The organism is Roseateles sp. GW821-FHT09H11 (assembly GCF_059415845.1).
In genome coordinates, this window is the sequence record NZ_JBWKOA010000003.1 from 656702 (window position 1) to 757442 (window position 100741).

67 protein-coding genes and 1 riboswitch (1 of these 68 only partly in view) are annotated in these 100741 nt (G+C 69.4%); of the genes, 24 read left to right on the forward strand and 43 right to left on the reverse strand.

The genetic code is table 11. The features are described 5' to 3' along the window. The 19 genes from grpE to AC07PR_RS13785 form a co-directional block, all read right to left on the reverse strand. Nucleotides 1-198, reverse strand: the 5' end (the start) of a protein-coding gene (gene grpE, locus AC07PR_RS13695) for a nucleotide exchange factor GrpE (RefSeq protein WP_431104664.1). 345 nt of this gene lie to the left of the window's left edge; the window shows 198 of its 543 coding nt (coding positions 1-198); the start codon lies at nucleotides 196-198; its stop codon lies off the left edge, out of view. A 192-nt stretch (nucleotides 199-390) separates the two neighbouring features. After that, nucleotides 391-1650, reverse strand: a complete 1260-nt coding sequence (locus AC07PR_RS13700; protein WP_495135605.1) for a sugar MFS transporter — start codon at nucleotides 1648-1650, stop codon at nucleotides 391-393. Nucleotides 1651-1734: 84 nt separating this feature from the next. Continuing rightward, on the reverse strand, nucleotides 1735-2688 hold the full coding sequence (locus AC07PR_RS13705; RefSeq protein WP_495135606.1) for a carbohydrate kinase family protein: 954 nt from the start codon (nucleotides 2686-2688) through the stop codon (nucleotides 1735-1737). After that, on the reverse strand, nucleotides 2681-3910 hold the full coding sequence (locus AC07PR_RS13710; protein ID WP_495135607.1) for an AGE family epimerase/isomerase: 1230 nt from the start codon (nucleotides 3908-3910) through the stop codon (nucleotides 2681-2683). The genes AC07PR_RS13705 and AC07PR_RS13710 overlap by 8 nt, the downstream gene beginning before the upstream one ends. Nucleotides 3911-3941: 31 nt before the next feature. Then, nucleotides 3942-4931: a LacI family DNA-binding transcriptional regulator gene (locus AC07PR_RS13715; protein ID WP_377152768.1), complete on the reverse strand. Its 990-nt coding sequence runs from the start codon at nucleotides 4929-4931 to the stop codon at nucleotides 3942-3944. A gap of 48 nt (nucleotides 4932-4979) precedes the next feature. Further along, nucleotides 4980-7304: a GH92 family glycosyl hydrolase gene (locus AC07PR_RS13720; RefSeq protein WP_495135608.1), complete on the reverse strand. Its 2325-nt coding sequence runs from the start codon at nucleotides 7302-7304 to the stop codon at nucleotides 4980-4982. Nucleotides 7305-7307: 3 nt separating this feature from the next. Next, the gene (locus AC07PR_RS13725) at nucleotides 7308-8795 is read right to left on the reverse strand and encodes a glycoside hydrolase family 125 protein (RefSeq protein ID WP_495135609.1); all 1488 of its coding nucleotides are present in this window, start codon (nucleotides 8793-8795) and stop codon (nucleotides 7308-7310) included. Nucleotides 8796-8806: 11 nt separating this feature from the next. Then, a complete protein-coding gene (locus AC07PR_RS13730) occupies nucleotides 8807-11482 on the reverse strand; it encodes a glycoside hydrolase family 3 C-terminal domain-containing protein (RefSeq protein WP_495135610.1) in 2676 nt (891 codons plus the stop codon). Then, nucleotides 11451-12527, reverse strand: coding sequence for a sialidase family protein (locus tag AC07PR_RS13735; protein WP_495135611.1), 1077 nt, complete (start codon nucleotides 12525-12527; stop codon nucleotides 11451-11453). The genes AC07PR_RS13730 and AC07PR_RS13735 overlap by 32 nt, the downstream gene beginning before the upstream one ends. Beyond that, nucleotides 12524-13225: a copper homeostasis protein CutC gene (locus AC07PR_RS13740; protein WP_495135612.1), complete on the reverse strand. Its 702-nt coding sequence runs from the start codon at nucleotides 13223-13225 to the stop codon at nucleotides 12524-12526. The genes AC07PR_RS13735 and AC07PR_RS13740 overlap by 4 nt, the downstream gene beginning before the upstream one ends. After that, nucleotides 13222-14571, reverse strand: a complete 1350-nt coding sequence (locus AC07PR_RS13745; RefSeq protein ID WP_483107252.1) for an alpha-L-fucosidase — start codon at nucleotides 14569-14571, stop codon at nucleotides 13222-13224. The genes AC07PR_RS13740 and AC07PR_RS13745 overlap by 4 nt, the downstream gene beginning before the upstream one ends. Before the next feature lie 82 nt (nucleotides 14572-14653). Then, nucleotides 14654-17350: a TonB-dependent receptor gene (locus AC07PR_RS13750; protein ID WP_483107251.1), complete on the reverse strand. Its 2697-nt coding sequence runs from the start codon at nucleotides 17348-17350 to the stop codon at nucleotides 14654-14656. Nucleotides 17351-17605: 255 nt separating this feature from the next. Further along, complete coding sequence (locus AC07PR_RS13755) at nucleotides 17606-20281, reverse strand: beta-mannosidase (protein WP_495135613.1); 2676 nt, start codon at nucleotides 20279-20281, stop codon at nucleotides 17606-17608. Nucleotides 20282-20296: 15 nt separating this feature from the next. Then, entirely contained in the window at nucleotides 20297-22690 is a 2394-nt protein-coding gene (locus AC07PR_RS13760) for a family 20 glycosylhydrolase (RefSeq protein ID WP_495135614.1), read from the reverse strand. A gap of 11 nt (nucleotides 22691-22701) precedes the next feature. After that, nucleotides 22702-23781 (reverse strand): glycosyl hydrolase family 18 protein, encoded by a 1080-nt coding sequence (locus tag AC07PR_RS13765; RefSeq protein WP_377152793.1) that lies wholly within the window; start codon nucleotides 23779-23781, stop codon nucleotides 22702-22704. Between the two features lie 53 nt (nucleotides 23782-23834). Beyond that, on the reverse strand, nucleotides 23835-25523 hold the full coding sequence (locus AC07PR_RS13770) for an alpha-L-fucosidase (protein WP_495135615.1): 1689 nt from the start codon (nucleotides 25521-25523) through the stop codon (nucleotides 23835-23837). 8 nt (nucleotides 25524-25531) lie between these two features. Then, on the reverse strand, nucleotides 25532-27769 hold the full coding sequence (locus AC07PR_RS13775; protein WP_495135616.1) for a glycoside hydrolase family 2 protein: 2238 nt from the start codon (nucleotides 27767-27769) through the stop codon (nucleotides 25532-25534). A gap of 8 nt (nucleotides 27770-27777) precedes the next feature. Beyond that, complete coding sequence (locus AC07PR_RS13780; protein WP_495135617.1) at nucleotides 27778-28947, reverse strand: LacI family DNA-binding transcriptional regulator; 1170 nt, start codon at nucleotides 28945-28947, stop codon at nucleotides 27778-27780. Then, the gene (locus AC07PR_RS13785) at nucleotides 28944-30239 is read right to left on the reverse strand and encodes a sugar MFS transporter (protein ID WP_377152801.1); all 1296 of its coding nucleotides are present in this window, start codon (nucleotides 30237-30239) and stop codon (nucleotides 28944-28946) included. Before AC07PR_RS13785 ends, AC07PR_RS13780 begins: the two co-directional genes overlap by 4 nt. Nucleotides 30240-30495: 256 nt before the next feature. Between AC07PR_RS13785 and AC07PR_RS13790 the strand changes: the two genes are divergently transcribed. Continuing rightward, on the forward strand, nucleotides 30496-31560 hold the full coding sequence (locus AC07PR_RS13790; protein WP_495135618.1) for a glucokinase: 1065 nt from the start codon (nucleotides 30496-30498) through the stop codon (nucleotides 31558-31560). A gap of 78 nt (nucleotides 31561-31638) precedes the next feature. Here the strand turns inward: AC07PR_RS13790 and AC07PR_RS13795 are convergent, their stop codons facing one another. From AC07PR_RS13795 to AC07PR_RS13810, 4 genes are all read right to left on the reverse strand, one after another. Next, nucleotides 31639-33048, reverse strand: coding sequence for a hypothetical protein (locus AC07PR_RS13795; RefSeq protein WP_495135619.1), 1410 nt, complete (start codon nucleotides 33046-33048; stop codon nucleotides 31639-31641). Between the two features lie 60 nt (nucleotides 33049-33108). Then, nucleotides 33109-33495, reverse strand: a complete 387-nt coding sequence (locus AC07PR_RS13800; RefSeq protein ID WP_377161813.1) for an RNA-binding S4 domain-containing protein — start codon at nucleotides 33493-33495, stop codon at nucleotides 33109-33111. Nucleotides 33496-33590: 95 nt separating this feature from the next. Next, complete coding sequence (locus AC07PR_RS13805) at nucleotides 33591-35018, reverse strand: sensor histidine kinase (protein ID WP_495135620.1); 1428 nt, start codon at nucleotides 35016-35018, stop codon at nucleotides 33591-33593. A 9-nt stretch (nucleotides 35019-35027) separates the two neighbouring features. Next, nucleotides 35028-35738, reverse strand: coding sequence for a response regulator transcription factor (locus AC07PR_RS13810; RefSeq protein ID WP_495135621.1), 711 nt, complete (start codon nucleotides 35736-35738; stop codon nucleotides 35028-35030). A gap of 162 nt (nucleotides 35739-35900) precedes the next feature. Here AC07PR_RS13810 and AC07PR_RS13815 point away from each other — a divergent pair, with 162 nt between their 5' ends. The 3 genes from AC07PR_RS13815 to AC07PR_RS13825 all read left to right on the forward strand — a co-directional run bounded on the left by AC07PR_RS13815 (nucleotide 35901) and on the right by AC07PR_RS13825 (nucleotide 39061). Beyond that, nucleotides 35901-36869 carry a Bug family tripartite tricarboxylate transporter substrate binding protein gene (locus AC07PR_RS13815; protein WP_377152812.1) on the forward strand — a complete coding sequence of 323 codons (969 nt, stop codon included), beginning with the start codon at nucleotides 35901-35903 and terminating at the stop codon, nucleotides 36867-36869. A gap of 133 nt (nucleotides 36870-37002) precedes the next feature. Then, complete coding sequence (locus AC07PR_RS13820) at nucleotides 37003-37527, forward strand: tripartite tricarboxylate transporter TctB family protein (protein WP_297532349.1); 525 nt, start codon at nucleotides 37003-37005, stop codon at nucleotides 37525-37527. A gap of 19 nt (nucleotides 37528-37546) precedes the next feature. Beyond that, the gene (locus AC07PR_RS13825) at nucleotides 37547-39061 is read left to right on the forward strand and encodes a tripartite tricarboxylate transporter permease (RefSeq protein ID WP_377152817.1); all 1515 of its coding nucleotides are present in this window, start codon (nucleotides 37547-37549) and stop codon (nucleotides 39059-39061) included. Here the strand turns inward: AC07PR_RS13825 and hemH are convergent, their stop codons facing one another. From hemH to argA, 8 genes are all read right to left on the reverse strand, one after another. Further along, nucleotides 39062-40162 carry a ferrochelatase gene (gene hemH, locus AC07PR_RS13830; protein ID WP_495135622.1) on the reverse strand — a complete coding sequence of 367 codons (1101 nt, stop codon included), beginning with the start codon at nucleotides 40160-40162 and terminating at the stop codon, nucleotides 39062-39064. It abuts the gene before it with no gap. Nucleotides 40163-40233: 71 nt separating this feature from the next. Beyond that, nucleotides 40234-41172 (reverse strand): adenylate/guanylate cyclase domain-containing protein, encoded by a 939-nt coding sequence (locus tag AC07PR_RS13835; RefSeq protein WP_377152823.1) that lies wholly within the window; start codon nucleotides 41170-41172, stop codon nucleotides 40234-40236. 291 nt (nucleotides 41173-41463) lie between these two features. Further along, nucleotides 41464-43704, reverse strand: a complete 2241-nt coding sequence (gene rpoD / locus AC07PR_RS13840; RefSeq protein WP_377152826.1) for an RNA polymerase sigma factor RpoD — start codon at nucleotides 43702-43704, stop codon at nucleotides 41464-41466. A 436-nt stretch (nucleotides 43705-44140) separates the two neighbouring features. After that, nucleotides 44141-46207, reverse strand: a complete 2067-nt coding sequence (gene dnaG, locus AC07PR_RS13845; protein ID WP_495135623.1) for a DNA primase — start codon at nucleotides 46205-46207, stop codon at nucleotides 44141-44143. Nucleotides 46208-46216: 9 nt separating this feature from the next. Next, nucleotides 46217-48772, reverse strand: a complete 2556-nt coding sequence (locus AC07PR_RS13850) for a putative bifunctional diguanylate cyclase/phosphodiesterase (RefSeq protein ID WP_495135624.1) — start codon at nucleotides 48770-48772, stop codon at nucleotides 46217-46219. 296 nt (nucleotides 48773-49068) lie between these two features. Further along, nucleotides 49069-49371 carry an H-NS histone family protein gene (locus AC07PR_RS13855; protein WP_377152839.1) on the reverse strand — a complete coding sequence of 101 codons (303 nt, stop codon included), beginning with the start codon at nucleotides 49369-49371 and terminating at the stop codon, nucleotides 49069-49071. A gap of 261 nt (nucleotides 49372-49632) precedes the next feature. Further along, nucleotides 49633-49905 (reverse strand): oxidative damage protection protein, encoded by a 273-nt coding sequence (locus AC07PR_RS13860; RefSeq protein ID WP_088403658.1) that lies wholly within the window; start codon nucleotides 49903-49905, stop codon nucleotides 49633-49635. 117 nt (nucleotides 49906-50022) lie between these two features. Then, a complete protein-coding gene (gene argA / locus AC07PR_RS13865; protein ID WP_483107239.1) occupies nucleotides 50023-51363 on the reverse strand; it encodes an amino-acid N-acetyltransferase in 1341 nt (446 codons plus the stop codon). Nucleotides 51364-51473: 110 nt separating this feature from the next. On the opposite strand from argA, the gene AC07PR_RS13870 reads away from it, so the two are divergent. The 4 genes from AC07PR_RS13870 to AC07PR_RS13885 all read left to right on the forward strand — a co-directional run bounded on the left by AC07PR_RS13870 (nucleotide 51474) and on the right by AC07PR_RS13885 (nucleotide 60393). Further along, nucleotides 51474-51887 carry a VOC family protein gene (locus AC07PR_RS13870; RefSeq protein ID WP_495135625.1) on the forward strand — a complete coding sequence of 138 codons (414 nt, stop codon included), beginning with the start codon at nucleotides 51474-51476 and terminating at the stop codon, nucleotides 51885-51887. A gap of 53 nt (nucleotides 51888-51940) precedes the next feature. Then, nucleotides 51941-55951, forward strand: coding sequence for an ATP-dependent RNA helicase HrpA (gene hrpA / locus AC07PR_RS13875; protein ID WP_495135626.1), 4011 nt, complete (start codon nucleotides 51941-51943; stop codon nucleotides 55949-55951). Between the two features lie 105 nt (nucleotides 55952-56056). Continuing rightward, nucleotides 56057-57964 carry a serine/threonine protein kinase gene (locus tag AC07PR_RS13880; RefSeq protein ID WP_483107236.1) on the forward strand — a complete coding sequence of 636 codons (1908 nt, stop codon included), beginning with the start codon at nucleotides 56057-56059 and terminating at the stop codon, nucleotides 57962-57964. Next, entirely contained in the window at nucleotides 57961-60393 is a 2433-nt protein-coding gene (locus AC07PR_RS13885; protein WP_495135627.1) for a protein kinase domain-containing protein, read from the forward strand. The genes AC07PR_RS13880 and AC07PR_RS13885 overlap by 4 nt, the downstream gene beginning before the upstream one ends. A gap of 3 nt (nucleotides 60394-60396) precedes the next feature. On the opposite strand, the gene AC07PR_RS13890 is transcribed toward AC07PR_RS13885, so the two are convergent. Together AC07PR_RS13890 and AC07PR_RS13895 are read right to left on the reverse strand one after the other, a co-directional pair. After that, nucleotides 60397-60648: a hypothetical protein gene (locus tag AC07PR_RS13890; RefSeq protein ID WP_297532022.1), complete on the reverse strand. Its 252-nt coding sequence runs from the start codon at nucleotides 60646-60648 to the stop codon at nucleotides 60397-60399. Between the two features lie 191 nt (nucleotides 60649-60839). Further along, nucleotides 60840-61442, reverse strand: a complete 603-nt coding sequence (locus AC07PR_RS13895; protein ID WP_495135628.1) for a 2-hydroxychromene-2-carboxylate isomerase — start codon at nucleotides 61440-61442, stop codon at nucleotides 60840-60842. Between the two features lie 169 nt (nucleotides 61443-61611). On the opposite strand from AC07PR_RS13895, the gene AC07PR_RS13900 reads away from it, so the two are divergent. The 11 genes from AC07PR_RS13900 to AC07PR_RS13950 all read left to right on the forward strand — a co-directional run bounded on the left by AC07PR_RS13900 (nucleotide 61612) and on the right by AC07PR_RS13950 (nucleotide 86092). Then, nucleotides 61612-62454 carry a hypothetical protein gene (locus tag AC07PR_RS13900; protein ID WP_495135629.1) on the forward strand — a complete coding sequence of 281 codons (843 nt, stop codon included), beginning with the start codon at nucleotides 61612-61614 and terminating at the stop codon, nucleotides 62452-62454. Next, a complete protein-coding gene (locus AC07PR_RS13905; protein WP_495135630.1) occupies nucleotides 62451-62828 on the forward strand; it encodes a DUF7079 family protein in 378 nt (125 codons plus the stop codon). The genes AC07PR_RS13900 and AC07PR_RS13905 overlap by 4 nt, the downstream gene beginning before the upstream one ends. Before the next feature lie 183 nt (nucleotides 62829-63011). Continuing rightward, nucleotides 63012-63113: riboswitch (cyclic di-GMP riboswitch) on the forward strand. Between the two features lie 86 nt (nucleotides 63114-63199). Then, entirely contained in the window at nucleotides 63200-65008 is a 1809-nt protein-coding gene (locus AC07PR_RS13910; RefSeq protein WP_495135631.1) for a ShlB/FhaC/HecB family hemolysin secretion/activation protein, read from the forward strand. A 44-nt stretch (nucleotides 65009-65052) separates the two neighbouring features. Further along, complete coding sequence (locus AC07PR_RS13915) at nucleotides 65053-82236, forward strand: two-partner secretion domain-containing protein (protein WP_495135632.1); 17184 nt, start codon at nucleotides 65053-65055, stop codon at nucleotides 82234-82236. Continuing rightward, nucleotides 82236-82565 carry a hypothetical protein gene (locus AC07PR_RS13920; protein ID WP_377152867.1) on the forward strand — a complete coding sequence of 110 codons (330 nt, stop codon included), beginning with the start codon at nucleotides 82236-82238 and terminating at the stop codon, nucleotides 82563-82565. The genes AC07PR_RS13915 and AC07PR_RS13920 overlap by 1 nt, the downstream gene beginning before the upstream one ends. A 110-nt stretch (nucleotides 82566-82675) precedes the next feature. Beyond that, nucleotides 82676-83320 carry a hypothetical protein gene (locus AC07PR_RS13925; protein ID WP_377152869.1) on the forward strand — a complete coding sequence of 215 codons (645 nt, stop codon included), beginning with the start codon at nucleotides 82676-82678 and terminating at the stop codon, nucleotides 83318-83320. Between the two features lie 14 nt (nucleotides 83321-83334). Beyond that, nucleotides 83335-84009 carry a cysteine peptidase family C39 domain-containing protein gene (locus tag AC07PR_RS13930; RefSeq protein ID WP_495135633.1) on the forward strand — a complete coding sequence of 225 codons (675 nt, stop codon included), beginning with the start codon at nucleotides 83335-83337 and terminating at the stop codon, nucleotides 84007-84009. 14 nt (nucleotides 84010-84023) lie between these two features. Beyond that, on the forward strand, nucleotides 84024-84473 hold the full coding sequence (locus AC07PR_RS13935; protein ID WP_495135634.1) for a hypothetical protein: 450 nt from the start codon (nucleotides 84024-84026) through the stop codon (nucleotides 84471-84473). Between the two features lie 127 nt (nucleotides 84474-84600). Next, nucleotides 84601-84816 (forward strand): immunity protein CdiI family protein, encoded by a 216-nt coding sequence (locus tag AC07PR_RS13940; protein WP_495135652.1) that lies wholly within the window; start codon nucleotides 84601-84603, stop codon nucleotides 84814-84816. 27 nt (nucleotides 84817-84843) lie between these two features. Beyond that, nucleotides 84844-85335 carry a hypothetical protein gene (locus AC07PR_RS13945; RefSeq protein WP_495135635.1) on the forward strand — a complete coding sequence of 164 codons (492 nt, stop codon included), beginning with the start codon at nucleotides 84844-84846 and terminating at the stop codon, nucleotides 85333-85335. Between the two features lie 70 nt (nucleotides 85336-85405). Beyond that, nucleotides 85406-86092 carry a glutathione S-transferase family protein gene (locus tag AC07PR_RS13950; RefSeq protein ID WP_495135636.1) on the forward strand — a complete coding sequence of 229 codons (687 nt, stop codon included), beginning with the start codon at nucleotides 85406-85408 and terminating at the stop codon, nucleotides 86090-86092. Here the strand turns inward: AC07PR_RS13950 and AC07PR_RS13955 are convergent. The 4 genes from AC07PR_RS13955 to AC07PR_RS13970 form a co-directional block, all read right to left on the reverse strand. Next, entirely contained in the window at nucleotides 86089-86316 is a 228-nt protein-coding gene (locus tag AC07PR_RS13955) for a type II toxin-antitoxin system HicA family toxin (RefSeq protein WP_431051590.1), read from the reverse strand. The two genes, AC07PR_RS13950 and AC07PR_RS13955, sit on opposite strands and share 4 nt — an antisense overlap. Before the next feature lie 4 nt (nucleotides 86317-86320). Next, nucleotides 86321-86749: a type II toxin-antitoxin system HicB family antitoxin gene (locus AC07PR_RS13960; protein WP_483107227.1), complete on the reverse strand. Its 429-nt coding sequence runs from the start codon at nucleotides 86747-86749 to the stop codon at nucleotides 86321-86323. A 27-nt stretch (nucleotides 86750-86776) separates the two neighbouring features. Then, entirely contained in the window at nucleotides 86777-86989 is a 213-nt protein-coding gene (locus AC07PR_RS13965) for a DUF4287 domain-containing protein (protein ID WP_483107226.1), read from the reverse strand. A 94-nt stretch (nucleotides 86990-87083) separates the two neighbouring features. Next, nucleotides 87084-88400 (reverse strand): Nramp family divalent metal transporter, encoded by a 1317-nt coding sequence (locus tag AC07PR_RS13970; protein WP_495135637.1) that lies wholly within the window; start codon nucleotides 88398-88400, stop codon nucleotides 87084-87086. A 111-nt stretch (nucleotides 88401-88511) separates the two neighbouring features. Here AC07PR_RS13970 and AC07PR_RS13975 point away from each other — a divergent pair, with 111 nt between their 5' ends. From AC07PR_RS13975 to AC07PR_RS13995, 5 genes are all read left to right on the forward strand, one after another. Next, nucleotides 88512-89021, forward strand: a complete 510-nt coding sequence (locus AC07PR_RS13975) for a lysozyme (RefSeq protein ID WP_377152887.1) — start codon at nucleotides 88512-88514, stop codon at nucleotides 89019-89021. Between the two features lie 67 nt (nucleotides 89022-89088). Beyond that, entirely contained in the window at nucleotides 89089-90150 is a 1062-nt protein-coding gene (locus tag AC07PR_RS13980; RefSeq protein ID WP_495135638.1) for a hypothetical protein, read from the forward strand. Nucleotides 90151-90172: 22 nt separating this feature from the next. Continuing rightward, nucleotides 90173-91987: a hypothetical protein gene (locus AC07PR_RS13985; RefSeq protein ID WP_495135639.1), complete on the forward strand. Its 1815-nt coding sequence runs from the start codon at nucleotides 90173-90175 to the stop codon at nucleotides 91985-91987. A 29-nt stretch (nucleotides 91988-92016) separates the two neighbouring features. Then, nucleotides 92017-93195 carry a hypothetical protein gene (locus tag AC07PR_RS13990; RefSeq protein ID WP_495135640.1) on the forward strand — a complete coding sequence of 393 codons (1179 nt, stop codon included), beginning with the start codon at nucleotides 92017-92019 and terminating at the stop codon, nucleotides 93193-93195. 143 nt (nucleotides 93196-93338) lie between these two features. After that, on the forward strand, nucleotides 93339-95333 hold the full coding sequence (locus AC07PR_RS13995) for a DEAD/DEAH box helicase (protein WP_495135641.1): 1995 nt from the start codon (nucleotides 93339-93341) through the stop codon (nucleotides 95331-95333). Nucleotides 95334-95480: 147 nt separating this feature from the next. On the opposite strand, the gene rpoZ is transcribed toward AC07PR_RS13995, so the two are convergent. The 6 genes from rpoZ to AC07PR_RS14025 all read right to left on the reverse strand — a co-directional run. Beyond that, nucleotides 95481-95684 carry a DNA-directed RNA polymerase subunit omega gene (gene rpoZ / locus AC07PR_RS14000; protein ID WP_058936171.1) on the reverse strand — a complete coding sequence of 68 codons (204 nt, stop codon included), beginning with the start codon at nucleotides 95682-95684 and terminating at the stop codon, nucleotides 95481-95483. 21 nt (nucleotides 95685-95705) lie between these two features. After that, nucleotides 95706-96341 carry a guanylate kinase gene (gmk, locus tag AC07PR_RS14005; RefSeq protein ID WP_483107221.1) on the reverse strand — a complete coding sequence of 212 codons (636 nt, stop codon included), beginning with the start codon at nucleotides 96339-96341 and terminating at the stop codon, nucleotides 95706-95708. A 19-nt stretch (nucleotides 96342-96360) separates the two neighbouring features. Then, nucleotides 96361-96978: a HEAT repeat domain-containing protein gene (locus AC07PR_RS14010; protein ID WP_495135642.1), complete on the reverse strand. Its 618-nt coding sequence runs from the start codon at nucleotides 96976-96978 to the stop codon at nucleotides 96361-96363. A 1-nt stretch (nucleotide 96979) separates the two neighbouring features. After that, the gene (locus AC07PR_RS14015; RefSeq protein ID WP_495135643.1) at nucleotides 96980-98671 is read right to left on the reverse strand and encodes an eCIS core domain-containing protein; all 1692 of its coding nucleotides are present in this window, start codon (nucleotides 98669-98671) and stop codon (nucleotides 96980-96982) included. After that, on the reverse strand, nucleotides 98668-98925 hold the full coding sequence (locus AC07PR_RS14020; RefSeq protein WP_495135644.1) for a hypothetical protein: 258 nt from the start codon (nucleotides 98923-98925) through the stop codon (nucleotides 98668-98670). Before AC07PR_RS14020 ends, AC07PR_RS14015 begins: the two co-directional genes overlap by 4 nt. Before the next feature lie 30 nt (nucleotides 98926-98955). Further along, the coding region (locus tag AC07PR_RS14025; protein ID WP_495135645.1) for a TrbL/VirB6 family protein at nucleotides 98956-100741 on the reverse strand (1786 nt) is incomplete at its 5' end.

The window sequence follows — 100741 nt, forward strand, 5'->3', positions numbered from 1 at the left end:
GTCGTCCTCGCCGCGGCGGCGGGTGTTCTCGACCTCGGCCTTGGCGCGCAGGTAGGCGTCGGACATCTCGGCCAGGCGGCGCTCGGTGTCGGCCAGCCTGGCCTCCAGCGTTTCAGGCACCGCGGCGGCGGCGGCGGCAGCAGCTTGCTGGGTCAGTTCGTCCAGCGTCGGATCGGGATGTTGGTTGTCAGTCGTCATGGTTGGAATGCCCCAATGCGGGATGCCCGGGCCTCTCTGCGAAGGCGCGGCCGGCCTCTGGACGGCCAGCCTGCGTCGGGCGACCCGCCGCATCTGAGGCCCATGGCCGGAACTTCAAGAGGGGGATTTTGGCATCCGTGCGCGGGCAAACCCCGGGCCTGCTACCCGGGGGGGGCCGCGGGGACCACGAGACTAGGGCTTCACGTACATCGAGGCGTACCTGGCGCCGAAGTAGAGGATGAACGCGTAACACGCCGCCGGCAGCAGGAAGGACCACTGGACGCCCCAGCCATCGGCCAGCACGCCCTGCGCGAAGGGGACGATGGCGCCGCCGACGATGGCCATGCACAGGATGCCCGAGCCCTGGCCCGTGTGTCTGCCCAGGCCGTGGAGGGCCATGCTGAAGATCGTCGGGAACATGATCGAGTTGCACAGCCCGACCGCCAGGATGGCCCACATCGCGACCGGTCCGTGTCCGAAGGTCGCCGTCAGCACCAGGGCGATGGCCAGCAGGGCGTTGAAGGCCAGCGTCTTGCCAGGGCTGACGGCGCGCATCACGACGAAGCCGATGAAGCGGCCCACCATGGCGCCGGCCCAGTACATGCTCACGTAGCGCGCGGCGTCGGCCGGCGACAGGCCCGCGATGCCCGGTTCGCCCAGGAAGTTGATGAGGAAGCTGCCGACACTGACTTCCGCGCCCACGTACAGGAAGATGCCGATGGCGCCGAGCACCAGATGGCGGTGCGCCCAGGCCGAGCCATGGCCTTCGCCGGGCAGGGCGACGTCCTCGCCATCGTCGATCCGCGGCAGCCTGGCGGCCAGGAAGAGCAGGGCCAGGACCGCGAGCACCGCGGCGAGCGAGAGATAGGGCCCCCGCACGGTCGAGGCCGCCGCGGCCGCGGAGCCCGCCACGGACAGGATCAGCAGGCCGCCGACGGCCGGGCCGATGGTGGTCCCCAAGGAGTTGAAGGCCTGCGTGAGCGTGAGGCGGCTGGAGGCGGTGCGCGCCGGTCCGAGCACGGTCACATACGGATTGGCGGCGACCTGCAGCACGGTGATGCCCGAAGCCAGCACGAAGAAAGCCAGCAGGAACAGGCCATAGCCGCCGAAGGACGCGGGATAGAACAGCGCACAGCCGACGGCGGCGATCAGCAGGCCCGCCACCGCCCCCTTCTGGTACCCGAGGCGCCGGATCAAGGCCCCCGCGGGCAGCGAGACGATGAAGTAGGCGCCGAAGAAGCAGAACTGCACCATCATCGCCTGGACGTAGCTGAGGGTGTAGATCGCCTTGAGGTGCGGGATGAGGATGTCGTTCAGCGAGGTGATCAGTCCCCACATGAAGAACAGGAGGGTGACGACGACCAGCGGGCCGGTATTGCTGCCGTCGTGTCGCGGAGTTCCCGCGCCCGCCCGTTGAGCGCCGAGGGGGAGGTGAGGGGAAGTCTGTGCCATGTCGTCTCCAGTTGTTTTGATCGTCACTGACGCGTTCCGTCCGTCGCGCGCGGCGTTCGTCCGGCGCAGGGGCACGCCCGTTGTTCAGTCCATGGCGCCGCGGCCCTGGACGCTCGGCGGCCCGCTGCCTTGCAGCTGCTCGAACAGGCGATCGATCGCCTGTCTGCCCGGCGGTGTGGCGCCCGACTGCAGGCAGGCCGCGGAGCCGGCAGCCAGCGCCGCATGCAGATGCGCGAGCAGGTCGCGGTCGGCGTGGCGGGTGAGGCTATGCAGCAGACCGGCCACGCTGGCGTCTCCCGCGCCCACGGTGTCGACCACGTCGACCCGGGGCGCCAGGGCATCGCAGCGGACGTCGTCACGGAGCAGGCTCGCCCCCGCGCCGCCGCGTGTCAGCAGGCACAGCGCCGACGGGTTCATCGCGCGCAGCTCGCGCAGCGCCTCGTCGACGCCGGCGCCGGGGAACAGGCCCCGCAGGTCGTCGTCGGAGACCTTGATCAGATCGGCCAGCGCCGCCATGCGCCGCAGCGTGGGCGTGTAGCTGGCATCCATCAGGTGGCGGTAGTTCGGGTCGTAGCTGATGGCCACCCCCTGCTGCTTGAGCTGCGCGGCCATCGCCACCAGCCGGTCGCCGAGCGGCTGGCGCGCCAGGCTGATGCCCCCGAAATGCGCCCAGCGCAGCGCACCGGACCAGCCGGCCGGCAGGGCCTGTTCGTCGAAGTGCAGGTCGGCGCTGTCGTTGCCGATGAAGAAGTAGGACGGCGGCTCCCCCTGTTCGACGACGGCCAGCAACGGCGGGCGATCGACGCGCTGCATCAGCCTCAGATCGAGGCCCGCCCGCTCGCTGGCGGCCCACAGGGCGTCGCCGAAGCGATCCCGGCTGACGGCCCCCGCGAAGGCGGTGGGCTCGCCCAGCGCCGCCAGCGCCCGCGCGACATTCCAGACGGACCCGCCCACGCGGCTGACCCAGTGGTCCTGGCCCTGATGGAGGAGGTCGGTCAGTGCCTCGCCCGCGCAGAGCATCAGCGGCGCGTCATGCATGAGGGGCCTTTCCGAGCGCGCCGACGATGTCGTAGCAGGCCCCCATGGTGTGGTAGTCCACCTTGCCGGCGGGGCTCTTCTCGTCGCTGAGCTTGTGGTTCCGCGGGTCCAGGATGCGATACCAGGCGCCGTGCTCATGGTCGACGAAATGCGTCCAGCTGTAGGCCCACAGGCGCTCGTACCAGTCCCAGTAGAAGGCGGCGTCGGCCGCGCGGACCGCGAGCAGCGCCGCCGCGGCGGCGCTCTCCGCCTGCACCCAGAAGTACTTGTCCGCGTCGCACACGCTCAGGTCCGGCGCGAGCGAGTACTGCAGTCCGCCATGCGCGACATCCCAGCCCTTGTCCACCGCGACCTTGAACAGCCGCTCGGCGGTGGGCAGCGCCCAGCTCAGATCGACACCCAGGACACCGCCGCGCGTTTCCAGCTGCACCAGCAGCTTGGCCCATTCGGTGAAGTGGCCGGGTTGGTAGCCCCAGGGCCGGAACAGGTGGGCCGGATCGTCGATGTTGTAGCGCCAGTCCGGCTGCCATTGCGCGTCGTAGTGCTCCCAGATGAGACCGCCACAGCGTTGGGCCTGCCGCTGGGTGACGTTGTAGGCCAGCAGGCGGGCCCGCTCGAGGTAGCGGTGCTCGCCGGTCGCGTCGTAGGCGGCCAGCATGGCCTCGCAGGCATGCATGTTGGCGTTCTGTCCGCGGTAGCTCGACAGCGACTGCCAGTCGGGGCTGGCCTCGTCCGCATAGAGACCGGACGCGTCATCCCAGAACCGGCGCTCCATCAGGTCGAAGGTCTCGGTCAGCCAGGGCCGGGCTTCGCCCAGTCCTGCCATCAGGGCATGGGCATAGGCCAGCAGCACGAAGGCGTGACCGTAGGCGTGCCGGGTGCCGTCGAGGACCTCGCGCTGTCCCGCACGCCAGTTCAGCAACCAGTGGTAGCCGCCCTGCGAAGTGTCGAGATGCGCCTCGCGCAGGAAGCGCACCGCGTGCCTGAGCCCGTCGCGATGAGCCGGATCGCCGGAGTGGCGGTAAGCCATCGCGTAGGTGAAGACGAAGCGCGTGCTGCTGACCAGGTGGCGCTGGTGGGCGTCGTAGACGGTGCCGTCGTCCTTGAAGAAGTGGTACATGCCGCCGCTCGGATCGATGCAGCGGGGGTGGTAGAAGCTCATGCTGTGCCGGGCGTGGGCGAGCAGCACGGCGGGAGAGCGGAAGTCGGGGAAGTCGGACATGGTGGGAGGGAGTGAGGTGGGGTGAGGCGCGCTAGGCGTCGCCACTGCTGTCACGCACGATCAGGTCGACCGGCAGGACGATGGCTTCGTCGGGGCTGTCGGGCTCGCGTCGCAGGAGCAGTTCGACGCCGGCGGCGCCGAGCGCCTCCTTGTCCACGCGCAGCGTGCTGAGCGACGGCAACGCGGTGGCGGCACCGCTGATGTCGTCGAAGCCCACCACCGCGATGTCCCGTGGCACGTGCCACCCGTGGTCGCGGCAATGCGCCATGGCCACCAGGGCCGTGCTGTCGTTGTAGCAAAGCACGGCATCGGGCGGCTGGGGCAGGCTCAGCAGGCTGCGCATGGCTTCGACGACCCCGGTGTCGCCGTCGCCCATGTTGGGAACGATGATCTCGAGGGCGGGGTCGGCCAGCGTCCCGGACTCGTACAGGGCGCGACGGAAGCCTTGATTGCGCTGCTGGATGCTGAAGTGGGCCAGCGAGCCCGACAGCATCGCGATCCGTCGCCGGCCGCTGCGCAGCAGGTGCCGCGTGGCCAGGTAGCCCCCCATCGCGTTGTCCGGATTGACCGAGGTGAAACCCCGCTGCTGCATGTCGACGAGCACCATCGGCTTGCCTGTCTGCTTGAGCGCCGCGAGGACTTCGGGCTCGAAGAAGCCGGCGCACAGGATCGCGTCGGGCTGGTGCAGCCGTATCTGCTCCATCACCGGTGCCGCGGGGCCGACCACGTTGAAGGACAGCGCAATGCCCGCCTGCCGGCAGGCTTCCTCGGCACCGTGCAGGACCGGGGAGAAAAAATGGCTGGAGGCCCGCGTCCTGTGCTGGCAGTGCAGCAGGAAGGCGATGCGCCGGATGCGCACCTTGCGCAGCCGCGACAGGTCGTAGCCCATCCGATGAGCGGCGTCGTTGACCTTGTCGCGCGTGGCCGCCGTCATGCCGGCCTGGTTCTTGAGCGCTCGTGACACGGTGCCTGACGACAGTCCCGTCGCATGGGCGATGTCTCGGATCGTCACCTGGGTCATGGGTCTTGCATCGATTCGGGGGTCGGGGATGGCCGTCGAGCCGCGCGGTCAGAGCGCGGCGGGCGGACGCGATGCCGGCGCCGCGCCGAAGTCCGGATTGGGGGAGGCCGCCATCGTGAACACGAGCCGGCCGCCCTGCATCAGGCTGGCATGGTCGATCCAGCTGCGCGTGTAGGGCTGGCCGCGCCAGGTCACCGCGCTCACATGGCACTGCGCGGGGCCGTTGCCCACGGCGTCGATCTCCAGCGTGCGGCCACCCGGCAGCGCCAGCGTGGCCCGCTCGACCAGCGGACTGCCGAACACATAACGCGCGCTGACCGGATCCACCGGATACAGCCCCAGCGCGCTGAGCACCAGCCACGCGGACATCTGCCCGCAGTCCTCGTTGCCCGACAGGCCGTCGGGCTGGTCGCTGTACAGCGTGTCCATGATCTGGCGCACGCGGGCCTGGGTCTTCCAGGGCTGGCCCGCGTAGGCATACAGATAGGCGACGTGGTGGCTCGGCTCGTTGCCGTGGGCGTACTGGCCGATCAGGCCGGCGATGTCCGGCGGCGCGCCGGGCAACTGCTCGGAACTCGTGCTGAACAGCGCGTCGAGTTGGGCAACGAAGGCCTGCTCGCCGCCGAACAGCTGCATGTAGCCGGCCACGTCGTGCTGGTTCAAGAACGTGGCCTGCCAGGCGTTGGACTCGGTGAAGTCGTGCCAGCGCGCCGAATGACCGAGCGCACGCGGATCGAAGGGCTCGGCCCAGCGGCCGTCGGCCAGCCGTGGCCGCACGAAGCGCAGCCGGGCGTCGAAGACGTTGCGGTAGTTCAGCGAGCGCTTCTGCAGCAGCGCCGCATCGGCGCTGGCGCCCACGCCGCGGGCCAAGCGGGCCAGCGCCCAATCGTCGTAGGCGTATTCCAGGGTCTTGCTGGTGGCCTCTTCCTCGCGGTCGGACGGGATGAAGCCCCGTTGGCGGTACTCGGGCAGACCGCGGTAGGCATCGTCCATCGCGCGCTGGCGCCACAGCGGCCAGGCACGCTGGAAGTCGATGCCGTCGAAGCCCTTGGCCTGGGCCTCGGCCAGGACCACGGCGGAGTGGTAGCCGATCATGCAGCCGGTCTCGCGCCCCTGCAGCGGCCAGACCGGCACGCCCTGGTCGCTCTGCTCCGCCATGCGGATGAGGCTGTTGACGAGGTCGGGGACGCGCGCGGGCGTCAGCAGCGTCAGCAGCGGATGCAGGCTGCGGTAGGTGTCCCACAGCGAGAACTGCGTGTAGTGGCGCTCGCCCTGCGCCAGTCGGTGCACGCGAAGGTCCATGCCGCGGTATTGGCCGTCCACGTCGCTGGAGAGCGTCGGCGCGAGCAGGCAGTGATACAGCGCCGTGTAGAGCATGCGGCCGTGCCGTTCGTCGAAGGTCCGCAGCCGCAGCGCCGCGAGTTCCCGCTCCCAGGCCGCGCTGGCGGAGGCGCGGACCTGGTCGAAGTCCCATCCGGGCAGTTCGTGACGCAGGTTGCGCAGCGCCCCCTCGGCGCTGACGAAGGAGAGGCCGCACTTCACCAGCAAGGACTCCCCGTCCGCCGTGCGCCAGTGCAGGGCGGCGAGCAGCTGGGTCCCTCGCGACTTACGGGTCGCGGCGCCGTCCGCGTCCGCCCCGTTGAACACCTCGAAGCGCTCGAAGGGCCGCGAGAACTGCATCGCGAAGTACACCTGCCGCCCCTGGGCCCACTGGTCGACCGCGCGCCCGCCCACGAGCGTGTCGTCGCCGACCACCTCGAGCTCGGCCCATGGCACCCGGGTGGGCACGCCCGGCCGGTCCTGCATGCCGTGGCGCAGATCCACCATGAGATGGCTGCGCGAGCCTTGGGCGAAGGTGTAGCGGTGCAGCCCCACGCGCTCGGTGGCGGTCAGCTCGACCGTGACGCCGCGATCCCGCAGGGCGACCCGGTAGTAGCCCGGTTCGGCGGACTGGTCCTCGTGCGTGAACGGGGCCCGCCAACCCAGCCCGGGGTTGTCGGGCGGGCCGGGCTGCCGCCGCACCTCGCCCACGCAGGGCATGACCAGCACGTCGAGCAGGTCGCCGATGCCGGTGCCGCTGAGGTGGGTGTGCGAGAACCCCATGATCGAGCGGTCGTTGTCGTGGTAGCCCGAGCAGGCGTCCCAGTCGGCGTTGTAGGTGTCGGGACCGAGCTGCACCATGCCGAAGGGGCGTGTCGCCGCCGGCGTGGTGTGACCGTGGCCGCCGGTGCCGATGAAGACGTCGACGTGGCGGACGGCCGCTTCGCCCGCGGGCGCCGGTCGCGCAGCGGTCCACCGTCCGGGGTCGGCGCAGCCCGACAGGGGCAGGCTGGTGGCGATCGCCATCTTGAGCAGGTCGCGGCGTGTGGTCATGGGTCAGTTCGCTTGCAGCAGCGCGGGCCGGTGCCGCGCCAGGTCGAGGATCAATTCGCCGAACAGGCCGTTGGCCCAGGCGAACCAGGGGCGGGTGAAATGCGCGGCGTCGTCCTGGTCGAAGGCCTCGTGCATGAAGCCGGTGCCCGCGTGACTGGCCTTGAGCCAGCGCAGGCAGTGGCGGACCTCGGCGGCGCCGGCGGCCGTGGCCGGCGCGGTCAGGGCCTTCATCGTGATGGACATCGGCCAGACCATGCGCAGGCCCTCGTGCGGGCCGCCCGTGCCCTCGGCCACGCGGCCGCGGAAGAAGTAGGGGTTGTCCACGCTCCAGGCCCGCGCACGCGTGCGGCGATACAGCGGCTCGTCCACCGCGCAGACGCCGAGATACGGCAGGCTCAGCAGGCTGGGCGCATTCGCATCGTCCATGAAGAGCTGGTTGCCGAACCCGTCCACCTCGTAGGCCCAGACCTCGCCGGCCGGGGTGCGCAGCCTCGCGTGGCGATTCAGCGCCGTGGCTGTCTCGTCGGCCAGCGCCTTGGCCTCCGTGGCCAGCGCGGCGTCGTGCAGCACCGCGTCGGCCATCACCGCGAGCTGGCGCAAGGACACCACGGCGAACAGGTTGGCCGGCACCAGGAACGGGTAGACGCAGGCGTCGTCCGACGGGCGGAACATCGAGTGGATCAGGCCGACCGGCCGTGTCGGCGCGCCGTAGCCATCGAGGACCAGGGTCTCGGTGGCCGCCTCCGCCCGGCGCTGGAACCGGTAGGGGCCGGGCCCGGCCTTGCGCTGCTGCTCGCGCATCGTGCGCAGGACCGCGCGCATCGCCTCGGCCCACTGCGCGTCGAAGGGCGCGACATCGCCGGTGGCGCGCCAGTAGCCGTGTGCCAGGCGCAGGGGCCAGCACAGCGAGTCGAGTTCCCACTTCCGTTCGGACACGCCGGGCCGCATGTCCGTCAGGTCGCCGATGGCCCACTTGAGTTGCGTGCGGGCCGAGGGGGCCTTCAGGAAGGCGTTGGCGTAGGGATCGATCAGGAGGCAGCGCGCATGGCGGTGGATCACGCCTCGGATGAGACGACGCAGGTCGGCGTCCTCGCGGGCGAACGGCAGGTAGGGCCAGACCTGGGCGGACGAATCGCGCAGCCACATCGCGTCGATGTCGCCGGTGATGACGAAGGCATCGGGCTTGCCGTCGACCGTGCCCAGCGTGACCGTGGTGTCCAGCGTGTTGGGCAGGCAGTTGCCGAACAGCCAGGCCAGCTCCGGATCGCCGATGCGACGCTGGACCTCCGCGATGGCCGCGTCGACCGCGCGACTGACGAAGTGGCGCTGGTCCGGCGGGGGACGGCGGCTGGTGAACTGTTCAGCCGAAGGGGCTGCTGAGGCCGCTGAGGCCGATGAGGCCGAGGCGAAGGCCTGCCCCGCGCCCGACCAGCCGACGCCGCCGGCCAGGCCCAGCTTGAGCATCGCGCGTCGAGCAGGGGAGTGAGACATGTCCGGCCTCCTCATCGCGGCAGCACCTGCCGACCTTCGATGTCGAAGCTCGCGCGCACGACCTCGGCGTGGCCGGGTTGACCGCCGCCGATCGCCAGGCGGTAGCGGCCCGGCTGCACCGATCGGACGCCCGCGGCGTCGACCTGGCTGAGCGCCCGGGCATCGAGCTGGAAGCGAAGGCTGCGGCGCTCGCCGGTCTTCAGCGGGACGCGCTGGAAGGCCACCAGCGCATGAGCGGGCGCCGTGGCCTCCGCGGCCTCGCGTTCCAGGTAGACCTGCACCACCTCGTCGCCGTCCCGCGCGCCGGTATTGGCCACGTCGACGTCGAGCGTGAGCGTCTGTCCCGCACTCAGCAGCGCGGTCGACAGCCGGGGCGCCTGGTAGGCGAATCGGGTGTAGCTCAGGCCGTGGCCGAAGGGCCACAACGGCGAGCCCTTGAAGTAGCGATAGGTGCGCCCCTGCATGCCGTAGTCGGCGAAGGGCGGCAGGTCCTCTGCCGAGCGGTAGAAGGTGACCGGCAGCCTGCCCGCCGGATTGTTGCGACCCAGCAAGGTGTCGGCGATCGCCTGTCCGCCGACCTCGCCGGGATACCAGGCGGCCAGCACGGCGTCCGCGTGTTCGGCGGCCCAGCGCAGGGCCACCGCGCTGCCGGACTGCAGCACCACCACCAGCGGCTTGCCCGAGGCCTTGACCGCCTTCAGCAGTTGCTCCTGGGCCGACGGCAGGTCCAGCGAGCTGCGGTCACCCCCGTCGAAGCCCGGCACCTCCACCTGCAACTGCTCGCCTTCGAGATCGGGCGAGAGACCGACGAAGGCGACGACGACATCGGCCCTGCGCGCGGCGTTCACGGCCTCGGCCAACTGCACGTCGGCCGGCGCCTGCCATTGCAACGCGAGGCCCTGGTCTTCGCCGGTGTGCAGCCACTCCACGCGCAGCGTCCGCGGGCGGCGATCCTCGAATCTCACGGTGGCGGCGGGCTGGTCGGTGTCGCCGTCCTGCAGCAGATGGTCGTCGAGGTAGAGACGAACCCGATCATGTCCGTCGCAATCGAAGCAGCGCTCGACGCGCACGCCGAGTCGGTACTCGCCGGTCGCCGGTGGCACGAACTGACCCCGCCAACGCACCGAGTAGCCGCGCGGCGGCAAACCGGCCGCGGGCGGGGCCCGGTTGAAGTCGAGATTCAAGGCGGCATCGGTGCCGACAGCGACCGGCCTGCCCGCCAATGCCGCATTGGCAAAGACTTCGCGGCGCAGTCCCGGCTTTCCGTCGGGCGTGCGCAGCGCGGCCTGCGGCACGGCCACCGGCACGTCCGCCGCGAGGGCGGACCCCTGGGCGGCGAGCACGCGTGAAGGCCCCAAGGCGCTGCGCAGCCCGGCCAGCGGCGTGATCGGACGGTTCGCCACCCCGTGGTAGTTGGCGTGCAGGTCCTCCAGCAGCTCCGCCGTGGGACCGACGACGGCCACGTGGCTGTGCGCCGCCAGGGGCAACACGCCGTTGTTCTTCAACAGGACCATCGACTCGCGCGCCGCGCGCAGCGCCAGCGCGCGGTTCGCCGCCCACGGGATGGGCCGTGCCGCCGGCGCCGGCGAGAACAGGCCCAGCCGCAAGCGCGCCTCGAACAGCCGCTGCAGCGAGCGGTCCAGCGCCGCCTCGCTGACGCGGCCGCTGGCCACGGCAGCGGCCAGCGCGGCAAAGCTGCGGCCGCAGTTCAGGTCCGTGCCGGCCTGCAGCGCCCGGGCCGACGCCTCGGCGTCATCAGGCGTGGTCTTGTGGAAGAGCGTCATGTCCTCGACCGCATCGCAATCGGTGACGACGAAGCCCTCGAAGCCCCAGTCCCCGCGCAGGCGGTCCTGCAGCAGACCGGCGTTCGCGCAGGCGGGCGTGCCATCCAGGGCGTTGTAGGCGCACATGATCGAGCCGGCATGCGCTTCCGTGACCGCCGCGCGGAAGGCCGGCAGGTAGCTCTCCTCCAGGTCGCGGGCCGAAGGGTTGACGTTGAACTGGTGGCGATCGCGCTCCGGTCCGCTGTGCACGGCGAAGTGCTTCGGCGTGGCGATCACCACCGGGCGCTGCGCGTCGGGACCCTGCAGCCCCCGCACGAAGGCGACGCCAAGGCGAGCCGTGAGCACCGGGTCTTCGCCGTAGGTCTCCTGCCCCCGCCCCCAGCGCGGATCGCGGAACAGGTTGATGTTGGGCGACCAGATCGTCAGCCCGCCGTAGCGGGCCGAATCGCGCGACGCGCCTGGCGGCGGCACCGCCGTCTTGGCACGCGCCTCGGCGGCGATCACGCCCCCCACGGTCTGCAGCAGCGGGGCGTCCCAGCTGGCGGCCAGGCCGATGGCCTGGGGGAACACCGTGGCACGGCCGTTGCGCGCCAGGCCGTGCAGGCCTTCGCTCCACCATCCGTAGGCCGGAACCCCCAGGCGTTCGATGGCGGGCGCGCCATCCTGCAACTGGGCGATCTTCTCTTGCAGGCTGAGCCGGCGCACGAGATCGGCGGCGCGTTCGGCGTCGCCCAGACGCGCGTCGAGATAGGCGGGCGAGGTGGGCGCGGCGTGGGTCGACTGCCCGTGCAGCAGCGCGGCAAGACACAGCCACAGCGTCAGGTGTTGCGCCGGCTTCGTCCGACGGAGCGCGGGCGAGCGCCTGGCAGCCTCAGCCGAGGCGACGCGGGTCCAATTGCACATGCCGAATCTGGCTCCGTTTGTGGGTGTAGGTGACATGCACGCTGCCGTCCTGCGCCTGGATCGCCGCGGGGTAGGAGAACTCCTGCCCCGGCTCGTCCTCCAGCGTCGCCACGGTGCGCCAGTGCTGCCCGCCGTCGGTCGACAGCGCGACGTCCAGCCGGTCCCGGCCGATCCACCAGTCCCGGCCGCGCTCGCGCGGGTTGAAGACCATCAGCAGATGGCCGCCTCGCAGGCCGAGGGCCTCGATGCCGGCATTGGGATTGGGCAGTGACGTCAGGGTTGGCAACGACCAGGAGCGCCCGCCATCGCGTGAGCGCGTGACGGCGATGCGGTCCGCCATGCTGCGCGCAAAGGCCAGCACGCTGCCGTCGGGCCGCAACACCAGGCTGGGCTGGATCAGCATGAACCCGCGAGGGTCGGCCACCGGCGCGTTCTCCAGCCAACTGCGGCCCAGGTCCCGGGTGCGCTCGAAGTGGATGCGCCAGTGGTGCTCGTCTTCCTCAGTGCTGGAGGGGCACAGCAGCGTGCCGTCCGCCAGCAGGAGGGGCTTGCTGCGGATCGGACCCAGGACGCCCTCGGGCAGTCGTCGCGGCGACGACCAACTGCCGCCGCCGTCGTCGGAGGTGATCAGCTCGCCCCACCAGCGCTGGGGGCTGGGGCCGACCTTGTAGAACAGCAGCAGCTGGCCGCCTTGCGCGGCGCCTGCCTGAAAGAGCACGGGGTTCCAGGTGGGCCAGCAGGTGCCGTCGGGCTGGCGCCCATCGGCGACAGGCCGCGGCGGACTCCAGGTGCCTGCTTCAAGCCGCGAGCACCAGATGCGCACGTCGGGCGCGCGCTCGGCGGTGCCCCCGAACCAGGCGGCCAGCAGGCCACCACCGGGCAAGGCCACCAGCGTGGAGGCATGCACCTGCGGCGTGGTCTGCTGCGTGTCGATGAACTCCCCGCGCACCACGGGACTGGCGCCCCAGGCGCGTGTCCCCGCCATGCCGGCCAGCGCGGCGCCCAGCAGGCGCCGACGGGACGTGCAGACCGCCGCCGCTGTCATCGGGCCGCCCGCATCGCGGCCAGACGCCCGGCATCGATGCGCGCCTCGAAGCTGCCGCCGGCGCGGGCGCCGCTGCCCACGTGATACTGCCGCGCGCCGATGAGGCGATGCAACGCGCCCAGGTTGCCGGCATTCACGCCCGAGCCCACCAGCGGTTCGACGCCTTCGCCCAGTTGCCAGCGCTTCACGAGCTGCCCGAGCAGCGCCGCGCCTTGCTCAGCGGTCGGCGCAGCGCCCGACGTCAGCAATTGCGTCACCGCCCCCCGGTACGCGCTCAGCGTGCCGAAGGCACGGACCGGGTCGCGCACCGCGTCGAAGGCGCGATGGAAGGTCAGCGGCAGGCCATCGGCCCATCGCAGCACCTGGTCCAGGCATGCCCGGTCGATGTCGCCCTCGGGTGTCAGCGCGCCAAACACCACGCCGTGCGCGCCCGCGTCGCGAATCATGGCCACGGCCTCGCGCATCTGGCGCCTGTCGGCCTCGTCGTAGGAGAAGGAGCGGGCGTGAGGCCGCACCATGACCATCACCGGGAGACGACACTGCTTCACCACGTCGCGCACCACGTCCGCCGCTGGCGTGAGCCCGCCCTGGGCCATGTCGGACACGAGCTCGAGCCGGTCCGCGCCCGCGGCCTCGGCGTCGCGCGCGTCCTGCGCCGACAGGGCGATGACTTCGATCAAGACCGGCGCTTGGCTCATGGGGCGGCGAAGAGCTTGAACTCGCGGATGCTCGCGGTGCCGGCGCTGTTGACGATGCGCAGTCGCACGCGACGGGTGCTCACCGGCGCGAACTTGTCGATCTTCATGTGGCCCACCGCCTGGGCCTTGGCCAGGGTCGTCCAGCGGTGCCCGTCCCAGGCCTGGATCACGTAGCCGCGCACATGCTGGCCGTCCTCCAGGCGCTCCATGGTCAGCGCGCGGTCGATGGTGACCGCCTTGCCGAAGTCGACCTCCAGCACGCCCTGATTGGCCTCCGTGGCCGTCCAGAAGGTGTCGGGATCGTTGTCCAGCGCCGCTTGCGAGCGCGCGTCGGTCTTGCCGTGCCGCGCCGCCACGTTGGCGGCATCCCCATAACGCGCTTGCAGGGCCTGCCCGAACTCGGCCAGGCGTTTCACGTCCGCGTCCGGCAACAGGCCCCGGCGGTCGGGCGCCAGGCCCAGCACCAGCTGGCCGCCTCGGCCCACGCTGTCTTCATAGTTCTGCAGGAGCTCGTCGACGGTCTTCAACGAGGCGGCGAACTCGGGTCGCGAATTCCAGAACCAGAAATCCTTGTGCAGCGGCGTATCCACTTCCACGGGCCGCCAGCGCAGCTTGCCGTGGCGGTCGATGACGTTCCAGTTCTCGCCTTCGATCACGCCGACCTCGTTGCCTACCCAGCGGATGTCGCCGTACTCGAACAGCGCGGTGTCGGCAAACACCATGGCGTTGGGCTGGTAGGTGCGCAGCGTCGCGACGTAGCGTTCGAAGTCGTAGACGTGGCCCCCGCTGCCAGCACCGTCGAGCCACCATTCGACCAGGGGGCCGTAGCCCGACGCCAGCTCCGTCAACTGGCCGGCGTAAAACTTGTCGTAGGCCTTGGCATCGGCGTAGCGGGGCTCGTGACGGTCCCAGGGCGAGAGGTAGACGCCCATGCCCATGCCTTCCTTCTTCACGGCCTCGGCGGTCATGCGGACCAGGTCGCCCTGGCCGTTCAGCCACGGGCTGGACTTGACCGAGTAGTCGCTCTCATGGGTCGGCCACAGCGCGAAGCCGTCGTGGTGCTTGGCGACCAGCACCAGGTAGTTGGCGCCCGCCGACTTCGCCGCGCGTGCCCACTGGCCCGGGTCCACGCGGTCGGGGTTGAACACGGCAGGGGCCGCTTGCCCGTCGCCCCACTCACGGTCCAGGAAGGTGTTGGTGCCGAAGTGGACCAGCACGCCAAATCCACGATCCTGCCAGGCCAGCTGCTGCGGCGAGGGCGTGGTGTCGGTGAACGATTCGCTGGCCGATGCAGCGGTGAGCTGCAGGGCAGCCAGGGCCATGCACAGCGCAGGCAGCTTCCTCATCAACGGTCGGTACATCCTCAGATCCATCCAATGTCGCAAGACAAGGCTGATCGGCTCTCGCGAGCCGATCAGCGTGGCACGCTCAGAGCTTGAAGTTCATGCCCAGCACGATCGTGCGTCCGTTCTTGTAGAAGCCGGTGGGCGCATCCTTCGTACCGCTGAACTGGTAATAGGTCTGGTCCAGCAGATTCGTCGCGCTCAAACTGATCCCGATCTTTTTCGTGATCTCGTAGGAGGCGGACAGATCCAGTTGCTTGTACTGGTCGGTGAAATCCTGGGAATTCAGGCGACCGATCTGCGTGAAGTATTGCGAACGCCAGCTGTAGACCAGACGAGCCGCGAAACCGGCGTACTCGAAATACGGAATGATGTTGACCGTATTCTTCGACAGGTAGGGCAGGTTGAGACCTTCGCCCGTATCCGCCTTGGCATAGGTGTAGTTGGTCTGCAGACCGAAGCCATAACCCAGGTTCTGCTGATACATCAGCGACAGCCCCTTGACCTTGGCCGAGCTGGCATTGACCGGCGAGCTGATCGAGAAGGTGCGGTCGTTGATGACCCGGTCGTTCGTCACATTCACCACGTAATTGCTCACGTCGCGATAGAAGAACTCGGCGCCGACCATGCTTTGCGGCGCGAAATACCACTCGCCCGCCACGTCGAAGTTGGTCGACTCGTAGGGTTTCAGGTTGGGATTGCCGCCGCTGCCGGTGCCTCTCACCAGATCCAGGTTGGTGGCGCCGGCGAGATCGGAATACCGCGGACGCGCCAGTACTTTCGCCACCGAGAAACGGACGACCTTGGTGGAATCCAGCTCATAGGCGGCGTTGAAGCTGGGGAGGAACTTGTTGTAGCTCGTGTCGGTGGTCGTCGGCGCATAGGTGCTGCCGCCGTCGTTCGACAGGTAATAGTTCGAATCGTCCTTGGTGTGCACATAACGGACACCAAAGTTGCCTCGCCACCCGCCCACGTCGTAATTGAACTGCGTGTAGAGATTGGTCGTGTCCTCACGCACGCTGAAGGAGGAGCCATAGTCCGTGGTGAACGGTCCCTGCGGTTGACCCAGCAGGTAGTTCTTGACCTGCCCCAGGTCGGCGGTCGGCCAGTTCCGGATATCGCCACTCACATCCAGGCCGTCGTACAGCCCCGACGGCGCGTGAGAACTGCCGAACTGGTCCAGGCTGATGTCGCTCGTGGTATTGATGCGATTGCCGCGCGCGGACACGCCGTTGTCGTGCTTGATGAATTTGGTGCCGATCAGCACTTCATTGATCGGGCCCCAATTCAGCTGCCGGGACAGGTCGATCTGGCCGTAGCGCTCGCGGTCGCTGCTTTCCGCGTAGTAAATGCCGCCCGCCTGGTATTTGCCGTCGATCTGCGCGCCGGGCGCGGAGCCGGCCGGCGCGCCGGGGAGGCCCCAGTTGGACGCGCTGCCGTTGTCGTAGACGATGCCCGCCTGCTTGGGGCCGTAGTTGAAGGAATAACCGCCCGACTTCAGCAGATACTTCATCAGGTATTCCGGCGATTTGCCGCCGGAGGCTGACGTGTAACCCACCTGACTGGCGAGTTTCCAATCATCGCCCTTGAAATCGTGCCGCAGGTTCAGGCTCTTGGTGACAACCGTGGACTCGCGGTAATTCGCATCCAGTTCGGCATAGGGCTGGTTGCCATTGCCGGCGCCTGCCGTGACGGTGGCCGCGGTGATCAGTCCGTTGTTGACGGTCGCCTGGGTGATCTTGTCGACGTCGCCGCAACCCGGGCAGGCATATCGCGCTTCGCTGTAGTTGTTGTATTGGCCGTGCACATAGATGCCGGTCAGGTTCAACTCGTTCTTGTCGTTGGGCTTCCACTGCAAGGCGCCCTGGAAGCTGTCGCGCTGACGCGTCTGCTGGAAGAAGTCGCTGTCGATGGCCACGGGCATGCGCGCCGTCTGGGGATTCCCGCTGCCCGAGATCGTCGCCGACGGGCTGATGCCATTGCCGGTGGTATAGCCGAAGAACTCGATGCCGGCTTGCGCAAGGGTTTGCTTGTCATGCGACACCGCAGCCAGGAAACCAAAGTCGTTGGCTTCGTTTTTCCAGCTGTACAGCGCGGACGCCCGCGGATTGCCATCCCGGGAACGGTCGTTGTAGCTGTAGCCCAGCGAGCCCCGCAAGGTATTGGCCGGCAGATCCAGCGGCTTGCGGGTATGAATGATCACCGTGCCGCCGATGCTGCCCTCGTCGATGCGCGCTTCGGGCGACTTGTAGACCTCCATCACGCCGATGATTTCCGGCGACAGCAGGGTGTAGTTGAAGGTGCGGCCGCTGGTGTCGCTGGGGTTTCCGCCCCAATCCCCCGAGGCAATGGTCTGGCCATTGACCAGCACCCGGTTCAACGCCGGATCGGTCCCGTTGATGCTGACCTTTTCGCCTTCGCCGTACAGACGGTCCACCGCCACGCCGGGCAGGTGGGCCAGGGATTCGGCCGCGTTGGTATCGGGGAACTTGCCGATATCCTCGGCACTGATCACATCCTTGATCGAGTCGGCGTTGCGCTTGAGATTCATCGCGCGCAGCAGGCTGGCGCGATAACCGGTCACGTTGACCGTTTCCAGCGCCTCGGCCTTGGTATCGCGGGTGGCTGCCGGTGCGGCTGCCGGTGCGGCCACGGGCGCGGACGCTGCGGCACTCGGCGGCGTCGGTGGCGGCGCCGCCTGTGCAAATGCGGCGGGCCCGTAAATGGCCGCGAGCGAGGACACGAGGGTGGTTTTCAGGAGAAGTCGATTCGGTTTCATCATCGCAATCTTCTTAGAGGGGGGCGTGGAGGGGGACAGTGCCAAGACTGTCGATGGGGCCACGGTGGTTGGGATGTTCGACGGATGTGCCAGAACACTGCGCCGGCGCAGTCTGTTGGGCCATCTGTCGCTGGCACGCGGCCTCATGAGCCCTGCCAGCCTCTTGTCGATTCCATTCCGTCAATTCGGATTCCCTATATCCTTGTGGCATGAAATAACAAATACAAAAGCTGTGTCGGTCGATCTTCCCGAGCAAGATCAATGCAGTATTGAATTCACCAGGGAGCGCAGATTCAGCTGCGCCTGCAATGCTGGCAACGACGCTTTGGACCGCAGCGGAATGACCACTTCGTCGCCGGCACGGATATCCAGCGAGTTATCCTCGAGCTCGACATCCAGCAGGCCGAAATCGACCCACACCGCGCGGGCGAAAGACGTGGATGTGATCGACAGCCGCCAGGAATCCGGCGCACCGGAAGGATCCGGACTGATGCGGGTCTGGAACTGGGGATCAACGAGTTTCAAATCCTTGGCGGGCACGAAGTAAACCGGCTGCCTGGCCACCACCTTGCCCCCGGCGATCAACTCGACTTCGGCGACCGTCCGGGTGGGATCCGCACCTTGCAGGAGGGCGGCGTCGGCGCGTTGCCAGACGGGCGTGACGGCGAGGGGCTTGACGACCACGGCCGTACGTTCCGATCGCAGGACGCGGCCATCCAGGTCCGAGACGCGCAGGCGCACTTCAGCGTCGAAGGGCTCGACCTTGTCGGAGACCACGGAGAAGTCGGTCTTGCCGGCCAGGCGCAGGGCCGTCACGGTCGTGTCCGCGTAGAAGCGCCGCGCGTGGAACTGCAGCGCCTTCCATCGACCGAAGAAGTCCACGCTCGACCAGGAGGCCCCGGGCCAGACATCGTTCAGCTGCCAGTAGAGCGAGCCCATGGACCGCGGGCGCTGACTGCGCAGGTGGGTGGCCGCCAGTTCGATGCCCTCGGCCTGCATGACCTGGCTGAGGTAGACGAACGAGGCGAAGTCCTTGGGCTCGCCGTAGTTCTTGCGGATGTAGAACAGCACGCGATCGTTGCCCACGTCGGGACCCGCGGCCACGCCGAACTTCTGGTGCGCGCGGATCACCGGCGAGTCCACGCGCTGGTCCTCGGGACCGGCATAACTCGCGACGGTGCGCATCTCGGGGTAGGACTGCAGGCCGTACTCCGACATGAAGCGCGGCGTGGTGGTCAGGAAGGTCTCGACCGGCGCCGAGCCGCCCCAGACCCGCCAGAAGTGCACGTCGCCATCGTCCATCTGGCCGGACGGCCCCTCGAGGTCGACGCCGGGCGACGTCGCCCAGTAGGGCACCTCGGGCGCATGCCGCTGCACGACGCCGCGCAGCACATCGCCGAACAGCTTGAGGTTGGCGCTCCACAGCCGCTCGCGCTCGTCCGGGGAGATCCGGTTCTTGAAGGCCAGCGTGGCGTCCCACGTTTCCCAGTCGGCCTGCACCTCGTTGCCGCCGCACCAGAGCACGATGCTCGGGTGATCGCGCAGGCGGCGCACCTGCTCGACGGCTTCCTGGCGGACGTTCTCCTGGAAGCCCGTGTCCGCCGGCAGGATGGCGCCGCCGAACATGAAGTCCTGCCAGATCAGGAGGCCCAGGGCATCGGCCTCTTCGTAGAACGCGTCGCTTTCGTAGTAGCCGCCGCCCCAGAGCCGCAGCATGTTCATGTTGGCGCGGCGGGCGCTTTGCAGCAGGGCGCGCTGCCGTGCGCGCGTGACGCGGTTGGGGAAGCTGTCGAGCGGGATCAGGTTCGCGCCCTTGGCGAACACCGGAATGCCGTTGATCACGAACGCGAAGCTTCGGCCCCAGGCATCCTTCTCGCGTCGCAGCTCGACGGTGCGCAGACCGGTGCGACGCGCCACGCGGGCCAGTTCGACACCCCCCTGCGTCAGCGTGGCTTGCAGCGCATACATCGGCTGCGCGCCATAGCCCGCCGGGAACCAGCGCTGCGGACGTTCGATGCGCACCGGCACGCTCAGCGCATTGCGGCCTGGATCCAGCATCACGTCCTGCGTCAGCGTGAAGGCGGCACCGCTGGGCGGCACCACCTCGACCTGCAGCCGGGCCGGGCCCGCGCGGGTGACGTCCACCTCGAGCTCGGCCGCGAGTTGCGCCACGCCTTCGTCCACGCGCTGCTGGCGGACGTGGAAATCCTCGACGCGGACGTGGCTCCAGCTTTCCAAACGCACCGGCTGCCAGATGCCCAGGGTCACGAAACGCGGCCCCCAGTCCCAGCCGTACTGGTACTGCGCCTTGCGGACATAGGTCGCGGTGGCCACGCCCTTGGGTTCGTCGCCGAACTGTGAGTCGTAAGCGCCCGGCAGGGCGTAGGGCTGCTTGAGCAGCCAGGGCAGCGTGCGCTTGATGGGCGATTGCAGGCGCACGAGCAGCGTGTTGCGACCGGGCTTGAGCAAGGCCTTGGCCGGCAGCCGCCAGCGACGGAACATGTTGTCGGTCGTCGCCAGCGGCTGACCGTTGAGGCTGATGCCGGCGAAGGTGTCCAGGCCGTCGAACACCAGGTCGACCTGCTCGCGGGCCAGGGTCGCGGCGTCGACCTGGAACTCCAGCCGGTACTCCCAATCCGACAGCCCGATCCATTGCAGGCGGGCTTCGTGGTCCGCCGCGAAGGGGTCGGCAATCAACCGGGCCTCCAGCAGGTCGGTCTGCACCGTGCCTGGCACGGTCGCGCCGTGCCAGGTCGCGGCCTCGGGATGGGCCGAGGCGGCCTCCGGATCGGCCAGGCGGAACTGCCAGCCCGCGTCCAGCGGCTGCGTGTGCATCTGCGCCAGCGCCCATGGCGTCACGCCGGCGAGCGTGGCCGCCAGGCCAAGGGCGCGCACGGCCTGGACCCAACGGGCAATGAGGAGGGACTTGTGCATCTGGAGGCGCTGCGACTAGTGCGTATCCGCGTGGAGGAGCAGGCGCGCCGCGTCGATCGCGAACAGCGGGCCGTCGATGGGTGCGGTGAACCGCAGGCAAAGGTCGTGGACGCCCGCCGAGGGGGGCAACGCCGCGGTCAGGGTGAAGGTGTCCGGCGCGCTGCCCGCCGGCAACGGCAGGGCTGCCAGCAGCGGCCCGCCACAGTCGTCCCGCCGCACTTCGAGCTCTCCCGTCGGCGTGCTGGCCGCGTGCTGGATCACCTTGACCGCGTCATGCGCCAGTCCGTAGTTGCGCGCGAGCCGTCCCGCCTGGACCGAGACGCCGTGCACGCCGTCCAGGCGTGCCTGCGGGTAGATCCAGCAGGCATCGAGGAGGTTGACGTTGTAGACGGGCGCCCAGGTGGTGGCCTCGGTGCGCAAGGGCACCCGCAGACCCAGCTCGCCGGGAGGGCAGGCCTGGAGCTCGTTGCTCGTGCGGGTCAGCAGCGTCGCGGCGTCGAAGCGCTGCTCGCGCACGGCGGCGAGCGGCCGGCCCGCGGCGTCGAAGGCGACGGCGCGCAGACGTGCGGGCAGTTTGATGATGAGCGGCTCATCGTCAGCGCCCCCGGCGCCCCCGGCGCCCCCGGCGCCGCCCGCGGCCGGTGACGTGGGCAGAGGCTCCGAGCCGTCCAGCGTGTAGCGGATCTGTCCCTGCCTGACCTGGTTGGACAGGCGCACCGGCGCTGCTCCCGCGGCCAGCATCGCCGCGGCACCGCCGTCGATGTCGAACTGCACGGCGAACGCGCTGTCGGCGGCATTCACGCCCTGGCGCAGATAGCGGGCCCGCTGCAGCGCCAGACGCGGCAGGAACCCGGGCCAGTCGCGCGCGGAGGCCGGCGACCAGGCCACTTCGGCCAGCGCGGCGATGCGCGGGAAGATCGCGTGTTCCCGGTGCTTGCGCGAGGGCATGTATTCCGTCCACAACGCGGCTTCCACCCCGAGGACGTGCCTGGCGCGGTCGGCGCCCAGGTCGCTGGGCATCGGCTCGAAGGCATAGACCTTCTCGATCGGCAGTTGGGCCAGCCGCCCTTCGGGCTCGTCGCCACGCGCGCTCTGCAGGTTGTCGAAGTACAGCGAGCCCGCCGGCGCCAGCACGACATCGTGGCCGAGCCTGGCGGCCGCGACGGCGCCTTCGGTGCCGCGCCAGGACATGACGGAGGCGCCGCTGGGCAGGCCGCCTTCCAGGATTTCATCCCAGCCGATCAGACGCCGGCCGTGGCGCTCCAGATGCCGTCCGATGCGGTCGATGAACCAGCTCTGCAAGGCTTCTTCGTTGGCCAGGCCCAGTGCCCGGATGCGCGCCTGCACCGTGGGCGAGGCCTGCCACTGGTCCTTGATCGCTTCATCGCCGCCGACATGGATGAAGGTGGACGGGAACACCGCCATCACCTCGTCCATCACCTGCTCGACAAAGCGGAGGGTCGATTCGTCGGCGTTGTAGAGGTAGGGGTTCACGCCATGGTTCACCGACACGGCGGGCCGCGGGTTGCGGCCCGGGCCGTCGCCGATGTCCACGCCCACGCCCGGATAGGCCGCCACCACGGCCTGGGCATGCCCGGGCATGTCCAGCTCCGGCACGATGGTGATGTGGCGATCGGCCGCGTAGGCCACCAGCTCGCGCATCTGGGCCTGCGTATAGAAGCCGCCGTAGCGCGACGGCTCGCCGCCGGGGGGCGTGCGCCACGCGCCGATGCGGGTCAGGTCGGGGTAGCGCTTGATCTCCAGCCGCCAGCCCTGGTCGTCGCTCAAGTGCAGGTGCAGCACATTGAGCTTGTGCAGCGCCATCTGGTCGACCAGCGCCTTGACCTCGTCCAGGGGCGCGAAATGACGGACGACGTCCAGCATCAGGCCCCGCCAGCCGAAGCGCGGCTGATCGGCGATGCGCAGCGCCGGCACGCTGGCCTCGCCCTGCGCGCCATCGGCGCTGAGCAGTTGCCACAGACTCACGCCGGCATAGAACAGCCCGGCGTCGCTGCGCGCCTGCAGCGTGGCGCCGCCGGGCGTCACGGCCAGTTCGTAGGCGCCATCGGGTGCGGCAGGCGCGGCAGGCGCGCGCGCGTCGCGACGCAGCACGATGTCGCCGCGCATGCCTTCGCGCAGCCGCAGGCGCAGGTGGCGGTCGCGCCAGGCCATGGCCGCGAGGAACGCCGCCGCGCGGCGGGCACCGCGGTCGCCCGGAGGAACCGCAATGACGGCGCCCGGCGACAGACGCAGGACGCCCGCATCGCGCGCGACCTGGGCCGGAATCGGCACGAGCGGCAGCACCTCGGCGCCGGCATGCGCGGCACCCGCCGCGGTCAGCGCCAGGGCGAGCTGCATCGCACGCACCACGCGGCGCGCGGGCAGGATGGCGGGGCGACAGGCTCGCATCGCAACCGCCCTCAACGACGCGACAGCGGCAGTTCGTCCCAGACGGCGGGGTCTTCGGCCCCGATCACCCAGGCGCTGAAACCGTCGATGCCGGACGCCTTCACCAGCTCGTAGCGCTCGCGGAAACCACGCGCATCGGGCATGAACACCCATTCGCGCATCTGGTCGCGTTCGAACCAGTAGTAGGAGGTCCGGTCGTCCTCGTCCCAGCGGATCTTGGCGCCGTACGTGGCGGCCAGCGGGATCGACTCGTCGGCATCGATGTAGTCGCCGACGATGTTCGGCGCCTCCTTGCCGTCGTCCCGGACCGGATTGCCGGTGGACCAGCGGTAGCCGTACAACGCGATGCCCAGGGAGAGCTTGTGCCGGGGCACGACCTTGAGCGCGTAGTCCAGGTGCTCCTTCATCCAGCGATAGCCGTCGACCGGACCGGGCGCGGTCCAGCGGGTGTGCTGGTCATAGGACATCAGCGAGACCAGATCCGTGACCTTGCCCAGGGCTTCCAGGTCGTAGGCGCCGCGCCAGTACTCCCACATCCACTTGGAGAAGGGGCCGCGGCCGGCCGCGCCGGGGGCGTTGGGCACCACGGCGACGCTCAGCGTCAGGCCCACCTTGTGCAGGGCGTCCGCCGTGCCCTTGGCCATCTTGGTGAAGGCGTCGCGGTCGGTCCAGGCGATGTTCTCGAAGTCGTACTGGAAGCCGACGTAGCCATGCTCCTTGGCGGCACGCAGCAGGGAGGCATTCATGCGGGCCTGGGCCTGCTCGTCGTGCAGGAGCTTGTGGAAGCCCTCCCGGTTGGTCGTCATCGACAGGATGGGCATCACCGGCACCCGCTTGCTCTTGGCCAGCGACAGCACGAGCGGGTTGGGCGCGCCGTTGACCAGGCCGGCGGCATCGACGCCGTACCAGGTGGGCACGAGCAGGTCGACCTTGTCGACATGCGCGACGAAGGCGTTGACCGACTTCTGCGTCTCCATCATGTAGAAGAGCGCGCGCGGCGCGGCCAGGGCCTGCTGCATGAAGCCGGTCAGCAGCAGCAGGAGGGACGCGGCGCACAGCCGCAGGAGCCGGTGGAGGGGGGAGGGAGGCATGGCGGGGGAGGGTGGCGTTGATGAATGCGGAGGGGCGGGTCGGGCGATGGCGCTCACCGCGACTCGATCTTGAAGACGTAGGCGTGGCGGCCCACGGGCTCCTTGGGCACCCGCAGGTGCAGGCCTGCGGCGTCCTGCGTGAAGGGGATGGCGCTGCGGTCCGCGAGCAGCGTGACGCGCTGGACCGGTGCCATCAGCGCGCCGGGCGCCAGCGAGCGGATCAGCAGTTCACTGCGGCCGTCGGCCCGCGGTTGAGGCCAGCCCAGCCCGATCGCGTAGAGGACGTCGCCCTGCGTCGTGAAACGGAAGTCCTCGGGCGTGTAGGGCTTGGCGTTGCGGTCCTGGAAGGTGCCGCCCACCACCTCGGTCGGGCCTTCTCCGAAGCGCGTCCAGGGCCGGCTGCCGTAGATGGCCTCGCCGTTGAGCTTCAGCCACGCGCCCATCTCCAGCAGGATGTCGCGCGCCGGGTCGGGAATGCTCCCGTCGCCGCGCGGGCCGATGTTCAGCAGCAGGTTGCCGTTCTTGGACACCACGTCGATCAACTGATGCAGCAGCTGACCGGCGGGCTTGTAGGTGTCGCCGTCGATGTAGCCCCAGGAGGCGTTGCTGATCGACGTGTCGGTCTGCCAGGTCTGGGGCTGGATGCCGATCATCTGTCCGCGCTCGACGTCGTAGGTGCCGGCGCCTTGCGGGAAGGCATCCAGCTTGAAGTCGATGACGGTGGCTTCGCCGCGCCGGGCCCCCTGGTTGTAGTAGTACGCGGCGAAGGTGGGCATGGTGGTCGCACGCATGCTGGCGTGGCCGATCCACCAGTCGAAGTACATCAGGTCGGGCTGGTAGGCGTCGACCAGCTCGGCGGTGCGGGCGAGCCAGTCGTCCAGCCAGGCCTGGGACACGTAGGTCCAGTCGTGCGGAAGGTCGCCGTCGTCCTTGCCGTGCAGCTCGCGCAATTGCGCCGGCCCGTACAACGCGGCGTAGCGCGGGTCGTTCACGTCGGAGGCGATGTGGCGTCCGCCGTCGAAGAACCAGTTGTGTTCGGCGCGGTGCGAGGAGGTGCCGAAACGCATGCCCTCCGCGCGGATCGCCCGGGCCAGTTCGCCCAGCACGTCGCGTTTCGGGCCCATCGTGGCGGCCGTCCAGTCGCTCAGCCGGGAGCGATACATCGCGAAGCCGTCGTGGTGCTCCGCCACCGGCACCACATACCTGGCCCCCGCCTGGGCAAACAGGCGCGCCCAGTCCTGCGGATCGAAGCGATCGGCCTTGAAGCGGTCGATCAGGTCCTTGTAGCCGACGCTGGCCGGCGTGCCGTACGTGGCGAGGTGGTGCTCATGGGGCTTGCTGCCCTGCTGGTACATGTCCCGCGAGTACCACTCGTTGCCGAAGGCCGGCAGGGAGAACACGCCCCAGTGCACGAAGATGCCGAACTTCGCGTCCGCGTACCACTGCGGCGGCGTGTAGCCCTGCAGCGAGGTCCAGTCGGCACGGAAGGGGCCGGCCTTCACGCCGGCCTGCACCTGGCGCAGCACGCGGCTCCGCTCGCCGTCGAACTTGCTGACCGACTTGCGCCAGATGGCGTCGATCTCGGCCGGCGAGAGCGTCGCGGCGGTCGGCGCGGTCGGGTCGGCGGCGGGGACGGCCTGCGCCCAGGCGGGTGCCAGGCTGCTCGCCGCCAGCGCGGCGCCGAGGGTCCCCAAGGCGCCCAGGCGGCGCAGTGTCGATGCAGGCATGCGGAGGTGCTTCATGGCGGAGTTCATGGCGCCACCTGCGGGGCGGTGCCGGTGGCAGCGGCGGGAGGGGTCTCGCCGATGGCGGGGAAGGGCGCGGCGCCCAGGCGCAACGCGGCCTGGTCCAGTCGGGTGTCCAGCGCCAGCGCGCCATCGGGCGCGAAGACGCGCAGGCGCAGGGTGGCGGCCACCAGGCGCTGCTCGGCGGGCCATCGGCCCTGCAGCGTGAACGGCGTCGACAAGGTGGGCATCTCCTGCGCACCCTGCGCGATCAGCCGGCCGTCGCGGTCCATCATTCGCCACTCGGCGCGATAGCCCAGCAGCGGGAACGACGGCAGTTGCGTGGTGCCGTTGGCCTGCAGCACGGCTTGGAAGCCGGTCAACCCGTCGCCTGTCCACGCCCAGCCGAGTCGGGCGTTCAAGGGCGCATTGCGCTGTTGGTAGGCCGCGTACGACGGCTTGCGCTGCCGGTTCTCGTCCACCACGCCGTGGTCCACGTAGCCGGCCGTCTCGCCGACGGCGAGGTTGCGATGGGACTTGTAGTCCTGGTAGATCCAGAAGATCGCGCCGGCCACGAAGTCGCGCCGCGCGAACGCATCGAGTTGCTGGCGCAGGTTGGCGATGCGCTGGCGGTCCGCCTCGGCGGCATCGGGCGCGAAGGGGCCGACGTAGCCGTACTCGGAGATGACCAGCGCCTGCTCCGGGTAGGTCTTCTGGATGAAGTCCAGCCAGGGGTCGACCTGCTCGGCGGCACCGCTCCAGCTGCCGAAGTAGGCGTTGGCCATGATGAAGTCGGCCTCGTGCAGCGCCGGGTTGTCCTGCCACGGCGCGATGCTCACGTCGGAATCGGCGAAGGTGAAGAAGCGCGTCGGGTCCAGTTCCCGCACCAGCGCCTTCATGCGCCGCACGTAGGCCAGGCCGCCGGGCAGGCGCGTATCGCTTTCGTTGCAGACGCTCCAGGCGAAGATGCTGGCGTGGTTGCCGTCCGCGGCGATCATCTCGCTCAGCATCGTCCGGGCGAGGGCCAGCACGGCCGGGTCCTTCATCTGGGCCTCGCTGAACTGCCACATCGGGATCTCCGGCACCAGCAGGATGCCGTGCCGGTCGGCGTAGTCCAGCACGACGGGGTGCTGCGGGTAGTGCACCGGCCGGGTCAGCGTGGTGTGCAGCGCGCGCAGGTCGTCCCAGTCGTGCACGATGGTGCCGCGGGTCTCCGCCAGGCCTTCCCACGGGGAGTCTTCGTGACGCGTCAGGCCGGTCAGGCGGACCGGGCTGTCGTTGACCCAGAGCTTGCGGTCCCGCAGTTCGATGCGCCGCAGTCCGAGCGTGTCGGTCCGCACGTCGAGCACGCGGCCGTCGGCCTCCTGCAGTTCGGTGACGACGCGGTAGAGCCGCCCGTCGCCGATGTTCCACAGCTGCGGCCGGGCGATGGACAGCGCCAGGTCCACGCTGCGCTTGCCCCCCGCCGGCAGTTGCAGGGCTTCGCGTGTGCTCGAGACCTTGCCGCCGTCCGGCGCGAAGACGGTGGTGAGCAGGTGGAGCTGGCGCGGGCGGGCGCTGGCGTTGCTCAGGTCGACGCGGGCGCTGACCCGTGCCGGGTCCTCGCCGACGGTCCGGCCGGCCAGCCGCCCGCTCAGGGTGGCGCGCAGCGTCTGGCCGCGAATGAGGGCGCTGTCACCGACGCTCAGCCACACGTCGCGCACCAGGCCGCCGTAGTGCCACCAGTCGTACCAGACGCTGCCGCTGCCGGCCAGGCGCATCGCGTAGCCGGGGAGGCTGCGGGCGGTGGGCCGGTTGTCGATCGCCACCACCAGCAGGTTGGGCTTGCCACGCTGCAGCAGGCGGCTGATGTCGAAGGCATGCGCCGTGTGCCCGCCTTCGTGCCGACCCACCTCCACGCCATTGAGCCAGACGCGGCTGCGGTAGAAGGCGGCACCGAAGTTCAGCTCGACATGCGCCTCGTCGTCCAATGGCATGGACAGGTCCAGGCGGCGGAAGTACCAGCCCGTGCCTTCGAAGTCGGCGTCGGCGCCGACGTTCCACGAATGGGGCACGGTCACGCCGCGCGTCTGGCCCGGCACGTCGCGCGTCCAACCCGCGGCGACGCCTTCGTCCTTGGGGTCGGTGCGGAACTGCCAGTCGTCGTTGATGTCGATGCGCGTCGCCGCTCCGGACAGGGCGGGCAGGCCCGAGAGCGTCAGCACCAGACTGGCCAGCAGCACCACGCGGGCCGTCAACGCGGAAAGGAGAGGCGGGAGATGCATCGACGACCTCAGCGGCGGCGCGGCGGCGCGGCGGAACCGCGGACCACCAACTCGGGCGTGAACTCTTCGGCGCCGAGCGTCGGCACCTTGCCGGATTGGGCATGGCGCACGCGCTCGATCAGGCGCAGGGCCGCGCGGCGTCCGACCTCCACCGTGTCCTGCCTGGCGGTGGTCAGCGGGGGCCAGGTGAGCTGCGAGAAGGGGCTGTCTTCGAATCCGGCGATGGCCAGGTCGCTGGGCACGTCGAACCCGACCGAGCGGGCCGCGGCCAGCACCCCGGCCGCGATCTCGTCGTTGCTGCCGAACACCGCCGTGGGCGGCGACGCCAGCGCGAGCAGCTTGCGGGCGCGCCTGAAGCCGGAGTTGAAGTTGAACTCCCCTTCCAGGACCAGGCCCGGATCGACCTCGACGCCGTAGTCGCGCATCGCATCCATGTAGCCCGCATGGCGCTGGATGCTGGACTCGTAGTGCCCGTCGCCCCAGAGGAAGCTGATGCGGCTGTGGCCCAGCTGGATCAGGTGCTCCGTGACGGCATGGGCCGCGCGACGGTCGTTGATGCGCACGCAGTCCTGCATGTCCCGCGGGTCGTCGCCGGCCGACACGATGCGGATCACGACCACTCCGTGCGCCGCCAGCGCCTGCACCAGGTCCCGCTGTTCCGACATCGGCGGCGCCAGCACCAGGCCGGCCAGGCGCGAACGCCGCACCAGGTCCAGCAATTCCTGGATCGAGCCGTGCGCCGGCGTGCCGCAGGGGTGGATCTGCAGGCCGTAGCCTTGCTCCCTGCACGCGGAGAGCACGCCGTTCTGCAGACTGACGAGGTAATGCGCGTTCGGGTTGCTGTAGACCAGTCCGATCGCGAAGGAGTGCGTGCTGCGCAGGCTGCGCGCCAAGGGGTCGGACTGGTAGTTCAGTGCCGCGATGGCCTGGCGCACGCGTTCGCGCATCTCGGGGCGGACGGCGTCGTCCTCGTTGATCACGCGGGACACGGTCTTGAGCGACACGCCGGCCGCTTCGGCCACATCCCGGATCGACGCGCGAGGCGCCGCCGCGGTCCTCGCGGTCTTCGCCGTCTCCGTCGGCGCGGACTCGTCCGTGTCGTGAGGTGGGGTGCCGACGGTCTCGGTGTCGACAGGTTTGACCTTGGCCCTGGTCTTGGGTTTTGCGGTGGGTTTCATTCGGCATCCCCTTTGCGCAGACCCACGCGATAGCCCGCCAGCCCGTAGAAGAGGATGTAGAGATAGCAGGGCCCCATCAGGCACAGGAACACCAGCTGGAAGTCGTGGTGCTGCTTGAGGATGGCGAAGGCCTGGGGAATGATGGCGCCGCCCGCGATGCCCATGATCAGCAGCGCGGCACCGCGCTCGGTCGCCTCGCCCAGCGAGCGGATGGCCAGCGGGAAGATGGCCGGCCACATCATGGCGTTGGCGAAGCCCAGGGCGGCCACGAAGCCGACCGAGACGTAGCCTTGCGTGGCCCATGCGCACAGGGAGAAGACGACGCCCAGCGACGCGGACACCGCCAGATAGCCCTGCTGGGAAATGAATTTCGGGATCAGCACCAGGCCCGCCACGTAGCCCAGCAGCATGGCCACCAGGGTGAAGGACGTGAAGAACTTGGTCTGGTCGGCCGGCAGGTTGAAGCCCGCGCCATAGGTGCCGATGGCATCGCCTGCCATCACCTCCGCCCCCACGTAGACGAACAGGCAGACCACGCCCAGCCAGAGGTGGGGGAAGGACGCCCAGCCACGTCGGGCGCCGCCTGCGTCCGGCTCGCCGCGGTTGGCGTCCGCCGCGCTGATGTCCGGCAGCGGCGACCGCAGGATGCCCACCGCCAGGAGGGCCAGCACGCCGGCCATGATCATGTAGGGCAACCGGACCTTGTGGGCGAAGGCGTTCAGCAGCGTCTCGCGCGTCGCCGCATCGGCCGACTGCAGGCTCTGCGCCAGGCCGCCGACGTCGGACAGCACCACCGCGCCCAGCAGCAGCGGGGCCAGGATGCCGGCCACCTTGTTGCAGATGCCCATCCAGGCGATGCGCTGCGCGGCGCTGTCGATCGGGCCGACGATGCTGATGTAGGGGTTGGCCGCGGTCTGCAGCAGCGACAGGCCGGCGCCGATCACGAACAAGCCGGTCAGCGCGCCCGGATAGAGGCGCAAGGACACGAATTGGCCGAAGACGACCGCGCCGCCCGCAATGACCAGCAAGCCGATGGCCATGCCGCGCTTCATCCCCGTGCGCTTGAACACCGCCGCGGACGGGAGGGCCAGGAAGAAGTAGGACAGGTAGAACGCCATCGGCACCAGGAAGGCGTTCACGTCGTCCAGATCGAAGGCCAGCTTCACGAAGGCAATCAACGGTCCGTTGATCCAGGTGAAGAACCCCATGATGAAGAACAGCAGGCCAATGATGACCACCGGTCCCAGCGGCGCGCGTGGTGCGGAAGGGGGAGAGGTTCCGGCAGTGGGCATTCAAGGACTCCGATATAGGCGGTTGGTGCGGGCTCGAACTCATTTAACTGACTTAATGACACTGTTGTCAATCGAGTCAGATCACCGTCGCAGTTGCGCACGTCGAACTAAAGATGCGGTTGTCACTGGGAAAACTCGTTGCAAGCGGTGAACAACGCTTGGAACAGCGAGGGAAAACACTGAGGAATCGGAGCACGTTTTGACCGGTTTGGACAGCAATTGACAACTGTGTCATTTGCGGTCGAAACTCGTGACCATGCTCATTGCTCCCCATTCGTGTGAGCCCGGTCCGTCAGGCTCGGGCGTCCTGTTCCTTGCGGCAGACGTGGGCGGCACGCACGCCCGGGTTGCGTTGGCACGCACGCTGCAAGTCGAGACCGGGGCCTGCCCGGTGGAGTTGCTGCACGGCGAGGTCTACGCCTGCGCGGCGTGGCCCGGCCTGGCCGATCTGCTGGCGGACTTCGCCGCCAGGCTGGCGCAGACGCCCTGGCGCGACGCGGGCCCCATCCAGGCGTGCGTGCTGGCGTGCGCCGGCTACGTGCAGGAGGACGTCGTCGTCAATCGCAACCTGCCGTGGCCGGTCTCCATTTCCGCCTTGCGAGACAGACTGGGCATTGCCCACCTCGCGGTCATCAACGATTTCGAAGCGCTGGCGCATGCCGTGCCCCACGTCGGGCCGACGGAGATGCGTCCGCTGATGACGGGCGATGGCGCCGTCGGCGGGCTGGCCGCCGGCCCGATCGTCGTCATGGGGCCCGGCACCGGCCTCGGCTGCGCGGTGATCCTGCCCAACGGGAAGGGTTCGCAGGTGCTGGCCACCGAAGCGGCGCATGTCTCGCTGGCGCCTGGAACGGCGCGCGAGCTCGACATCCTGCGCCTGCTGGCCGGTGACCAGCGCCATGTGCCGGTCGAGTACGCGCTATCGGGACCGGGCCTGCTCAAGCTGTACCGCGTGATCTCGGCGCTTCGAGGCGAGGAGCCAACGCTGCACACGCCCGCCGAGGTCACGGCCAGCGCGCTCGATGGCAGCTCGGCCGCCGGCACCGAGGCGTTGAACACCTTCTGCGCGCTGCTCGGCAGTTTCGCGGCCGACCTGGCGGCGCTCTACAGCGCCTACGGCGGCATCCTGCTGGCCGGCGGCATCCTTCCCAAGATCGAGTCCTTCCTGCAGCAAAGCGATTTCAAGAAGCGCTTCATGCACAAGGGGGTGCTGACCGCATTCCTCGAGCGCGTGCCCGTCCACGTGATCGATCACGGCGACCTGGGCGTGCTGGGCGCCGCGTGCTGGCTCGAAAAGGACCTCGCGCGCAGGACGGACTGAGATCACGGCACCCATGCTTCCCCAGGGGCGCGCTGCACAACGCCCCGCAGCCGCCGCGGCGAGTGGTGCAGCGCTTCCCTAGAGCTGGCGAAGGGCGAGCGTCTCGACGGGGGACTCGGCATCGGCACGGGGCTCGAGGGGCGCGAGCCGTGCCCATTCGAGCTGCGCCTGCTGCCGCTCCAGCCGGGTGCGATCGCGTGCGAGGACGGCCGGCAGCCCGCCGAAGTAGGGATCGACGGCGGCCCCCACGCCGACGCCCAGTTCGATCGCCTTGCCGACGCGATGGACCCAGTTCAGCGGTTCGCGGCGGGTGGCCGCTCCCGCGAAGCTGACGAGCACGCCCAGCAGGGCCAGCAGCCAGGTCGAGACGGCGAGCAGCCGGATGCGGTCCCCGATGCCCCGGGCGAGGTTGCCCAGGCCGTTGCACGCGCCGGTCCCGGTGAAGCGGGGCATGACCGGCGCCGTCTTCTTCACCTCGAACAGGGGTACCTGCACGAGCGGCGCCTGACCGTCGCCGGTGTGCCTGGCGTCCGGCACGAGATGGCGCTTCCTGGCCATGAGCGTGCCGGCGATCAGGCCCGTGGCCATCCCGGCCATGAAGGACACGGCGGTGGAGATGCCGATGTCCGGCATCACGCCGACCGGCGACTGGCCCAGCGCGGTGCCGCGTACGGCGTTCAGGACGCCGAAGGCCACGACGCCGCTGCGCACGTGCGTGGTCCCGTCGATCTGTCCGGTGGCCTGCTGGACCTGCTGGACCTCCCGGCGGAGCCGGTCCACGCCCTTGTCGCCGTACGGCGCCCCGGTCTCATCCAGCAGGTCGGCCACGTGGTCCGGGATGAGTCGCTCCGGCGCGATGGCCGCCAGTTGACGGCCGGTCAACGCCGCGGCCCGTGGCGCCAGGACGCCGCCCACTGCCGCGAAGGTGCCGCCGACCAGCGTGGCGCCCAGCCACCGGAGGGTGACGACGGCGCAGAGCTGCTGCAGGGCGAGGTCGGTGTCCTGGTCGATGTAGTTGCGATCCTCGCCGATGCCCAGCGGCATGCGGGTGTCGAAGTGGTAGCGGATGCCGAGTTCGGCGATCGCCGCGCCGGTGCCCCGGCCCATGCCGAATCCGCAGCCGGAGGAGCCGCCGATGCTCAGGGCCAGGGCGCCGATGGCCCGCAGCACTTCGGGATGGCCGGGCGACATCGTCGCGGCGCTCTGTCGGATCTCGTCGAAGCGCGCGACGGCCTGGGACCGGCTCGTCGCCTGGGCCAGGGACTGGACCCGCCATCCGGCGTCCGCGCGGAAGAGGACCCTGGCCATCGATCGGGCATCGGGGCGTGCCACCGGAGACGCATCGATCGCGTCGAGCGTCGGCTGTGCCTCGGAGGGGGGGGCGCCGGCGACGACCTCGTCCTCCTTCGCGAGCGGAAACTCGTGAAGCGCCTGGTGCCTGGGAATGCCGATCATGTCGCCCTCGCTGCTCGCGTTGCGGCGGACCATGCGGCGCGCCGATGCCCACCGGGCGGCGCGGGGCCGCGTGGGATCGGCGGAACGGGGGCGTCAGTCCAGGCTGGCGGACCAGCGGTTCCAGTCCGCGAGGCGGCGGCGGTCCTGCTTGGTGGGGCGGCCCTGCTCGATGGCGTCGGCCGGTTCGGGCGCGAGGCGGCGCGCCTCGGCGGCGCGCTCGCGGGTCGCGATGCTGTCGGGCGTTTCCTCGTACAGCGCCTGCGCCACCGGCGCCGGACCGCGCATGGCGCTGAGTCCGGCCACCTTCACCTCGCGATCGATCTGACCCTGGCGCAGCTTCACGAGGTCGCCGACGCGCACGTCGCGCGAGGCCTTCGCCGCCTGCCCGTTGATGGTCACGCGACCCTTGCCGATCTCGTCGACCGCGAGCGAGCGGGTCTTGAAGAAGCGCGCGGCCCAGAGCCATTTGTCCAGGCGCATGCCGGCCGGGCCGGAAGCGGCCGCGGCGGCGGCGGGAGCGGCTGCGGAACCGGCGGAGCGGGAGCGGGCGTGGGAAGACATCAGCGTCGATTGTCCTATGGCGAGATCGGATCGGAGGATGGTGCCGCCGGCAACCGGACCACGGCGTCCAGGCCGGCGATGACCCCATCCTGCTCGCGGTTGTCCAGCGCCAGCGTGCCGCCGAGCGAGCCGACGATCTCCCGGCAGATGGCGAGCCCGAGCCCCGACCCTCCGCCAGCGCCGGCGGCGAAGGGCTGCCCGAGCCTGGGCCTCAGCGCCGCGGCGATGCCGGGGCCGCTGTCGGCGATGCGCAGCTCGACGCCGCCGTCGGCTCCCGCGCCCCGCGTCACCCGCACTTCCAGACGTCCGCCGCGCGGGCAGTGCCGCAGCGCGTTGTGCAGCAAATTGCGCAGGAGCTCCCGCAGGGCCCATGCATGGCCGCGCACCGGCGCGGCTTCGGTGAAGAGCTCGAAGTCCAGTTCCGCGTCCGCGATCAGCGGCGCGAGGTCGAGCGCCACCTCGCGCACCGTCTCCGCCAGGTCGAGCCGCGGCGGGTCGCCTTGCTGACGCAGCTGCTCGACCTTGGCCAGCGCGAGCATCTGGTTGGCGAGCGCGGTGGCGCCGTCGACGGTGGCGCCGATCTCGTCGATCGCCTGCGTCAGCGGCAGGTCGCCGCGCCGCGCCGATTGCACCTGCGCCTTGAGCACCGCCAGCGGTGTGCGCAGCTGGTGCGAGGTGTCGCGCACGAAGCGCTGCTGGTGGGCGAACAGGCCGGCCTGCCGGTGCCAGGCCTCGTTGATCGCGACCACCAGCGGCGCGAGTTCCGCGGGCACGCCCGGCATGGGGATGGGGCTGAGGTCGTCGTCCGCGCGCGCGCCGATCGAGCGGCTCAACTCGCGCACCGGCCAGGTCGCGAAGAGCACCACGCCCCAGACCACGATCGCGATCACCGCAAGCAGCGCCGCCTGCCGCCACAGCGTGGAGACCAGCACCTGTCGCGCCAGCGTGCGGCGGATCTCCAGCGTCTCCGCGACCTGGATCGTCGCCACGCCCAGGCCCGCCTCGCCCGAGACGGGCTGCTTCAGCACCGCGACGCGCACGGCCTCGCCCTGGTAAACGTCGTCGTAGAAATCGACCAGCGCCGCATAGGCGCCGCGATCGGGCAGCTTGCCGTGCCACGCGGGCAGGTCGTCGAAGCCCGACACCCATTCGCCCTGGAAGCCGGTGACGCGATAGAACATGCGGCTGCGGTTGTCCGCCTCGAAGGCCTCCAGCGCCGCGTAGGGGACTTCGGAGACGAGGTGCGGCGCCTCGCGCGTGCCGTGCACGTCGAGCTGCTCGCCGATGGTCTTCGCCGAGGCGAGCAGCGTGCGGTCGTAGGCCGTGTCGATGGCCTTGAGCGCGTCCTCGTAGAGCCGGTGCGCGTTGGCGGCGATCAGCAGCCCCACCGGCACCAGGATGCCGACCAGCAGCCGGCTGCGCATCGAGGAGAGCCTGATCACCCGGCCCACTCAGTCCGGCGCCTTGAGCAGGTAGCCCAGGCCGCGCAGCGTCACCAGCCGCGCGCCGTCGGCGGGCAGCCGCTTGCGCAGCCGATACGCGACGACCTCGACCGCGTCGGGCTGCACGTCGAGGTCGTCGGCGAAGACGATCTCCGTCAGCCGCTCCTTCGCGACCGCCTGGCCCGGTCGCGCCAGCAGCGCGCGCAGCAGTGCGGCCTCGCGCGGCGGCAGGTCCAGCGGCAGCCCGAGGTGGTAGATCGCGCCGCTGTCGGCGTCCACGCGCAGGCCGTGGAAGGCGTCGTCCTCGTGCGTGCCTGTGCCGCCCGTCTGGCCGGTCTGGCCCGCCGATCCCGCCGCGCCGCGGCTGCGCCGCGCCAGCGCACGCACGCGGGCCTCCAGTTCGTCGAGATCGAAGGGCTTGGGCAGGTAGTCGTCGGCGCCGATGTTCAGGCCCAGGATGCGATCGCCCACCGTGCCGCGCGCGGTCAGGATGATCACCGGCGTGGTGAGCTGCTCGGCGCGCGCGGCCGACAGCAGTTCCAGCCCGTCGATGTCGGGCAGCGACAGGTCCAGCAGCACGACGTCCGGCGGTTGTGCGCGCCAGCGCTCGAGCGCCGCGCGGCCCTCGGCGAACACCTGCACCTGGATCCCGCGGCGTTCGAACGAGCGCGCCACCGTGGTCTGCAGCGCGGCGTTGTCCTCGACGAAAAGCAGCCTCATGCCCGGCAGTGTCCGCCACGCGCCGAGGCGCCGCCGCTCAGGGTCAACCCTGAGCTTTCCGACAGCCGATTGAAAGCCACCTTGTGCAGGATTCACGCCTACAACGAACGTCGGGCGCGTGCTCTGCCCCCGATGACCAGATCTACAACAGGAGACATGAGCATGCGTCGAGACCAATTCCTGAAGTCCGCGGCCGCGTTCGCCGCGCTGGGCGCCACCGGCGCGCTGCCGCTGAGCGCGCAAGCCGCGGCGGCATTGAAGATCCTGGTGCCCGCCAACCCCGGCGGCGGCTGGGACATCACCGGCCGCGCGCTGGGCAAGGCGCTGCAGGACGCGGGCGCCGCGGGCGCGGTGACCTTCGAGAACAAGGGCGGCGCCGCCGGCGCCATCGGCCTGGCGCAGTTCGTCAACGCCGCCAAGGGCGACCCGAACGCGATGATGGTGATGGGCGCCGTGATGCTGGGCGGCCTGATCACCAGCAAGCAGCCCGTCACGCTGACGCAGGCCACGCCGATCGCGCGCCTGACCAGCGAGTACAACGTCTTCGTGCTGCCGGCCAACTCGCCGTTCAAGACGATGAAGGACGTGGTCGAGGCGCTGAAGAAGGACCCCGGCTCGGTCAAGTGGGGCGGCGGCTCGCGCGGCGCCACGGAGCACATCGCCGCGGCGATGCTGGCGCGGGAGGTCGGCGTCGACGCGACCAAGATCAACTACGTCGCCTTCCGCGGCGGCGGCGAGGCCGTGGCCGCGATCCTGGGCGGCAACGTCAGCATCGGCGGCAGCGGCTACAGCGAGTTCCAGGCCTACATCGAGAGCGGCAAGATGCGCCCGATCGCGATCACCGCGCCGCAGCGCATCAAGGGCCTGGACATCCCGACGATGAAGGAGCTCGGCTACAACGTCGAGATCGGCAACTGGCGCGGCGTGTACGGCGCGCCGGGCATCACGCCGGCGCAGCGGCAGGTGTTGATCGACCTGGTCGTGAAGGCGACCAAGTCCAAGGCCTGGGCCGAGGCGCTCGAGAAGAACGGCTGGACGCCCGCCGTGCTCACGGGCAAGGACTTCGAGGCGTTCGTGGACAACGAGTTCGCCTCGCTGCGCGCCATCATGCACAAGTCCGGGATGGTTTGACCCACCCCCTACCGGCTACGCCGGCCCCCTCAAGGGGGCGAGCCCAGTGGCCTGGCGAAGCCAGTTCCACGGGCTCCGCTTGGTAGAAACGGCGCGGCCTGATCGACTTGATTCTGGACCGGGAGGTCTCCCCATGACTGATACCACCGAGCAGGCCGCACCAGGTCCGCTCTACCAAACCTTGGTCGGCGCGTCGGCGATGGTCGTCGGCGGCGTGATGGCCTTCGGGGCCGCCGCGATCCCGTCCGATGCGGGCTACTCCGGCATCGGCCCGAACGCGCTGCCCTGGTTCGTCGCCGCGGTGCTGCTGATCTGCGGCGCCTGGCTGATCTGGGAATCGCGCAGCGGCGGCTTCCGTTCGATGGAGCCGCCGTCGGGCGCGCCCAAGGCCGACTGGCTGTCGGGGGCCTGGGTGGCCGCGGCCGTCATCGCCAACGCGTCGCTGATCACGACGATCGGCTTCGTCCTCGCCTGCACGCTGTGTTTCGTGCTGGCGGTGCGCGGCCTGCGTCGCGCCGAGGGCAAGGCCCACGGCGGCGTGCGCCAGATCGTCATCGACGCCGTCACCGGCCTGCTGATCGCGGCCCCGGTGTTCTGGCTGTTCAACAAGCTGCTCGCGCTGAACCTGCCCGCCATCACGGCCGGCGGCTGGCTGTAACCCCAACCGGAGTCCCGACATGCAAGACCTCTGGACCCACCTGATGGGCGGTTTCGCCACGGCCGCCTCCGGCGCCAACCTGATGTGGGCCTTCATCGGCTGCGCGCTCGGGACGGCGATCGGCGTGCTGCCCGGCCTCGGCCCGGCCGTGACCGTCGCGATGCTGCTGCCGATCACCGCGCAGGTCGACCCGACCGCGTCGATGATCTTCTTCGCCGGCATCTACTACGGCGCGATGTACGGCGGCTCGACGACGTCCATCCTGCTCAACACCCCGGGCGAGACCGGCACCATGGTGACCGCGCTCGAAGGCTTCAAGATGGCCCGCCACGGCCGCGCCGGCGCGGCGCTGGCCACGGCGGCGATCGGCTCGTTCTTCGCCGGCACGATCGCGACCGTGCTGGTCACGCTGTTCGCGCCGGTGCTGGCGGACTTCGCCGTCACGCTCGGCCCGCCGGAGTACTTCTGCCTGATGCTGATCGCCTTCACCACCGTCTCCGCGGTGCTGGGCCAGAGCACGCTGCGCGGCATGACCGCGCTGTTCATCGGCCTGGCCATGGGCCTGGTCGGCATGGACCAGATCACCGGCCAGATCCGCTACACCGGCGGCGTGCCCGAGTTCATGGACGGCATCGAGACCGTGCTGGTCGCGGTGGGGCTGTTCGCGGTCGGCGAGACGCTCTACGTGGCGCTCTATGAAGGCCGCAGCAACCTGACGATGAACACCATGGGCCGCGTGCACATGACGCGCCAGGAGTGGAAACGCTCGATCCCCGCGTGGATGCGCGGCACGGCGCTGGGCTTCCCGTTCGGCGTGATCCCGGCCGGCGGCACCGAGATCCCGACCTTCCTGAGCTACGCGACCGAGCGCAAGCTGTCCAGGCACAAGGAGGAGTTCGGCACCGTCGGCGCCATCGAGGGCGTGGCCGGGCCGGAGGCGGCCAACAATGCGGCCGTGACCGGCACGCTGGTACCGCTGCTGACGCTGGGCATCCCGACCTCGGTGACCGCGGCGATCCTGCTGTCGGCGCTGCAGAACTACGGCATCCAGGCGGGGCCGCAGTTGTTCGAGACCTCGTCGACCCTGGTGTGGGCGCTGATCGCGTCGCTGTACATCGGCAACGTGATGCTGCTGGTGCTGAACCTGCCGATGGTCGGCCTGTGGGTGAAGCTGCTGCGCATCCCGCGCGCGCCGCTGTATGCCGGGATCCTGATCTTCGCGACCGTCGGCGTCTACGGCATGCGCCAGAGCGCCTTCGACCTCTACGTGATGCTGGCCATCGGCCTGCTGGGCGTGGTGATGCGGCGCTTCGACTTCCCGACCGCGCCGGTCGTCGTCGGCATGATCCTGGGCCCGCTCGCCGAGGCGCACCTGCGCAACGGCGTCGCGATCGGCGGCGGGAGCTGGCGCGTGTTCTTCGAACGCCCGCTGTCGGCCGGCCTGCTGGCGATCGTGGTGATCGTGCTGCTGCTGCCGCGGGTGATGAAGTGGATGAGCGCGCGCAAGGCGCGCCAGCAGGCGGCTATCCGCTGATCAGCGCGTCGCGCCGGCGGTCAGCGCCGCGTCGCGCTGACGGGCGAGGGCGGCCGCCTGTGCCTCGTCGGGCACGGCGGTCGTGGGCCAGCCCTGCAGGTGCTGCTCGGCGATCGCCGCCAGTGCCTTGATGTGGCCCGGGCGGTCGTTCAGGCAGGGGATGTAGCTGAAGCGCTGCCCGCCGCTGTGCAGGAAGGCCTCGCGCGCTTCCATGTCGATCTCTTCCAGGGTCTCGATGCAGTCGGACGAGAAGCCCGGGCAGATCAGGTCGACGGACTTCAGCCCGCGTCCGGCCAGCTCGCGCAGCGTGGGTTCGGTGTAGGGCTCCAGCCAGCGCGCCTTGCCGAAGCGGCTCTGGAAGGTCACCTTGTACTGCGCGTCGGACAGCCCCAGCGCCTCGGCCAGCAGCCGGCCGGTCTTCAGGCATTCGCAGTGGTACGGGTCGCCCAGCGCCAGCGTGCGCGCGGGCATGCCGTGGAAGCTCATCACCAGCAGCTCGCCGCGGCCCTCGGTCTTCCAGTGGGCGCGCACGCTCTCGGCGAGCGCGGCGATGTAGCGCTTGTCGTCGTGGTACCGGTTGACGAAGCGGAACTCCGGCACGTGCCGATGCGCCAGCGACCAGCGCGCCACGTCGTCGATGACGCTGGCGGTCGTCGCGCCCGAGTACTGCGGATACGCCGGCAGCACCAGCACGCGGGTGGCGCCGTCGGCGCGCAGCGCGTCGAGCTGCGACGCGATCGAGGGGTTGCCGTAGCGCATCGCTTGCAGCACCTTGACGCGATGGCCCAACTCGCCGAGCTGGCCCTGCAGCAGCTTGGCCTGCTTCGTGGTCCAGACCATCAGCGGCGAGCCGTCCTTCATCCAGATGCTGGCGTACTTCTTCGCCGATTTCGCCGGGCGTGTCCGCAGGATCACGCCGTGCAGGATGGGCCACCAGGCGGCCTTGGGGATCTCGATGACGCGCGGGTCGGACAGGAACTGCGCCAGGTAGCGGCGCGTGGCCTCGGGCGTCGGCGCGTCGGGCGTGCCGAGGTTGACCAGCAGCACGCCGATCGTCGGCGCGCGCCCGTGGGTGTGATCGGGTTCGGGACGGAAGCTCATCCGGCGTGGGGCGGAAGACCGCGAAGAAGAGGGAACGAGGGGGAGGGCGACGTGCCTGCGACGCGGACGGTTCAGAGTCCGCGACGCAGCAGCGCCGGCGAGGCGGCTTCGGCCAGATGCAGCACTTCGAAACGCACGGTCGGGGCCTGCGACTCCGAGGCCGCGCCGCCGAGGCCGATCGCGCCCGCGCCGTGCAAGGTGCAGGACCCGCGACGCAGGCTCAGCGTCTGGCCGCCGGCGCCGAAGCGCACGAAGGTGCCGTTGTAGCTGAGGTCGGTCAGGCTGAAGCTGCTGCCCTGCCAGTCGATGCGCGCATGCGATCTGCTGACGCGGACGTCGGTGATGCAGTAGGTCGCCTGCGTGCTGCGGCCCAGCACGATGGGCATCTGCTCGATGTCGAAGACGCGGTCCAGGTCTTGCCAGACCAGCCGGATGCCTTCCGGCGCGGCGCTGCGGACGATCTCGCCGAACTGCGTGGCGCCGGGATCGCCGGTGCCCTGGTCCAGCACGTAGATGTGGACCGGTTCGGCGCGGCCGCGCACGCTGATGTGGTCCAGGCTGCGGAAGCGGGACTTCTGCGCGCTGGTCAGGCCGTTGACGACCTCGGCCGTCACGACGGTCTCGCCGTCGCCCGCGTGGTCGAGCAGCCGCGCCGCGACGTTGACCGCGTCGCCGAAGCAGTCGCCGTGGATCTCGACGACCTCGCCGCGCGCCAGCGCGATCTGCAGGTGGGTGTGGCGCAGGCGCTCGCTGCGCGCCGACGACTTCAGCAGCAGCTCCTGCATCCGCATGGCGGCCTTGATGCCGTCGCGCGGATTGTCGAACGCGGCCATCAGGCCGTCGCCCAGCGTCTTGATGATGTTGCCGCGGTTCTCTTCGACCGCCTGGCCGGTCAGGGCGACCGTCTGCGTCACCAGCCCCGAGGCTTCCGCATTCCCCAGCGTCTCGAACAGCGCCGTGCTGCCGCGCAAGTCGGCAAACAGGACGGTGCGCTCGCGGATCTGGGTCATCGGCCTGGGAAGGGGCTAGGGTGTGATGGAAGTCTCAGTGTAGCCGCGCCACCTTGGGCGTCACGTGGAGATAAGCCCTCGCCTTGGGGGCCTGTCGGCCCCTGTGCGACACCTCCCCCCAACAGGCGGGCGAATGCCGTACGCGACCCCCGAGCGATGGATCCCGAAGGGGATGCGAGGGCGGCCCGGGCAGCGGCTACCACAAAGAAAAAACCGGCCATCGTCCGAGGACGTGGCCGGCTTCTTCGGCAAATCCGGTGCCCATCGCTGGGCCCCGGATCTGAGGCTGGATCAGAGGTTGTCCAGGTACGTGCGCAGCTTGTCCGAGCGGCTCGGGTGCTTCAGCTTGCGGATCGCCTTGGCTTCGATCTGGCGGATGCGCTCGCGGGTGACGTCGAACTGCTTGCCGACTTCCTCCAACGTGTGGTCCGTGCTCATCTCGATGCCGAAGCGCATGCGCAGCACCTTGGCTTCGCGCGGGGTCAGGCTGTCGAGGATGTCCTTCACCACCTCGCGCAGGCCGGCCTGCATGGCGGCCTCGATCGGCGCGGTGTTGTTGGTGTCCTCGATGAAGTCGCCCAGGTGGCTGTCGTCGTCGTCCCCGATCGGCGTTTCCATGGAGATCGGCTCCTTGGCGATCTTCATGATCTTGCGGATCTTGTCCTCCGGCATCTCCATCTTCTCGGCCAGCGTCGGCGCGTCCGGCTCGAAGCCGAACTCCTGCAGATGCTGACGCGAGATCCGGTTCATCTTGTTGATCGTCTCGATCATGTGAACCGGGATGCGGATGGTGCGGGCCTGGTCCGCGATCGAGCGGGTGATGGCCTGACGGATCCACCACGTCGCGTAGGTCGAGAACTTGTAGCCGCGGCGGTACTCGAACTTGTCGACCGCCTTCATCAGACCGATGTTGCCTTCCTGGATCAGGTCCAGGAACTGCAGGCCGCGGTTGGTGTACTTCTTGGCGATCGAGATGACCAGGCGCAGGTTGGCCTCGATCATTTCCTTCTTCGCGTCGCGCGAGGCCTTCTCGCCCTCGTTCATCCGCTTGTTGATGCCCTTGAGGTCGTCCAGCGGCACCACGGCCTTGCCCTGGATGTCGATCAGCTTCTGCTGCAGCTCCTGGATCGCGGGCAGGTTGCGCGACATGATGTTCGCGTACGGCTTGCCCGAGGCCACTTCCTTTTCCGCCCACTGCAGGTTCAGCACGTTGGGCGGGAAGGTCTTGATGAAGTGCTCCTGCGGCATGCCGCACTTGTCCACGACGATCTTGCGGATCTCGCGTTCGAAGCGGCGCACGTCGTCCACCTGCGAGCGCAGGATGTCGCACAGCTTCTCGATGGTCTTGACCGTGAAGCGGATCGTCATCAGCTCCTGGCTGATCGCGGACTGGGCCTTGTTGTAGTTGGCCGACTTGTAGCCGTCCTTCTCGAAGGCCTTGCGCATCTTGTCGAAGTTGGTCGCGAGCGAATCCAGCTTCACCAGCGCGGCGTTCTTCAGCTCTTCCAGCTTCTTGGTCAGGGCCTTGGAGCCGCCGGCGCCGTCGTCGTCGTCCTCTTCGTCGAACTCGTCGAAGTCTTCTTCCGCGACGTAGTCGTCCGCCTCGTCATCGGAGACGAAACCGTCCACCGACTCGGAGATCTGCATCTCGCCGGCGCGGATCTTGGCGGCGATGGCCAGGATCTCGGCGATGGTCGTCGGGGAGGCCGAGATGGCCAGCATCATGGCCTGCAGGCCGCCTTCGATGCGTTTGGCGATCTCGATCTCGCCCTCGCGGGTCAGCAGCTCGACGGTGCCCATCTCGCGCATGTACATGCGCACCGGGTCGGTCGTGCGGCCGAACTCGGAGTCGACGGTCGACAGCGCGGCCTCGGCCGCTTCTTCCGCTTCCTCTTCGGTGGCGGTCGGCGAGGTCGAGCCCTGGATCAGCAGCGTGGCGGCGTCGGGCGCCTGCTCGTACACGGCGATGCCCATGTCGTTGAGCATCGACACGATCGCCTCGAGGATTTCCTCGTTGATCAGCTTCTCGGGCAGGTGGTCGTTGATTTCCTGATGCGTCAGGAAACCGCGCGTCTTGCCCATCTTGATGAGGGTCTTCAGCTCCTGGCGGCGCTTGGCGACTTCCTCTTCGGTCAGCGCGGTCTCGTCCAGGCCGAACTCGCGCATCAGCGCGCGCTCCTTGGCGCGGCTGACCTTCATGCGCAGCGGCTTGGCCTTGGGCTTGTCCTCGCCGACTTCCTCGACCTCGACGGCCTCGACAGTCTCGACTTCCGCGTCGGCGTCGCCTTCGGTCTCGCCGTCGGCGTCGACATCGGCGAAGTCCTCTTCCTCCACTTCGACCTTGGCCTTGGCGGCCGGCTTCTTCGACTCGGTCTCGGCCTTGGGCTTGCGGCCGCGCTTGGGCTTCGCGTCGTCGTCGGACGCGGCAGCGGTGGCGGCTTTGGTGGTCTTCGCGGCGGCCTTGGCGGCCGGCTTCTTGACTTCTTCGGTTTCTGCGGCGGCGGCCTTGGACGCGGTCTTTTTGGCGGTCATGCAGTTCCTCGGTGGCTCAGGGGCCAGTAGGTGAATGCGGGGAAATCGCAGTGGGTGCAGGCAATGCAAACAGCCACCTGCCCCGCTGGCGCCCGCAAACTCCCGACTCCTGCGGGCTATGCGGCGCGAGCGAGCCAGGCGGCTCGAACTCAGGCCTCGGATGGCAGATCGGGGCAAACCGACTGCCATTCAAGGCTTTGCGCGTGAAGGTTAGCGTGAACCTTTGTTGTTGCAGCCCAGGCGGTGTAAGTTGGCCACTTTGTGTATGAACCCAGGGTCAGTGGGGGGCCGGGGACCGGTTGGCGCTGCGGTCACTCTTGACGCGCGAAAACCATAGATTATCTGCGAATTTTCCCATTCGGTCAAAAAGCGCGTTCTATCTGATGTTCTGCCACCCGATCTGGCGGGCGTTCTGATGGACGTTCTGGCAACGTATTCAGGCAGCTTCCAGCTCGCGGATCTGCCGCAGCAAGGCCTGGAACCGGGTCATGTCCGGTTGCGGGCTGCGCGCGATGCGATCGGCCTCCGCACGGAGCTTGCCGACCCACAGCTTGCGCATCACGACGCGGAACTCGACCTCCACATGCTCATCGGGCGGCGGTGCGCTCAGCGGGCCGCCGCTGACGCGCTGCGCGAGGTCCATCAGGTCGGCCTCCTGCAGGGCGATCTGTAGCACCGCCCACGGCGCCGGGCCGTTGTCGACCAACGAACGTTCGAGCCAGGCGATCAACTGGCCGTGTTCGCCGGGAAGCTCGTGCAGCAGCTGCAGGTCCTGCTCGCCGATCTGCTGCCAGAGCTCGCCGTGCAGCAGCAGCATCCGGACCGCCAGGTTCATCGGCGCCGGGGGCAGTTCCAGCGGCATGCCGATGGTCGGATCCTGGTCGCGCTTGCGCCAGTCGCCCTTGCCGCCTTTGCCTTTGTATTCGCCCTTGGGCACCCATTTCTTGCGCTCGCCCTGGACTTGCGCCTGGGGCGCCGGAGCGGCGCCAGCGCCCGCTCCGTAAGCATCCGGAGGAATGTGGATGTCGTCCGCGCCGACGTGGGCCTCGTCGCCGTAGGCGGAGGCGGGGATGTCGAAATACGGCTCGTCGTGGGGGCCGTCGGAAGAGGGGGAAGGGGCACGCGGCGCCGCCTTCGGAGGGGCGGCGGGCCGTTCCGCGCGCGGACGCGAGCCGGGGGCCGCCGGCGCTTGCGCGTTCGCCCACAGCGCCTGCAGTTCGGCGTCCGGCAACTGCGCGCGGCGGGCGAGTTCGCCCAGCAGCTGCCGCTTCAGCAGCCCGTCCGGCAGCGCGGCCCACAGCGGCTTGGCGACGCTCAGCATCTTCGCGCGACCTTCCGGCGTGCCCAGATCGCAGCCGTCGGCGGCGGTCTCCATCAACTGGCGCGACAGCGGCACGGCGCCTTCGACGCAGCGTTCGAACGCGTCGGCGCCGAGCTCGCGCACATACGAATCGGGGTCGTGCTCGGTCGGCAGGAACAGGAACTTGATCGTGCGCGTCTCGTTGGCATGGGGCAGGGCGGCCTCGAGCGCGCGCCCGGCCGCGCGGCGCCCGGCGGCGTCGCCGTCGAAGCTGAACACCACCGACTCGGTGAAGCGGAACAGCTTCTGCACGTGCTCCGCCGTGCAGGCCGTGCCCAGCGTCGCGACCGCGTTGCCGAAGCCGTGCTGCGCCAGCGCCACGACGTCCATGTAGCCCTCGACCACCAGCGCATAGCCGCGCCGGCGCATCGCCGGGCGGGCCTCGTAGAGGCCGTAGAGCTCGCGCCCCTTGTGGAAGACCGGCGTCTCCGGCGAGTTCAGGTACTTGGGCTCGCCCTTGTCCAGCACGCGGCCGCCGAAGCCGATGACCTCGCCGAGCACATTGCGGATGGGGAACATCACGCGGTCGCGGAAGCGGTCGTAGCGGCGCTGTTCGGCCTCGCTCTTGCCGGGGTCGTCCTGCAGGATGACCATGCCGGTCTCGACCAGCAGCGGATCGTCATAGGACGGGAAGGCGTTGGCCAGCGAGCGCCAGCCGTCGGGCGCATAACCCAGCCCGAACTGCAGCGCGATCTGGCCGGTCAGGCCGCGGCCCTTGAGGTACTCGATCGCGCGCGGGTTGGCCTTGAGCTGCTGGCGGTAGTGCTGGCCGGCCTTGGCGAGCACCTCGGTGAGCGTCGCCTGGCGCTGCTTCTGCGCCTTCTCGCGCTCGCGCTCCTGCGGGCTGCGGTCGTCCTCGGGCACCTGCATGCCGGCCTGCTGCGCGAGGTCGCGCACCGCGTCGATGAAGCCGATGCCCAGGTGCTCCATCAGGAAGCCGACGGCGTTGCCGTGCTGGCCGCAGCCGAAGCAGTGGTAGGTCTGGCGGGACGGGCTGACCGTGAAGCTCGGCGACTTCTCGCCGTGGAACGGACACAGCCCCTTGTGGTTGATGCCGGCCTTCTTGAGGTCGACATGGCGGCCCACGATGTCGACGATGTCGACGCGGGCCAGGAGGTCCTGAATAAAGCCGGGCGGGATCACCGCGGGATTTTAAGTGATCGCCTGGACGGGCACTTCCCGGGGCGGCAGGGGCGTGCGGCGTCGCGCCCAGGCGAGCAGCGCCTGCGGCGGCAGCGGCTCGCACAGGCCGCTGCCCTGGCCGACGCCGCAGCCCAGCGCGATCAGCGCCTGCGCGTGCGCCGGCGACTCGACGCCCTCGGCCACCAGTTCGCAGCCGAATTGCCCGGCCAGCGCGATCACGCCCTGCACCAGCGCGCGGTCCTGCGGATCGACGAGCATGGTCTGCACGAAGGAGCGATCGATCTTGAGCTGGTCCAGCGGCAGCTGCTTGAGCACCGACAGCGTCGCGTAGCCGGTGCCGAAGTCGTCCATCGCCAGGCGCAGGCCGAGGCGTTTGCAGTCGGTCAGCAGGCGGCGCGCGTGGGCGACGTCGTCGAGCGCGCTGGACTCGAGCAGCTCCAGCACCAGCCGGTGCGGCGGCACGTCGGGATGGCGCGCCAGCAGCGCCTCGAGCCGCGGCACGAAGGCCGGCGCCGCCAGGTGGCGCGGGCTGATGTTGACGCTGAGCTCCAGGTCCAGTCCCGCGGCGCGCCAGAGCCGGTTCTGCTCCAGCGCCTGCTCCAGCACCCAATGGCCGAGCTGCGCGGCCATGCCGCTGTGCTCGACGGTCGGCAGGAAGGCGGCGGGCGCCAGCAGCCCGCGCTGCGGATGGCGCCAGCGCAGCAGCGCCTCGGCGCCCAGCAGCGCGCCGCTGACCAGGTCCAGCTTCGGCTGGTAGTACAGGCAGAGTTCACCGGCCTCCAGCGCCTGCTGCACACGCAGCGCGGCCTGGGCTTGCGCCTCGCGGCTGCGGCGCTTCTCGACGTCGAAGAACTGCACGCCGTCCCGGCCGCTGCGCTTGACGCGGTACAGCGCGTGCGCGGCGTGACGCATCAGCGTCTCGGCTTCGCCGCCGTCCTGCGGGTACAGCGTCGCGCCGACGCTGGCGCTCAGGCGCAGTGCGCCGCCGGGAGCGTCCTCGGTGTCCTCGGCGCCGGCATCGTGGCCGTCGATGTCCCCGCTGTCCCCACTGTTCGGGCCTGGACTCGAGCCCGCGCCCGCGCTGCCGGGAAGGCCCTCGCCGCTCTCGTGGTCCGGATCGATGGGGCGGCGCAGCACCTGCACGAGCCGGTCCAGCGCCTGCTGGGCTTCCTCGAGGCTCTGCACGCGCAGCAGCAGGCCGAATTCATCGCCGCCGAGCCGGGCGACCTCGTCCGACCACTGCGGCGCCTGGCGCAGCGCGAGCGTCAGGCGCCGGGCGAGTTCCCGCATCGCCTGGTCCGCGCGGACGATGCCGTGACGCCGGTTGAAGGCGGCGAAGCCGTCCAGGTCCACGCGCGCGACGCACAGCATGAACCCCGGTCCGACCTGGCGGCTGGTGTGGAGCGCGGCCTGCAGCCGGCGCTGGAATTCCTGCTCGTTGGGCAGGCCGGTCAGCAGGTCGAAGCGGCCCAGCCGCTCCAGCGCCTGCTGCCGCTGCAGTTCCTGCGTCAGGTCGCTCAGCGCCAGCACGCGGTAGCGGGGCGGGCCGTCGGGCTCGGGGATCGAGGACACGGTCAGCCGCAGCGTCCGGGGCTGGCCGCCAGCCGCGCGGACCTTGACCAGGCCGTGCCAATGGCCGGCGGGATCGGCCAGCGCTTCGGCGATCGCGTCGGGATCGTGGCCGGCGCGGCGCAGTTGCGCCTCGTCCATCGGCAGCGCCGGGTGACCGAGCATCCGGCGGCGCAGCGCCTCGGCGGTGTCCGGCGTCTGGCCGTCATTCTCGAGGACCAGGCCCGCGGGCGGCTCCAGCAGCGCGGCCATCAGCGTCCAGTACGCCGGGTTGGCGTCGAGCAGCCGGTGCTCGAGGTCGGTGATCGCGAGGCCTTCGTGCATGTGCTGGAACAGCCCGCTGCTCATCCGCTGGCGCTCCTCGGCGGTACGGCGCCACTGGATGTCCTGCAGGCTGGCCAGCACCTGGCGGGCGCGGCCGCGGGGGTCGCGGCGCGCGACGCGCAGCCGCAGTTCGTGCCAGACCCAGCCGCCGTCCTCGTCGGGCAGGCGCAGCGCGTGGTGCAGCGTGTCATGCAGCGTGTCGGGCTCGTGCGCCGTCGGATCCTGGTGGTCGGTGTTCCGCGGCCCGGCCGTCTGCCCGCCCTGCAGCAATGCGGGCAGGCGTTCCTCGAGCTTCATCCGGTCGACGGCGTGCACCTGCGTCAGCCAGGCCAGGGGATCGGCGGGATCGAGCGGTCCCAGCCGCGTCTGCCAGCCGGGCGACATCGCGACCGATTCGCCGGGGATCCATTGCGCCAGGGACAGGCCGGCCTCGTCGATCTTGGTGCGCCATTCGCGGCGCTCATCGAGCGCGCGCTGCCGCAGCGCGCGCGCGTGCAGGACCGCACCCAGGCCGAGCAAGGGCAGCAGCCACCAGGCCACCGCGCGCCAGGTCGGCCACAGCGCGCCGGCGACCAGCAGCAGGGCTGTGGCGGCCACCAACAGCACGGCCGGCGCCACCGCGGGCAGGCGTCGAGGCAGGGCGGGCGGGGCCCAGCCGGCGGGGGCGGACAACTCGGACTTCAAGATGGCGGCGGGGTAGGAGGGAAAGAGCGGGCCCGCGCGGGACGCGGGGTGGGACCGGCAGGCATGCTAGCCCTGCGCCGACGGTGGCCGGTCAGCGCTATCCCTGCCGGGGGTGGCGCTCCCCCCCGGAATGAGGGTGCCTCGCCGGACGCGGCGACGACAAGTGGCAGCCGAAAAGCAGCAGCTGAAAAGCAGCAGTTGAAAAGCAGCAGCCGAAAAGCAGAAAGCCACCCGAAGGTGGCTTTCATGGTGCCGGAAGGCGGGTCGCCCTCGGATCCTGGCGCTCAGATCACGAAATCTTCCAGCTTGGCGCCGCCGGAAATGGCGGCCTTCAGCCATTTCGGCTGCAGGCCGCGGCCGCTCCAGGTTTCGCCGGTGGCTTGATTGCGATACTTCGCGGCCACCTTGGAGGACTTCGGCGTGCCGGTCTTGGCGGCGCGGGCGGTCAGGTCGGCGACCGTCAGGCCGTATTCCTGCATCAGCGACTTGACTTTGCCGATCGCGTCGGACCGTTCGCGGTCCTGGGTTTCCGCGATTTGCTGTTCGAGGGCGGCCCGCTGGGCCAGGAGGTCTTTGAGCGATGCCATTTATGCAATTCCTCGCGTAGTTCAACGGCTCCCTCGAAAGGGAATGCCGCATTATAGGCAGGGAATCGAGTATCACCGCAAGGGGGTAAATTCCCGGGCCGGCGTTGAAACGGCACGCTGAAACGGCATTTCCTTGAGTTTCCAGCGGATCAACTGTCAGGAAACGTGTCTCGCCTGACACGAGTTGACGATGGCGTCACCTGGATCGGTGGTGCGGAAATGCCCCGGAATCGGACCCCGCCGCGCACCGCGATGGGGAAATCACTCCGTCGGCGGGACATATCCGGCGGGCTGTTCCGCGCCGCCGCCGAAGAAGAACTGTTCCATCTGCCGCGCGAGGTATTGACGCGCGCGCTGGTCGGCCAGATTCAGGCGGTTTTCGTTGACCAGCATGGTCTGGTGCTTCATCCACGCGGCCCAGGCTTCCTTGGACACGTTCTCATAGATGCGCTTGCCGAGTTCGCCGGGATAGATGGGAAAGTCCATGCCCTCGGCTTCCTTCTTCAGATAAACGCATTGGACGGTGCGGGCCATATCAAACCTCGATGCTCAAAAAGTGTTGGGGGAGTGCGGCAGCCGGCCGACGCTGGGCCGCTGCCGCGGGATCGATCCCGGATGACGGGATCCTGGGGAGGGTGAGGGGATCGCGGATCAGGCGAGTTTCTTGACGAGGACCTGCGAACGCCGGTCCCAGTTGTATTTGCGCTTGCGTTCCTCGGGCAGCCAGTTCGGGTCGACCGGCTGGAATCCGCGCTTGATGAACCAGTGCATGGTGCGCGTGGTCAGCACGAAGACGCTGGTCAGGCCCATGGCCTTGGCGCGCTGCTCGATGCGCTTGAGGATGCGTTCGCCGTCGCCCTGGCCTTGCACGGCGCTGGACACGGTCAGTGCCGCCATTTCGGCGGTGCGCGCCTCCTGATAGGGATGCAGCGCGGCGCAGCCGAATATCACGCCGTCGTGCTCGATGACGGTATAGGTCTCGATGTCGCGTTCGATTTCGCTGCGTTCGCGTTTGACCAGCGTGCCGTCGCGCTCGAACGGTTCGATCAGCGCGATCAGGCTGCCGATATCGTCGTGCGTCGCCTCGCGCAGGCTTTCGAGTTTTTCATCGACGACCATCGTGCCGATGCCGTCGTGGGTATAGACCTCCTGCAGGATCGCGCCGTCGACGACGAAAGGCAGGATGTGCGAGCGTTCGACGCCCGATTCGCAGGCCTTCACGCAGTACTTGAGATAGAAACCGACGTCGGTCGGCTGCGTCGGCGGCGGGAGTTTGGCGATCAGCCGTTTCGCGTCGGCCAGCGCCAGTTCCGTGTCGATCGCGCTTTCCGGGTCCTCGGGGTTTTCGCGCACGCCCTCGACCTCGGTCATGAACAGCAGCTTGTCGGCCTGCAGCGCGATCGCGGTTTCGGTCGCGACGTCTTCCATCATCAGATTGAAGGCGTCGCCGGTGGGCGAGAAACCGAACGGCGACATCAGCACGATGGCGCCGATATCGATGGCGCGCTGGATCGCGGCGGCATCCACGCGGCGCACGATGCCGGAGTGCTTGAAATCGACGCCGTCGACGATGCCGACCGGCCGCGCGGTCAGGAAATTGCCCGACACCACGCGCACCGTGGAATTGGCCATCGGCGTGTTCGGCAGGCCCTGGGAAAAGGCCGCTTCGATTTCGAATCGCAATTGACCGGCGGCTTCCTGGGCGCTGTCCAGCGCAATGCCGTCCGTGATGCGCATCCCGTGGCTGTATTGCGGCGGGTGGCCCTTGAGGGCGAGCTGTTCGTTCACCTGCGGGCGGAAACCGTGGACCAGCACGATCTTGATGCCCATCGCATGCATGATGGCCAGGTCCTGGACGAAGCTGTTGAGCTTGCCGGCGGCGATCATTTCCCCGGTCATGCCGACGACGAAGGTTTCTCCGCGATACGCATGGATATAAGGGGCCACCGCGCGAAACCACGGCACGAAGGTATGGGGGAAGACCAGGCTCATGGGCGCGGATTGTGCAACAGGCTGTCCCTGCAACGCGGCGGCAAGGTCACTTGCGGGACGCTGTGCGGGAGCGGAGCATGGCGCCTCCGCAACACCCCCCGGAGCGAGACATGGAAGTCTTCAAGACGCATGGTGCCTTCAGCTGGTCGGAGTTGATGACGACCGACACGAAGAAAGCGTCCGAGTTCTACGGCAAGCTGTTCGGCTGGACGATCGAGGCCATGCCGATGCCGGGCGGTCCGGCGGACGCGCCGCCGTACCACGTGATCAAGGCGCGCGGGGCGGACGACGCCATCGGCGGCCTGATGGCCTGCCCGCAGCAGGGCATGCCGCCCGCCTGGGGGATCTACGTCACGGTGGACAACGTCGACGAGACGGTGGCCCAGGCCAAGGCGATGGGCGGCAAGGTGCTCATGGAGATCATGGAAGTGCCCACCGTCGGCCGCATGGCGACGCTGCAGGACCCGCAGGGCGCGGTGATCAACGTGATCACCTATGCCGAGATGCCCGACGAAAAGAAATGAGGGTGACCTGACGTCCGGCCCGTTGTCGCGGGGCGCGAGATAATCCGCGCCCCGTGAGTCAAGACACCAACGCCCCCGCCGCGCCGCCTTCGCGTCCTCCCCGCCCGCCGCGTCCGCCGCGCCAGGCCGGACCTCGCCGCCCCGCGGCGCCCGCCACCCCGATCCCGCCGATCGAGTTCCCCGAATCGCTGCCGGTCTCCGGCCGTCGCGAGGAGATCATGCGGGCGATGGCCGAGCACCAGGTGGTGATCGTCTGCGGCGAGACCGGCTCCGGCAAGACGACGCAGTTGCCCAAGATCGCGCTGGCCATGGGCCGGGGCCGCGGCAACGGCGGCGGCCTGATCGGCCACACGCAGCCGCGCCGGATCGCGGCCTCCAGCGTCGCCAAGCGCATCGCCGAAGAGCTCAAGTCGCCCCTGGGCGACGTCGTCGGCTACAAGGTCCGCTTCCAGGACCGGCTGCAGCCGGGCGCCTCGGTCAAGCTGATGACGGACGGCATCCTGCTGGCCGAGACCCAGACCGATCCGCTGCTCAGCGCCTACGACACGCTGATCATCGACGAGGCGCACGAACGCAGCCTCAACATCGACTTCCTGCTCGGCTACCTGCGCGAGATCCTGCCGCGCCGGCCCGACCTGAAGGTGGTCGTGACCTCCGCGACCATCGACGCGGACCGCTTCGCCCAGCACTTCGCGTCGGCGAAGGGACCGGCGCCGGTGTTGATGGTGTCGGGACGGCTGTTCCCCGTCGAGCAGCGCTATCGCCCCTTCGAGGAATCGCGCGAGTACGACGTCAACGACGCCATCTGCGACGCGGTCGACGAGCTCTGGCGCGACGGTCGCGGCGATGTGCTGGTCTTCCTGCCCGGCGAGCGCGAGATCCGCGAGGCCGCCGAGGCGCTGCGCAAGCACCATCCGCCCGGCGTCGAGGTGCTGCCGCTGTTCGCGCGACTGTCCGAGCAGGAGCAGAACCGCGTCTTCCAGCCGCACGGCCAGCCGCGCATCGTGCTGGCGACCAACGTGGCCGAGACCTCGCTGACGGTGCCCGGCATCCGCTACGTGATCGACCCCGGCCTGGCGCGCGTCAAGCGCTACAGCTACCGCAACAAGGTCGAGCAGCTGCAGATCGAGAACATCAGCCAGGCGGCGGCCAACCAGCGCGCGGGCCGCTGCGGCCGCGTCAGCAACGGCACCTGCATCCGGCTGTACGACGAGAAGGACTATCTCTCCCGGCCGCGCTTCACCGATCCCGAAATCCTGCGCAGCTCGCTCGCGGGCGTGATCCTGCGGATGAAGTCGCTGCATCTGGGGCAGGTCGAGGACTTCCCCTTCATCGAGCCGCCGCCGCGCAAGGCGGTGGCCGACGGCTACCAGCTGCTCAACGAGCTGGGCGCCGTCGACGAGCGCAACGAGCTCACGCCGATGGGCCATGAGCTGTCGAAGCTGCCGCTGGATCCGCGCGTTGGCCGGATGATCCTGGAGGCCCGCCAGCGCGACGCGCTGAGCGAGGTGCTGATCATCGCCAGCGCGCTGTCCGGTCAGGACGTGCGTGATCGCCCGATGGAGCAGCAACAGCAGGCCGACGAGAAGCACAAGAAGTTCGACGACGAGAAGTCGGAGTTCATGGGCTACCTGAAGCTGTGGAAGTGGCTTGGAGAGTCCCGCGGAGGGGAAGGGGAGCACAAGCTCTCCAACCGCAAGCAGGAGCAACTGCTGCGCGACAACTTCGTCAACCCGCGCCGCGTGCGCGAGTGGCGCGACATCTACTCGCAGCTGCACACGGTGATCGCCGAGCACGGCTGGCGCCTGAACGGCGCCCCGGCGACCTACGAGCAGGTCCACCTGTCGATGCTGGCCGGCCTGCTGGGCAACATCGGCGTCAAGGCCGATGACGACGACTGGTACCTGGGCGCGCGCGGCATCAAGTTCTGGCGCCATCCGGGCGCGCACCTGAGCAAGAAGCCGGGACGCTGGATCGTCGCAGCGGAGCTGGTGGACACGACGCGGCTGTTCGGCCGCGGCATCGCGGCGATCGAGCCGCAGTGGCTGCCCGGCATCGCCGGCCACCTGATCAAGACCCAGCTGCTGGAACCGCACTGGGAGAAGAAGGCCGCCGAGGTCGTCGCGCTGGAACGCGCGACGCTCTACGGCATCGTGCTCTACAACAACAAGCGGGTGAACTTCGGTCGCGTCGACGCCGTCGCCGCGCGCGAGATCTTCATCCGCGAGGCGCTGGTCAACGGCGACTGGGAGACGCGGCTGCCCTTCCTGGCCCACAACCAGAAGCAGATCGCCAAGGTCGAGGAGCTCGAACACAAGTCGCGCCGTCAGGACGTGCTGGTCGACGACGAGCTGATCTACGCCTTCTACGATCAGCAGCTGCCGGCGGACGTGTACTCCGGCGTGACGCTGGAGAAGTGGTTCCGCGAGGCCAGCAAGGCCAACCCGCGCCTGCTGCAGCTCAGCCGCGACGAGCTGATGCGGCACGAGGCCGCCGGCGTGACGAGCAATGCCTTCCCGAAGACGATCCGCCTGGGCGGCGTCGACTGCAGCGCGACCTACCTGCACCAGCCCGGCGACGCGCGCGACGGCCTGACCGTCACCGTGCCGATCTACGCGCTCAACCAGGTCAGCGACGAGCGCGTCGACTGGCTGGTGCCCGGCATGCTCGAGGCCAAGGTGACGGCGCTGCTCAAGAGCCTGCACCAGAAGCCGCGCAACCGGCTGACACCGCTGCCCGAGTTCGTCGCCGAGTTCGTCGAGCTGAATGCGTTCGCACAGGGCGGCCTGGTCGACGTGCTGCTCAAGGCGGTGAAAGAGCGCTCGCAGGTCGCCGTGCAGCGCAACGACTTCAAGCTGGAGCAGTTGCCCGCGCATCTGTTCATGAACATCCGCGTCGTCGACGAGCACGGGCGGCAACTCGGCCAGGGCCGCAACCTCGCGACGCTGAAGGCAGAGCTCGGCACCCAAGCGCGCTCCGCCTTCCAGGCCCTCGCCGCGCTCAAGCTCCACGGTCCGGGAGACTCCTCCAAGCAGCAAGGCTCGGAAGATTCCCTGGAACGCCGAGGCTCTGACGACTCCCTCTCCCGCTCGCGGGAGAGGGCAGGGGTGAGGGCTGCGGTCGACGGGGGACGGCCGACGTCAAGCGACGGCCAGCCCTCCCGCGGCATCAAGGCGACGGTGATCCCACCGACCAAACCCGCGACCGACGCCGCCAAGACCTACACGTCCTGGACCTTCGGCGAACTCCCCGAGCTCATGGAGATCAAGCGCGGCCCGCAGACGCTGATCGGTTTCCCGGCGCTGATCGACAAGGGTCAGCACGTCGAGATCGAAGTCTTCGACGAGCCCGAGATCGCCGCCGCGAAGCACCGTGCCGGCCTGCGCCGCCTGGTCGCGCTGCAGCTCAAGGAACCGCTGAAGTACCTGGAGAAGAACATCCCCGACCTGACGCAGATGTCGGTCGCCTACATGAGCCTGGGCACCGCCGAGGAGCTGCGCGACCAGATCATCGCGGTCGCGCTGGAGCGCGCCTTCCTGTCCGACCCGTTGCCGGTCGACGAGTTCACTTTCAAGGCCCGGCTCGAGGAAGGCCGTGCCCGCCTCAACCTGATCGCGCAGGAGGTGGCCCGCCTCGCCTTCAACGTGCTGATCGAGTACCAGGCCGCGCTGCGCAAGCTCAAGGATGCACGCACGGCGCCCAAGGACGTGGTCGAGGACCTGCAGGCGCAACTGCAGCGGCTGATGCCCAAGCGCTTCGTGCTGCAGACGCCGTGGAGCCAGCTGCAGCACTTCCCGCGCTACCTGAAGGCGATCACGCTGCGCCTGGACAAGCTGCGTGCCGACGCGCCGCGCGACGCGAAGCTGCTCTCGGAGCTCCGTCCGCTGGAGCAGCGCTGGTCGCGCCGCCTGGCGGAACTCAAGGGCACGACCGACGCGCGGGTGGAGGATTTCCGCTGGCAGCTCGAGGAATTGCGGGTCAGCCTGTTCGCGCAGGAACTGAGGACACCGCAGCCCGTCAGCGTCAAGCGCCTGGAAAAGGTGTGGGCGCAGTTACAGAACTGAGCGGAGAATCCCCCCCAGTTCTTCAGGCGGGGATCTCGGGTTTTCGGTCCAATTCAAGCTACAAAAGGTCCGTGGCCCTGCACCGTCGGGTGCCGCACATCGCTCGTGTCTGACAACACCACAACATCCTCCGCCGCCCCGATGCGGCGCTTCGGCCGCTTCGAGCTCCGCGGGCTGCTGCACAAGAGCCTGCGCTCGATGCTGTGGGTGGTCTTCGACCCGCAGAGCGGCCAGGAGCTGTTCCTGATGATGCCGCGCGAGAAGCCCAACAGCGAGGCGGCGATGCTGCACTGGCTGAAGACGGTCGACGGCGCGTCGCGCATCCATCATCCGAACCTGGCGCATGTCGTCGAGACTGGCCGCGTCGATCCGTGGCCCTACGTCGCCTACGACCGCGCGCTGGGCGAGACGCTGGAGGAGCGCATCGCCCGCGGCGCGCCGCCGCTGCCGCTGGACGCCGCCGGCTGGGCCGCGCAGGCGCTCGAGGGCCTGGCCTTCGCGCACGAGGCCGGCCATGCGCACCGCGACATCCAGCTGGCCCACATCGTCGTCGACGGCGCGAACCACGTCCGCGTCCTGGGGCTCGAGGTCGCGCAGGAGGTCGTGCCGCCGAATGCCGACTTCAACACCACCACGCGCCGCGCCGCGCGCGAGGCCGCCGAGGAGGACGTCGTCTGCGTCGGCCTGGTGCTGCACCGTCTGCTCAGCGGCAAGCCGGTGCTGGAGGAGTCCGACCTGCAGGTCGTGCTCCAGCGCATGCAGCCGCAGGGGCATGACCTCGTGCGCCTGGGCTGGGAAACCCCCTATGCGATCCCCGAGCCGCTGCGCGCCATCGTCAACCGCGCCAGCGATCGGCAGACGCGCCAGCGTTACCACCTGGCGCGCAGCTTCTGGCGCGCGCTGGACGGCTGGCGGCTGTCGGCCGAGCAGGACGACGGCGGCCCGATCGCGCTGCTGAAGGACAAGATGCAGCGCTTCGGCCATCTGCCGAGCACCTCGGCCCGGCTGGTGACGACGGTGTCCTCGTCGGCGATGGCAGGCCAGCACGGCAGCCAGCTGGCGTCGATGGCGCTGAAGGACATGGCGCTGGCGCTGGAGCTGATCCGGCGCGTCAACAACGCGCTGCGCCAGCAGGGCCCGACCAGCGGCGGCACGGTGCTCAACCTGCAGCGCGCGATCGCGATGCTGGGCCTGAACGGGCTGGAGGACGCGGCGCGGGCGCTCAAGCCCTGGCCCGGTCCGATGAACGAAGGCCAGGCGCAGTTCATGCAGAGCGTGATGCGCCGCGTGCAGCGCGCCGGTCAGGTGGCGCAGGCGCTGCGTCCGGCCGGGTACGACGGCGAGGTGATCTACCTGATCTCGCTGATGCAGAACCTGGGGCGGCTGCTGGTGCAGTACCACTTCCCCGACGATGCGCAGCAGATCCGCCAACTGCAGGTCGCGCCGGAAGCGACCGAGGACAACCCCAACCCGCGCGGCATGAGCGAGCAGTCCGCCGCCTACGCGGTGCTGGGCTGCGATCTGGAGAGCCTCGGACTGGCCGTCGCCCGGTACTGGGGCCTCGGCGACGAGCTGCAGCACATGATGCGCCGCCAGCCGCAGGAGGCGCCGGTGCGCCATGCCGACGGCGACACGGAGCTGCTGCGGCTGACCTGCAGCCTGGCCAACGAACTGGTGGACGCGCTCGCGCTGCCGGAGCGCAAGCGCCAGGCGGCGATCGAGCTCGCGACGCGGCGTTATGCGCGCGCGCTCGGGCTGGGCCTGCGCGAGATCTACGACGCGCTCGGCACCAGCGGCGCGATCACCGACGCCGGCGAGAGCGGCCTCGGCGCGATGAGCGATCCGGCCGTCGGCGCGGCCGCGACCGCGGCGCCGCGCTCCCGGCTGCGCGAGCGTGCCGAGTCCGGCGCTCCCGCTCCCGCGGGCATGAAGACTGCCAACAACAACGCGAACAGTACCGCCCAGCCAGGATCGCCGACCGGCGCTTCCGAGCCCGGCAAGGACCGACCATGACCGCCATGCCGCCCGCCGTCGGGCGATTCAAGCCATTGCGCAGCCTGGGGCAGGGCGCCCAGGCGGTGGTCTGGCTCGCCCACGATCCGCGGCTGGATCGCGAGGTCGCGCTGAAGGTGCTGACGCAGGCCGTCGACCGCGCGAGCGTGGACGCCTGGCTGCATGAGGCGCGCGCGGTCAGCCGGCTGACGCATCCCAACATCGTGCCGGTCTTCGAGGCGGACATCGAAGGCGGCCAGGCCTACATGGTCTTCGAGTACGTGCCCGGCGGCACGCTGACCGAGCGGCTGCGCCAGCGCGGCCGGCTGCCGGCGCGCGAGGCCGTCGCGATGATGCTGGGCATCCTCGACGGGCTGCACGCGGCGCACCAGGCGGGCGTCGTGCACCGCGACCTGAAGCCGTCCAACATCCTGATCGACTCGACCGGCCGGCCCAAGGTGATGGACTTCGGCATCGCCGGGCGCATCCAGCCCGGTGCGGTCAATGCGACCGGTGCGGGCGGTACGGCCGGCGCGGCCCCGCGCCCCAACCGCATCGTCGGCACGCCGGGCTACATCTCGCCGGAAGCGGCCCGGGGCGACGCCGCCTCGCCGGTGATGGACGTGTTCGCGGCGGCCGTGATGCTCAGCGAGATGCTGTCCGGCCAGCGGCTCAACTACGACCCCGATCCGTGGCGCGCGGTGCGCCGCGCGATGGAGCAGACGCTGGATCCGCCGGCCGATCTCGGACCCGACAGCGACGACGCGTTGCGCGCCGTGCTGCTGCGCGGCCTGTCGCGCGAATCGTCGCAGCGCTGGGCCGATGCCAAGGCCTTTCACGACGCGCTGGCCGCGTGGCTGCATCCGGCCAGCGAGGCGCCCGAGGCGGGCGAGGGCGGCAGCGCCACGCTGGAGTTCCTGCTTCGCCGCATGCGGCATCGCAGCGACTTCCCCGCGATGGCCGACTCGGTGACGCGCATCCAGCGGATGACGCAGTCGGAGAACGAGAGCCTCACCTCGCTCTCCAACGAGATCCTCAAGGACGTCGCGCTGACCAACAAGCTGCTGCGCCTGGTCAACACGGTGCAGTTCAGCCACGCGGGCGGCGGGCACATCAGCACGGTGTCGCGCGCGGTGGCGCTGGTGGGCTTCGGCGGCATCCGCAACCTGGCGCTGTCGCTGGTGCTGCTGGAGCGGATGGAGAACAAGGGCCACGCGCAGCGCCTGAAGGAGGAGTTCCTCCGCTCGCTGATGGCGGGCTCGCTGGCGCGCGAGCTGTGCCTGGTGCCGCGCGAGAACGAGGAGTCCTTCCTCGCCACGATGTTCCAGGGCCTGGGCCGGCTGCTGGCCGAGTTCTACCTGCCCGAGGAGGCGCAGCAGGTGCGCCGCGTCGTGCGGCCCGAGCGCGGCATGGGCGAGCAGGCCGCGCCGCCGCTGAGCGAGGCCGCGGCCTCCGCGCAGGTGCTGGGGCTGAGCTACGAGAGCCTCGGCCTGGGCGTGGCCCGGCAATGGGGTTTCCCGGACACCCTGCAGCGCAGCATGCAGCGGCCCGACGGTGACGCGCCGACGCGGCTGGTGGAGCACTCGACGGACCGGATGCGCTGGCTGGGCCGCGCGAGCAACGATGTCGCGGACGTCATCCTGAACAGCGATCCCGCCGAGGCGCATGCCAAGGTGCGCGCGATGGCGCAGCGCTACGCACGCGCGCTGGGTGTCGAGGCCAAGGCCTTCGAGGCCGCGGCGGACCAGGCGCGGCAGCGGCTGACGCAGCTGGCACAGGCGATGGACATCAAGCTGGCGAAGAACTCGCCGGCGCAGCGCCTGCTGGCGCCGCTGACGCCGTCGGCGGAGGACACCCTCTCGCCGCACCAGCTGCAGGCGACGATGGTGGACGGGCAGGCGCCGGCCGGCGTGATCCCGCCCGAGCAGGCGGCGGCGACGCTGGCCGCGGGCATCCAGGACATCACCAACGCGATGGTCGAGAGCTTCAAGCTCAACGAGATCCTGCGGATGATCCTGGAGACGATGTACCGCGGGCTGGGTTTCCGCCGGGTGATCTTCTGCCTGCGCGATCCGAAGACCGAGACGCTCACCGGCCGCTTCGGCCTGGGCGACGGGGTGGAGGCGGTGGTGCCGCTGTTCCGCGTCCCGTTGCGGGTGATGCCGGGCCTGCCGGCGGACCTGTTCACGGCGATCTGCACGAAGGGTGTGGACACGCTGATCGCCGACGCCTCCCAGCCAAAGATCGCCGAGCGGCTGCCGCCATGGTTCCTCAGCGGGGCCAAGGCGCACAGCTTCCTGATCCTGCCGATGGCGCTGCGCGGCGCGCCGTTCGCGATGATCTACGCGGACAAGACGGAGCCGGGCAGCGTGGTGCTCGACGAGAAACAGCTGTCGCTGCTGCGCACGCTGCGCAACCAGGCCGTGATGGCCTTCAAGCAGGCGAGCTGAGCCTCAACGACGCGGGCCGTAATGGCCCGGGATCCAGCGGCGACCGCCGCCGCGGTTGTCCCAGTAGCCGTCGATCCAGATGGTGCCGGTGACGACCGGGCCGCCGTCCGAATAACCGGCGCCGTAGCCACCACCGTCGCCGTAGCCGCGGTCGTAGCCGTGATAACGATGGGCGGGAACCACGACGCAGCCGGTCAATGTCGCGACCAGCGGAGCCGCGACCAGCGCAAGGAGCAGGGGACGAAGCGTTCGCATGTGGGACCTCCATGAAGGGGACTGCATGCGTCAGACAACGCGGTCCCGGAGGTCGCCGATGACCGGTCACGCCGGACATTACGCGGCGGACACGGAGTAACGGTCGGTGAGCCCGCCCCCGAACGGGCCCGCAGGCCCGGCAGGCCCGGCAGGCCCGGCAGGCCCGACCTCCCGGTCGAGCCGAAGCCCGATCAGTACGGGCCGTTCTTCAGCCAGTGTTCGAGTTGCGGCAGGCGGTCGTTGCCCCAGAAGCGTTCGCCCTCGACGATGAAGAACGGCGAGCCGAACACGCCGCGGGCTTCCGCGAGGTCGATCTCGGCCTTCAGGCGGGCGCGTGCGGCGGTGTCGTTGGCGATGGCCTGGAGCTGGTCGGGCGAGACGTGCTGGGTGGCGCAGAGTTCCTGGAGCACCTCGCCCTGGGCGATGTTGCGGTCGTCGACGAAGTAGGCCTTGTAGACGGCCTGGGCGAACTTGCGGCCCTGCTCGGGGTCGCGGTCGTTGAACCAGTGGAACAGGCGCGCGGCCATCTCGGTGTGCAGGCCCAGCGAGGACGGCGTGTTGTAGGGCACCTTCATGAAGGCGGCGAGCCGCACGACGTCGCGACGGACGTAGTCGCTGCGCATGACGCTGTTGGGAACGCGGATGCGTTCGAGCGACTGGAAGTTGGCGTCCAGCACGATGGCGTGCCAGTTGACGGTGCGGCCGTACCCGGCCGCGAGCTCGTCGATGCTCTGCGCGGCGATGTAGCCGTAAGGCGAGGCGAAGTCGAAATAGAAGTCGATCGGTGCGGACATGCGGGCTCCTGACAAGGCGCGCGGATTGTAGGAGGGTGTCTCGACGCGGCTCGAGACGCATCCGCCGGATGGGTGATGCGGGGAATGACCATGGTCACCTGACGTCAGGGTCAGGCGTTCCGACTGAAGGACGCTGGCTATCATCAAACTAGATTTCCTGGGAGAGGCGATGAGCGCGAGAACGCCTGGTCCGCTGTGCCAGATCAGCAATCCTCAAATCGTGGACAGGGGCACCAACTGCCTGTCCCAGTCGCCGTCGCCCGCGTCGATCGGTCGGCAGACGCAAGATCTGCGCGGCCTCGACGAAGCCCTGGACGCGCTACAAGCGACCGCCCTGAACTTCGCGAGGCGATACATCCAGGATGCGAAGGCGCGCGCCACCTATGTCCAACGGATCGCCGAAGCGGCGCGCACGATCCGCGCCGATGTCCTCGCGGGAAAGATGAGCGCCGCGGACGGCGCCGCGTTCGCAGCGCAGTCCCGGAACATGATCATGGAAGAGATCCGCGCGATCACATCTGCGATTGGCAGGGCAGGAGCGGAAGCGATGAAGGGGCAGGGCCTCACGCTGGAGATGGCGCTCGACAAGGCAGTCAAGAAGTTGTTTCCGGGGCAGACCTTCGCCGAGCTGTCCGCGGCGCAGAAGCGATTGGTCTTCCTGGAGATCGTGGACGCGTCGGGCCGATCGAGTCCGAAGGTGACCGGCCAGATCCCGCGTTGGCGGATGCTCGGACGGGGTCTTGCCGTCGTGACCGTGGCCATCTCGATCTACAACATCTGGGAGGCGAAGAACAAGCTGCGGCAGGGCGTCAAGGAAGGCGCGACGCTGACGGGTGGCGTCCTTGGCGGTGCTGCTGGAACGGCCTCTGCAGGCTTCTTCTGCGGGCCTGGTGCCCCCGTGTGCGTGACGGCGTTGTTCATTGTCGGCGGCATCGTCGGCGCAATTGCGGCAAGTGCGGCGGCCGATCAGGTCCTTGACCAACGAGACGTCATGAACTGGCTGGGCGAATGAGCGAGATGCGCTTCATTGACGACGACGCCCATCGCGCCGCGCGGTTGGCGATCTCGCAGTTGTTCCTGGATACGGAACTCGATGAGCTCGACCTGAAGGCCATCGCGCGCGAACTGGTGGCGACGGGACTGCCCGTCGATGAACTGCAGCGTGTCTACGAAACCGAAGTCGCACCGGCTTGCTGGCGGAATCTGCATGCGATACCCGGCGGTGTGTGGACCGGGTTCGACGAACAGTCGCTGGGCCAAGCCATCCGGCAGCATCGGCTTCAGAGATCGACATCCTCTCTCTGGCAACGTTGGTCGATTCAACGTTGGACGGCAAGCACACGAAGCGACTGGACACGCGTTCTGAAAATGCTGGCCGACAGTTGAACTGAGGCCGCGCGCGACGTCGCAGCTTTGCGCTCGCGAGTCGTCGGCTGCCGCTACCGCATCCCCCTCCCGCCCGTCAACCACCCCCGGGAGGCGATGTATCGGCCCTGTTGCCTCCGATACAGTTGTTTACCTCAGTTCCCCCTGAGTGCGTGCATTCCGTGAGGGATGTCACACCCAGGGGGCTGACCAGGGCAAAACCGGCGCGAGCCGGCGACGCAAAGCCTCCGGTCTCGGCGCCGACATCCCAAAGATGTCACGACTCGAGATAGCGGGGTTGCCGTACCGGCAATGACCGGTTCGTGACGCATCGCCGCTTGTCCGGCCCGTCCTGGGTCGAAAAAACAACGCCAGACCAACGGCAGGCAGGGATGCAAGAGAAGTATGAAACGCGGACGCCCGCGCGGCGGCGTCCGGCCGTCGGCGTGCCGACGGTGGCCACGATCGCGATCGCTGCCGCCTTGTGCGCCGGCATGGAAACCGCCTGGGGTCAGTCCTTGCCCCCGGGCACCGTCGACCCCGATGCGCAACGCCAGCTCCAGCAGCAGCGCGAGGCGCAGCAGCGCCAGTCGCTCGAACGCGAACCGGACGTCCGCCTGCGCGCCAGCGCGCCGCAGGCGCGCCCCCGTCTGCGCGACGACGAGTCCCCCTGCTTCCAGATCACGCAGATCGAGCTGCGCGGCGTCGACGGCCAACCCCGCATGGCGCGCCAGATCGGCGCGCTCGACGGTCCCCAGGGCGACGACGCGCCGATCGGCCGCTGCCTCGGCGCCGGCAGCATCGCCACGCTGGTGACGCGCCTGCAGGACGCGCTGATCGAGGAAGGCTTCATCACCACGCGCGTCCTCGCGGCGCCGCAGGACCTGTCCACCGGCCGCCTCGTGCTGACCGTCGTGCCCGGCCGCGTCCACGCGATCCGCCTGCGCGAAGGCACCTCGCCGCAGGTGCGGCTCGCCAACGCGCTGCCGGTGAAGCCGGGCGACGTGCTCAACCTGCGCGACATGGAGCAGGCGCTCGAGAACCTGCAGCGCGTCCCCGGCGCGCAGGCCGACATCCAGGTCGAGCCCGCGCTGGGCACCAGCGAGCCCGGCTACAGCGACCTCGCCGTCAGCTACCAGGGCGGCCGTCAGTGGCGCTGGCAGGTCTCGCTCGACGACAGCGGCAGCGAGGCCACCGGTCGCTACCCGCTCGCGCTGACCGCGTCGCTGGACCACGCGCTGACGCTCAACGACCTCTTTTACGCGACGCTGAATCGCGATGCCGACTGGTTCGCGCGCCGCGTCGACCACCGCGAGGGCCCGCACAAGGGCACCGGCGGCCACGTGCTGCACTACTCGCTGCCGTGGGGCCATTCGCTGATCAGCGTCACCGTGAGCCGCAGCGGCTATCGCCAGGTCGTCATCGGTGCCAACCAGACCTACGTCTATCGCGGCGCTAGCAGCAACGGCGAGCTGAAGCTGACCCGCATGCTCTGGCGCGACGGCCAGTACAAGTTCAGCGGCTATGTGAAGCTGTTCGGCCGCGGCTCGCGCAACTACATCGACGACGCCGAGGTCGAGGTCCAGCGCCGCCGCACCGGCGGCTGGGAGGCCGGCATCAACCTCAAGCGCAATGCCGGCGGCATCGGCAGCGAGGCCGAGCTCAGCCTGAAGCGCGGCACCGGCGCCTTCCACGCGCTGTCCGCACCCGAGGAAGCCTTCGGCGAGGGCGATTCGCGCGTGCGCCTGCTGCAGGGCGGCTACAGCCTCAACGGCGCGCTGACGCTCGGCGCCCGACAGCTGCAGCTGAGCACCTCGCTGCGCGGCCAGTACGCGCTGAACCGGCTGACGCCGCAGGACCGCTTTTCGATCGGCGGCCGCTACACGGTGCGCGGCTTCGGCAGCGACGCGTCGCTGTCCGCCGACAACGGCCTGCTCTGGCGCAACGAGGCGGAACTGCCGCTGTCCGCGGCGCAGCAGTCGCCGGCCGTGTCGATGTACCTCGGCGTCGACGCGGGCCTGGTCGGCGGCCATGGCGCCGAGCGCCTCGCGGGACGCCATCTGACCGGTGCCGTCATCGGTTCGCGCGTGCGCACGCAGGGCTTCTCGTTCGAGGTCTTTGCCGGCGCGCCGCTGTGGCAACCGTCCCGCTTCCCCGCAGCCCGCGTCGTCGCGGGCTTCAACCTGACCTATTCGCGCTGAGCTCCTGTCGAGCCAGGCCCTGAACTCTTTCCGTTGAGATCGCGATGAACCGTCTTCAGTACCGAATCGTCTTCAACAAGCAACGCGGCCAACTGATGGCCGTGGCGGAAACCGCCTTGAGCCACAGCAAGGGCGGCACGAGCGGAGAGAGCGATGCGCCGGCGCGTCGCGCGCTGGGGACGGTGGAGACGGTGCCCGCGGCGTCGCGCGGACCGCCCTCGCTGCTCGCGCTGGCGGCCGCCTTCGCGATGGGCGCGGTGATCACGCTGGCGCCGGACGCGCTGGCGCAGGTCAAGGCCGATACCAACGCGCCGAAGCACCAGCAGCCGACGGTGGTCAACAGCGCCAACGGCACGGTGCAGGTCAACATCCAGACGCCGAGCGCCGCCGGCGTCTCGCGCAACACCTACAGCCAGTTCGACGTCGACAAGCGCGGCGTCATCCTGAACAACGCGCGCACCGACGCCAGCACGCAGCTCGGCGGCTACGTGCAGGCCAACCCGTGGCTGGCCACCGGCAGCGCGCGCGTGATCCTCAACGAGGTCAACAGCAGCGCGCCCAGCCAGCTCAAGGGCTACGTCGAGGTGGCCGGCCAGCGCGCCGAGGTGGTCATCGCCAACCCGTCCGGCATCCAGGTCGACGGCGCCGGCTTCATCAATGCCAGCGCGGCCGTGCTGACCACCGGCACGCCGCGCTTCAACGCCGACGGCAGCATCGCCGGCTACGGCGTTCAGGGCGGCCTGATCCGCGTGGACGGACAGGGCCTGGACGGCTCGTCGACCGACTACACCGCGCTGCTCGCGCGTGCGGTCGAGATCAACGCCGGGATCTGGGCCAAGGACGCCCGCATCCAGACCGGCTCGCAGGTGATGACGGTGGACGAGACCGGCGTCGCCGGCGGCGAGTCGCTCGCGCCGACGGGCGAGCGCCCGCGCTATGCGCTGGACAGCACCGCGCTCGGCGGCATCTACGCGCAGCGCATCACGCTGGTGGGCACCGAGGCGGGCCTCGGCGTGCGCCAGGCCGGGCAGGTGGTCGGCGGACAGCTGACGCTGCGCGCGGACGGCTGGCTGGACAACACCGGCACGGTCTACGCGCAGGAGGCCGATGCCAACGGCACGCCCGCGCTGACGGTGCAATCGAACGCCGGCGTGCGCAACGCGGGTTGGCTGGCGTCGCGCGGCTCTGCCGACATTCGCGCTCCGCAGCTGAACGGCGAAGCCGGCAGCGTGACCGCGGCGGGCATGACCGCCGACGGCGCGATCGTGGCCGGCGGCGGCCAGCTGTCGCTGACCGCCTCGCAGTCGGCGAAGCAGGCCGGCCAGCTGCTGGCCGCGGACCGCCTGGCGGTGCAGGCGCCGGCGCTCGATCTCGGCGGTGCGCAGGCCCAGGCCGGATCGATCGCGCTCGGCGGCGACACCGTCGCGGCGCGCGAGTCGCTGCTGATCGCCGGCAGCGGCATCGACGTCGCAGGCAGCGCCTCGGTCGATCTGACGCGCGCGCAGGTGCAGGCGGCCACGGTCGCCGCCACCGCGCCGACGCTGACCGCCGACGGCGCGCAGCTGTCGGCCACCGGCACGCTGAGCCTGAAGGCGGGCGGCACGCTGAGCACGCAGGCGGCGAGCCTCGCTGGCGGGAAGCTGTCGATCGCGGCGCACGACGCCGATCTGCGTCAGGCGGAATGGCTGCAGGTCGGCACCGACGCGCTCTCGCTGCGCGTCGACGGCACCCTGACCGCCGACAGCGCGCGAGTGGCCAGCAACGGCGCGTCGCTGTCGATCGCGGCGAACGCCTTCAGCGCGATCGGCGCGAGCCTGGAGCAGTACGGCAGCGGCGCGCTGAGCATCGACGGCCAATCGGTCCACCTGAATGGCGCCACGCTGTGGTCCAACGGCGCGCTGTCGGCGACGGCGGCGCAGCTGACGCTCGATGGCGCGGACGCGCAAGCGCGTGCCATCGCGCTGAAGGCCGACGGCACGCTGAGCCAGCAACGCGCGACGCTGCGCACGACCGGCACCGCGACGCTGAGCGCGGACCGCATCGACAACCGCGACGGTCGCGTCGCCGCCGATGGCGGCCTGACGGTCCAGGCCGGTACCGAGCTGCGCAACGACCGCGGCGAACTGCAGGCGGCGTCGGGTGGCATCGCGATCGTCGGGCAGGCCGACATCGCCAACGCCGCCGGCCTGATCGCCGCGCGCGACGGCGTGTCGGTGCAGGGACGTTCGCTGGTGCAGGAGCAGGGTGCCGCGATCGGCGGCCAGGACGTGACGCTGACGCTGCAGGGCGAAGTCCGCCAGGATGCGTCGTCGACCATGTCCTCGACGAAGGGCCTCGGCATCGAGGCGCGCGCCATCAACGCCGATGGGCAGCTGCGCGCGGGCGGTGCGCTGACCTTGTCGGCGCAGGAGAACGTGGCACTGGGCGGCTCCGTCTACGGCGGACAGGTGACGGCGTCCTCGGGCGGCGACCTGAGCGTCGCCGGCCTGCTGGCGGCGCAAGGTGCCTTGAGCGCCACCGCGGCGCAACGACTGCAGACTGGCCCTGGCGCGACCATTGCGGCGGGCCTCGGCGCCGACGGCCGCATCGGCGGCCAAGGCGCGCTGGCGATGTCGGCGGGTTCCGCGATGACGCTGCGCGGCCAGGTGCTGGCGGTCGATGCACGGCTCGAGGCCGCCGGTCTCGACCTCACCGGGTCGCAGATCCAGGCGATCAACGCGCTGGGCTTGAAGAGCGGCAGCGAACTGGTCACCGCGGGCGCGCAATTGAGCGCGTCGTCCCTGTCGCTCCAGGCGCAGGACTGGCGCCACGCCGGCGGCCAACTGGCACTGAGCGGCAGCGGCGACCTGACCGTTGCGCTGACCGGTCGGCTGGACAACCGCCAGGGCGTGATCCAGACGAATGCGAAGAGCGTCTCGCTGACGGCGCAGACCATCGACAACACCGCCGGAAAGATCGTCACCGGCGGCGACGCGCTGGCGCTGCGCACGCAGTCGCTCGCGAACCAGGGCGGCACGCTGACGACATCGGGTGACCTGACTGTCGAGGCGCGCCAACTCGACAACCGCGACGGCGAGTTGAGCGGTCGTCGTGTCGAGCTCGCGAGCCAGCAGTTCGACAACACCGGCCGCGGCCTGATCCGCGCGACCGGCGCGGTCTCCGTCGATGCCGACACGCTGACGCACACCGGCACCCTCGCGGCCGGCGACGCGCTGAGCGTGCGCGCGGGTGCGATCGACAGCAGCGGCACCTTCGCCGCGGGCCTGCGGGCCGACAACACGATCGGCGCATCGGGGGACCTGACGCTGAATGCCTCTCGCACGCTGCAGCATTCGGGCACGAGCCTGGCCGGCGGCATCGCACGCCTCGACGGCGGCGAGCTCCAGCTACAAGGCAGCCAGACCCAGGCGGCGGGTGTCGTCGCCCAGGCGCATGGCGGCGAGTTGCGCCTGGATCGCGCCGTGGTGGTGGCGACCGATGGATTGAGCCTTCTCACGGGCGCGGGGCTGGTCACGGACAACGCGCAGGTGAGCGGCGGCACGGTGACCGTGTCGGCCGCCGACTGGCGCAACGCCGGCGGCGCGATCGCCCAGACCGCCGCGATCGGCGGCCTGACGGCCACGGTGAACGGCACGCTGGACAACACCGGCGGTCGCATCGCCGGGAACGGCGCGGCGCTGTCGCTGAGCGCGCAGCGCATCGACAACGTCTCGGGTCAGGTGATCCACGCCGGCGGCGCGAGCGGCGAACTGCGCCTCGACGCGACGACGCTCAACGGCGCCGGCGGCACCATCGCCGGCGCCGGCGGGCTCACGCTCAACGTCGGCGGCCATGCCGACCTGGGCGGCTCCCAGGCGCTCACGCAGGCGGACCGCGTGGCCATCACCGCCGGCAGTCTCAGCACGCGTGAGGCGAAGCTGATCGCGCAGAACGCCGCGCAGCTGAGCGTGACCGGCACACTCGACAACACCGCCGGCCTGGTCCAGAGCGGCGGCCCGTTGACGGTGCAGGCGGCGACGCTGACCAACCGGGACGGCCAGATCGGCGGCGCGGGCATCACGGTGAACGGCGGCACCGTCGACAACGCGGGGCAGGGGCTGATCTCGTCGACGTCGTCGCTGACGATGGCGGCGGACCGACTGACCAACGCGGGTCAGTTGCAGGCCGCGGGCGATCTCTCCGCCGCGGTGCGCGACGTGCTCGACAACACCGGCTTGATCGTGTCGCAGGGCGACGCCCGCGTGAATGCCGAGACCTTCCATCACACCGGTACCTTGGCCGCGCGCGGCAACGTCGTCGTGGCGGGTGGAACGCTCGACAGCACCGGCACCTTCGCCGCCGGCCTCAAGAATGACAACACCGTCGATGATCGCGGCGACCTGACGCTGACGGCGCGCGATGCGACGCACAGCGGGCTGTCGCTCGCGGGCGGCACGTTCTCGCTTGCCGCGGAACGCGCGGCGCTGCAGGGCAGCAGGACGCAGGCGGGGACGGTTTCGCTCCAGGCCCTGGCCGGTGATCTGGGCCTGGCGCAGGCCACCGTGGCCGCGACGCGGCAACTGAGCCTGTCCGCCTCGGGCGCGCTGGACACCTCCGCCGCCGCGCTGAGCGGCGGCAGCGTCTCCATCGCGGCCGCCGACTGGCGTCATGCGGCGGGATCGCTGGCGCAGACCGACGCGGCTGGCGCCTTCCGCGCGGACGTCATCGGGACGATCGACAACCAGGGCGGCCGCATCGGCGCCAACGCCCAGTCGGTCAGCTTGAACGCCGGTGTCCTGGACAACCGGGGCGGCGACATCACCCATGCGGGCACGGGAACGCTGTCGGTGACGGCGACGACCTTGTCCGGCACCGCCGGCCGCATCGCCAGCGCGGGCGACGTGACGCTCGACGTGAGCGGCGCGGCGACGCTCGACCGGGCCTGGACGCAAGGCCACGACATCGCCGTCGCGGCGGGCAGCCTCAGCCACCGCGAGGGGCAACTCGTCAGCGATGGTCAGACCGCGTTGACGGTCGGTGGCGCGCTGGACAACACCGGCGGCCTGCTGCAGTCGACCCAGGCGCTGACGTTGCGCGCTGGTTCGCTGAAGAACGACGACGGCCGCATTGACGGGCGCGCGGTGCAACTGCGCGCGGATGGTCTGCTGAACAACGGCGCGGAGGGTGTCGTCACGGCGGCCCAGCTGCTGCGCATCGATGCGGCCCAACTGACCAACGCGGGAACCCTGCAATCGCGCGGCGACGCGACGCTGGTCGTCGGCGACGCCTTCACCAATACCGGCAGCGTCTACGGACAGGGCGCGGTGTCGATCACGACCGGCGGCGCGTTGACGCATGGCGGCATGATCGCGGCGCAAGGCGATCTCACGGTCCACGCGGACCGCATCGCCAGCGTCGGTGCCTTCGCGGCGGGTCTGCGACCCGACAACACGATGGGCACGTCGGGCGACCTGACGATCTCGGCGGCCGGCACGCTGCAGCACTCCGGCACGGCGCAGGCCGCCGGACGCGCGTTGCTGGACGGCGCCGCGTTGCTGCTGCAGGACAGCCAGACCTCGGCCGCGGCGGTGGCGCTGACGGCACGCGGCGGGGAACTCCGTCTCGATCGCGCGCTGCTGTCGGTGAGCGGACTGCTCGACCTGCACAGCAGCACGACGCTGAACACGGAAGGCAGCCGGATGAGCGGCGCCAGCGTTGCCGTCACGGCGGTGGACTGGCGCAATGCCGGCGGGCAGATCGGCCAGACCGACGCGGCGGGAAGCTTCACCGCGGCGGTGACGGGCCTGCTCGACAACCACGGTGGCCGCATCGCCGGCAATGGCGCGTCGCTCGCGCTGTCCGCGGCGACGCTGGACAACGCGGCGGGACAGATCGTGCACGCGGGCGGCGTGTCCGGCGAACTGCGCATCGATGCGGCCTCGCTGTCCGGAGCGAGCGGCACGATCGCCGCCAACGGCGGCCTGACGCTCAACGTCACCGGCGCCGCGGATCTGAGCGGCGCCAAGACGCAGGCGGACCGCGTGGCGGTGACCGCCGGCAGCCTGAACAACCGGGGCGGCGAGCTGCTCGCGCAGCACGCGGCGCGGCTCACGGTCGCCGGGGAACTCGACAACACCAGCGGCCTGCACCAGGCCGGCGGCAGCCTCGCGATCGACGCCGGCACGCTGACGAACCGCGACGGCCAGATCGGCGCCAGCGATGTGGCGCTGACCGGCGCGTCGATCGTCAACGCCGGTCAAGGTCTGATCGCGGCGCAGGGACGACTGTCCGCCGATGTCGCCAGCCTGAGCAACGCGGGCGCGATGCAAGCCGGCGGCGACCTCGATGTTCGCGCGAGCGGCAGCCTGCTGAACAGCGGATCGATCCGCGCGCAAGGCGACGCGCTGGTCCGGGCCGACGTGCTGACCCACAGCGGCACGGTGACGGCGCAGGGCGCGGTGACGGTGAACGCGCGCGAGATCGCCAGCACCGGCGCTTTCGCCGCGGGCCTGAACGCCGACAACACCGTCGGCACGCGCGGCGATCTGACGTTGACCGCATCGGGCGCGCTGCAGCACAGCGGCACCGCGCTCGCGGGCGGCACGATGACGCTGAGCGGTGCCGCACTGGCGCTGCAGGACAGCCGCATTCAGGCGCAGCGCGTGACGATGTCCGCGCTGACCGGCGATGTCCGGCTGGATCGCGCCGTGGCGACGGGCGGCGAGCGACTGACGCTCACCGCCGCCGGCACGCTCGACACATCCAGCGCGACACTGGGTGCCGGCTCGGTGGCAATCACGGCCACGGACTGGCGCAACGTCGCCGGCGACGTCGCCCAGACCGCCACCGCGGGGGAACTGCGCGTCGATGTCTCCGGCGCGCTGAACAACCAGGGCGGCTCGATCGCAGCGAACGCCACCGACGTCACGCTGAACACGCAAACGCTCGACAACCGCGACGGCACGCTGCTGCACGCCGGCACGGGCACCTTGACGCTGAATGCGCAGCAGATCGACGGCAGCGACGGCGAGATCCTGGGCAAGGGCGCGCTGCGCGTGCTGGCGCAGGGCGCGGTGACCCTGAATGGCGCGCTGACGCAGGCGCGCGGCATCGAGCTGCAGGCGGGCAGCCTGGGCCACCGTGACGGACAGCTGCTGAGCCAGGCCGGCGCGACGCTGTCGGTCGGCGGCGACGTGGACAACGCCGGCGGCATGATCCAGAGCGCCGAGGACCTGCGCGTGAGCGCCGGATCGATCGACAACACCGGCGGTCAGCTCGACGGTCGAGGCGTCCATCTGAACACGACGGGCCGCTTGAACAACGGTGCGCAGGGCCTGATCGCGTCCGTGCAGGCGCTGACCATCGAGGCGGGCCGGCTGGACAACGCAGGCCTTCTGCAATCGCAGGCGGCGATGGACCTGACGGTCCACGGCGCGTTCGCCAACGCCGGCACCGCGTACGCACGCGGCCCGATGACGATCACGACCAGCGGCCTGCTGGGCAACACCGGCATGCTGGCCGCGCAGAGCGCGCTGACCGTGCAGGCGGCCAGCATCGCGAGCAGTGGTGCTTTCGTCGCCGGGCTGAATCCGGACAACACGCTGGGCGCGCAAGGCGATCTGACGCTGCGCAGCACGGGCGCGCTGCAGCAGAGCGGCCAGACCCTCGCCGCTGGCGCGATGTCGCTGAGCGGCACGGCGCTGCAACTGCAGGATGCCAGGCTCCAGGCGCAGACCGTCGGGCTGACGGCCACGGCGGGCGACCTTCAGCTGAATCGCGCGACGCTGGCGTCCTCCGGCGCGCTGACGCTGACCAGCGCCGGTGCGCTCGACACCGGCGCGGCGACGGTCTCCGGCGCCGGCATCGCCGTGACGGCGCAGCGCTGGTCCAACGTCGACGGCACCGTGACGCAGACGGCGCAGACCGGTCAGGGCGCGACCTTCAGCGCGACGCTGCAAGGCGCGCTCGACAACACGCGCGGCGAGATCGCCGCGGCGGGGCGCACGCTGACGATCTCGGCGGGCGCGGTGGACAACACGCAAGGGCGCGTCGTGCACGCGGGTGCCGACGGGATGCGGATCGATGCGACCTCGCTGAACGGCGTCGGCGGCGAGATCCTCGGCGCGCACGCGGTGACCTTGGCGGTGACCGGCGCAGTCGATCTGAGCCAGGCGAAGACGCAAGGCGCGTTGCTCACGATCGAGGCGGGCAGCCTGCGCCATCGAGGCGGCGAGATGCTGAGCGCCGGCGATGCGCAACTGCGCGTCACGGGCACGCTCGACAACACCGCCGGCGCGATCGTCGCGGGCGGCGACCTGCGCGCGCAGGCCAATGCGCTCGACAACACGGGCGGCCAGATCGGTGCCCGTGCCGTCGACCTGACGGTGGGCACGCTGACCAACGGCGCGCAAGGGCTGATCAATGCGCAGGGCGCGCTGACGGTCGGTGCGAGCCAGTTGACCAACGCGGGTGCGCTGCAGTCCGGCGCGGACACGCGCCTCACCGTGACCGGTGACCTGAACAACAGCGGTGCCGTCTACGCACAAGGCAATGCCGTCTTGAACGTGGGCAATGCGCTCGCGAACACGGGGTCCATCGGCGCGCAGGGCGGCTTGACGATCGATGCCGCGTCGCTGTCGGGCACCGGCTCGCTGGCGGCGGGACTGCGTCCGGACAACACCTTGGCCGCACAGGGCGACCTCACGGTGCGCACCACCGGCACGCTGCAGTCCAGCGGCGCGATGCTGTCGGCGGGTCGTCTGACCATCAGCGGGCGTGAGCTTCAACTCCAGGACAGCCGCCTGCAAGCGGCCGCGGCATCGCTGACCTCGAGCAATGGCCCGCTGCGGCTCGACCGCGCGGCGCTGGCCAGTGCCGGCGACCTGATGCTCGCGAGCGCGGGCCTGCTGTCGACCGACGGCGCGACGCTGAGCGGCGCGAACGTCGGCCTCACGGCGGGCGACTGGCGCAACGTCGGCGGATCGCTGACGCAGGTCGGTTCGACGGGCCAACTGACGGCGAACGTCGGCGGCCAGATCACCAACACCGACGGCCGCATCCAGTCGGGCGGCTCGCTGCTGCGCCTGCAGGCGCAGGCGATCGACAACGTGCGCGGCGCGCTCGTCCAGGCGGGCAGCGGTCCGCTGACGTTGTCGACCGGCACGCTGAACGGCGCCAACGGCCAGATCCTGAGCAACGGCGCGCTGACGATCGGCGCGACCGGCGCGGTGACGCTGACCAATGCCCAGACGCAAGGTGCTGGCGTGGCGGTCACGGGCAGCAGCCTCGACCATCGCGGCGCCAACCTGGTGAGCACCGGCGCGGCGCAACTGAGCATCGACGGCGCCATCGACAACACGGGCGGCACGCTGGCGAGCGCGGGTGCGCTCGACGTGCGCGCGGCCAGCCTCGCCAACCGCGGCAACGGCCTGCTGCAGAGCGATTCGACGCTGCAGGCGACGATCGGCGGCACGCTGGACAACCAGGGCGGTCGACTGCGCAGCGGCTCGACGATGAGCTTGAACGCCGGCGCCGTGGACAACCGCGGCGGCGCGGTCGGCAGCGACGGCGCGTTGACGCTCACCACCGGTAGCGCGCTGCTCAATGCGGGCGGCAACCTGCTGGCACAGCAGGGCGTGACGCTGACCGCCGCCTCCGTCGGCAACCAGCAAGGCCGCATCGCGAGCCTGCAAGGCGGCGTGACGGTGCGCGCGCAGGGCGCGCTGGACAACACCCAGGGCGCGATCCAGGCGGCGCAGACGGCGGACCTGCTGTCGACCTCGCTGATCAACCGCCAGGGCGAGGTCTCGGGCGCGACGGTCGCGATCGACACGCGCGGCCAGACGCTGGACAACACTGGCGGGCGCCTGCTCGCCTCGCAATCGCTGACGACGGACAGCGGCACGCTGGAGAACCGCGGCGGCCTGCTGCAGTCGCTCGGATCGATGTCGGTGCAGACGCACGGCGCGGCGCTGAACAACACGCGCGATGCGGGCGTCTCGACGCCGACCGGCCTGCACGCGCAAGGCGCGATGGCGATCAACGCCGGCGCGCTGACCAACGAGAACGGCATCAGCGCGGGCACCACCGCGCAGGTGTCGGTGAGCCAGCTGACGAACCGCGCGGAGCTGTCGGCGTCGTCGCTGGGCCTGACGGTCGGCGGCACGCTGGACAACCAGGGCGGTCGCGTCGTCGGCGCGCAGTCGCTCAACGCCTCCGCGCAGCAGGTGCTGAACCAGGGCGGCCTGATCTACGGCGGCAACACGCTGACGCTGAACGCGGCGGGCCGTGTCGACAACACCAACACTTCGGGCGGCGGCCAGGGCATCCAGGGCGGCAACGTCACGGTGCAGGCACAGCAGCTGGACAACATCGGCGGCCAGGTGCTGGCCAGCGGCAACCTCGGGCTGACGATCACGCAGGCGCTGAACAACGCCGGTGGCGCGTTGGGCTCGTCGGGCACGCAGTCGATCGGTGACGGGGCGCAGGCCTCGGCGCTGTCGCTGAACAACGCGGGCGGCCGCATCTGGTCGGGCGACGCGATGGGCCTGAACCTGCGCGAACTCGCCGGCGGTGTCGGCGGCCAGATCAGCAGCGGCGCGGGCATGACGGTGAAGCTCGCCGGCGATTTCAGCTACGGCGCGGGCAGCCAGTTCCAGGCCGCGGGCAACCTGTCGCTGGACCTCTCGGGCAACTTCAGCAACCAGGGCACGCTGCGCAGCGGCGGCGCCTTGTCCATCCAGGCGGCCAGCATCGACAACGCCGCCAGCGGCGAACTCAGCGGTGCGCAGACCTTCCTGACGGCGGCGGGGCAGCTCACCAACCGCGGCCTGATCGACGGCGACGGCGTGTGGCTGACGGCCGACCGGGTCGTCAACCTCGGCACCGGCCGGATCTACGGCGGCGACGTCCTCATCGACGGCGGTCAGCTGGTCAACGGCGCGGAGGGCGGCGTGTCGGCGGTGATCGCGGGCCGGCGCTCGATCGACGCGGCGCTGACGCGGGACATCTCCAACACCGGCGGTGCGCTGATCTTCGCGGACGGCACGTTGACGATGTCCGGCGCGAGCCTGCTCAACGAGAACTCGATCATCGAGGCGAGCAGCGCGCTGGGCCTCAACATGACGGGGGCCATCGTCAACCGGACCGTGCTGGCGGGTGTGAGCACGGGGCAGGTGGCGGGCACGGGATCGGGCGGCACTGGCGGCGGCGGCAGCAGCGGCGGCGGCAAGCCCGGCAACGGCGAGTTGACGGAGACGGCGCCCGAGGACACCTCCGGCGGCAGCGAGGTCGCGCCGAGCTCGGGGAGCGGCAGCGTGGCCTTCCTCGAGACGAAGGCCTTCATCCGCAGCGGCGGCAACATGAGCCTGACCGGCGCGACGCTGCTCAACAGCGGCGCCAACATCGAGGCGCGGGGCAATCTGCTGCTGCAGGCCGGCACGATCGACAACCTCAATCCCTACCTGGCGTGGCAGACCAATCCGAACGCGGGCGCTCCGTCGTCCTTGAGGATCGACTACTCGCCGAGCACTGGCATCTACGAGGAATACACGACCACCATCCAGCTCAACGGCAAGACGGCGGATCAGGCGCTGCGGGACTGGCAGAACACGCATCGGAACATGCGCGTGACCCACTCGGTCGAGATCGGCGGCGGTGAGCCGGCGACGGTGACGCAGTCGCTGGCGGCCAACATCATCGTGGGCGGGCAACTGACGGTGCTGGGCGCCACGTCGATCCGCAACGACATGAGCCGCGTCGTGGGGTACACCGGCGTCGCCATCACCGGCGGACAGGTGAGCAACGTCGAGCACAAGGTCGATGTCGTGGATGCGCAAGGCGTGACGCGACAGGCGACGCTGGTACTGCCGTCGCAGGCGCAGTCGTTCATTCCCGATGCGCAGGGCGCCGGCGGCCGCCAGCAGGCGGGCGGCGTGAGCACGGGCGGCGTCGCGTCACAGCAGGCGTCGGGAAGCTACGGCCAGGCGACGGCGGGCGGCGGCAGCGGCCTGGGCGGGCTGATCAACCGGGTCATGCAGCAGGTCAACCAGGGCAACGCGGCGCAAACCGGCGCGCAGGGGCGCGCGCAATGGCGCAGCGGCGGTCAACTGGTGGCGGAGGCTGTTGATGCGGGCAACGCGGCAGGCGGTGTCGGCGCGGTGAACGCTGGCCTGCGCGCCGGCGTCAACGGCGCCGCCAAGGCGGTGAATGCCGCCCAGTCCGGCGATGCCGGCGCCTCGGTGCGAGCCGGCACGCAGCAGACGCGCGACGGCGACTTCGTGCAAGCGGGCGGCGCACAGAACGTGGCGGGTGCCCAACTGACGACGCAGTGGCGCGACGGCGATGCCGCATCGACCCAGAACGTGCAGAAGTCCGAAACCATCGGCTTCGAGCCCGGTGTTCAAGGCAGCGCGCGCCAAGGCCTCTCGGCGATCAGCCAGACGCTGCGTGCGGCAGCCGCCGCGCAGCTGGACGGCTCCGCGCCCGACAGCAAGGCGACGACGCAGATCGGCAAGGTGCAGACCGCCACCGCGACCTCGTCGCAGCGGCCGGGTGCGATGCAAGGCGTGAGCGTGCGCGGCTCGGGCGCGACCTTCAACGGCAAGCCGCTGGCGCTGAGCGTGCAGATCAACCTGACGCCGCCGTCCAACAGCCTGTTCAAGACGCACAAGGAGCCGACGTCGAAGTACCTGGTCGAGACCGACCCGCGCTTCGCCAACTACCGGGACTGGCTGTCCAGCGATTTCCTGCTGCAGGCGATGGCGCTGGACCCGGCGGTGACGCAGAAGCGCCTGGGCGACGGCTTCTACGAGCAGCGCCTGGTGCGCGAGCAGATCGGCCAGCTGACCGGCACGGGCTACCTGTCGGGCTACGCGGACGACGAGTCCCAGTACCGCGCGCTGCTGACCAACGGCGCGACCTTCGCCAAGGAGCACCAGCTGGTGCCAGGTGTTGCGCTGACGGCGGAGCAGATGTCGCAACTCACCAGCGACCTGGTGTGGCTGGTGGAGCAGACGGTGACGCTGGCGGACGGGACGACGCAGCGCGTGCTGGTGCCGCAGGTGTACCTGGTGCCGCGCGAGGGTGACCTGCTGCCGAGCGGCTCGCTCATCGCGGGCGGCCGCGTGGAGATGGCGCTGAGCGGCGACTTCACCAACGGCGGCGACGTGCGCGGCGGCGCGGTGAACATCACCGCGCAGAACATCGCCAACACCGGCGACATGCGCGGCACGACGCTGGCGCTGAGCGCGCGTGACGACCTGCGCAACATCGGCGGTGCGTTGAACGCCACGGGCGACATGAGTCTGGTGGCCGGTCGCGACATTGCGATGGAGACGACCATCGCGAGCGGCGGCACGCAACGCGGCAACGTGACGACGAAGGCGACGGTGCTGGATCAGGTCGCTTCGCTGAGCGCGGGTGGCGTGATGGTGGTGCAGGCCGGACGCGACGTGACGCTGCAGGCGGTGCAGATCACGCAGGGCGGTGCGGACGGCGCGGGCGCGGACGGCGGCGTGCTGATCCAGGCGGGACGCGATCTGTCGCTGACGACGGTGACGACGGCCAGCGCGCGCGACGAGATCAAGAACGCCAACAACTACAAGAAGGAGAGCCAGCACCAGGACGTGGGCACGGCGCTGCAGGCCGAGGGCGCGATCGTGCTCAAGGCGGGGCAGGACCTGACGGCGACGGCGGCGCAGATCGCCAGCGCGCAGGGCGAGGTGACGCTGGGCGCGGGGCGCGACGTGCAACTGCTCGCGGGCGAGGCGAACTCGGTCGTCGAGGAGATGACGCAGAAGACGAAGAAGAGCCTGTTCAAGAAGAAGACGGTCACGACCTACAACAAGACCGACGAGACGACGGCGATCGGCACGACGGTGTCGGGCGACACGGTGAACATCGTGGCCGGCCGCGACATCACGCTGGCAGCGGCGCAGGCGGTGTCGGACAACGGCACCAAGCTGATCGCGGATCGCGACATCACCATCGACGGGGTGACGAACTCGGTCGACACCGAGCAGTTCAAGAAGACGGTGAAGTCGGGGCTGTTCAGCGGCGGCGGGATCGGCGTGACGATCGGCAAGCAGGAGCTGTCGCAGGCGACGAAGTCCACGCAGGAGACCAACCAGGGCTCGATGGTGGGCAGCGTCAACGGCGACGTGGACATCCTCGCGGGCGGAAAGTACAAGCAGATCGGTTCGGAGGTGCAGGCGCCGGGCGGCAACGTGACGATCCAGGCCAAGTCGATCGAGATCGAGGAGGCGCGCAACAAGTCCGCGCAGGACAGCGAGACGAAGTTCAAGCAGGCCGGTGTGACGCTGGCGCTGAGCGCGCCGGGGATCACCACCGCGATGGATGCGACGAAGGCGGCCGAGCACGTCACGCAGACGCAGGATGACCGCATGAAGGCGCTCGCGGCGGCGACGGCGATCTCCAAGGCGATGCAGGCGGTCGATGAGATCAAGAAGCTCGGCGAGGCGATGAACGAGGCCAACCAGAACGCCGGCATCCGACTCAGCCTGACGGTGGGCAGCTCGCAGAGCAAGAGCACGCAGCACAACGAGTCGGACCAGGCCGTGAGCAGCGCGATCTCTGCGGGCAAGAACCTCAGCCTGATCGCGAGCGGCGGCGGCGCGGATTCCAACGTGACGGTGCGCGGCAGCGCGTTGACGGGCCAGGATGTCCTGATCAAGGCGGACAACGCGATCAACCTGCTGGCCGCGGGCAACAGCAGCGAGCAGCACAGCAAGGACAGCAGCACCAGCGCCTCGGTGGGGATCGGCGTCACGCTGGGCAAGCAGAACAGCCTAGGCTTCACCGCCTCGGCCAGCGTGTCCAAGGGCAACTCCGACGGCACGGACAACTACTTCACGACGACGCAGGTCACGGGCGGCAGCTCGGTGAAGCTGGAGTCCGGCGGCGACGCGACGCTGCAAGGCGCGGTGGTCAGCGGACCGAAGGTGGGCGTCGATGTCGGTGGCAATCTGAAGATCGAAAGCCTGCAGGACACGGCCAAGTTCGACAGCAAGAGCATGAGCGCCGGCGGCAGCGTGACCATCGGGTACGGCTCGAGCGCCAGCGGCAACTTCAGCCAGTCCAAGGTCACCGCGGACTTCGCGGCGGTTGGCGAGCAGGCGGGCATCCGCGCGGGCGATGGCGGCTTCCAGGTGAACGTGAAGGGCAACACCGACCTGAAGGGTGGGGCGATCACGAGCAGCCAGGCGTCGATCGATGCGGGCAACAACAGCCTGAGCACCGGCACGCTGACGACCAGCGACATCGAGAACCGCAGCCAGTTCAAGGCGAGCGCCGTGATGGTGAGCGCGGGGACGGGCGGCGGCATGGCCGGCGCGTTCAAGGACAGCGACGACGACCGCAGCACGACGCGCAGCACGATCAGCGCGGGGAGCACGACGATCACCAGCGGGGATGCGGCGAGCCAGGCCGCGCTCGACAAGCTGGATCGTGGGGCGACCAACGATGCGACGGCGGGCAAGCTCGCGCAAGGCTGGAACGGGCAAGACCTGGCACAGCAGGCGAAGCTGAATGCGCAGATCGTGGCGGAGTTCGGGGCGCAGGCGTCGAAGGAGGTGGGTACGTTTGCGGGCGACAAGGCCGCAGATCTTCGCAAGCAAGCGAAGGACGCTGAGAACGCCGGCGACGCAAAGGCCGCCGAGGCGCTCAACACGGAAGCCAAGAAGTGGGATGAAGGCGGCGCATACCGGGTAGCGATGCATTCGGTGGTCGGGGCGCTCACTGGCGATTTGGGCGGAGCCTTGGGGGCGGCCGGCAGTGCCGCCGCAGCCGACCAGTTGGACAAGCTCCAGTCGTCGATGGAAAAGGCCCTCACAGAGGCCGGATTCGGCCCTGACAAGAAGGGAAACAACGATTGGGCGTCGGCACTGTCGAAGCTGGCCAGTGGGGCCCTGGCGACGGGTATCGGCGCTGCGGCCGGCGGTGGATTTGATGGCGCATCGGCTGGGTTGAACGAGGACTACAACAATCGGCAACTGCACGAAACGGAATCGAAACGGCTTGCCGTATTGAAGACCGGAAAAACTCCAGAACAACAAGCTCGTTTGGACGCTGCCGCCTGTGCGCTGACCCGGTGTGCGGACGGTGTACCCAACTCGGATCCGAACAAGCAATACCTCGTTCAATTGCAAGCTGAAGGCGATAGATACTCAGCTGAAAAAGCGGATTTGACGCAGGGAGGGATGTTTGAATACACCAGGCCGGACGGTTGGCGCGACGCGATTACACGTAATGGTGAATTGAGTCGGAGGGTGGGCGGATTCACCAACGCTACGCTTGGCGCTGGCGCCATGGTGGGTGGAGGACTTTTGGCAAGTGGAGGTGTCCTTACGTGCGCCGGGACTGTAATTACTTGTGTGGCAATTCCAGCCGGAGGATATATTGCCTACGCGGGTTCAGAGCAGGCCAGCGATGGCACACACAAGCTCTTCGGTACCTACACATCAACCGAAGGCGCGCGCGTATTGGCGGCATTTAATCCTGCGAGCTACCCAGGCGAACGTGACCCCCTCGCTGAAATCGGCATCGATGCCGCAAAACTAGGTACTATTGCACTGGTAGGTAAATACTTGCCAAAGAGTCTGTGGGCTGCGGAGGAAGGATTAGCTTCGAAGGGCATCAAGATTGGAGGGCCGTCGGAGCAGGCGACCCTAAGTGCTCAAGCGAAATTGACTTATGGCGACGGATTTACGACCCAAGGGGTAAAAGTCTCCGCTGATGTTGCCAACAGCGCGCAATTCAGGGCAGTGGTAGAGGAGTACAAGGCAGCTGGAAATACTACCGAGCGCGCAATCGGATATGCCGAGAACGTGGTCAAGTCAGGAGCGGAGTTGCCGGTGTCCCGAATCGTAGCCCCAGGCGAAGAGCTCATCAAGATCGTCCCTAAGAAGGCTATCGGGGATGATGGCGTTGGACCGTATTCGCCATATTTCATGACAAAGTCAGAGTATGAAAAGCTGTCAAAACTTCCGCCTGAGCAAATTGTGCAAAAATTGGGATTGCCGGCGGAACAAGCAATACGCGGAACACAACTAGGATTTGAAGTTTATTCGATGACGCCGAAGACCGGGGCAACGCCGCAGGTGTTCGTGAGCACGATCGCTCCAATCGAGCAAGGTGCATACAAAGGTGTTGGTGGCGGAGAGCAAACGCTGGTTGCCAATCGTTCTCAATGGAACGAGCCGGTGAAAATCGGAACACTCAAGGGGAAATGATGGATGACGCGAAGCCAACGGGCTACAGGGTGATAGGAGACGCAAACGTCGACAAGATTCGACTACGAATATTGGCAGTTAATCTGGAGCAATCGCTTGATAAGCATCGGACATTTTCTCCAGATGTGGCTCGGCTCGCGGAATACGCGCCTCTAAAAGACGCGATGAGGCGCGCGGAGGAGCAGATGATCGACCTACCCGAGGAACTGGGTAATCTTGGCTACTGGCTCTTTGAAACTGAGCTGAGTGGTCCGGATTTTGTTGGGTTAATCGACTGCCTCATTAAATTCGATCAATGTTTGAAGGGTTGGCGAGTGATTGAAGAGTAAGCCGCCGCACTGCAATCCTCCGACAGCTGCACCCCAATGGACGAAAGAAGGCGGCTGACCTCGCGAAGAAGAGCGGAGGCAAGTACACGCAGCAGCAGATCGAAGATGCTATGCGCAACAGCGGGAACAGTCAGTACAAGGAAGATATCACTGCAGGTCTGGTCGTTCGAGACCCAAATAGTCCCAATGCATTCTTCGATAAGGACGCGCCGTTCACAACAAGCGATAACGGAACGAGCTTCGTCCAGATCAATCGCGATGGCTTGGCATTGAACCCTTCGCGTGTTGATCCGGACTTGGCTGCGTTCATTCGAGCGAATACCGGAGGGGCCAGTTCTCCTTACTACGATCTCGTTCCAATCAAGCCGACTTACCCTTCGCTGACTCAAGCAGGTAAGAGCGGTGAGCAGCAGTACCAGATGCTGACGGCCAACGGCCAGTCGTTCCGTTTGGCAATTGCTGACTGCCCTGCTGTCAGTTGCCAGAATACTGACAACATCGCTCGATACGGCCTTAGTTCGATAGATCAAATTCAACTTGATGCCTATACGTCAGCGCTGAAGAAGGAACAGGCAAAAGATGCAGTTAAAGGAGTGGTCGCCGTAGGAGTTGCTGTGACCGCTCCGGTGACTGTGACTGGAGCAGTGATAGGCGGTGCTGTGATCGGTGGGGCGTCAAGCGCAAGCGACCAATATATCGATCATGGCGAAGTCGACGGCGGTAAGGTTGCCCGTGACACCGTCATTGGCGGGTAGTTGGTGGAGGAACGGTGCTGGCGGCAGGGGCAATCGGGGTGGTCATCCAGAAAACTGGTAAGACTCTGGACGAATTGGTTGCGGCCAAGATAATTTCTAAATCCGATGCCGATGCGTATCTCGCAGGGAAGGTGCCCACATCTCCGACCGATTTGAAAGCCTCGGTCTCCCCGTCTGGTGATAAGCTGTCCCTTGACAAGGGGGCAGCAGCCAATCCGGATAATCCATTGCTGGCCGATGCCATGACGCGAAATGGTGATCGGCTCGTGGTAAATCAAGGTAATATTCCTACATGTGGGCACAATTCCTGTGCGATGGTAGGCGACACGCTTGGAGTGCCGGTTGATTTGTATGCGCTGGTGAAGAATTTCCCCCCGAGTAAAGACGGTATTGTTATTGATACGGTCGCAAGCGCCCTCAAGGCTTCTGATATTGCTGCGCAAGCCTATCGCAGGCAAACAGTCCAAGATCTAGCGGAGTTCACAAGCGATGGAGTCCCAGTTATTGTTAGAATCAAGAATGGAACCGGGACATTCTCGCATTTTGTTGTTGTTGACGGCGTCACCGTCCGTGAAGGTGTTGCTGTTGTTGCAATTCGAGATCCGCACGGTCTTCAATACTTTAGTCCAGTGGAGACGTTTAAAAAGTCATTCACTGGAGAAGTCGCCGTTCCAAAGGGGCCAAAGTGAGTAATAAGCTAACGTTGAAGGCGAAGTTTCCTTCCGATTTCCTGACCGTAGAGATGTTGAAATTTTCCTCTCTGCCCTGTATCTGTAAAATTGGCAAAGGCCGATTTCTGATTGAATTCATCGATCCTCTTCCTCAGGTTGTTGGTGAAGTTGAAGAATTTAATTTGTCGGAGATCGATCAACGCGCGCCGGCGGGCGGGGGGGGTGAATATATTCATTATTCGTTTGCGTTGATCACGCTTCATTCGCTTGGCGATGATTTGTTCTCTATAGAAGATCTTTCTCTGTTCAAGCGTCTTTCACCAGGCTGGTTCCCGATAATGATAAATGGCGATTGGGCATTGCCATTTGGGGGCGATGAACCAAAGGTTCGAGAGGGAACTGCGAATGCAAAGAAAATTGGTCGGAAGGCCGCAAGAAAGCAAGAAATTCTCATGACTGCGCTTAAGGGTAAGGCTGAATAGTCGTTTGATGTGTTTTGCCTGGTTGGTGAAAAATTCTTAAAAGCGAGCGATGAATCACGTGATGCCTGGTCAGCTGAAACTGATGCCCGACTATCACTGTTTTCCGCTTTGAGGCGATTGCGAGAACATTGATCCGGACTCTTTGCCCCTCTCTGAAGAGTTGCGTGCGGACCTGATGACTTGGGCATTGGCATTCGACGCAACGTTGGTGAGGGATGACCCGCTTTCCTCCGGCTTTCCGACTGACGCTGATGAGTTTGAGTTCATGCGCGAAGGACAGCGCTTGAGGGACTGCCTTCAAGCGGAGTTGGGTGCCAGGTCTTGCGTGACATTGGTGGTCTGAGTCGAGAAGCAGGAGAACCTTGTGCGCGTGGGACTCACTGGCGGAAGCACCCTCTTTGAGCTGGGCACCGTCTCCGACATGGTGCTCTTCGACTGCATCCGTCTCCACGCGATTCCAACGACGCCCAAGGCTCACCGGGCGCTGATCGACGATCGCCTCTTCAGGCGTTATCTGCGGTCGAGCGAACTGGACGTCGCCGCGGAGATGCTGCGGCTCGCGAGGGTGAAGTTGTCGACGCTCCCGGTCTCCTCGATCGACTGGGCGCCTGAAGGGCGTATCGAGTCAATGCTGGACCGAGCAGCGGGGGATCTCGCATCGCTCGTCGGGCGCTACTTCGAGGCCTTCGACCGATGCTCGGAGTCGGCGAAGCTATTCCTTGAGACCTTCAACATCGAGCAGCCGGTGAGGGCCATCAGATCGGACACGGCATGGTTCGCTTGGGAGAAGTGCAGGCCATTGGAGGCGTATGAAGCGCTCGACGGTTTGCCGTTCTGGATTGAATGCGGATCAATGGATTGAAACCGGTGTGGGAGCTTGAGCCGGGGAAACGCTGCCGTGTTGCGCCTTTCTCCCCGCATAGACTCCCCCGATGCTCACCGTCCACCACCTCAACAATTCCCGCTCGCAGCGGGTCCTGTGGCTGCTTGAAGAACTTGGGCTCCCGTACGAGATCAAGCACTACCAGCGCGACCCGAAGACGATGCTCGCGCCGCCCGAGTTGCGCGCCGTGCACCCGCTCGGCAAGTCCCCGGTGATCAGCGACGACGGGCTCGTCATCGCCGAATCCGGCGCGATCCTGGAGTACCTCGTCGACCGCTACGGCGACGGCCGCTTCAAGCCCGCCGTCGGCACGCCCGACGCGCTGCGCTACCGCTACTGGATGCACTACGCCGAGGGCTCGGCGATGCCGCCGCTGCTGCTCAAGCTGGTCTTCGACCGCATCGAGCGCGCGCCCGTGCCGTTCTTCGTGAAGCCGATCGCCAAGGGCATTGCCGCGAAAGCCAAGGCGACCTTCGTGCAGCCGCAGATCGACAACCACATGAACTACCTGGAAGGCGAGCTCGGCAAGAGCCCGTGGTTCGCGGGGCAGGAGTTCAGCGCGGCGGACGTGCAGATGAGCTTCCCGCTTGAAGCCGCCGTGCAGCGCGGCGGCGCCGCGGCGCGCCAGCCGCGCATCACCGAGTTCCTGAAGCGCATCCACGCGCGGCCCGCTTACCAGCGGGCGTTGGAACGCGGTGGTCCCTACGCGCTGGCAGCCGGCAAGCAGCCTGGCTAACGCGAACCGATGAAGTCGGCGATAGAGAGGCCGATGTCCGCGCAGATCTTGTGCAACAGGAAAGAGCGGATGTCGCGGCCGGCGTGAAAGGGCACCGTGGTGGTCCTGCCGTCCGCATGGCGGAAGAAGCGATGTGCTCCCTTGCCGGGGCGTCGCACGAATCCAAGCGCGAGCAGGATCCGCTCAACCTCCCTGGCACTGAGCACCGGCAGGCCGGCGCCCATGACCTCACTCCATGCGGAACGTGGTGTTGAACGCGATGCCGCCCTCGATGCTCACCAAGCCTTCTTCGGCAAGCATCTGCAGCACCTCCGTCAGGTTCTCAAGGACCTCGGCGACTGTCGCGCCTTGCGTGTAGGCACTGCGAACCTCGGGCACGCTGCCAACCAGGATGTCGCTGTCAGGCTCGCGCTCGATCAGGGCATTGAAGATCATGCGCGGGAGCATAGCGCCGCGCACGACGGGCAGGTGACGCTGACGCAAGGAAGGAACTTGAAGCATGACGCCTCCGGACTGCTGAATTGATGCAAGCAGTCTAGGAACGGACGGCTCTTCCGATTTCGACGCGCCGCCTGTTTCTGAAGCGGACCACGTTTGCGTCAAATGCGCGCCAACGAACGGCGAGTTCTGATGCGAGGATCGGACAAAGTCGTCCACTTTCGCTTTTGGTGCTCGCCGGATCTGCTATCTCTGCTTCGCCAAGAACGCCGCCACCAACGCATTCGCATGCCCGTGGCCCATCTCGTGTTCCGTCTTCAACAGCGCGACCAGTTCCATGTGCTTCATCGGCCCCGCCGTCTTCAGCACGCCCATCCAGTGATCGATAGGCTGTCCGTACTTCTTCTCGATGGACGGGAAGTAGGACGCGGGGCCTTTGACTTTCTCTTCGGTGCTCATGAATCGCTCCTGGTTGGCTGGTGATCGTCGGGTCAGTGCCTGACCTCATCCTCACGACGATCGATCCGCGCCGTTTTCGACATGGTCTTCCGCTTCAGCTGACCAGCGACCACAGCAACGCCGCATTCGCTCCGGTCACCAGCGCGAAGAGCCCCCAGCTCAGCACCCGCACCACCGGCCCGTTGGCGAATTCGCCCATCACCGCGCGGTCGCCCGTCAGGCGGATCAGCGGCCACATGGCGAAGGGCAGTTGCAGGCTCAGCACCACCTGGCTCGCAACCAGCAGCTGTCCGACCGCCGCCTCGCCGAACCACCACAGGCCGATGAACGCCGGCACCAGTGCCAGGAACCGCGTCGCCAGCCGGCGCTGCCAGCACGGGATCTTCAGCCGGAGGAAGCCCTCCATCAAGACCTGACCCGCGATCGTGCCGGTGAAGGTCGAGCTCTGGCCCGCCGCCAGCAGCGCCACGCCGAACAGCACCGACGCGATGGAGCCGCCCACCAGCGGATCCAGCAGGTGGTACGCGTCCTGGATCTCCGTCACCTCGGTGTGCCCGTGTGCGTGGAAGGCCGTCGCGGCCAGGATCAGGATCGCGGCGTTCACCATGAGGGCCAGCGTCAGCGACACCAGCGTGTCGATCGTCGACAGCTTGATCGCATCGCGTTTGGCCGACGCCGTGCTCCCCACGCGCCGCGTCTGCACGATCGACGAGTGCAGGTAGAGGTTGTGCGGCATCACCGTCGCGCCCAGGATGCCGATGGCCAGCAGCAGCGCCTTCGGGTCCTGCACCGCGACGCCGTTGGGCACGAAGCCCTTCGCCACCGCCGCCCAGTCCGGCCCGATCAGGAACAGCTGCACCGCGTAGCAGACGCCGATCGTCATCACCAGGCCGAGGATGATCGCCTCCACCTGCCGGAAGCCCCGGCCCTTCAGCCCGAGCACGATCACCGTGTCCAGCGCCGCGATGCCGACCCCCGCCAGCAGCGACATCCCGAACAGCAGGTGCAGCGCCAGCGCCGTGCCCAGCACCTCGGCCACGTCGCAGGCGACGATGGCGAGCTCGGCCATCACCCACAGCGGCAGGCGCACCGCGGGCCGGTAGCGCTCGCGGCAGGCCTGCGCGAGGTCAAGACCCGACACCAGCCCCAGCCGCAGCGACAAGGTCTGCAGCAGCATCGCCGCCAGGCTCGACGCCAGCACCACCCACAGCAGCGCATGGCCGAAGCGCGAGCCGGCCTCGATGTCCGTGGCCCAGTTGCCCGGGTCCATGTAGCCGACCGAGACCAGCAGCCCCGGCCCCGCGACGCGCAGCAACCGCTTCCACAACGGCGCGCCCTCGCGCAGATCGATCGAACCGTGGACCTCGGAGGGACAGAACGGGGCGGTGGCGGTGGTGGGCAGGCCGAGCATGGGGCGGATTCTCGGGGCAGAACGCCGCCCGTCTCCTCATCATCACTTTGAAGGATGCCGGTGCGGGGGGGCGCTGTCAGCATGGGTCAACGCAAGGCGCGAGGAGGGGCCATGGCCCAGAGAGACATCAACCAGGCCGGGCTGGATCTGATCAAGGGCTTCGAGGGCATCGTCGACGGCGATCCGGCCACCGTCAATCTCGATCCCTATGCGGATCCCGTCGGCATCTGGACCATCGGCTGGGGCCACGCCATCCGGCAGGGCGGACGCTTCCTGACCGGCGACGGCGACAAGGCCGCGGCCTACGCGCTGTACCCCGGCGGCATCACCGACATCGAGGCGGAAGACCTGCTGCGCGCCGACCTGATGGACGCCTCCCGCGACGTGGAGCACCTCGTCAAGGTGGGCCTCACCGACAACGAATTCGCCGCCCTGGTCAGCTTCACCTTCAACGTCGGCAGCGGCAACCTCGGCGCCTCGACGCTGCTGCGCCTGCTCAATACCGGCGACAAGGGCGCGGCCGCGGAGCAGTTCGGGCGCTGGGTCCTCGCCAAGGGCGTCGTCCTCAACGGGCTCAAGCGGCGCCGCGCGGCGGAGCGCGAGCTCTTCCTCACGCCATGAGCGCAGCCAGCCCCATGAACCCGGACCGCCTCATGCCCGCACCCCGCCACCTCCTTGCGAGACGCCCATGACCGTCAAGTTGTCCTCCCATGCGAAGGTGCTGCTCGTCACCGTCGTCGTCCTCGGCGCGATCGTTGCCACCTTCGTCGGACTGAGCCCCGGCGCGCGCGCCTCGCGGCTCGCCGACACGCGCATCAACGAGCAATTCCCCTTTCCACGCCTCACCGAGCCGACCTGCGACCAGATCCCGTCGCCCACCGCCATGGCCTTGTGGATCGAGGGCATGGACACCGGCATCAAGGCCGTCGGCTGCGAGGACAACCCGCCGGTCGCGCGCTTCGACTTCCGCCACGTGCGCCCGCCCGGCCAGTCCGTCGAGGTGGACCGCGCCGTCTGGGGACTGATCCTCGGACATCCGCTGCGCACCGTCGCCGAGCCCCGTACCCTGGCCTACAAGATCGTCCTGACCCCCGAGGGCGGCGCCCCCCGGCGCATCACGCAGCCGGGCAGCCAGTTCAGCTTCGTCATCTTCGAGTGGTGGGCGCCGCTGGCGCTGGTCGTCGTGCTGCTCGTCTGGGGGCTCATCGTCTACCTCGCCGGACACTCGGCCCTGCTGCGCGACGTCGGTCAGGCCGACCTGCCGCTGGAGCGCCGGACCTTCAGTCTGGCGAAGACGCAGTTCGCCTGGTGGTTCGCCATCGTCTTCGCGTCCTTCGTGTTCCTGTGGCTGGTCACCGGGCAACTGCCGAGCGTGAGCCCGCAGGCCCTCGCGCTGATGGGGATCTCGGGCGCGACCACCGTCGTGGCCGTCGGCATCTCGAACGGCCGCGAGGTCGCGCCCGGCCGCGAGGGCGTGTTCTTCCACGACATCCTGGCCGATGCCGGCGGCGTCGCCATCCAACGCCTGCAGATGGTCGTCATGACCGCGGCGCTGGGGATCATGTTCCTGATCGAGGTCGCGACCGAACTCGCGATGCCCGAGTTCGACGGCTCGCTGCTGACGCTCATGGGGCTGAGCGCTGGCGCCTACGTCGGCATGAAGGTGCCCGAAGACCTGTCCGGCAAGGCCGGCGCCGCCGAGGACGGCCCGGCCGCCGATCCGAAATCCGGCTACACGCCGACCCCCTGATCGTCCGGAGAAGGAGCTCCCCATGCGTCGCGACATCCTGCCCATCGGCATCGCCGCCGTCCTGACCGCCGGCTGCGCCGGCAATCCGATCGTCGACATCGACGCGCCCGGCTTCAGGGTCGCGACCACCAAGGAAAGCGGCAAGGAGATCGACACGCTGCCCAAGGCGCAGCAGTTCGCCAACCTGGTCCGGGCCACCTACCAGGAGGCCATCCGCGACCAGTCCGCGCAGGCCCAGGCGTCGTTCTCGGGCCTGCTCTGGCTGGGCGCCGGCATCCTCGGCATCGCCGCCGGCCATCCGCACCGCGACGCGATCCTGGTGCCGTCCCTCGTCGGCGGCACCTTGCTCGGGCAGTCCCGCATCCAGCTCGATGCCCGCCGCGTCCAGGTCTGGAACGAAGGCATCCGGGCGATCGATTGCGCGAAGGATGCGTCCCTGCCGCTGGAGATCAGCGCGAAACGGTACGCGGAGATCGACGCGAGGCAGGAGGTCCTCGGCCAGCAGATGGACCGCACCGAGCGGGCCGCGCAGGCGCTGCGCGACCTGGTGGCCAAGGCCATCGCCGACAAGGCCTCGGTGCCCATCACCAGCGGCGCGGAAACCCTGCTCGCCCAGTCGGCCGTGGCCATCAAGGACGCGTCGACGATGCGCGGCAGCGCGCTGACCTTGCTCGACGCCCTCAGCGGCAAGGAACTGAGGCAGGCCGTCTACCGCATCGCGCAGGCGGTGAACAAGGCGATGGAATCGCTGCTGGTGAATCCCGAAGCCGCGATGGACGCGGGACTGAAGGGCTACAAGGACTTCGCCGCGTCGATCGCCCAGGGCGGCGAAGCCATCGCGGGCAAGGCGGCCACGGCCGAGTACACGCCGGACGCCAAGCGGTCGGTGGCCCAAGGCGACAACGCCAGCGACATCGACGCGGCGGCTCGGACCCTGGCCAATGAAATGGTCGCGCTGGAAGCCGCCCGCGTGGCGGTCTCGGGCGTGCTGTCCACCGTCGATGTCTCGGGCGTGCCCAAGGCGCTGAAGAAGTGCGGCGTGACCGACGTCGTCGCGGCGATGGCGCTGGCGCCGCGCGAGCTCGAGTTCGTGCTCAAGGGCGCCGTCACCGGTCAGCGCATCCACGTCACCGGCGGCTCGCCGCCCTATCGCTTCGAAGCCCAGGAGGAGGGCAGCGCCGACCTGCTGCTGCTGGTCGATACCGGCAACACGGACAGCCGCTCGGTCCGGTTGACCCCGGCCACCACGGCGGGGACCTATCACTTCCGGGTGTCGGACACGAGCGCGATCAGGCAGACGCAGTGGCTCGTGGTGCGGGTCAGGGAGGCCGCCGCGTCCGCGCCGGCCGAGGATCCGAAGAAGAAGGGGACCGTCACCGCGCCGCCTCCGCCCGCACCCCCACCGAAGAAGCCCGACCCGGCCGCGTCGGCGTCGGCGCCCGCTCCCGCTCCCGCTCCCGTGGGCGCGGCCTCGGTCGTGGTGGTCGCACCGCCGGCGCCGCCGGCCTCCGACGCCGAAGCGAAGAAGGCCCAGGGCGCTCGTGTCGATGCCGCCTGGCGCGCGCTCGACGCGTCGCTGAAGGCCGGTGGCGGCCTCAAGGGCACGGTGGCCGGCACCCAGTTCAGGGTGGCCTCGACCGAATTCGCCACCGCCAGGTTCTTCGTGACCCTCAAGTGCGATCCGATGCCCGCGCAGGGACTGCCCGTCAAGGACGTGCGCAGCCTCCTGACGGCGGCGAACAAGGACGCCGTCAAGTCGCTGGTCGCCGACAAGGCCCTGTCGCCCGACTTCACGCAGATCGACCTCACGCGCAGCGCGCCCTGCGTCAAATCGTGACCCCGTCCGATCGCAGCCGGCGGTCGCCCGTGCCGCCGGCCCGTCAGACCTGGGCCGCCCGCATGCGCGCGCAGGCCCTGCGGATGGACGAGGCCCTGCTGGCCGAAGCCAGGACCAACACCGAGGCGGCCGCGAAGGACGTCGCCTTCCTGTTCGGCCTGGCGCGCGAGATCTGCCTGACGCGCGCGCCGGAACTGCTGGGCGCGCATCGGGACGTGGTGTCCCTGGCCCCCGGCTTCCGGCAGCGCGGCGACGGCGCGACCTGGTCCGTCACCAGCGACGTCTGCATCGTGCTGGTGGTGCGGGAGAAGCGCGCCTTGCCCGCAGACTCGCCGGCGCGCCTGCCGCGGTGGCTGGTGACCTTCGCCGATCGCGGCGCAGGCCGGGTGCCTTTCGCGATGCCGATCGACGTGCAGGACAGCGGGTCCTACCACCGCAGCGTGCCGCACGGCGATCGGCGCGTCAGCGTGCACCACGCGGGTCACGCGATGCCCGAGCGAGGCAGCTTCGCATGCCTGGTCCGGCTGTCGGAACCCGGCGGCGTGCGCGACTGCCTGCTGAGCGCGCAACACGTGTTCTCGCCGTCGCCGGACGGTGACACCGGCGCGGTGTTCGGCGGCCTCGAGGTGAAGGAATTCGTCACTGGATCCACCCTCGCGCGCACGCTGGAGGTCGGAGGGCTGATCGATGGCGACGAGGCGTCGACCCGGCCCAGCTTCGACGTGCAGCTGGCGGAGATCCTCGACCCGGCGGCGGTGGCGCGGCTCGCGGCCTTGGGACGCTTCGACCCCGTCCACCCCTGGGTGCGCTCCGTGGAAGAGCTGCTGATCCTGGACCGCGACCACTGGTTCGAACTGCTGTCGCCGCGCGAGGGCGTGGGGTCGATACGCGTGACCGTGAGCGTCACGCCGCATCTTCCGGTGCCCTTGCCCTATGAACTGGCCGGCACCCCGCGCAACGTGGTCCGCACGCTGTACCAGACGGAGCTGATCGGCTTCGAGGCGATCGATGCCCAGGGCTCGCGCCCGGGCGACAGCGGCAGCCCCATCGTGCTGGTCGGCGCGGACGGCCGCATGACGCTGGTGGCCATGCACATCGCCGGCGACGACGGCCTGGCCTGGGCCATTCCCGCGTGGCGGCTCTTCGACCTGTCGAACTGGCTGCCGCTGCCCGCCGGGGCGACCCTCGCGCCGATGGATGCGCGCTGACCGCCGGATCGCCTCACCACCTGAGCGCCTCACCACCTGAGCGCCTGACCGCCTGAGCGCCTGACCGCCTGTGGGGGACCGTCGGATCGCCGGACCGCTATAGTCCCGCCTCCTTCGCAGTTCCCGCCTTTGCGTCGCGACCCATGCCCCTGGCCGACCTCCGCGCGGCGATAGCCGCCGAGCTGGCCGCGACGCCCGAGTTCTACGATTTCCGCGTGCTTCGCAGCACGGCCGACGGCGCGCTCTGGCGCGTGACGCTCGAGCCCGACTACGTCTACGCCGAAGGCCAGCGGCCGGGGCAGGCGTCCGCGCACACGCTGCTCGACGAGCGACTCGAAGGCGCGTCCGCGTGGTGGGGCGCGCCGACCAAGGGCAGCGCGACCGTGCGCGCCGTCGTCGTCGAGGACGACCAGCTCGTGCTGCAGAACGCCAGCGCCCCGCCGCCGGGCGAAGGCCATCTGCTGCGCATCTATCCGCCGAGATTCCTCAATGCCGTCGCCGACGCATGGCGCGACGACACCTGGGCGCGCCGCGCCGCCGATTGCTGGCCGGGACTTTCGACGCCGCACGTGCGCGCCGACGCGCCTTCGCTCGACGGCTCACCGTTCCGATGGCTGCGGCCGGCGCAGCGCGACGCGCTGAAGCTTGTCGGCTTCCACGACGCCTTCCTGTGGGGCCCGCCCGGCACCGGCAAGACGACGACGCTCGGCGTGCTGCTCGCCGAATACCTCGACCGCCGTCCCGCGGCGCGCGTGCTGCTGCTCTCGACGACCAACCACGCCGTGGACCTCGCGACGCTCGCCGTCGACAAGGCGCTGCAGAAGGGCCGTCGCGAGCCTCTGCGTCCGACGGTCCAGCGCCTGGGCTCACGCTTCGATGCCGATGCCTACGAGGGGCGCGGGCATCTGATCCCGTCGTCGGGCACACCGTCGCCGCAGGTGCTGGAGCGATGCCGGCTCGCCACGATGACGACGACCCGCGCCGCCTTCACGCTGAAGACGCTGCGCGAGCTCGCACCAGATGGCGAGCCGCCGTTCGACCTCGTCGTCTTCGACGAAGCCAGCCAGGTGAGCCTGGCCCACGCGCTGGCGCTGATGCCGCTGGGCCGTGCGCGGCTCTTCGCCGGAGATCCGCAGCAGCTCTCGCCGGTCCTGCGCAGCGAGGACCGCTTGGCGCGACAGTGGCTGGGACGCTCGCCGTTCGCGGCGATGCCGCGCGGCGGACAGAGCGGACAGAGCGGACAGAGCGGACAGAGCGGACAGAGCGGACAGAGCGGACAGAGCGGGGAAAGTGGGCAAGTCGGGCAAGCCGAGCAGAGCGGCCAGGGCAGGGGACCGGTGGCGATGCTCAACGAGCAGTCCCGCATGGCCGCGCCGATCGGGGCGCTCGTCAGCGACCTGTTCTACGACGGCGCGCTGCGCGTCGCCGCGGATGCGCTGGCATCGGAGGCGTGGCACCAGGCGCGCGCCCGGGCGCTCGGAGACATCCCGGCGGACGTCCACGTGAAGGTGCATCGCATCACGCGCGAGGGCTTCTGGTCCGCGAAGGATCGCGGTCCGATCCGGCGCGAGTCCGCCGATGCGATCGCGGCGCTCATCGCCGAGGCGCTCGTGAGCGGCGACTGGGCGCCGCACGAGCTCATCGTGCTGACGCCCTTCCGCGCGCAACGGGCGCTGATCCGGCAGCGGCTGGATGCGCTCGGCGTCGATGAGCGCGTGAGAGTCAGCACCGTCCACCGCGCACAGGGCAGCGAGGCCCCGGTGGTGTTCTTCGACCCGGCCGACGGCACGCAGCCCTTCCTGAAGACGGAGGAAGCGCGCCGGCTGCTCAACGTCGCGCTGAGCCGCGCGCAGGCGAAGGTGGTGATCTGCCTCTCGTCGGCGGACCTGACCAACGAGGTGCTCGCGCCGATCGTGCACCGCATGCGCCTGGCCGGCGATCCGCGCGAGGCGGTGCCCCTGCTGACACTGGCGAAGGCGCCGGACTTCCCGTTCAACACGCGCGGGCTGCGCGTGGCCGCGGGGCGGCTTGTCGGCGAGGTCGATCGCATCGCGCCTGACGGGGCGCGGTTCTGGATCATCAACGAGCGCAGCGGCAACGAGGTCGTGATCGACGCCGAGTTCTGGCGCCAGAAGTAGGCGCTGGAAAGGCCCATCGCCGCTCGGCCTCGCCACTTGGCCATCCCTTCGGGCGCCAGAAATGGGCGCCACAAAAGCAAACGCCCCGCGGAGCGGGGCGTTCCTGGGCGAGGGCGGCGCCGGTGGGCGTCGCCGTTCAGCCTTCGATCAGACCGGCACGCGGCGCAGCATTTCCACGCCGACGTCGCCGTTGGCGACTTCGCGCAGCGCGGTCACGCCGGGCTTGTTCTTCGACTCCAGCTTCGGCGCGTGGCCTTGGCTCAGCATGCGGGCGCGGTAGGTCGCGGCAAGCACCAGCTGGAAGCGGTTCGGGATCTTGGTCAGGCAGTCTTCGACAGTGATGCGGGCCATGCTGGTTCCTGAAAGTCGGGGTTATTCGGTAACGTCGTCGATGAGGTCGAGCGCGCGGAAGACGGTCGACCGGTTACGGCGTTGGGTCGCGTATTTTAGCCGCTGCGCCTGGACAATCGATTTCAGGTCGAAAATCGCCGTCTCGAAGACGGCATTGATGACCACGAAATCGAAGTGTTTCGCCTGCGCGACCTCTTCGCGCGCGGTCTTCATCCGCTTGGCGATCACCTCGTCCGCGGTGTCGCCGCGGCGGATCAGGCGCTGCTTCAGTTCCTCCCAGCTCGGCGGCAGGATGAAGATCAGCACCGCGTGCGGGAACAGCTGCTTGATCTGCAGCGCGCCCTGGTAATCGATCTCCAGCACGACGTCGTCGCCATGCGCGAGCCGCGCCTCGATCGCCGCGCGCGAGGTGCCGTACAGGTTGTCATGGACATGCGCCCATTCGAAGAACTCGCCGCGGTCGATCATCCCGCGGAACTCGTCCTCCGTGACGAACAGGTATTCGCGGCCATGCTGCTCCTGCCCACGCGGATCGCGCGAGGTGTGGGAGACGGAGACGCTCAGCTTGGCGTCCAGCTCCAGCAGCGCCTTCACGAGGCTGGATTTGCCCGCGCCGCTCGGCGCGGCGACGACGAAGAGATTGCCCGGATATTCCATCCCTAGATTTTAGGGGGCTTCAGCGACCTCCAGCGACCAGCCAGGCCTGCCAGCGGCGGGCCACGTCCACGTCGCCGGCTCCGGCGCCCTGTGGGTCCGGATCCCCCAGCCGGGCCGTCAAGACCTGCCACGCGGGCTTGCCGCGCGCCTGCAGCAGCACGTCGCGCACGACCAGCGCCGCCCTTGTCCGCGTCAGCGCGTCGGGCGAGCCCAGCAGCGGCGTCACCGCCGGCAAGGCGGCTTCGCCTCTCTGGACCAGCATGAACACCGCGACCGTGTAGGGACCGTGCAGCTCGTCCGGCAGGTCGTTGATCGTGCGCGCCAGCGCCTCCGTGGCGCGCGGATCGTTCAGGCGGGCCAGGCCTTGCGCGCCCCGTCCCCGCACGAGCGGGTCCGCATCGGCGAGCAGTCCCGCCAGCGCCTCGGCCGATCTGGGATCGGCGATCTCGGCCAGCGCCTGGGCGATCTGCGCACGCGTCGTTGCTGAGGCCTGGGGCAACGCGGCCACGAGCGCCGCCGTGGCCGCCGCCCCTTGACCCACCAGCCCAGCGAGCGCCAGTGCCCGCGCGTTCGGATCAGCCGCGTCCAGCTGGGTCACCAGGTCGTGCGGCGGGGTGCGGTTCGAGGGCTGGGTCATGTCAGGGTCCCGCTGGGGCCGGCACGGGCACCGGGGCGGCGCCCGGCGGTGCGGTGTCGGTGAAGGTGAGCAGCACCCGCCGGTTCATCTGCCGGTTGGCGTCGCGCGACTGGTCGGCGCCGACGGCCGGATTGCCGCCCTGGTCGCCGGTGCCGGCATCGGCGGTGGCCGCGGTGGAGGCGCCGTGGGTGATGACGATGCCGTCGATGCGCGCCGCATCGATGCCGCGCGCGAGCAGGCCGGCCTCGACCGACGCCGCGCGTCGCCCGGACAGGTCCACGTTGTACTGGCTGGCCCCGCCGACCTGGTCCGCGAAACCCTCCAGCGACACGTGCACCGTGGGGTTGCGGGTCATGTACGCGAGGAACGCGTCGATCTTGCCGGCCTCGGCGGGCGTGAGCACGTCGCTGTCGAAGTCGAAGTAGAAGGTCACCGGCTCGTGCACGTAGAAATCGCGGTGGCGCTCGAGCGCTTCGTCGAAGGTCGCGGACGTCCCCCCGACGGCGACCGCCCGTTCGTTCTGGACGACGCCGGCGCGGACCTGGAAGCCCCAGTTCAACGAGCCATAGACGACGCCGGTGTCCTCGCTGCGGGCCACGGTCTCGAAGGAGAAGTCCCGGTTGTTGGGACCGGTCGTGCCCGGCGCATCGAACATCTGGGCCGAGCGGATGTCCGCCGGATCGCTCGAACGCTTGAAGCCGGTCTGCTGCGCGCCGCCGCCCGGTCCGAACGGATAGTTCGGCGACAGCGCGCTGCCCGGGGCCGCGGCCGCGCCGCCGCCGAAGGGCTGGTGGAGCGCGTCGATGAAGAAGCCGCCTTCGACGCCGCGTGTCGTGTCCTCCTGCGTGCGCAGTCCGGGATCGCCGAGCGCGCCGCGCGGCGCCTGCAGCGCCCCCATCGTGGCGATGGCGACGTCGGCGCCGGCATCGGTGTCGCGGACGACCTGGACCAGGGAGATGACGTTGGCGTTCGGCGCGTCGACGTCCGGGATGAAGCGGATGGTGCCGCTCATGCCGCTGGGCGTGGGCGGGGTGTTGGTGACGCCTTGCTGGGTCGCCATGCCGATCTCGAAGCCGCCCAGCGGCACGGGCATGCTCTGCATCAGGTCGCGCTGGATCAGCGGCGGACCGCCGCGCGCGCTGATGCCTCCGGTGACGCCCGCGCCGGTCGCGCCGCCGCCCTGCTGCACGGTGTGCGTCAGCTCGTGCGCCATCAGGTCGCGGTCCTGCGGGCCGTGGCCGGCACCGAAGTAGATGTCGCCGCCCAGCGTGAAGGCGCGCGAGCCGAGGTCGCGGTTCAGCGAGGCGGCCTGGCTGCCGCTGTGCAGGCGCACGTGGCCCAGGTCCATGCCGAAGTGGGGTTCCATCGCGGCGCGCGTGGCCGTGTCCAGCGGTCGGCCGTCCGAGGGCAGGGCGGACAGGGCGGGCGCGGAGGCGCCGCGAGGGGCCTCGGCGGGAGCTGCAGCGGAAGAAGCCGCAGGAGAAGCGGACTCGCGCACGCGATCGGCCATGCGATCGGCCTCGCGCTCGAAGCTGTCGCGCGACCGACCCAGGGCGACGGTGCCGCCCGGCACGGGGCGGACGGTGGCCTGCTGCAGGAAGCGCGGCGTGCCGGCCTTCGGGGATCGGCGGCCGCCGGCCGGTTCGCCGCCGCGGCGCGCGGCGGCGCCGGCGGCATGGGTCTTGTAGGTCATGGCTCCTCCTGTTGCGAGCTCGCGCGCCGGCGCCGCCACCACGACACGAGCGCCACCGCGACCAGCGCGAGGTAGGCCCAGCCGAGCCACGGCATCAGCCCTTGCGAGATCCACGCCGGCACCGGCCGGTCGCGCCCGGTCCACCAGCCGGCCAGCGCGATCGCCACGATCACGGCGATCGCGAGCACCCAGCGCGCCACCGGCGTCAGCAGGCGGAACAGGTCGACGCGACGGCGGGGCGGGTGTTCAGGCATGAAGGTCCTCGGTCCGTGGGCAGGGGCAGGTCAGAAGGCCTGCGAAAGGCGGAAGAACTCCGACGTCGGCTCGACGGCGCCGAGGTTGACGTCGGGCACACCGGGGCGGGGCCGGATGTTGAAGCGCGGTTGCAGGCGATAGGTGCTCGTGGGTGGCAGTGTCGTGCCGTGCGGGATGGCGGCGCCGCGGGCTTCCACGATCCCGCCGTTGCGTGCCAGCAGCGGATAGCCCGCGAGCTGGTTCTCGGTGAATGGTGCGCTTGCGCTGAGCTTGGAGTCAAACGCGATCAGGCGACCGTCGAGCCGGCTGCTGCCGAGGTTGTCGGCGATGAAGAAGAAGTCCGCCGGTTGCCCGTTGTCCAGCAGGGGGCGGATGCGCACCTGGCGCGAGACCCCGTCGAAGTTGTCGGCGAGGAACTCGTTGCCCATGTACTCCGCCGTCCGGCCATAGGAGCCGCTGCCTTCGACCGCGCTCGCGCGGGCGCTCCAGCCTGGATCGTCCCTGCGCAGCCGCGAGGCCCCCATTTCCTCGCGCCCGGCGATCTCGGGCGAGGCGGTCGCTTCGCGGTGCATGGAGAGCACGTCGTCCGCCGCGCCGCCGCCGGGCAGTTCCGGACCGGCGCGCAGGCGGGCGACCACGTCGCGCTCATTGGCCGCGCCCTTGAACAGCGCCTGACGCTGTTCCGGCGTGTGGAATCCGAATTCGTCGAGCACCTCGTCCATCGTCTTGCCTTCCGCGGACACGCGGGCGGCGAAGGCATCCCGCACGCCCTGCTCCGCCGGGGTGAAGCAGTCCGGGCACGGGATCGGCAAGGCGCCATTCGAGCGCCGCACGCAGCCGCCGCCCGGCAACTCGACGATCTCGTGCTCGCCCAGCGTGGCACGCTGGTTCGGCGGCTGGCCTTCGACGAGATTGGGATGCTCGTCCACGAAGGCCACTTCGTTGGCCGCCTCGCGTGGCGTGATCTGGTCGCTCTCCATCCGCGAGCTGCGCGACACCGACGCGTCCCGCTCCGCGCCGGTCGCGGGCGGCGTGTCCTCGACGCGTGCGCGGCTCTCGGACGCGGAGGGCATGGCCTCGTCGGAGGCGGCGGGAACGGCATCGTCCGCGGCCGCGGGAACCGCGTCGTCCGCGGCGGCCGGCATCGGCTCGTCGACGGCGCCCGGCGCATGGACGTCGTCCGCGGCGCTGGCCACGCGCGCCTCGCCCGCCAGCGCGCCGCCGGGTGCGCGCGCCTCGGCCCACACCGCGGCACGGGCCTCGGCCGACGCGTTGCGGGCCATGCCGAGGTTGGCGATGTCGTCGCCGACGATGAAGCTGCGCGAGAAGCGGCTGCCGAAGTACTCGCGCGTGCCGGACCACGCGCCGCGCACACCGCGCCCGACGCTGCCCGGCAGACCGCGCACGCCGCGCGCCACGGCGCCCGGCAGGGCCCGCGCACCGCGCGCCACCGCGCCGGGCAGGGCCCGTGCGCCTCGCGCCACGGCGCCGGGCAGCGCGCGTGCGCCGCGTGCGATGGCTCCCGGCAGGGCGCGCACGCCGCGGCCGGCCGCGCCGAGGCCACGCCCGACCGCGCGTCCCGCCGCCACGGTGCCGCGCGCGATGCCGCGCCCCGCGGCCACGGTGCCGCGGCCGATCGCCCGGCCGGTCGCGACGGCGCCGCGACCGATGGCACGCCCCGTCGCCAGCGCCCCGCGCCCGATCGCGCCCGGTGCCGCGCGCGCGCCGCGCGCCAAGGCACCCGGCAAGGCGCGCACGCCGCGGGCCGCCGCGGCCGGCAGCGCGCGCACGCTGACGACGCCCGGCACGTGGAAG

Coding starts and splice junctions, on each gene's coding strand:
- AC07PR_RS13965 (WP_483107226.1), bottom strand. CDS start 86,989: ATGAGCACCGAAGAGAAAGTCAAAGGCCCCGCGTCCTACTTCCCGTCC.
- AC07PR_RS13895 (WP_495135628.1), bottom strand. CDS start 61,442: ATGTCCGCACCGATCGACTTCTATTTCGACTTCGCCTCGCCTTACGGC.
- AC07PR_RS13920 (WP_377152867.1), top strand. CDS start 82,236: ATGGATGACGCGAAGCCAACGGGCTACAGGGTGATAGGAGACGCAAAC.
- AC07PR_RS13770 (WP_495135615.1), bottom strand. CDS start 25,523: ATGAAGCACCTCCGCATGCCTGCATCGACACTGCGCCGCCTGGGCGCC.
- AC07PR_RS13825 (WP_377152817.1), top strand. CDS start 37,547: ATGCAAGACCTCTGGACCCACCTGATGGGCGGTTTCGCCACGGCCGCC.
- AC07PR_RS13860 (WP_088403658.1), bottom strand. CDS start 49,905: ATGGCCCGCACCGTCCAATGCGTTTATCTGAAGAAGGAAGCCGAGGGC.
- AC07PR_RS13735 (WP_495135611.1), bottom strand. CDS start 12,527: ATGACAGCGGCGGCGGTCTGCACGTCCCGTCGGCGCCTGCTGGGCGCC.
- AC07PR_RS13700 (WP_495135605.1), bottom strand. CDS start 1,650: ATGGCACAGACTTCCCCTCACCTCCCCCTCGGCGCTCAACGGGCGGGC.
- AC07PR_RS13795 (WP_495135619.1), bottom strand. CDS start 33,048: ATGGTCCGCCGCAACGCGAGCAGCGAGGGCGACATGATCGGCATTCCC.
- AC07PR_RS13855 (WP_377152839.1), bottom strand. CDS start 49,371: ATGGCATCGCTCAAAGACCTCCTGGCCCAGCGGGCCGCCCTCGAACAG.
- AC07PR_RS14015 (WP_495135643.1), bottom strand. CDS start 98,671: ATGACCTACAAGACCCATGCCGCCGGCGCCGCCGCGCGCCGCGGCGGC.
- AC07PR_RS13980 (WP_495135638.1), top strand. CDS start 89,089: ATGACCGTCAAGTTGTCCTCCCATGCGAAGGTGCTGCTCGTCACCGTC.
- AC07PR_RS13815 (WP_377152812.1), top strand. CDS start 35,901: ATGCGTCGAGACCAATTCCTGAAGTCCGCGGCCGCGTTCGCCGCGCTG.
- AC07PR_RS13720 (WP_495135608.1), bottom strand. CDS start 7,304: ATGACCACACGCCGCGACCTGCTCAAGATGGCGATCGCCACCAGCCTG.
- AC07PR_RS13910 (WP_495135631.1), top strand. CDS start 63,200: ATGCAAGAGAAGTATGAAACGCGGACGCCCGCGCGGCGGCGTCCGGCC.
- AC07PR_RS13715 (WP_377152768.1), bottom strand. CDS start 4,931: ATGACCCAGGTGACGATCCGAGACATCGCCCATGCGACGGGACTGTCG.
- AC07PR_RS13835 (WP_377152823.1), bottom strand. CDS start 41,172: ATGACCCAGATCCGCGAGCGCACCGTCCTGTTTGCCGACTTGCGCGGC.
- AC07PR_RS13775 (WP_495135616.1), bottom strand. CDS start 27,769: ATGCATCTCCCGCCTCTCCTTTCCGCGTTGACGGCCCGCGTGGTGCTG.
- AC07PR_RS13755 (WP_495135613.1), bottom strand. CDS start 20,281: ATGCACAAGTCCCTCCTCATTGCCCGTTGGGTCCAGGCCGTGCGCGCC.
- AC07PR_RS13745 (WP_483107252.1), bottom strand. CDS start 14,571: ATGAGGAAGCTGCCTGCGCTGTGCATGGCCCTGGCTGCCCTGCAGCTC.
- AC07PR_RS13955 (WP_431051590.1), bottom strand. CDS start 86,316: ATGGGCGCCGGCCTGCCGGTGCTCAGTGCCAGGGAGGTTGAGCGGATC.
- AC07PR_RS13780 (WP_495135617.1), bottom strand. CDS start 28,947: ATGAAACCCACCGCAAAACCCAAGACCAGGGCCAAGGTCAAACCTGTC.
- rpoD (WP_377152826.1), bottom strand. CDS start 43,704: ATGACCGCCAAAAAGACCGCGTCCAAGGCCGCCGCCGCAGAAACCGAA.
- AC07PR_RS13975 (WP_377152887.1), top strand. CDS start 88,512: ATGGCCCAGAGAGACATCAACCAGGCCGGGCTGGATCTGATCAAGGGC.
- AC07PR_RS13810 (WP_495135621.1), bottom strand. CDS start 35,738: ATGAGGCTGCTTTTCGTCGAGGACAACGCCGCGCTGCAGACCACGGTG.
- AC07PR_RS13800 (WP_377161813.1), bottom strand. CDS start 33,495: ATGCGCCTGGACAAATGGCTCTGGGCCGCGCGCTTCTTCAAGACCCGC.
- AC07PR_RS13905 (WP_495135630.1), top strand. CDS start 62,451: ATGAGCGAGATGCGCTTCATTGACGACGACGCCCATCGCGCCGCGCGG.
- AC07PR_RS13710 (WP_495135607.1), bottom strand. CDS start 3,910: ATGTCCGACTTCCCCGACTTCCGCTCTCCCGCCGTGCTGCTCGCCCAC.
- AC07PR_RS13765 (WP_377152793.1), bottom strand. CDS start 23,781: ATGCCTCCCTCCCCCCTCCACCGGCTCCTGCGGCTGTGCGCCGCGTCC.
- AC07PR_RS13760 (WP_495135614.1), bottom strand. CDS start 22,690: ATGCGAGCCTGTCGCCCCGCCATCCTGCCCGCGCGCCGCGTGGTGCGT.
- AC07PR_RS13785 (WP_377152801.1), bottom strand. CDS start 30,239: ATGCCCACTGCCGGAACCTCTCCCCCTTCCGCACCACGCGCGCCGCTG.
- AC07PR_RS13900 (WP_495135629.1), top strand. CDS start 61,612: ATGAGCGCGAGAACGCCTGGTCCGCTGTGCCAGATCAGCAATCCTCAA.
- AC07PR_RS13740 (WP_495135612.1), bottom strand. CDS start 13,225: ATGAGCCAAGCGCCGGTCTTGATCGAAGTCATCGCCCTGTCGGCGCAG.
- AC07PR_RS13820 (WP_297532349.1), top strand. CDS start 37,003: ATGACTGATACCACCGAGCAGGCCGCACCAGGTCCGCTCTACCAAACC.
- AC07PR_RS13950 (WP_495135636.1), top strand. CDS start 85,406: ATGCTCACCGTCCACCACCTCAACAATTCCCGCTCGCAGCGGGTCCTG.
- AC07PR_RS13790 (WP_495135618.1), top strand. CDS start 30,496: ATGCTCATTGCTCCCCATTCGTGTGAGCCCGGTCCGTCAGGCTCGGGC.
- AC07PR_RS13705 (WP_495135606.1), bottom strand. CDS start 2,688: ATGCATGACGCGCCGCTGATGCTCTGCGCGGGCGAGGCACTGACCGAC.
- AC07PR_RS13885 (WP_495135627.1), top strand. CDS start 57,961: ATGACCGCCATGCCGCCCGCCGTCGGGCGATTCAAGCCATTGCGCAGC.
- AC07PR_RS13985 (WP_495135639.1), top strand. CDS start 90,173: ATGCGTCGCGACATCCTGCCCATCGGCATCGCCGCCGTCCTGACCGCC.
- AC07PR_RS13995 (WP_495135641.1), top strand. CDS start 93,339: ATGCCCCTGGCCGACCTCCGCGCGGCGATAGCCGCCGAGCTGGCCGCG.
- argA (WP_483107239.1), bottom strand. CDS start 51,363: ATGAGCCTGGTCTTCCCCCATACCTTCGTGCCGTGGTTTCGCGCGGTG.
- AC07PR_RS13750 (WP_483107251.1), bottom strand. CDS start 17,350: ATGATGAAACCGAATCGACTTCTCCTGAAAACCACCCTCGTGTCCTCG.
- AC07PR_RS13970 (WP_495135637.1), bottom strand. CDS start 88,400: ATGCTCGGCCTGCCCACCACCGCCACCGCCCCGTTCTGTCCCTCCGAG.
- AC07PR_RS13890 (WP_297532022.1), bottom strand. CDS start 60,648: ATGCGAACGCTTCGTCCCCTGCTCCTTGCGCTGGTCGCGGCTCCGCTG.
- gmk (WP_483107221.1), bottom strand. CDS start 96,341: ATGGAATATCCGGGCAATCTCTTCGTCGTCGCCGCGCCGAGCGGCGCG.
- AC07PR_RS13925 (WP_377152869.1), top strand. CDS start 82,676: ATGCGCAACAGCGGGAACAGTCAGTACAAGGAAGATATCACTGCAGGT.
- AC07PR_RS13870 (WP_495135625.1), top strand. CDS start 51,474: ATGGAAGTCTTCAAGACGCATGGTGCCTTCAGCTGGTCGGAGTTGATG.
- AC07PR_RS13725 (WP_495135609.1), bottom strand. CDS start 8,795: ATGTCTCACTCCCCTGCTCGACGCGCGATGCTCAAGCTGGGCCTGGCC.
- hemH (WP_495135622.1), bottom strand. CDS start 40,162: ATGAGCTTCCGTCCCGAACCCGATCACACCCACGGGCGCGCGCCGACG.
- AC07PR_RS14010 (WP_495135642.1), bottom strand. CDS start 96,978: ATGACCCAGCCCTCGAACCGCACCCCGCCGCACGACCTGGTGACCCAG.
- AC07PR_RS13730 (WP_495135610.1), bottom strand. CDS start 11,482: ATGTGCAATTGGACCCGCGTCGCCTCGGCTGAGGCTGCCAGGCGCTCG.
- rpoZ (WP_058936171.1), bottom strand. CDS start 95,684: ATGGCCCGCATCACTGTCGAAGACTGCCTGACCAAGATCCCGAACCGC.
- AC07PR_RS14020 (WP_495135644.1), bottom strand. CDS start 98,925: ATGCCTGAACACCCGCCCCGCCGTCGCGTCGACCTGTTCCGCCTGCTG.
- AC07PR_RS13915 (WP_495135632.1), top strand. CDS start 65,053: ATGAACCGTCTTCAGTACCGAATCGTCTTCAACAAGCAACGCGGCCAA.